The organism is Streptomyces sp. NPDC007917, from assembly GCF_042959105.1.
Classification (GTDB): domain Bacteria; phylum Actinomycetota; class Actinomycetes; order Streptomycetales; family Streptomycetaceae; genus Streptomyces.
In genome coordinates, this window is sequence record NZ_JBIBKK010000003.1 from 1 (window position 1) to 112,005 (window position 112,005).

Annotated in this window: 101 protein-coding genes, 1 rRNA gene, 1 pseudogene and 1 riboswitch (1 of these 104 only partly in view); of the genes and pseudogenes, 64 read left to right on the forward strand and 39 right to left on the reverse strand. The window is 72.4% G+C overall.

What is annotated here, in order from left to right; all coding sequences use genetic code 11:
- The 11 genes from rrf to ACFZDL_RS05995 form a co-directional block, all read left to right on the forward strand.
- Nucleotides 1-91: ribosomal RNA gene (rrf, locus tag ACFZDL_RS05945) — 5S ribosomal RNA — on the forward strand; the annotation flags it as partial.
- A gap of 143 nt (nt 92-234) precedes the next feature.
- Nucleotides 235-843: a CDP-alcohol phosphatidyltransferase family protein gene (locus ACFZDL_RS05950; protein WP_353593073.1), complete on the forward strand. Its 609-nt coding sequence runs from the start codon at nt 235-237 to the stop codon at nt 841-843.
- A 114-nt stretch (nt 844-957) separates the two neighbouring features.
- The gene (locus tag ACFZDL_RS05955; protein ID WP_353593074.1) at nt 958-3,453 is read left to right on the forward strand and encodes a mannose-1-phosphate guanyltransferase; all 2,496 of its coding nucleotides are present in this window, start codon (nt 958-960) and stop codon (nt 3,451-3,453) included.
- 135 nt (nt 3,454-3,588) lie between these two features.
- Complete coding sequence (locus ACFZDL_RS05960; protein ID WP_353593075.1) at nt 3,589-4,524, forward strand: DUF881 domain-containing protein; 936 nt, start codon at nt 3,589-3,591, stop codon at nt 4,522-4,524.
- The gene (locus tag ACFZDL_RS05965) at nt 4,521-4,853 is read left to right on the forward strand and encodes a small basic family protein (RefSeq protein ID WP_319699350.1); all 333 of its coding nucleotides are present in this window, start codon (nt 4,521-4,523) and stop codon (nt 4,851-4,853) included. The genes ACFZDL_RS05960 and ACFZDL_RS05965 overlap by 4 nt, the downstream gene beginning before the upstream one ends.
- Nucleotides 4,854-4,857: 4 nt before the next feature.
- On the forward strand, nt 4,858-5,820 hold the full coding sequence (locus ACFZDL_RS05970) for a DUF881 domain-containing protein (protein WP_353593076.1): 963 nt from the start codon (nt 4,858-4,860) through the stop codon (nt 5,818-5,820).
- 130 nt (nt 5,821-5,950) lie between these two features.
- Nucleotides 5,951-6,784: an FHA domain-containing protein gene (locus ACFZDL_RS05975; RefSeq protein WP_353593077.1), complete on the forward strand. Its 834-nt coding sequence runs from the start codon at nt 5,951-5,953 to the stop codon at nt 6,782-6,784.
- 17 nt (nt 6,785-6,801) lie between these two features.
- Nucleotides 6,802-7,554: a MerR family transcriptional regulator gene (locus tag ACFZDL_RS05980; protein ID WP_353593078.1), complete on the forward strand. Its 753-nt coding sequence runs from the start codon at nt 6,802-6,804 to the stop codon at nt 7,552-7,554.
- A gap of 52 nt (nt 7,555-7,606) precedes the next feature.
- A complete protein-coding gene (locus ACFZDL_RS05985) occupies nt 7,607-8,080 on the forward strand; it encodes a bifunctional nuclease family protein (RefSeq protein WP_014181304.1) in 474 nt (157 codons plus the stop codon).
- A 224-nt stretch (nt 8,081-8,304) separates the two neighbouring features.
- Nucleotides 8,305-8,931, forward strand: a complete 627-nt coding sequence (locus tag ACFZDL_RS05990; RefSeq protein WP_353593079.1) for a MerR family transcriptional regulator — start codon at nt 8,305-8,307, stop codon at nt 8,929-8,931.
- A 68-nt stretch (nt 8,932-8,999) separates the two neighbouring features.
- Nucleotides 9,000-10,433: a DNA polymerase IV gene (locus tag ACFZDL_RS05995; RefSeq protein ID WP_353593080.1), complete on the forward strand. Its 1,434-nt coding sequence runs from the start codon at nt 9,000-9,002 to the stop codon at nt 10,431-10,433.
- Here the strand turns inward: ACFZDL_RS05995 and ACFZDL_RS06000 are convergent.
- Nucleotides 10,409-10,726 carry a PRC-barrel domain-containing protein gene (locus tag ACFZDL_RS06000; RefSeq protein WP_353593081.1) on the reverse strand — a complete coding sequence of 106 codons (318 nt, stop codon included), beginning with the start codon at nt 10,724-10,726 and terminating at the stop codon, nt 10,409-10,411. The two genes, ACFZDL_RS05995 and ACFZDL_RS06000, sit on opposite strands and share 25 nt — an antisense overlap.
- 153 nt (nt 10,727-10,879) lie before the next feature.
- Nucleotides 10,880-10,977, forward strand: a riboswitch (glycine riboswitch).
- A 189-nt stretch (nt 10,978-11,166) separates the two neighbouring features.
- Here ACFZDL_RS06000 and gcvP point away from each other — a divergent pair.
- Nucleotides 11,167-14,061 carry an aminomethyl-transferring glycine dehydrogenase gene (gcvP, locus tag ACFZDL_RS06005; protein WP_353593082.1) on the forward strand — a complete coding sequence of 965 codons (2,895 nt, stop codon included), beginning with the start codon at nt 11,167-11,169 and terminating at the stop codon, nt 14,059-14,061.
- 87 nt (nt 14,062-14,148) lie between these two features.
- On the opposite strand, the gene ACFZDL_RS06010 is transcribed toward gcvP, so the two are convergent.
- Nucleotides 14,149-14,355, reverse strand: coding sequence for a DUF5999 family protein (locus ACFZDL_RS06010; protein ID WP_319699373.1), 207 nt, complete (start codon nt 14,353-14,355; stop codon nt 14,149-14,151).
- 273 nt (nt 14,356-14,628) lie between these two features.
- Nucleotides 14,629-15,222, reverse strand: a complete 594-nt coding sequence (locus ACFZDL_RS06015; RefSeq protein WP_353593083.1) for a hypothetical protein — start codon at nt 15,220-15,222, stop codon at nt 14,629-14,631.
- 446 nt (nt 15,223-15,668) lie between these two features.
- Between ACFZDL_RS06015 and ACFZDL_RS06020 the strand changes: the two genes are divergently transcribed.
- A complete protein-coding gene (locus ACFZDL_RS06020) occupies nt 15,669-17,174 on the forward strand; it encodes a glutamate--cysteine ligase (protein WP_353593084.1) in 1,506 nt (501 codons plus the stop codon).
- A gap of 79 nt (nt 17,175-17,253) precedes the next feature.
- Here ACFZDL_RS06020 and ACFZDL_RS06025 read toward each other — a convergent pair whose 3' ends face one another.
- Complete coding sequence (locus ACFZDL_RS06025) at nt 17,254-19,080, reverse strand: substrate-binding and VWA domain-containing protein (protein ID WP_353593085.1); 1,827 nt, start codon at nt 19,078-19,080, stop codon at nt 17,254-17,256.
- A 177-nt stretch (nt 19,081-19,257) separates the two neighbouring features.
- Between ACFZDL_RS06025 and ACFZDL_RS06030 the strand changes: the two genes are divergently transcribed.
- Nucleotides 19,258-20,037, forward strand: coding sequence for a type II CAAX endopeptidase family protein (locus tag ACFZDL_RS06030; RefSeq protein WP_353593086.1), 780 nt, complete (start codon nt 19,258-19,260; stop codon nt 20,035-20,037).
- Nucleotides 20,038-20,100: 63 nt separating this feature from the next.
- On the opposite strand, the gene ACFZDL_RS06035 is transcribed toward ACFZDL_RS06030, so the two are convergent.
- The 4 genes from ACFZDL_RS06035 to ACFZDL_RS06050 all read right to left on the reverse strand — a co-directional run bounded on the left by ACFZDL_RS06035 (nt 20,101) and on the right by ACFZDL_RS06050 (nt 23,357).
- Entirely contained in the window at nt 20,101-20,916 is an 816-nt protein-coding gene (locus tag ACFZDL_RS06035; protein WP_353593087.1) for a PhzF family phenazine biosynthesis protein, read from the reverse strand.
- 321 nt (nt 20,917-21,237) lie between these two features.
- Nucleotides 21,238-21,531: a DUF1330 domain-containing protein gene (locus ACFZDL_RS06040; protein ID WP_353593088.1), complete on the reverse strand. Its 294-nt coding sequence runs from the start codon at nt 21,529-21,531 to the stop codon at nt 21,238-21,240.
- Nucleotides 21,532-21,564: 33 nt separating this feature from the next.
- On the reverse strand, nt 21,565-22,998 hold the full coding sequence (locus ACFZDL_RS06045; protein WP_353593089.1) for an MFS transporter: 1,434 nt from the start codon (nt 22,996-22,998) through the stop codon (nt 21,565-21,567).
- Entirely contained in the window at nt 22,995-23,357 is a 363-nt protein-coding gene (locus tag ACFZDL_RS06050; RefSeq protein ID WP_014173936.1) for a MarR family winged helix-turn-helix transcriptional regulator, read from the reverse strand. The genes ACFZDL_RS06045 and ACFZDL_RS06050 overlap by 4 nt, the downstream gene beginning before the upstream one ends.
- A gap of 214 nt (nt 23,358-23,571) precedes the next feature.
- Here ACFZDL_RS06050 and ACFZDL_RS06055 point away from each other — a divergent pair, with 214 nt between their 5' ends.
- Entirely contained in the window at nt 23,572-24,183 is a 612-nt protein-coding gene (locus ACFZDL_RS06055; protein ID WP_353593090.1) for a PadR family transcriptional regulator, read from the forward strand.
- Between the two features lie 25 nt (nt 24,184-24,208).
- Here the strand turns inward: ACFZDL_RS06055 and ACFZDL_RS06060 are convergent, their stop codons facing one another.
- Entirely contained in the window at nt 24,209-24,637 is a 429-nt protein-coding gene (locus tag ACFZDL_RS06060) for an SRPBCC family protein (protein ID WP_353593091.1), read from the reverse strand.
- A 353-nt stretch (nt 24,638-24,990) separates the two neighbouring features.
- Between ACFZDL_RS06060 and ACFZDL_RS06065 the strand changes: the two genes are divergently transcribed.
- On the forward strand, nt 24,991-26,061 hold the full coding sequence (locus tag ACFZDL_RS06065) for an EamA family transporter (RefSeq protein WP_353593092.1): 1,071 nt from the start codon (nt 24,991-24,993) through the stop codon (nt 26,059-26,061).
- A gap of 114 nt (nt 26,062-26,175) precedes the next feature.
- Here the strand turns inward: ACFZDL_RS06065 and ACFZDL_RS06070 are convergent, their stop codons facing one another.
- The gene (locus ACFZDL_RS06070) at nt 26,176-26,862 is read right to left on the reverse strand and encodes a pyridoxamine 5'-phosphate oxidase family protein (RefSeq protein WP_353593093.1); all 687 of its coding nucleotides are present in this window, start codon (nt 26,860-26,862) and stop codon (nt 26,176-26,178) included.
- Between the two features lie 36 nt (nt 26,863-26,898).
- Between ACFZDL_RS06070 and ACFZDL_RS06075 the strand changes: the two genes are divergently transcribed.
- Nucleotides 26,899-28,239: an aminotransferase class I/II-fold pyridoxal phosphate-dependent enzyme gene (locus tag ACFZDL_RS06075; RefSeq protein ID WP_353593094.1), complete on the forward strand. Its 1,341-nt coding sequence runs from the start codon at nt 26,899-26,901 to the stop codon at nt 28,237-28,239.
- A 13-nt stretch (nt 28,240-28,252) separates the two neighbouring features.
- On the opposite strand, the gene ACFZDL_RS06080 is transcribed toward ACFZDL_RS06075, so the two are convergent.
- Nucleotides 28,253-29,224 (reverse strand): DMT family transporter, encoded by a 972-nt coding sequence (locus ACFZDL_RS06080; RefSeq protein ID WP_353593095.1) that lies wholly within the window; start codon nt 29,222-29,224, stop codon nt 28,253-28,255.
- 74 nt (nt 29,225-29,298) lie between these two features.
- On the opposite strand from ACFZDL_RS06080, the gene ACFZDL_RS06085 reads away from it, so the two are divergent.
- Entirely contained in the window at nt 29,299-30,207 is a 909-nt protein-coding gene (locus ACFZDL_RS06085; RefSeq protein ID WP_353593096.1) for a LysR family transcriptional regulator, read from the forward strand.
- Between the two features lie 167 nt (nt 30,208-30,374).
- Nucleotides 30,375-30,989, forward strand: coding sequence for a hypothetical protein (locus tag ACFZDL_RS06090; RefSeq protein ID WP_353593097.1), 615 nt, complete (start codon nt 30,375-30,377; stop codon nt 30,987-30,989).
- A gap of 117 nt (nt 30,990-31,106) precedes the next feature.
- Here ACFZDL_RS06090 and ACFZDL_RS06095 read toward each other — a convergent pair whose 3' ends face one another.
- Nucleotides 31,107-31,568: a pyridoxamine 5'-phosphate oxidase family protein gene (locus tag ACFZDL_RS06095; RefSeq protein WP_353593098.1), complete on the reverse strand. Its 462-nt coding sequence runs from the start codon at nt 31,566-31,568 to the stop codon at nt 31,107-31,109.
- 120 nt (nt 31,569-31,688) lie between these two features.
- Between ACFZDL_RS06095 and ACFZDL_RS06100 the strand changes: the two genes are divergently transcribed.
- Nucleotides 31,689-32,336 carry an isochorismatase family protein gene (locus tag ACFZDL_RS06100; protein ID WP_353593099.1) on the forward strand — a complete coding sequence of 216 codons (648 nt, stop codon included), beginning with the start codon at nt 31,689-31,691 and terminating at the stop codon, nt 32,334-32,336.
- A gap of 12 nt (nt 32,337-32,348) precedes the next feature.
- Here ACFZDL_RS06100 and ACFZDL_RS06105 read toward each other — a convergent pair whose 3' ends face one another.
- The gene (locus tag ACFZDL_RS06105) at nt 32,349-32,810 is read right to left on the reverse strand and encodes a Rieske (2Fe-2S) protein (protein WP_353593100.1); all 462 of its coding nucleotides are present in this window, start codon (nt 32,808-32,810) and stop codon (nt 32,349-32,351) included.
- A 107-nt stretch (nt 32,811-32,917) separates the two neighbouring features.
- Between ACFZDL_RS06105 and ACFZDL_RS06110 the strand changes: the two genes are divergently transcribed.
- The 6 genes from ACFZDL_RS06110 to ung all read left to right on the forward strand — a co-directional run bounded on the left by ACFZDL_RS06110 (nt 32,918) and on the right by ung (nt 37,668).
- Nucleotides 32,918-33,751, forward strand: coding sequence for a HipA family kinase (locus ACFZDL_RS06110; protein ID WP_353593101.1), 834 nt, complete (start codon nt 32,918-32,920; stop codon nt 33,749-33,751).
- Nucleotides 33,748-34,143 (forward strand): DUF3037 domain-containing protein, encoded by a 396-nt coding sequence (locus ACFZDL_RS06115; protein ID WP_353593102.1) that lies wholly within the window; start codon nt 33,748-33,750, stop codon nt 34,141-34,143. Before ACFZDL_RS06110 ends, ACFZDL_RS06115 begins: the two co-directional genes overlap by 4 nt.
- Nucleotides 34,144-34,287: 144 nt before the next feature.
- Nucleotides 34,288-35,049 carry a 3-oxoacyl-ACP reductase FabG gene (fabG, locus tag ACFZDL_RS06120; protein ID WP_353593103.1) on the forward strand — a complete coding sequence of 254 codons (762 nt, stop codon included), beginning with the start codon at nt 34,288-34,290 and terminating at the stop codon, nt 35,047-35,049.
- Between the two features lie 27 nt (nt 35,050-35,076).
- Entirely contained in the window at nt 35,077-35,838 is a 762-nt protein-coding gene (locus ACFZDL_RS06125; protein ID WP_353593104.1) for an SDR family oxidoreductase, read from the forward strand.
- Nucleotides 35,839-35,936: 98 nt separating this feature from the next.
- Nucleotides 35,937-36,911 (forward strand): aldo/keto reductase, encoded by a 975-nt coding sequence (locus ACFZDL_RS06130; RefSeq protein WP_353593105.1) that lies wholly within the window; start codon nt 35,937-35,939, stop codon nt 36,909-36,911.
- Between the two features lie 76 nt (nt 36,912-36,987).
- On the forward strand, nt 36,988-37,668 hold the full coding sequence (gene ung, locus ACFZDL_RS06135; protein ID WP_353593291.1) for a uracil-DNA glycosylase: 681 nt from the start codon (nt 36,988-36,990) through the stop codon (nt 37,666-37,668).
- Between the two features lie 23 nt (nt 37,669-37,691).
- Here the strand turns inward: ung and ACFZDL_RS06140 are convergent, their stop codons facing one another.
- Nucleotides 37,692-38,099, reverse strand: a complete 408-nt coding sequence (locus tag ACFZDL_RS06140) for a DUF3224 domain-containing protein (protein ID WP_353593106.1) — start codon at nt 38,097-38,099, stop codon at nt 37,692-37,694.
- A gap of 107 nt (nt 38,100-38,206) precedes the next feature.
- On the opposite strand from ACFZDL_RS06140, the gene ACFZDL_RS06145 reads away from it, so the two are divergent.
- Nucleotides 38,207-39,211 carry a WYL domain-containing protein gene (locus ACFZDL_RS06145; RefSeq protein ID WP_353593107.1) on the forward strand — a complete coding sequence of 335 codons (1,005 nt, stop codon included), beginning with the start codon at nt 38,207-38,209 and terminating at the stop codon, nt 39,209-39,211.
- A gap of 88 nt (nt 39,212-39,299) precedes the next feature.
- Nucleotides 39,300-39,815 carry a hypothetical protein gene (locus ACFZDL_RS06150; RefSeq protein ID WP_353593108.1) on the forward strand — a complete coding sequence of 172 codons (516 nt, stop codon included), beginning with the start codon at nt 39,300-39,302 and terminating at the stop codon, nt 39,813-39,815.
- Nucleotides 39,816-39,824: 9 nt separating this feature from the next.
- On the opposite strand, the gene ACFZDL_RS06155 is transcribed toward ACFZDL_RS06150, so the two are convergent.
- The 8 genes from ACFZDL_RS06155 to ACFZDL_RS06190 all read right to left on the reverse strand — a co-directional run bounded on the left by ACFZDL_RS06155 (nt 39,825) and on the right by ACFZDL_RS06190 (nt 51,363).
- Nucleotides 39,825-41,801 (reverse strand): esterase-like activity of phytase family protein, encoded by a 1,977-nt coding sequence (locus ACFZDL_RS06155; protein ID WP_353593109.1) that lies wholly within the window; start codon nt 41,799-41,801, stop codon nt 39,825-39,827.
- Nucleotides 41,798-42,217, reverse strand: a complete 420-nt coding sequence (locus tag ACFZDL_RS06160) for a hypothetical protein (RefSeq protein ID WP_353593110.1) — start codon at nt 42,215-42,217, stop codon at nt 41,798-41,800. The genes ACFZDL_RS06155 and ACFZDL_RS06160 overlap by 4 nt, the downstream gene beginning before the upstream one ends.
- Nucleotides 42,218-42,304: 87 nt before the next feature.
- Entirely contained in the window at nt 42,305-43,882 is a 1,578-nt protein-coding gene (gene lnt, locus ACFZDL_RS06165; RefSeq protein ID WP_353593292.1) for an apolipoprotein N-acyltransferase, read from the reverse strand.
- A gap of 89 nt (nt 43,883-43,971) precedes the next feature.
- Entirely contained in the window at nt 43,972-46,428 is a 2,457-nt protein-coding gene (locus ACFZDL_RS06170; protein ID WP_353593111.1) for a SpoIIE family protein phosphatase, read from the reverse strand.
- A gap of 35 nt (nt 46,429-46,463) precedes the next feature.
- The gene (locus tag ACFZDL_RS06175; RefSeq protein WP_353593112.1) at nt 46,464-47,468 is read right to left on the reverse strand and encodes an ABC transporter permease; all 1,005 of its coding nucleotides are present in this window, start codon (nt 47,466-47,468) and stop codon (nt 46,464-46,466) included.
- Nucleotides 47,461-48,981 (reverse strand): sugar ABC transporter ATP-binding protein, encoded by a 1,521-nt coding sequence (locus ACFZDL_RS06180; RefSeq protein WP_353593113.1) that lies wholly within the window; start codon nt 48,979-48,981, stop codon nt 47,461-47,463. The genes ACFZDL_RS06175 and ACFZDL_RS06180 overlap by 8 nt, the downstream gene beginning before the upstream one ends.
- The gene (locus ACFZDL_RS06185; protein ID WP_353593114.1) at nt 48,978-50,003 is read right to left on the reverse strand and encodes a sugar ABC transporter substrate-binding protein; all 1,026 of its coding nucleotides are present in this window, start codon (nt 50,001-50,003) and stop codon (nt 48,978-48,980) included. Before ACFZDL_RS06185 ends, ACFZDL_RS06180 begins: the two co-directional genes overlap by 4 nt.
- A gap of 25 nt (nt 50,004-50,028) precedes the next feature.
- Complete coding sequence (locus ACFZDL_RS06190) at nt 50,029-51,363, reverse strand: enolase C-terminal domain-like protein (protein WP_353593115.1); 1,335 nt, start codon at nt 51,361-51,363, stop codon at nt 50,029-50,031.
- A gap of 165 nt (nt 51,364-51,528) precedes the next feature.
- On the opposite strand from ACFZDL_RS06190, the gene ACFZDL_RS06195 reads away from it, so the two are divergent.
- The 4 genes from ACFZDL_RS06195 (at nt 51,529) to aspA (ending at nt 56,343) form a co-directional block, all read left to right on the forward strand.
- Nucleotides 51,529-52,293: a FadR/GntR family transcriptional regulator gene (locus tag ACFZDL_RS06195; protein WP_353593116.1), complete on the forward strand. Its 765-nt coding sequence runs from the start codon at nt 51,529-51,531 to the stop codon at nt 52,291-52,293.
- Complete coding sequence (locus tag ACFZDL_RS06200; protein WP_353593117.1) at nt 52,290-53,732, forward strand: amino acid permease; 1,443 nt, start codon at nt 52,290-52,292, stop codon at nt 53,730-53,732. The genes ACFZDL_RS06195 and ACFZDL_RS06200 overlap by 4 nt, the downstream gene beginning before the upstream one ends.
- Before the next feature lie 116 nt (nt 53,733-53,848).
- Complete coding sequence (locus tag ACFZDL_RS06205) at nt 53,849-54,874, forward strand: asparaginase (RefSeq protein ID WP_353593293.1); 1,026 nt, start codon at nt 53,849-53,851, stop codon at nt 54,872-54,874.
- Between the two features lie 68 nt (nt 54,875-54,942).
- Complete coding sequence (aspA, locus tag ACFZDL_RS06210; protein ID WP_353593118.1) at nt 54,943-56,343, forward strand: aspartate ammonia-lyase; 1,401 nt, start codon at nt 54,943-54,945, stop codon at nt 56,341-56,343.
- Here aspA and ACFZDL_RS06215 read toward each other — a convergent pair.
- Both ACFZDL_RS06215 and ACFZDL_RS06220 read right to left on the reverse strand, forming a co-directional pair.
- Nucleotides 56,340-57,647, reverse strand: a complete 1,308-nt coding sequence (locus tag ACFZDL_RS06215; protein WP_353593119.1) for a GAF domain-containing protein — start codon at nt 57,645-57,647, stop codon at nt 56,340-56,342. The genes aspA and ACFZDL_RS06215 overlap by 4 nt on opposite strands.
- Before the next feature lie 165 nt (nt 57,648-57,812).
- Entirely contained in the window at nt 57,813-60,245 is a 2,433-nt protein-coding gene (locus ACFZDL_RS06220; RefSeq protein WP_353593120.1) for a SpoIIE family protein phosphatase, read from the reverse strand.
- A gap of 173 nt (nt 60,246-60,418) precedes the next feature.
- On the opposite strand from ACFZDL_RS06220, the gene ACFZDL_RS06225 reads away from it, so the two are divergent.
- Nucleotides 60,419-60,985, forward strand: coding sequence for a TetR/AcrR family transcriptional regulator (locus ACFZDL_RS06225; RefSeq protein WP_353593121.1), 567 nt, complete (start codon nt 60,419-60,421; stop codon nt 60,983-60,985).
- A gap of 75 nt (nt 60,986-61,060) precedes the next feature.
- Here the strand turns inward: ACFZDL_RS06225 and ACFZDL_RS06230 are convergent, their stop codons facing one another.
- Entirely contained in the window at nt 61,061-63,124 is a 2,064-nt protein-coding gene (locus ACFZDL_RS06230; RefSeq protein ID WP_353593122.1) for a phosphocholine-specific phospholipase C, read from the reverse strand.
- A 210-nt stretch (nt 63,125-63,334) separates the two neighbouring features.
- Between ACFZDL_RS06230 and ACFZDL_RS06235 the strand changes: the two genes are divergently transcribed.
- The 6 genes from ACFZDL_RS06235 (at nt 63,335) to ACFZDL_RS06260 (ending at nt 71,148) form a co-directional block, all read left to right on the forward strand.
- The gene (locus ACFZDL_RS06235) at nt 63,335-64,612 is read left to right on the forward strand and encodes an SUKH-4 family immunity protein (protein WP_353593123.1); all 1,278 of its coding nucleotides are present in this window, start codon (nt 63,335-63,337) and stop codon (nt 64,610-64,612) included.
- A gap of 71 nt (nt 64,613-64,683) precedes the next feature.
- Nucleotides 64,684-66,126: an amidase gene (locus ACFZDL_RS06240; RefSeq protein ID WP_353593124.1), complete on the forward strand. Its 1,443-nt coding sequence runs from the start codon at nt 64,684-64,686 to the stop codon at nt 66,124-66,126.
- A gap of 80 nt (nt 66,127-66,206) precedes the next feature.
- Nucleotides 66,207-67,436, forward strand: a complete 1,230-nt coding sequence (locus tag ACFZDL_RS06245) for an MFS transporter (RefSeq protein ID WP_353593294.1) — start codon at nt 66,207-66,209, stop codon at nt 67,434-67,436.
- A 415-nt stretch (nt 67,437-67,851) separates the two neighbouring features.
- Nucleotides 67,852-69,372, forward strand: a complete 1,521-nt coding sequence (locus ACFZDL_RS06250; RefSeq protein WP_391190529.1) for a GNAT family N-acetyltransferase — start codon at nt 67,852-67,854, stop codon at nt 69,370-69,372.
- Entirely contained in the window at nt 69,365-70,129 is a 765-nt protein-coding gene (locus ACFZDL_RS06255; RefSeq protein ID WP_353593126.1) for an amino acid ABC transporter ATP-binding protein, read from the forward strand. The genes ACFZDL_RS06250 and ACFZDL_RS06255 overlap by 8 nt, the downstream gene beginning before the upstream one ends.
- Nucleotides 70,130-70,167: 38 nt before the next feature.
- The gene (locus tag ACFZDL_RS06260) at nt 70,168-71,148 is read left to right on the forward strand and encodes an ABC transporter substrate-binding protein (RefSeq protein ID WP_353593127.1); all 981 of its coding nucleotides are present in this window, start codon (nt 70,168-70,170) and stop codon (nt 71,146-71,148) included.
- Between the two features lie 73 nt (nt 71,149-71,221).
- Here ACFZDL_RS06260 and ACFZDL_RS06265 read toward each other — a convergent pair whose 3' ends face one another.
- Nucleotides 71,222-72,130 carry a LysR family transcriptional regulator gene (locus ACFZDL_RS06265; RefSeq protein ID WP_353593128.1) on the reverse strand — a complete coding sequence of 303 codons (909 nt, stop codon included), beginning with the start codon at nt 72,128-72,130 and terminating at the stop codon, nt 71,222-71,224.
- 206 nt (nt 72,131-72,336) lie between these two features.
- Between ACFZDL_RS06265 and ACFZDL_RS06270 the strand changes: the two genes are divergently transcribed.
- The 10 genes from ACFZDL_RS06270 to ACFZDL_RS06315 all read left to right on the forward strand — a co-directional run bounded on the left by ACFZDL_RS06270 (nt 72,337) and on the right by ACFZDL_RS06315 (nt 82,654).
- A complete protein-coding gene (locus ACFZDL_RS06270) occupies nt 72,337-72,417 on the forward strand; it encodes a putative leader peptide (protein WP_353593295.1) in 81 nt (26 codons plus the stop codon).
- 313 nt (nt 72,418-72,730) lie between these two features.
- Nucleotides 72,731-73,288 (forward strand): NADPH-dependent FMN reductase, encoded by a 558-nt coding sequence (gene ssuE / locus ACFZDL_RS06275; protein WP_353593129.1) that lies wholly within the window; start codon nt 72,731-72,733, stop codon nt 73,286-73,288.
- Entirely contained in the window at nt 73,285-74,487 is a 1,203-nt protein-coding gene (locus ACFZDL_RS06280) for an SfnB family sulfur acquisition oxidoreductase (protein ID WP_353593130.1), read from the forward strand. The genes ssuE and ACFZDL_RS06280 overlap by 4 nt, the downstream gene beginning before the upstream one ends.
- A 49-nt stretch (nt 74,488-74,536) precedes the next feature.
- Entirely contained in the window at nt 74,537-75,691 is a 1,155-nt protein-coding gene (locus tag ACFZDL_RS06285; RefSeq protein WP_353593131.1) for an LLM class flavin-dependent oxidoreductase, read from the forward strand.
- Nucleotides 75,691-76,878 carry an SfnB family sulfur acquisition oxidoreductase gene (locus ACFZDL_RS06290; RefSeq protein ID WP_353593132.1) on the forward strand — a complete coding sequence of 396 codons (1,188 nt, stop codon included), beginning with the start codon at nt 75,691-75,693 and terminating at the stop codon, nt 76,876-76,878. The genes ACFZDL_RS06285 and ACFZDL_RS06290 overlap by 1 nt, the downstream gene beginning before the upstream one ends.
- 11 nt (nt 76,879-76,889) lie before the next feature.
- On the forward strand, nt 76,890-78,107 hold the full coding sequence (locus ACFZDL_RS06295; RefSeq protein WP_353593133.1) for an acyl-CoA dehydrogenase family protein: 1,218 nt from the start codon (nt 76,890-76,892) through the stop codon (nt 78,105-78,107).
- A gap of 29 nt (nt 78,108-78,136) precedes the next feature.
- Nucleotides 78,137-79,486 (forward strand): sugar ABC transporter substrate-binding protein, encoded by a 1,350-nt coding sequence (locus ACFZDL_RS06300; RefSeq protein WP_353593134.1) that lies wholly within the window; start codon nt 78,137-78,139, stop codon nt 79,484-79,486.
- Nucleotides 79,453-80,364, forward strand: coding sequence for a sugar ABC transporter permease (locus tag ACFZDL_RS06305; RefSeq protein WP_353593135.1), 912 nt, complete (start codon nt 79,453-79,455; stop codon nt 80,362-80,364). The genes ACFZDL_RS06300 and ACFZDL_RS06305 overlap by 34 nt, the downstream gene beginning before the upstream one ends.
- 8 nt (nt 80,365-80,372) lie before the next feature.
- Nucleotides 80,373-81,221 (forward strand): carbohydrate ABC transporter permease, encoded by an 849-nt coding sequence (locus ACFZDL_RS06310; RefSeq protein ID WP_353593136.1) that lies wholly within the window; start codon nt 80,373-80,375, stop codon nt 81,219-81,221.
- Nucleotides 81,218-82,654, forward strand: a complete 1,437-nt coding sequence (locus ACFZDL_RS06315; RefSeq protein WP_353593137.1) for an LLM class flavin-dependent oxidoreductase — start codon at nt 81,218-81,220, stop codon at nt 82,652-82,654. Before ACFZDL_RS06310 ends, ACFZDL_RS06315 begins: the two co-directional genes overlap by 4 nt.
- Before the next feature lie 51 nt (nt 82,655-82,705).
- On the opposite strand, the gene ACFZDL_RS06320 is transcribed toward ACFZDL_RS06315, so the two are convergent.
- Nucleotides 82,706-83,965 carry an MFS transporter gene (locus ACFZDL_RS06320; protein WP_353593138.1) on the reverse strand — a complete coding sequence of 420 codons (1,260 nt, stop codon included), beginning with the start codon at nt 83,963-83,965 and terminating at the stop codon, nt 82,706-82,708.
- Nucleotides 83,966-84,123: 158 nt separating this feature from the next.
- On the opposite strand from ACFZDL_RS06320, the gene ACFZDL_RS06325 reads away from it, so the two are divergent.
- The 3 genes from ACFZDL_RS06325 to ACFZDL_RS06335 all read left to right on the forward strand — a co-directional run bounded on the left by ACFZDL_RS06325 (nt 84,124) and on the right by ACFZDL_RS06335 (nt 86,140).
- Nucleotides 84,124-84,744, forward strand: a complete 621-nt coding sequence (locus tag ACFZDL_RS06325; protein WP_353593139.1) for a DUF4352 domain-containing protein — start codon at nt 84,124-84,126, stop codon at nt 84,742-84,744.
- Nucleotides 84,745-84,834: 90 nt separating this feature from the next.
- Nucleotides 84,835-85,476 (forward strand): flavin reductase family protein, encoded by a 642-nt coding sequence (locus tag ACFZDL_RS06330; RefSeq protein WP_353593140.1) that lies wholly within the window; start codon nt 84,835-84,837, stop codon nt 85,474-85,476.
- A gap of 10 nt (nt 85,477-85,486) precedes the next feature.
- Nucleotides 85,487-86,140, forward strand: a complete 654-nt coding sequence (locus tag ACFZDL_RS06335) for an HAD family hydrolase (protein ID WP_353593141.1) — start codon at nt 85,487-85,489, stop codon at nt 86,138-86,140.
- A gap of 236 nt (nt 86,141-86,376) precedes the next feature.
- Here the strand turns inward: ACFZDL_RS06335 and ACFZDL_RS06340 are convergent, their stop codons facing one another.
- Entirely contained in the window at nt 86,377-87,249 is an 873-nt protein-coding gene (locus ACFZDL_RS06340; RefSeq protein WP_353593142.1) for an undecaprenyl-diphosphate phosphatase, read from the reverse strand.
- Between the two features lie 137 nt (nt 87,250-87,386).
- Nucleotides 87,387-88,175, reverse strand: coding sequence for a TVP38/TMEM64 family protein (locus ACFZDL_RS06345; RefSeq protein WP_353593143.1), 789 nt, complete (start codon nt 88,173-88,175; stop codon nt 87,387-87,389).
- A gap of 165 nt (nt 88,176-88,340) precedes the next feature.
- On the opposite strand from ACFZDL_RS06345, the gene ACFZDL_RS06350 reads away from it, so the two are divergent.
- The 3 genes from ACFZDL_RS06350 (at nt 88,341) to ACFZDL_RS06360 (ending at nt 90,715) form a co-directional block, all read left to right on the forward strand.
- Nucleotides 88,341-88,466 (forward strand): hypothetical protein, encoded by a 126-nt coding sequence (locus tag ACFZDL_RS06350; protein ID WP_353593144.1) that lies wholly within the window; start codon nt 88,341-88,343, stop codon nt 88,464-88,466.
- A 108-nt stretch (nt 88,467-88,574) separates the two neighbouring features.
- Complete coding sequence (gene tuf, locus ACFZDL_RS06355) at nt 88,575-89,765, forward strand: elongation factor Tu (protein ID WP_353593145.1); 1,191 nt, start codon at nt 88,575-88,577, stop codon at nt 89,763-89,765.
- A 98-nt stretch (nt 89,766-89,863) separates the two neighbouring features.
- Entirely contained in the window at nt 89,864-90,715 is an 852-nt protein-coding gene (locus ACFZDL_RS06360; protein WP_391190708.1) for a fused MFS/spermidine synthase, read from the forward strand.
- Here the strand turns inward: ACFZDL_RS06360 and ACFZDL_RS06365 are convergent.
- Together ACFZDL_RS06365 and ACFZDL_RS06370 are read right to left on the reverse strand one after the other, a co-directional pair.
- Nucleotides 90,702-92,045 carry an MFS transporter gene (locus ACFZDL_RS06365; protein WP_353593147.1) on the reverse strand — a complete coding sequence of 448 codons (1,344 nt, stop codon included), beginning with the start codon at nt 92,043-92,045 and terminating at the stop codon, nt 90,702-90,704. The two genes, ACFZDL_RS06360 and ACFZDL_RS06365, sit on opposite strands and share 14 nt — an antisense overlap.
- 88 nt (nt 92,046-92,133) lie before the next feature.
- Nucleotides 92,134-93,222: a hypothetical protein gene (locus ACFZDL_RS06370; RefSeq protein ID WP_353593148.1), complete on the reverse strand. Its 1,089-nt coding sequence runs from the start codon at nt 93,220-93,222 to the stop codon at nt 92,134-92,136.
- Between the two features lie 293 nt (nt 93,223-93,515).
- Between ACFZDL_RS06370 and ACFZDL_RS06375 the strand changes: the two genes are divergently transcribed.
- Nucleotides 93,516-94,271 (forward strand): DedA family protein, encoded by a 756-nt coding sequence (locus ACFZDL_RS06375; protein ID WP_353593149.1) that lies wholly within the window; start codon nt 93,516-93,518, stop codon nt 94,269-94,271.
- 52 nt (nt 94,272-94,323) lie between these two features.
- On the opposite strand, the gene ACFZDL_RS06380 is transcribed toward ACFZDL_RS06375, so the two are convergent.
- Together ACFZDL_RS06380 and ACFZDL_RS06385 are read right to left on the reverse strand one after the other, a co-directional pair.
- Complete coding sequence (locus ACFZDL_RS06380; RefSeq protein WP_353593150.1) at nt 94,324-94,878, reverse strand: gamma carbonic anhydrase family protein; 555 nt, start codon at nt 94,876-94,878, stop codon at nt 94,324-94,326.
- 124 nt (nt 94,879-95,002) lie between these two features.
- Nucleotides 95,003-95,875 carry an EamA family transporter gene (locus ACFZDL_RS06385; protein WP_353593151.1) on the reverse strand — a complete coding sequence of 291 codons (873 nt, stop codon included), beginning with the start codon at nt 95,873-95,875 and terminating at the stop codon, nt 95,003-95,005.
- A 108-nt stretch (nt 95,876-95,983) separates the two neighbouring features.
- Between ACFZDL_RS06385 and ACFZDL_RS06390 the strand changes: the two genes are divergently transcribed.
- Both ACFZDL_RS06390 and ACFZDL_RS06395 read left to right on the forward strand, forming a co-directional pair.
- A complete protein-coding gene (locus ACFZDL_RS06390; RefSeq protein ID WP_353593152.1) occupies nt 95,984-96,556 on the forward strand; it encodes an XRE family transcriptional regulator in 573 nt (190 codons plus the stop codon).
- A 76-nt stretch (nt 96,557-96,632) separates the two neighbouring features.
- Complete coding sequence (locus tag ACFZDL_RS06395; protein ID WP_353593153.1) at nt 96,633-97,187, forward strand: YbaK/EbsC family protein; 555 nt, start codon at nt 96,633-96,635, stop codon at nt 97,185-97,187.
- Between the two features lie 38 nt (nt 97,188-97,225).
- On the opposite strand, the gene ACFZDL_RS06400 is transcribed toward ACFZDL_RS06395, so the two are convergent.
- Nucleotides 97,226-97,633 carry a CoA-binding protein gene (locus tag ACFZDL_RS06400; RefSeq protein WP_353593296.1) on the reverse strand — a complete coding sequence of 136 codons (408 nt, stop codon included), beginning with the start codon at nt 97,631-97,633 and terminating at the stop codon, nt 97,226-97,228.
- A gap of 104 nt (nt 97,634-97,737) precedes the next feature.
- Between ACFZDL_RS06400 and ACFZDL_RS06405 the strand changes: the two genes are divergently transcribed.
- From ACFZDL_RS06405 to ACFZDL_RS06425, 5 genes are all read left to right on the forward strand, one after another.
- A complete protein-coding gene (locus ACFZDL_RS06405) occupies nt 97,738-98,373 on the forward strand; it encodes a YigZ family protein (RefSeq protein ID WP_353593154.1) in 636 nt (211 codons plus the stop codon).
- 163 nt (nt 98,374-98,536) lie between these two features.
- Nucleotides 98,537-98,971, forward strand: coding sequence for an SseB family protein (locus tag ACFZDL_RS06410; protein ID WP_353593155.1), 435 nt, complete (start codon nt 98,537-98,539; stop codon nt 98,969-98,971).
- Nucleotides 98,968-99,609, forward strand: a complete 642-nt coding sequence (locus ACFZDL_RS06415) for a hypothetical protein (RefSeq protein ID WP_353593156.1) — start codon at nt 98,968-98,970, stop codon at nt 99,607-99,609. Before ACFZDL_RS06410 ends, ACFZDL_RS06415 begins: the two co-directional genes overlap by 4 nt.
- Nucleotides 99,610-99,837: 228 nt before the next feature.
- Nucleotides 99,838-101,019 carry an exonuclease SbcCD subunit D gene (locus tag ACFZDL_RS06420; protein ID WP_353593157.1) on the forward strand — a complete coding sequence of 394 codons (1,182 nt, stop codon included), beginning with the start codon at nt 99,838-99,840 and terminating at the stop codon, nt 101,017-101,019.
- A complete protein-coding gene (locus ACFZDL_RS06425) occupies nt 101,016-104,462 on the forward strand; it encodes an AAA family ATPase (protein ID WP_391190540.1) in 3,447 nt (1,148 codons plus the stop codon). Before ACFZDL_RS06420 ends, ACFZDL_RS06425 begins: the two co-directional genes overlap by 4 nt.
- Before the next feature lie 73 nt (nt 104,463-104,535).
- Here the strand turns inward: ACFZDL_RS06425 and ACFZDL_RS06430 are convergent, their stop codons facing one another.
- The 5 genes from ACFZDL_RS06430 to ACFZDL_RS06450 form a co-directional block, all read right to left on the reverse strand.
- Complete coding sequence (locus ACFZDL_RS06430) at nt 104,536-106,218, reverse strand: DUF885 domain-containing protein (protein WP_353593159.1); 1,683 nt, start codon at nt 106,216-106,218, stop codon at nt 104,536-104,538.
- Nucleotides 106,219-106,379: 161 nt separating this feature from the next.
- Entirely contained in the window at nt 106,380-107,645 is a 1,266-nt protein-coding gene (locus ACFZDL_RS06435; protein ID WP_353593160.1) for a GNAT family N-acetyltransferase, read from the reverse strand.
- 147 nt (nt 107,646-107,792) lie between these two features.
- Nucleotides 107,793-108,317, reverse strand: coding sequence for a DUF1990 domain-containing protein (locus tag ACFZDL_RS06440; RefSeq protein WP_353593161.1), 525 nt, complete (start codon nt 108,315-108,317; stop codon nt 107,793-107,795).
- A 30-nt stretch (nt 108,318-108,347) separates the two neighbouring features.
- Entirely contained in the window at nt 108,348-109,949 is a 1,602-nt protein-coding gene (locus ACFZDL_RS06445; protein WP_353593297.1) for an alkaline phosphatase D family protein, read from the reverse strand.
- A gap of 88 nt (nt 109,950-110,037) precedes the next feature.
- Nucleotides 110,038-111,543 carry a PLP-dependent aminotransferase family protein gene (locus ACFZDL_RS06450; RefSeq protein ID WP_353593162.1) on the reverse strand — a complete coding sequence of 502 codons (1,506 nt, stop codon included), beginning with the start codon at nt 111,541-111,543 and terminating at the stop codon, nt 110,038-110,040.
- A gap of 47 nt (nt 111,544-111,590) precedes the next feature.
- Here ACFZDL_RS06450 and ACFZDL_RS06455 point away from each other — a divergent pair.
- Nucleotides 111,591-112,005, forward strand: a pseudogene (locus ACFZDL_RS06455) (DMT family transporter); its annotated part runs 503 nt beyond the window's last position; the annotation flags it as partial.

Sequence of the window (112,005 nt, forward strand, 5' to 3'; positions counted from 1 at the left end):
GCCCGGTTACATTCCGAACCCGGAAGCTAAGCCTTTCAGCGCCGATGGTACTGCAGGGGGGACCCTGTGGGAGAGTAGGACGCCGCCGAACAATTTTTGAAAAGCTCCGGGCGGGAGCCATTGGTTTCCGCCCGGAGCTTTTTGTTGTGTCCGGGGCCCCGTGCCAGGGCCTCGATAGCCTACCGGTAAGGTCATGGGGCATCCATCGGCACCGTTCCCACAGGAGGCTCCCGGGTGGAGGTCCAGGAGACACGCGTCCAGACCGACCGCGTGCTCACCATCCCGAACATCCTCAGCGCCGCGCGTCTGGTCGGCGTGCCGCTTTTCCTGTGGCTGATCCTGCGGCCCGAGTTCGGCGGGCCGAAGAGCGACGAATGGGCGCTGCTCGTACTGGCGCTCAGCGGTGTGAGCGACTATCTCGACGGGAAGCTGGCCCGCCGCTGGAACCAGATCAGCAGCCTTGGCCGGATACTGGATCCTGCGGCCGACCGCCTCTACATTCTGTCTACACTCGTCGGCCTGACCTGGCGCGAGATCCTGCCGATCTGGCTGACCGCGGTGCTTCTCGCGCGGGAGTTGGTGCTGCTGGTCATGGTCGGCATCCTGCGACGTCATGGCTATCCCCCGCCCCAGGTCAACTTCCTCGGCAAGGCGGCGACCTTCAACCTGATGTACGCCTTCCCGTTGCTCCTTCTGAGTGATGGAAGTGGCCCACTTCACACAATCGCTGCTATTTTCGGATGGGCGTTCGCCGGATGGGGTACAACGCTCTATTGGTGGGCAGGAGTCCTCTACGTGGTCCAGGTCCGCCGTCTCGTCAAGGCGGACGCCGCGGCCGACTGAGCTCGCTGATGTGGGAGCCCGTAAGGGCGGGCTGTCCGTATGCGAAAGGTATGTGGGCCATCGGGGTGCGTCAGTCGGCATGACCGTCGTCTCTTCAAGGAGGACGCTTCCGACATGAAGGCCGTCGTGATGGCGGGTGGCGAGGGTACTCGCCTGCGCCCGATGACCTCGACGATGCCCAAGCCGCTGCTGCCGGTGGCCAACCGGCCGATCATGGAGCATGTGCTGCGGCTGCTCAAGCGGCATGGTCTGTGCGAGACAGTGGTGACCGTCCAGTTCCTCGCATCGCTGGTCAAGAACTACTTCGGGGACGGCGAGGAGCTCGGCATGGAGCTCACATACGCCAATGAGGAAAAGCCACTCGGCACCGCCGGCAGCGTCAAGAACGCGGAAGAGGCACTCAAGGACGATGCCTTTCTCGTGATTTCGGGTGATGCCCTGACGGATTTCGACCTCACCGAGCTGATCAATTTCCACAAGCAGAACGGGGCGATGGTCACGGTCTGTCTGACCCGCGTGCCCAATCCCCTCGAGTTCGGGATCACCATCGTCGACGAGGGCGGCCGGGTCGAGCGCTTCCTGGAGAAGCCCACCTGGGGTCAGGTCTTCTCCGACACCGTCAACACCGGCATCTATGTGATGGAGCCGGAGGTCTTCGACTATGTCGAGCCCGATGTGCCCGTCGACTGGTCCGGTGATGTCTTCCCGCAGCTGATGAAGGAAGGCAAGCCGATTTACGGCTATGTCGCCGAGGGCTACTGGGAGGACGTCGGCACCCACGAGAGCTATGTGAAGGCCCAGGCCGATGTGCTGGAGGGCAAGGTCGACGTCGAAATCGACGGCTTCGAGATCTCCCCGGGGGTGTGGGTCGCCGAGGGTGCCGAGGTGCATCAGGACGCCGTGCTGCGCGGCCCGCTCTACATCGGTGACTACGCGAAGGTGGAGGCGGACGCGGAGATCCGCGAGCACACCGTCGTCGGGTCCAACGTCGTCGTCAAGAGCGGCTCCTTCCTCCACAAGGCCGTGGTCCACGACAACGTGTACGTCGGGCAGCAGGCCAATCTCCGCGGCTGCGTCATCGGAAAGAACACCGACGTCATGCGGGCGGCCCGGATCGAGGACGGCGCGGTCATCGGTGACGAGTGCCTGATCGGTGAGGAATCGATCGTCCAGGGCAACGTCCGGGTGTATCCGTTCAAGACAATCGAGGCCGGCGCCTTCGTCAACACCTCGGTCATCTGGGAGTCGCGCGGTCAGGCCCATCTCTTCGGGGCCCGCGGCGTGTCCGGGATCCTGAATGTGGAGATCACCCCGGAGCTCGCCGTACGACTCGCCGGCGCCTATGCGACGACCCTCAAGAAGGGCTCGACGGTCACCACCGCGCGTGACCACTCCCGTGGTGCGCGGGCGCTCAAACGAGCCGTGATCTCGGCCCTCCAGACCAGCGCCATCGATGTGCGGGACCTGGAGAACGTGCCGCTGCCGGTGGCCCGTGAGCAGACCGCGCGCGGCAGCGCCGGCGGGATCATGATCCGTACCTCGCCCGGTGTGCCCGACTCCGTCGACATCATGTTCTTCGACGAGCGCGGCGCCGACTTGTCCGCCGCCGGGCAGCGGAAGCTGGACCGGGTGTACGCGCGCCAGGAGTACCGGCGGGCGTTCCCCGGGGAGATCGGCGACCTCAGCTTCCCGTCGAGCGTCTTCGACTCGTACACCGGCTCCCTGCTGCGTGCCGTGGACACCAGCGGCATCGCCGAATCCGGCCTCAAAGTTGTCGTGGACGCCACGAACGGCAGCGCCGGCCTCGTTCTGCCCAGCCTGCTCGGCCGGCTCGGCGTCGACGCGCTGACCATCAACCCCGGCCTGAACGAATCGCGTCCCACCGAGACGGCGGAGGCCCGCCGCTCGGGTCTGGTGCGGCTCGGTGAGATCGTCGCCTCGGCCCGCGCGGCCTTCGGCGTGCGCTTCGACCCGGTGGGGGAGCGGCTCTCGCTGGTGGACGAGCGGGGGCGCATCGTGGAGGACGACCGGGCCCTGCTGGTCATGCTGGACCTGGTGGCCGCGGAGCGCCGCAGTGGACGGGTGGCGCTGCCGGTGACCACCACGCGCATCGCCGAGCAGGTGGCGGCGTACCACGGCACGCAGGTGGAGTGGACGACGACCGCGGCCGACGACCTGACGCGGGTCACCAGGGCCGAGGGCACCATTTTCGGCGGGGACGGGCGCGGCGGCTTCATCATCCCCGAGTTCAGCAGCGTCTTCGACGGCACGGCGGCCTTCGTACGCCTCATCGGGCTGGTCGCCCGTACCCAGCTCACCCTCAGCCAGATCGACGCCCGCATTCCGCGCGCGCATGTCCTGCGGCGGGATCTGGCCACTCCGTGGGCGGTCAAGGGTCTGGTCATGCGCCGCGTGGTGGAGGCGGCGGGCGACCGGTCCGTCGACACCACCGACGGGGTGCGGGTGGTCGAGGCCGACGGGCGCTGGGTGATGGTGCTGCCCGACCCCGCCGAGGCGGTCACCCATCTGTGGGCCGAGGGACCGGACGACGCGTCCGCGCAGGCGCTGCTCGATGAGTGGTCCGCCGTGGTGGACAGCGCCGGGCGGTGATCCGTTCCCCCTGGTGGGGGGCGTCAGAGAACCCGTAGGTGGCCCCCGGGCGCGCCCGGGGGCCCGCGGCCGCCCATGGCCCGCTCCCGGCGCGCCGGTGGGGCCATTCGGCGGCAGCGCCCCCGACGTGCGACGATGTGCGGCATGCCGCAGCAGCCCCCCGTTCGGAGCACAGCTCCGCCGAGCCCCCGTCCACGTGTCGACGCGTCCATGTCGCTGCTGACGAATGTGATGGACCACAGTCTCGACGAGGGGTATGCCGAGGCCGCCGCGCGCAAGGGCACGGAGCGTCGGCGGGGCCTGCCGCGCACCCTGCGCGGCAAGCTGGTGCTGGCCGCGGGGCTGGTGCTGGCCGCGGGCATCGTGACGATCGGCGCCGACGAGGCCCGGATATCGGCGCCGAAGCTGGCCAAGGAGCGGGAAAAGCTGATCGACCGCATCGAGTCGGGGAACTCGAACGCGGACGACCTCCAGAAGAGCCTGGACAGGCTCCGCAAGGAGGTCGGCGACCGGCAGCGGCAGGCGCTGGAGGAGCACGGCGGGGACAAGGGCGAGCTGCTCGCGCTGCTGTCCGGGGCGACCGAGGTGGAGGGCCCCGGGGTCAAGCTGGTCGTCAATGACGCCAAGGAGGCGGACCAGGGCGGCGGAGGGCCGCGGCAGAGCACCGGCTTCTCCGATACGGGCCGGGTGCGCGACCGCGATCTGCAGCGGGTCGTCAACGGTCTGTGGGAATCGGGCGCGGAGGCCGTCTCGATCAACGGGCAGCGGCTGACGGCCCTGTCGGCGATCAGGGCCGCGGGAGACGCCATACTGGTCGACAACAAGCCGCTGGTGCCGCCGTACACGGTGCTCGCGGTGGGGGACGGACGGCGGCTGAGCACGACCTTCCAGGACAGTGCCGACGGACAGTACCTGCATGTACTGCACGAAAACTACGGCATCCGCACGAGCATTTCCGCCGCGGACGAGGTGCGGCTCCCGGCCGCGCCGAGTCTGATCGTACGAACCGCAGAACCGATAGGCGGTGGCGCCGGGAAGGGCGGCACCGACACAGGGAAGGGCACATCGTGATCGCCGTATTGGGCCTCATCGTGGGAGTCGTGGTCGGACTTGTCGTCCAACCCGTGGTGCCGACGGTGGTCGAGCCCTATCTGCCGATCGCCGTCGTCGCCGCACTCGACGCGGTGTTCGGCGGCTTCCGGGCGATGCTCGACGGGATCTTCGACGACAAGGTCTTCGTCGTCTCGTTCCTGTCCAATGTGGTGGTCGCCGCGCTGATCGTCTTCCTCGGCGACAAGCTCGGGGTCGGTGCCCAGCTGTCCACCGGTGTCGTGGTCGTGCTCGGCATCCGGATCTTCTCCAACGCCGCCGCCATCCGCCGCCATGTCTTCCGGGCGTGAGCCGATGACGACGGACGACACCGTGGGGAAGGAACCGCGCACCCCCGGGACCAGGCCTGATGCGCGACAGGAGAAGGCCGAGGAGGAACGGCGGGAGACCGCGCCTCCCCGGGAGCAGGCCCTGGAGCCGGCCCGAGAGCAGGCCCAGGAGCCGGGCGAGCGTCCTGGCGAGGAGTCCGGCGAGGGGCCCGGAGACGGTCCAGAGGACCGCGCGGAGGCCGAGACGGCCCCGAAGGCCCAGGAGCCGTCCAACGGCCGTCAGCGGCTGGTGCAGGGCCTGTGGCCGCCGCGGCTGACGCGGGCTCAACTCATCGTCGCGCTCCTGCTGTTCGGCCTCGGCCTCGGTCTGGCCATCCAGGTGCGCTCGACCAATGAGAACAGCGTGCTGCGCGGCGCCCGGCAGGAGGACCTGGTGCGCATCCTCGACGAGCTGGACAACCGCACCCAGCGGCTGAGGGACGAGAAGCAGCGGCTGGAGTCGCAGCAGACCGAGCTGGAGAACAGCTCGGACCGGGCCGAGGAGGCCCGTAAGCAGACGGCCCAGAAGGAGCAGCAGCTCGGTGTGCTCGCGGGCACCGTCGCCGCCGAGGGGCCGGGCATCACGATGAGGATCGACGCGTCGAAGGGCACCGTGGAGTCGGACATGCTGCTCGACGCGGTCCAGGAGCTGCGCGCCGCCGGGGCCGAGGCCATCCAGATCGGCAAGGTGCGGGTGGTCGCCAGCACGTACTTCGCGGACGCCGGCGGCGGGGTGGAAATCGATGGACGGAAAGTGACACAGCCGTACGTGATCAAGGTCATCGGCAAGCCGGAGGACTTGGAGCCGGCCCTGAACATTCCGGGCGGAGTGGTGCAGAGCCTGGAGAAGGAGCAGGCCACCGTGTCCATCGAGCGCTCGGAGAAGATCGTCGTCGACGCCTTGCGGTCGGCGAAGCGGCCTGACTACGCTCGGTCGTCGTCGCGGTGAGGTGGTCAGGTATGGGAGTCTCGCGGCGAGACGACGAGGACGCGGGGGGTCGGCGCACCGGAAGAGTCGCGCGTGATGGAAACTGTCTGGTGGTCACGGACGTTGTGAGTGTGTCCGGACCGTCTGGTGTGTGCATCGAGGGTTTGCCCTGCCCCACGGGCGGGTCTGTTTCAGTCAAGGGGAATCGCCCGTGAAGTTGTTCGGGAAGTTGTTCGGCAAGAGCGCGCGCCAGGACGGCGGCAGCAGCACCGCCCGCCACCGTGCGCCGCGTACCGCGGAGGAGAGCGGGGTGAGCGAGGAGCGTCCGCTGTTCCGGGACGGTGGCGGCATTCCGGGTGGTCAGGGCGCGCCTTCTGTTGACCCTTCCGCGTCCGGACGCATAGGTTTCGGGGAGCCATCGACCGCGAACACGGGCGGAGGGTTCGGCTTGCCGGTATGTCAGAGGTGCGGCCATCAGAACGCCGAGGCCAGCCGGTTCTGCTCCAACTGTGGCGCGCCGCTGCGGGGCCAGGCGCCCTCCGAGCGCGCTTCGGAGACCACGTCCACCATCTCGATCTCCGGTCTTGAGGCGTACGACTCCGAGGTGACCGGGCAGACTCCGCTGCCCGCGCTCTCCCCGGAGGCCCAGGCGGCCGTCGAGGCGCTGCCCCCGGGGTCCGCGCTGATGGTGGTCCGCCGCGGGCCGAACTCCGGCAGCCGCTTCCTGCTGGACAGCGATGTGACCACGGCCGGCCGTCATCCGCAGAGCGACATCTTCCTGGACGACGTGACGGTCTCGCGCCGCCATGTGGAGTTCCGGCGCGGCCAGGACGGCTCCTTCACCGTCGCGGACGTCGGCAGCCTGAACGGGACGTACGTCAACCGCGAGGCGATCGACTCGGCCATCCTGAACAGCGGCGACGAGGTGCAGATCGGCAAGTACCGGCTGGTCTTCTACCCGAGCCAGCGGGGCTTCGGCATCTGACCCGTCAGGGGAGGTCCATGCTTCAGACACCGTCGGGCGGTGCCGACACCGGCACCGCCCCCGCGGGCGGCCGGGCGATGAGCATCGGCACCGTGCTGAATCTGTTGCGGGACGAATTCCCCGAGGTCACCCTCTCCAAGATCCGTTTCCTGGAGGCGGAGGGCCTGGTCGAGCCGCGGCGCACGCCCTCCGGCTACCGCAAATTCAGCCCGGAGGACGTGGAGCGGCTCGGCCATGTCCTGCGGATGCAGCGTGACCACTACCTGCCACTGAAAGTCATCCGGGAGCATCTGGACGCCCTGGAGCGGGGAGAGCGGCCACAGCTGCCCGCCGCGGCCCCCGGCGCCCTGCCGGAAGGATCGGCCGGGGAGGGGGCCCAGAGCGCCGTGGAGCGCCCCACGGCCGCCCGCGTGGGCCGGGCCGAGCTGCTGGCCGCCGCCGGGATCGACGAGGGGAAGCTGGCCGAGTGGGAGTCGTTCGGGCTGATCGGGCCGGGCGCGGACGGCGGGTACGACATCGAGGCGGTGACCATCGCCGGGCTCGTCACGGACCTGGGTCGTTTCGGTCTGGAACCACGTCATTTGAGGATCATGAAAGGCGCCGCGGAGCGCGAGGCGGGACTGCTCGAGCAGGTGGTCGCACCCCTGCGGCGACACCCGAATCCGCAGACCAGAGCCCATGCGGAGGCCAGCGCACGGGAGCTGGCCGAGCTGTCCGTGCGGCTTCATGCGGCCTTTGTCCAGTCCGCTCTGCGGGCCGGTTCCCGGTGACCGGCTCGGTCCCGACTATCCAAACCGGCCGGGCACGTCCTAGGGTTGCTGTGTGAACGAGCTCGACGTCGTGGGTGTCCGGGTGGAGATGCCCTCCAACCAACCGATCGTGCTCCTGCGCGAGGTAGGAGGCGACCGCTACCTCCCGATTTGGATCGGACCGGGAGAGGCGACCGCGATCGCCTTCGCTCAGCAGGGCATGGCTCCGGCGCGCCCGCTGACCCACGACCTCTTCAAGGACGTGCTCGACGCGGTCGGCCAGCAGCTCACGGAAGTCCGGATCACGGACCTGCGCGAGGGTGTCTTCTACGCGGAGCTGGTGTTCGCCAGCGGCGTGGAGGTCAGCGCCCGGCCGTCCGACGCCATAGCGCTGGCGTTGCGCACCGGCACGCCGATCTACGGCAGTGACGGGGTGCTGGACGACGCGGGGATCGCCATCCCGGACGAGCAGGAGGACGAGGTGGAGAAGTTCCGCGAGTTCCTCGACCAGATCTCGCCCGAGGACTTCGGCACCAGCAGTCAGTGAGCCATCGGCGGCCGTGTGGCGGCGGACCGTGAGCGTGGCTGTCCGCCGGCTGAATGTGCTGTCCGCCGGTCCTCGACAGCACATTCGAGTAGCCTTTCCCGGCAGAGGGATAAGGGAAACCACCCTTAGGGTGATTATCACTCGGCGTGCCGAGTGTGGCGATCGTTGACGCACCCCGGGTGACTGCCTACCGTCGAGAAGGCAGGTCGAGGACGGAGGTCGGCGTGAGAAGCAGCGGCGACGGCACGGCGGCAGGCGGTCCGTACACGCTCCCCGGGAGCGCACCGGCCGAACCGGTACTGAAGGCGCGGGTGGCGGCTCAGGCCGCGCCGCCGCGGGAAGGCGCCGTGGCGAAGCCCGAGAAGGTGGGGTATCGCGGGCCGACCGCCTGCGCGGCTGCCGGTATCACCTACCGCCAGCTGGACTACTGGGCGCGCACCGGGCTCGTGGAGCCGAGCGTGCGGCCCGCGTACGGCTCGGGCAGCCAGCGGCTCTACAGCTTCCGGGACGTGGTCGTCCTCAAGATCGTCAAGCGGCTGTTGGACACCGGCGTGTCCCTGCAGAACATCCGGGCCGCCGTCCAGCACCTGCGCTCCCGCGGCCTTGACGACCTCGCCCAGATGACGCTGATGAGCGATGGTGCGACGGTCTACGAATGCACCTCGCCCGACGAGGTGGTCGACCTCCTCCAGGGCGGTCAGGGCGTTTTCGGGATCGCCGTGGGCGTGGTGTGGCGGGACGTGGAGAGCGCGCTGGAGCAGCTCCACGGCGAGCGGGTGGACACCGGCGAGACGCTGGTGGGGCACAACCCCGCCGACGAGCTCGCGCGGCGCCGCAACCGCGCCGGCTGACCCACCCGACCGCCTCACCTGACGGGCATCCGCCCGATTGTCAGTGGCATGCGGCAGCATCTGTAGGTGTGAGGGGTGCGCCGACGATTCTGCATCTGGACATGGACGCCTTCTACGCCTCGGCGGAGCAGGCGGCCAAGCCCAGCCTGCGCGGCAAGCCGGTGATCGTCGGCGGGCTGGGGCCGCGCGGCGTGGTGGCCACGGCCTCCTACGAGGCGCGGGTGTTCGGGGTCCATTCGGCCATGGCGATGGCCCAGGCCCGCCGCCTGGCTCCGAACGCGGCATACCTCACCCCCCGCTTCTCCCTGTACCGCCAGGTGAGTGACAGGGTCATGGCCCTGCTGGCGGACCTGTCCCCGCTGGTCGAGCCGCTGAGCCTGGACGAGGCGTTCGTGGATCTGGAGGCGGGTGGCGTTCCGGCCAGTTCCGAGGCGGCGCGGGCCGTGGGGGAGCGGCTGCGCGGGGACATCGTGGCCGCGACCGGGCTGACCGGCTCGGTGGGCCTGGCGGGGTCCAAGATGCTTGCCAAGATCGCCTCCGAGCGGGCCAAGCCCGACGGTCTGGTGGTCATCGAGCCGGGCACCGAGCGGGAGCTGCTGGGGCCGCTGACGGTGCGCACCCTGCCCGGGGTGGGCCCGGCCACCGCGGAGGCGCTGCGCCGGGCCGGGATCACCACCGTCGCCGAGACCCGGGAGGCGGGGGAGGAGGAGCTGGTCCGGCTGCTGGGCAAGGCCCATGGCGCCTCGCTGTACACCATGGCCTGCGGGCGGGACGACCGGCCGGTCGTCGCCGAGCGGGACGCGAAGTCCGTATCGGTGGAGGACACGTACGACGTCGACCTCACCGACCGCACGCGGGTGCAGCTGGAGGTGGCGCGGCTGGCCGACCGGTGTGTGCGGCGGCTGCGCGGGGCCGGCCGTTCGGGGCGCACGGTCGTGCTCAAGGTGCGGCGTTACGACTTCTCCACGCTGACCCGGTCCGAGACGCTGCGCGGGCCGACGGACGATCCGGCCGTGGTGCGGGAGGCCGCGGCGCGGCTGCTGGAAGGTGTGGACACCACGGCGGGCGTGCGGCTGCTGGGAGTGGGCGTGAGCGGCCTGGCGGACTACACCCAGGAGGATCTGTTCGCCCAGGCCGCCCAGGCCGCCCAGGCCGCTCATGAGGCCCAGGAGGCCCACGGTGCCGCGGAGGGGACGCGGGAGGCCGGGGGGATACCGGAGCCCGCCCCGGCGGCCCTGGAGGAGGACGAGGGCGTCGACCGGCCCCGCCGCTGGCCGCCCGGCTCCGATGTACGACACGCCGAGTACGGGGCGGGGTGGGTGCAGGGCAGCGGGGTCGGCCGGGTGACGGTGCGGTTCGAGGAGCCCTGGTCCGAGCCGGGCCGGGTGCGGACCTTCGCGGTCGACGACCCGGCGCTGGAGCCCGCGGAGCCGCTGCCGCTGCTCCGGCCCGCCGCGAGCGAGGCCGACACCCCGGGTCAGCCGGTCACGTCCAGACCGTAGTGGTGGTAGAGCTGCAGCTCCTGCTCGGGCGACAGATGGCGGCCGACCCCGAAGTCCGGCGCGTCCTTGATGAGCGCCCGCTCGTACGGCACCCGCAGCGCGTCGTCGATGACCTCGCTGGGTTCGAGAGGCACGAACACGTCCCGGCTGAACAGGCCGGTGCGTACCGCCGCCCACTCCGGCTCGCCGGTCGCGTCGTCGAGGTAGACCTCGTCCACGGTGCCGATCTTCGCGCCATCGCGGTCGTAGGCCTTCCGGCCGATGAGGGTCCGCGGATCGATGTCGGTCTGCACACTCTCTCCCACAGGTGGCTTTTTTCATGACTGCCCGGCGATGCTCTTGATTCTTCGTGTTTCCTACGAAAAGACACAACGCCGCGCGCGTCCACTCGAGCGCTTGCTCAAAATCCCTGGCGGCAGGCTCGCTGGTAGGCTGACGGTGGCTGCAGACCCCGTGCGGGAGAGTCCTCCGCCGACGTTGTCGGAGGCGCCGAAGGAGCAACTCCTCCCCGGAATCTCTCAGGCACACGTACCGCGCGGGTGAGGTCACTCTGGAAAGCAGGGTGGGCCACGGACGAGCACGGCTCCGTGACCCCTCCTCACCGACGGTGAAAGCCGGGTCGCCGCCCGCGGGCCCGGTGAAGCTCTCAGGTCGAGATGACAGAGGGGGAGGCCGTTCGGGCACCCGTACCGTGGTGCCCCTCGTCGGTCGTACAGACCAGGAGGCCTCGCAGATGACCGCCAACCGCACCTCACTGACCGAGCTGGAACGCGGTACTCCGTTCGAGCGGCGCCATATCGGACCGGACTCCGAGGCGCAGGCCAAGATGCTCGCGCAGGTCGGCTTCGGCTCCCTCGACGAACTCACCCAGGCCGCCGTGCCGGAGGTCATCAGGAGCGCCGAGGAGCTGCGGCTGCCCCCGGCCCGCACCGAGGCCGAGGTGCTGGCCGAGCTGCGCGGCCTGGCCGAGCGCAACCAGACGCTCGCCCCGATGATCGGCCTGGGCTACTACGGGACGTTCACCCCGCCGGTGATCCTGCGCAACGTGCTGGAGAGCCCTGCCTGGTACACCGCGTACACGCCCTACCAGCCGGAGATCTCCCAGGGCCGGCTGGAGGCGCTGCTCAACTTCCAGACCGTCGTCGCCGACCTCACCGGGCTGCCGACCGCGGGCGCCTCGCTGCTCGACGAGGCCACCGCCGCCGCCGAGGCCATGGCGCTGTCGCGGCGGGTGGGCAAGGTCAAGCAGGGCGTGTTCCTGATCGACGCCGACACCCTGCCGCAGACCGTCGCGGTCATCCGGACCCGGGCCGAGCCCACCGGCGTCGAGGTGGTCGTCGCCGACCTCTCGGCGGGCATACCGGCCGAGGTGGCCGAGCGCGGGGTGTTCGGCGTGCTGCTGCAGTACCCGGGCGCCTCCGGCGCGGTGCGCGACCTGCGCCCGGTCATCGAGCGGGCCCATGAGCTCGGCGCCGTGGTCACCGTCGCCGCCGATCTGCTCGCCCTCACCCTGCTCACCTCGCCCGGGGAGCTGGGCGCCGACATCGCCGTCGGCAACAGCCAGCGGTTCGGCGTGCCGATGGGCTTCGGCGGGCCGCACGCCGGTTTCATGGCCGTCCGCGAGGCCTACGCCCGCAGCCTGCCGGGCCGCCTGGTGGGCGTCTCGGTCGACGCCGACGGAGACAAGGCGTACCGCCTGGCCCTGCAGACCCGCGAGCAGCACATCCGCCGCGAGAAGGCCACCAGCAACATCTGCACCGCCCAGGTGCTGCTGGCCGTGATGGCCGGGATGTACGCCGTCTACCACGGCCCGGAGGGCCTGCGGACCATCGCCCGGCGCACCCACCGCTACGCGGCCGTGCTCGCCGAGGGACTGCGGGCCGGGGGCGTGGAGATCGTGCACGGTGCGTTCTTCGACACCCTCACCGCCCATGTCCCGGGCAGGGCCGCCGAGGTCCACGCCGCGGCCCGCGAGGCCGGGGTCAACCTGCGGCTGACCGACGCCGACCATGTGGGCATCGCCTGCGACGAGACCACCGGGCGCGCCCAGCTCGCCGCCGTGTGGTCGGCCTTCGGCGTGGACGGCGGGCTGCCCGCCATCGACGAGCTGGACGCCGCCGCGGCCGACGCGCTCCCTGAGGACCTGCTGCGCGACGACGCCTATCTGACCCACCCGGTCTTCCACCAGCACCGCTCCGAGACCGCGATGCTGCGCTATCTGCGGCGCCTGGCCGACCGCGACTACGCCCTGGACCGGGGCATGATCCCGCTCGGCTCGTGCACCATGAAGCTCAACGCGACCACCGAGATGGAGCCGGTCACCTGGCCGGAGTTCGGGGCGCTGCACCCCTTCGCGCCCGTCGAGCAGGCCCAGGGCTATCTGACGCTGATCCGCGAGCTGGAGGAGCGGCTGGCCGAGGTCACCGGCTACGACAAGGTCTCCCTGCAGCCGAACGCGGGATCGCAGGGCGAGCTGTCCGGGCTGCTGGCCGTGCGCGCCTACCACCGGGCGAACGGCGAGGAGCGGCGCACCGTCTGCCTCATCCCGTCCTCCGCGCACGGCACCAACGCCGCCAGCGCCGTGATGGCGGGCATGAAGGTCGTCGTGGTCAAGACCGGCGAGGACGGCGAGGTGGACGCCGACGACCTGCGCGCCAAGATCGAGCAGTACGGCGACGAACTGGCCGTCCTGATGGTCACCTACCCCTCCACCCACGGCGTGTTCGAGGAGCACATCAGCGAGATCTGCGCGGCCGTGCACGACGCGGGCGGCCAGGTCTACGTGGACGGCGCGAACCTGAACGCCCTGGTGGGGCTGGCCCGGCCGGGCAGGTTCGGCGGCGATGTGTCCCATCTGAACCTGCACAAGACCTTCTGCATCCCGCACGGCGGCGGCGGTCCCGGCGTGGGCCCGGTCGCGGTGCGCGAGCACCTGGCGCCGTATCTGCCCAACCACCCCCTGCAGCCCGCGGCGGGCCCGGCGACCGGCGTGGGCCCGGTCGCGGCCGCGCCCTGGGGTTCGGCGGGCATCCTGCCCATCTCCTGGGCGTACGTCCGGCTGATGGGCGCCGAGGGGCTGCGCCGGGCCACCCAGGTGGCGGTGCTCGGCGCCAACTACATCGCCAAGCGCCTGGAGCCGCACTACCCGGTGCTCTACACCGGCCCCGGCGGCCTGGTCGCCCACGAGTGCATCGTCGATCTGCGGCCGCTGACCAAGGCGACCGGCGTAAGCGTGGACGATGTGGCCAAGCGGCTGGTCGACTACGGGTTCCACGCGCCCACGATGTCGTTCCCGGTCGCCGGCACGCTGATGATCGAGCCGACGGAGAGCGAGGACCTGGCGGAGCTCGACCGGTTCTGCGAGGCGATGATCGCGATCCGGGCGGAGATCGAGAAGGTCGGCTCGGGGGAGTGGCCCCAGGACGACAACCCGCTGCGGAACGCCCCGCACACGGCGGCCGCGCTCAGCGGGGAGTGGGAGCACCCCTACACCCGGGCGGAGGCGGCCTTCCCGGCCGGTGTGTCGCCGGCCGACAAGTACTGGCCGCCGGTGCGGCGGATCGACGGCGCCTTCGGCGACCGCAACCTGGTCTGCTCCTGCCCGCCGGTGGAGTCGTACGAGAGCTGACCGGGCACGCCCGGTCGGGTACGGGGCCGGTGCGGCAGAGATGCCGGGCCGGCCCCTGGGTGTTCAGGCCGCCGTGACGACGGGTGTTCAGGCCGCCGTGACGACGCGCTCGGTGTCCAGCGGCCGGTGCGGGGCGATGATCTGCCCGTCCGGCAGGAGCTCACCGGTGTCCTCGAAGAGGAGGACGCCGTTGCACAGCAGGCTCCAGCCCTGCTCGGGGTGGTGCGCCACGAGATGGGCGGCCTCCCGGTCGGCGGAGTCGGCTGACGGGCACGGTGGCTGGTGCTGGCACATGGAAGGGATCTCTCGCTGGGGTGTGGTGAGTGTCCTGTGGCTTGCTGCGGCAGTCATGGCCGCCCCCCGTTGGTCAGTCGGTCGGTTGCTCCAAGTGTTGCCCTGCGGGCCGGTTTCCGCACGGATTTCGCGGCACCGGTGCTTGCTAGATAATGACGCATCCACCCGGTCGGCGGTTCTTCCTGACGGGACTGTTACGAGCCCGCAGCGGAGCGCCCCGTGACCTCGAGGACCACGGGGCGCTCGGGCGCGGGCGGCGGCCGCCGCAGGGGGTCAGGCCGAGGAGCCCAGCAGCGGCGGCGTCCGCGTCAGCCGGAGGGTGAGCACCGGCAGCAGGTCCGCGGCGCGGTGCGCGCGGTGAGCGGCGATCCCGGGCGGGGCGGGGGTGAGCGGCACCAGCAGGTCGGCGGCGGCGAGGTGGCCCTCTTCGGCGTCGGCGTCAGGATCGCCGCGCAGCCACAGCGTCAGCATGTACAGCTCCGGGATGGACAGCAGCCGGGGCTGGTAGCCCCTGTCCTCGGTTGACGACAGCGACTCGGCCTGGCTCAGCGCCAGTTCGGCCGAGGACACATACGGGCCTTCGGAGAAGTGCGAGAAGACCCAGCCGTCGGCGGTCAGCATCGCCTCGGCGGAGGCCACCGTGCGCTCACCGTCGCGGATCAGGAACCGCCAGCCGGTGAGCCGGGCCCGGGGCGGGCCGTCGGGGGCGGTGATGTCGTCCAGGACGTGGACGGGCAGGGGGAGTTCGAGCTCGAAGGGTCCGTCGAGGGAGCCGAGGAGCGGGGTGCGGACGGCGGTGGGAGAGCCAAGGGCCGTGCGGATGCTGTTCAGAGCAGGCGCTGGAGCCGAGGGGACGTGCAGCGGCATGGTGGGTCGCCTCTCACTTCGGAGACACGGTGGAGCGCTGGCGTGCCAGGTACGGATGGCGCTGTCGGTGTACGCGGGTCAGAGGGGCTCTGACGAGATGTCAGGGCGGCGTCTCTCTGCCTCGGTTGCCGAGTTTATACGACAAGTGTTCCCGTCGTGTTTCATGTATCTGTCCCCGGTATTGCGCGGCAAGCACTTATCCGGCCCGCCATGACTAGGGGATTTTCGCCGATTCTCTGCCATATGCACGGATATGACCTGGCATTTTAACCCAGCCCGGGTAGGCTTGATCTGGATGGTGTTTTTCATCACGGCAATGCGGCGCTGTGCAGAGCCTATCGGTTGAGCGGTCCGCGTGTGGCGTTATCGATCACATTGGCTGGGCATCATCGAGCGTGATGTACGCGGCCGGGGGCCGTTGATCCACTCGAGGAAGGGACGCTTCGATGGGGGAGAAGGTCGTAGCCGGGGAGTTCGATCCGTCCGGGCGGCAGCGGCAGCGCGCCAGGCTCCGGCAGGGCCTGGATGCGCTGGCCCGGCTCCTGGCCGAGAAGCGTTTCGACCGCCCGAGGAATCTCATGGGGCTGGAGATCGAGCTGAATCTCGCGGGGGCCGACGGGATGCCGAGGATGATGAACGCCGAGGTTCTGGAGAGAATCGCCAGCCATGATTTCCAGACCGAACTCGGACAGTGCAATCTTGAAGTAAACATCGTGCCCCACCGTTTGCACGGAAGGGTTCTCGACCAGTTGGCGGAAGAGCTCCGGACGGGTTTGTCATATGCCGATCGCAAGGCGGGGGAAGTGGACTCCGAGATCGTTATGATCGGAATTCTCCCGACCCTTGCCGCCCGCGACCTGGGCTCCACCAACCTCTCCTACGACGACCGCTACAAACTTCTCAACGAACAGATGCTGGCCGCCCGCGGCGAGGATTTCCTGATCGATGTCGAGGGCGAGGAGCGGTTCCGCTACGCCTCCGGGTCGATCGCCCCCGAGGCCGCCTGCACCTCGGTCCAGCTGCATCTGCAGGTGACCCCGGGCCGGTTCGCGGCGGTGTGGAACGCGGCCCAGGCGGTCGCCGCCGCACAGATCGCGGTGGGCGCCAACTCGCCCTTCCTCTTCGGCCGGGAAGTGTGGAGCGAATCCCGTCCGCCGCTGTTCCTGCAGGCCACCGACGTCCGGCCGCCGGAGTTCGCGGCCCAGGGCGTGCGCCCGCGCACCTGGTTCGGCGAGCGCTGGATCAGCGACGCGTACGAGCTCTTCGAGGAGAACCTGCGCTTCTTCCCGCCGTTGCTGTCGACCGCGGAGGACGAGGACCCGCTGCGGGTGCTGGACGACGGCGGGGTGCCGCTGCTGAACGAGTTGGTGCTGCACAACGGCACCATCTACCGCTGGAACCGCCCCGTGTACGCGGTCGCCGACGGCGTGCCGCATCTGCGGGTGGAGAACCGCGTACTGCCCGCCGGGCCCACCGTCAGCGATGTCATCGCCAACGCCGCCTTCTACTACGGCCTGGTGCGGGCGCTCGCGGAGGAGCCGCGCCCGGTGTGGAAGCGGCTGCCGTTCGAGACCGCGGCGGCCAACTTCGAGGTGGCCTGCCGCCATGGCATCGACGCGGTCCTGCGGTGGCCCAAGCCGGGCGGCCGCTCCTCGTCCACCGTGCGGATCCCCGCCGTCCGGCTCGTCCAGGAGGAGCTGCTGCCGCTGGCCGCCGCCGGGCTCGACGCGTGGGGCGTCGAGCCAGCCGACCGCGAGCGCTACCTGGGGATCATCGAGGAGCGCTGCCGGCGGCGGGTCAACGGCGCGTCCTGGCAGGCCGCCGCGTACCACCGGGCGCGGGAGAGCGGCCTCGAACGGGACGCCGCGCTGGCGGCGATGACCCGCCGCTACAGCGAGCTGATGCGCACCGGAGAACCGGTCCACACCTGGCCGGCCGCTCTCCCCGGCTGACGAAGCCTGAATTGCGGTGAGTATCGGACAGCGACACGCCGTTGTGTCGGCGTGTCGCTGTCCGATACTCACCGCAAAGTCACTGTCCCGCGCCCGCCCGGCTCGCCGACACGATCGCCTTGAGGATCACGCTGTCGATCTGCGCCGGATCCTCCACCCGCTGCGCCGAGCCTCCGGTCGCCTCCGCGATGTCCTCGCACGCGGACAGGTCGGCGTCCGGCCCGACCGCGATGGCGATCAGCGGCACCGGGCGGCTCGGGTCGGCGAGCCGCCCCAGCTCCTGGACCAGCGCCTTGCGCGAGATGCTGCCCGCGTCCTGGTTGGACCCGTCGGTGAGCAGTACGACGGCGTTGAACCTGCCCCGCGCATAGCCGTCGCGTGCCTCCCGGTACGCCGCGAGCGCCGTGTCGTACAGTCCGGTCGCCCCGCCCGGCACCGGCTCCAGGGCGCCGAAGGCGGCCGTCAGCCGGTCGCGCTGGGTGGACCCGTCCGAGGCGCGCAGGCCCAGCCTCCGGGTGGGGACCAGCTCCCGGTGGTCCCGGGCGCCGTCGAGCCGCCGGGAGAACTCCCACAGCCCGATCTCGTCCTCCGGCGTGAACTGCGCCAGCGCCCGCAGCAACGCCGCCTTGGTGACGGCCATCCGGGACTCGCCGCGCCGGCCGGGCACCGGGGCCGCCATGGAGGCCGAGGCGTCGACGACCGTGTTCAGCCGGGCGCTTTGCACGGTGATCGTCCACATGCCCAGCGCGGTCTCCAGCTCCGCGCCCGACGGACCGGAGGCCGCGACCACCGCGTACGGCTGGGGGGCCTTGCCGCCCGCCGTACGGGTCACCGACTCGACCGCCTTGCCGCTCGCCGGCCGGAAGCCGTGCCGCGCGAGGATCCGGCGGTTGCCGGGGTCGGAGAGAAAGGTCATGAACCGGGTGGCGGCGCGGGCCCGCACGGTGGTGAGCGCGTCGTCATTGAGCACCGTGAACGGATAGTCGAGCTCTGCGGTGCCGTCCTCGGGATAGAACAGCCGGAGCCGAGGGGCGCCCCCGGCCGCCGCGTTGTGGCGGTAGGCGGCCTGCTCGGACAGGAACAGGGCCTGATTGCGCCGCGGATTGCCCGCCTCCGCGCCCGAGTCGTCGCGCGGCAGCGTGGTCAGTACGTGATCGTCGGTGTCGGAGACGCGCTGGGACAGGAGTTTCGCGGTGGCGGCGGCCCGCGTGTCGGCCCCGCCGCCCTTGCCCGGCCCGCCGCTCTCCTTGGCTATCGAGGCGTTGACGCGGGCGAGGGCGAGCAGCCCGGTGGCGCTGCGCGCCGGGTCCGCGGCCCCGAGCCGCAGATCCTCGTCCCCGGACGCGGCCCCGGTCAGCCGGGCCCAGCTGTACTTCTTCTCCGGCCATCCGAGCCGCTTGGCGGCCGACGGGGTCGCCGCCACGGCGACCGGCGAGGACGCGACGCCGCCGAGCGTGTCCAGGGGGACGGACTTGGCGGGGGAGGACGTCGCGCGGTCGACCCACACGCTGGAGTCCGGCAGCCACACCTGGAACCCCGGGTCGCGGCTGTCGTCACCGAGCGCGTCGGCCACCTCGTAGGACGCGCGGCTGGTGACCTTCACATCGAGGCAGCGGCCGTCGGAGCGGACATGGGCGGACCGGGCGCGCTCGGCGACCTCGCGCAGCGCCGGGGCGATGTCCGGGGAGGCGGCCACCCCGAGGCGTACGGCGTCGTTCGAACAGGACTCCATCGGGCCGAGCAGTTCGCCGCGCAAGACCAGCGCAGCACCGGTGGCCAGGGCGAGGGCGACCGCGGTGGAGACCGCGACGGCCCGGCGGCGCGCGGAGAACCGGGAGCCCGTAGGGTCCTGCCGTGGTGAGCGGACAGGGTCGGCCGAGTCCTCGGGCAGGCTGTGGCGTCCCATGTGCTGCGCCTCCTGTGAAGATGAAGCTGTCAGGAGCAGGAGGGCGCCAGCGGTATGGGGCCCTCCCCTGACCGTCGCGTGATCTTCGGAACTCTTTTCGAGACCATAGCGGCACACGACCACCGACGAGGTGGAAAAGCGGAACTGGAGGCAGGCGTGCAGTCACACGCGCGGGACATGGAGCTTTCCCCTCCCGAGGGCAGGTTCTCGGAACGCGTCCTGCGCCAGGAGACGCTGCTGGTCCTGGCGCTGTCGCTGGGCGCGAGCGGCGTATCGGCGCTGATCAGCTTTATCGGCTCGGTGACCGCGCCCGGCGGGCTGAAGGACAAGGCGGCCACGCTCAACGCCTCCGCGGCACCCGGCAGGCCCTGGCTTGATCTGGCCTGGCAGCTCTTCGGCATCGCCACCGCGCTGGTGCCGGTCGTGCTGGTGGCCCATCTGCTGCTGCGGGAGGGCGCCGGGCTGCGCGCCATCGGCTTCGACCGGCGGCGGCCGGGCTTCGACCTGGGGTGGGGCGCCGCGGTGGCGGCCGGGATAGGCGGTACGGGGCTGCTGCTCTACCTCGGCGCGCGGGCGGCCGGGGCCAATCTGACGGTGGTGCCCGAGGCGCTGCCCGACGTGTGGTGGAAGATCCCCGTGCTGATCGCCTCCGCCGTGCAGAACGCGGTGCTGGAGGAGGTGATCGTCGTCGGCTATCTGCTGCGCAGGCTCGGGCAGTTGGGCTGGACACCGATGGCCGCGCTGCTGGCGAGCTCGGTGCTGCGCGGCTCGTACCACCTCTATCAGGGCATCGGCGGCTTCTTCGGCAATATGGCGATGGGCGTGGTGTTCGTGCTGCTCTACCGCCGCTGGGGGCGGGTCGGGCCGCTGGTCGCCGCGCACGCCCTGATCGACATCGTGGCCTTCGTCGGGTACGCCCTGCTGGCGGGCCGGGTGGACTGGCTGCCCACGGCCTGACCCGCCCGGGAGCCGGGCACCCACCGCGTACGGGCCGACACCCCAAGACGGCCCACCTGGGCGCTAGACGAGCAGTTCCCCGTCGATGACGGTGACCGCGGCGCCGGTCAGCAGGGTGCGCTCGCCGCGCAGCGCGGTTCGCACCAGCCCGCCGCGGGCGGACGCCTGCAGCCCGGTCAGGTCGGTGCGGCCGAGCCGGGCGGACCAGAAGGGCGCGAGGGCGGTGTGGGCGCTGCCGGTCACCGGGTCCTCGTCGATGCCGACGGCGGGGGCGAAGACGCGCGAGACGAAGTCGTAGCCGCGGGCCGGGTCCTCGGCGGCCGCGGTCACGATGCAGCCGCTGTGGCCGGTCCGCGCGAGCGCGGCGAGGTCCGGGGACAGGGCGCGCACGGTCGCCTCGTCGGCCAGCTCCACGAGGAGGTGGTCGAAGTACGGGGTGGTGTGGTGGACGGACAGGATCCGGGCGCCGAGCGCGTCGCCGGCGCCCTGGGACACCTCGAGTGGTGTCAGCCGGGAGACGGGGAAGTCCAGGGTGATCGTGCCGCTGTCGCCGGCCGTCGTCGACAGCACCCCGCTGAGCGTGGCGAAGCGGACCGTTCCGGTCGCGGCGCCCGTGGTGTGCAGGACGTGGGCGGTGGCGAGCGTGGCGTGGCCGCACATCCGCACCTCGGTGGCCGGGGTGAACCAGCGCAGCGCCCAGTCGGCCTCGGCGCCCTCGGGCAGGGGGTGGGCGAAGGCGGTCTCGGAGAGGTTGACCTCGGCGGCGATCCGCTGGAGCCGGTCGTCGTCGGGGAACGCGTCGGTGTCCAGGAGGAGGACCCCGGCCGGGTTGCCGGCGAAGGGGCGGTCGGTGAAGGCGTCGACGATTCGAATGCGCATGCGCCGACCGTAGAGCGCCGCCCGGAACCCGCACGACGGCCAATTCCGGGAGCGTGGACCGGCCAGGGCGTCGGTGACCCGTCGCAAATGATCTGGTCCCTGACCACCCCGGTGGCCTGCGGCGACGCCCGGGCCTCGCGGCGGAGATCCAGATCAGGCGTCCGCGTTCGTCGGTGAGCGCGAGGAAGCGCAGGCCGTGGGTGCTCGTGCCGGTCGTGGGCGGCTGTCTTCGGTCTTGATCGTCTGTCAGCGGTCGAGTTCGAGGTTCGTCAGGACGAGCAGGATGGCGGAATCTTCAGTGAAGATCCGACTGGACCTCGGTCAGTCGATGCCTTCGACGATGCGGAAGTCGCGCTCGACGCCGTCGGAGAGGGCGACCAACGCCTCCTGGTAGGCCGCACTCTCGCGCGCCGCGACGGCCTGCTCGAAGCTGTCGAACTCGACCAGGACGGTGCGCTCGGCGATTCCGGCGTCATACGCCACGACCCGACCGCCGCGGACGATGGTCCGACCGCCCCCGGCCTCGACGGCCAGGCGGGCCAGCTTGTTGTAAGCAGCCAGCTTCTCAGGGTCTGAAATGGTGCGGTAGACGCTGACCCAGTAGCCCTTGGGCATGGAACCTCCAGTGTTGGGATGAGTGCATCTGACTTACGGGTTGGTCTCGGACGAGCGTCGGCGGGCGAGAGCGAGGCTTGTCAGCGTCGTGATCGCCATGGCGCCGATGCCGACCAGCGCCGCGGTGGTGTAGGCGCTGTCGTCGGGGAAGAGGTGGCCGGGGCCGGTGCCCGCGGCGAGGATCAGGCCGCCGATGGCGCTGCCCAGGGAGTACCCGACGCTGCGGACGACGTAGTTGAAGCTCATGGCGCTCGACGTCTCGCTCTTGGGGGTGACGGCCAGGATGACGCCGGGCATCGCGGCCGAGAAGCCGCCGACGCCGAAGCCGAGCACGCCCATCGCCGCGAACAGTTCGGCCAGGTCCGACCGGGCCGCCGCGAACAGGGCGAACCCGCCGCCGACCACGACGGCGCTGCCGGCCAGGAGCAGGGGGTCGGCGATCCGCGTCCGGACCCGCGGCGTGAGCTTGCCGGCGACGAACCCCAGCACCGAGAACGGGATGAGGACCAGCCCGGCGACGAAGGTCGTCAGCCCGAAGCCGTAGCCGGCGCCGTGCGGCGTCTGCGCGTACCGGGTGATGAGCGTGAGCAGGAGGTACATGCCGATCCCGCCGACGAACATGGCGAGGTTCGCCCCGGCGACCGCCGGGTGCCGCACCGCCCGCACATCGACCAGGGGCGTCGTGCTGCGCAGCTCGATGACGGCCCAGACGCAGAGCAGCACCACCGCGACGACGGCGAGGCCCGCCGCCACGGCGAGGTGCCGGCTCCACAGATTCCGTTCGCCGGCGAGGAACAGCACCAGGAGCAGCGCAGCGGCCAGGACGACCGCGCCTTTCACGTCCACGTGGGCGGAGCGGCCTTCGGGGGCTTCGGGCATGGAGCGCCACGCGGTCAGGAGGGCGGCGGCGGTGACGACCAGGCCGAGGCCGTAGGCGGCACGTACCCCGCCGAGCTCGGCGAGCAGTGCGGCCAGCGGGTAGCCGACGCCGGCCCCGATGATCGAGACCACCGAGATCAGGGCGATCACGGCCGCGCTGCGCTCCTCGGGGAGGTGGTCCCGGGCCACGCCCATCATCAGCGCCGTCAGCCCGAGCCCGACGCCCTGGGCCGCCCTGCCGGCCAGCAGCCACGCGAACGGCAGCGGCAGCACGGTGAGCGCGCTGCCGGCGACGACGACCGCCAGCGTGGCGAGGATCGTGGCCCGCCGGTGCGGGCCGGCTCCGAGCCGGCCCAGGACCGGCGTGGCTACGGCGCCGCTGAGCAGCGCGACGGTCAGCGTCCACTGCGCGCTGCCGAGCGAGACGTGGAACGAGGTCGCCACGCTGGTGATGAGCGGCGTCCCGAGGCTGGCGACCGCCGCCACGACCAGAGCGATGAAGATCAGGGCGGGGACCAGCAGCCGCGCCTCGGAACGCGCCACCGGGAACGCCTTCACCGCGCCCCCGCCGACCGGCTGCCCGGTCACTGCTTCGGCCCTTCGCGGTCCTGGCTTTCGAGCTCTGCCAGATGCTTCAGCGCCGGAAGGGCCGCCACCAGCGCCTCGACCTCGTCGCCGGTGAGCTCGCCGATCAACCGCTCGAACGCGTGGACGCCCGCCTGGCGCCGCGTCCGGACATAGGAGGCGCCGGCCTCGGTCAGGCACACCAGCGTGACCCGCTTGTCGGACGCGTCGCCCCGCCGCTCGACCAGGCCGGACTCCTCCATCACCCGGACCAGGGCGGTCATCGCGGGCTGGGTGACGCCCTCGACCGCGGCCAGATCGGTGATGCGCCGCGGGCCGGTCCGGTCCAGGGTGGCCAGGGTGGCGGCGGACGTCAGGCTCATGTCCCGGGGCAGGCGTCTCGCGGCCCTGGTGGCCAGGCCGTAGAGGGCTGCCCCGATGGCGGCGGACGCGCCAGGAGCGGTGTCTTGACGACTCATGCCCGAAGCATAGCATTTTTATATTCATAGTTTATGGAAATGGAAGGGCATTGCCATGCGATCGGTTCCGATATATCGTTGAGGTATCGCGACAGATCAACGATGAAGGGAACGTCATATGCGTCACCATGGACATGAACACTGCGGGCCGGGTCACCGCGGCCGTGGCGACTTCGAGGGGCGGCGCGCGGCATTCGGTCCGTTCGGCCCGCCCTTCGGCGGCCCCCCGTTCGGTGGCCGCGGCCGGGGCGGACCGCGTGGCCGCGCGCGGCGCGGCGATGTCCGCGCCTCGATCCTGGCGCTGCTGCGGGAGCGCCCGATGCACGGCTACGAGATGATCCAGGAGATCGCCGAGCGCAGCGCCGGCGCCTGGCGGCCGAGCCCCGGCTCCGTCTATCCGACGCTGCAGCTGCTCGAGGACGAGGGGCTGATCAGCAGTGAGAGCGAGGGCGGGAAGAAGCTGTTCGCCCTCACCGACGAGGGCCGCGCCGAGGCCGAGGCGGGATCGCGGGCCCCGTGGGAGGAGGTCGGGCGCGGCGTCGACTGGGAGTCGATGCAGGAGATCCGGCAGGCGGGCTTCGGCCTGATGGAGGCGTTCGCGCAGGTCTGGAAGACCGGCACCGCCGAGCAGCGGCAGAAGGCCGTCGCGGTCATCAACGACTCCCGCAAGCGGCTGTATCTGATCCTCGCCGAGCAGGACGCGCCGGACGAGCGGGGAGGTGAGGGCTGAGGGGGTGGGGGATGCCGGGCAGGGCTCAGGCGACCAGTCCGCCGAGCTTGCGCAGTGACTCGTTGAGGGCGGCGGTCGCCGAGTCCTTGAGCTTCCCGGCCATCAGGGAGACCGCCGGGCCGGTGAACTCGCCGTCGATGCGGACCGTCGTGGCCTCGCCCTCCGGCGTCAGCGCATAGCGCATGGCGAGGTTCACCCCCATGGGGCCCTTGCCCCGGGTGGCGAACACCCGGGCCGGCTCACTGGCCTCGATGGTCCAGATCACCTCCGCCGGAAAGCCCATCAGCTTCATGTTCTCCTGATACGTCGCGCCCACGTCGAGCGCGGCGGGGCCGCCCTCCGGGAAGCCGGTGTGCGTCACGTTCCACTGGCCCCAGGAGGCGAAGTCCGTCAGCTGGGCCCACACCTTCTCGGCCGGTGCCTCGATGCGCGCCTGGGCGCTGACCTCGGCCATGGGGCCACCCCTTCCGTGGAGTTCCGTGCGATCGCTCAGGTCGGGCGCTGTGGCTCGGCGCCTCAGCGGTGTCGCGCAACGTAGCCCCGGCGTCTCGAACATTCAATACTGATGAACCGTCAGTTCTCCGGCTCCTCCGTGAGGAGGAGATTCGGCCGGCCAGGGCCCGGGGGCGCCGCGGGCCGACGGGCCCGAGCTCCTCGCCGTCCTCGCGGGCGACCCGGGGTGCCGCGCCGCGGAGGTGCCGCGGCGGGCGGGCGTCGATACGGAGCTGCTGGTCGCGGCCCTGGACGGGGGACTGTGCCAGCAGTCAACGACGTGACGGTCCTGTCGCGAGCTGACATGATGATCCGATGCACAACACTCAGGGGCAGGGCCCGGGACGGGCGAGGAACACCGGTCTTGCGCTTGCGCTCACGTCGGCACTCGCGTTCGGCGGGTCGGGGGTGGCCGCCAAACCGCTGATCGAGGCGGGCCTGGAACCGCTCCATGTCACCTGGCTGCGGGTGGCCGGCGCCGCCTTGGTCATGCTCCCGGTCGCCTGGAACCACCGCGATCTGCCCGCGCGCCGCCCCGCCCTGCTGGTGGGGTTCGGCCTGCTGGCCGTCGCCGGGGTGCAGGCGTGCTACTTCGGCGCGATCTCGCGCATCCCGGTCGGTGTCGCGCTCCTCGTCGAATATCTGGCCCCCGCCCTGGTTCTCGGCTGGGTGCGGTTCGTCCAGCGGCGGCCGGTGAGCGGCGCCGCGGCGGTGGGGGTCGTGCTCGCGGTCGGCGGACTGGCCTGTGTGGTCGAGGTGTGGTCGGGGCTGAGCTTCGACGCCGTGGGGCTGCTGCTCGCCCTGGCCGCCGCCTGCTGCCAGGTCGGCTACTTCGTCCTGTCCGACCACGGCAGCGACAGCGAGAACGCCCCCGACCCGCTGGGCGTCATCGCGCATGGGCTGCTGGTCGGCGCGGTGGCGCTGACGGTCGTGGCGCGCCCCTGGGAGCTGGACTGGGCGGTGCTGGCCGGCCGGGCCGACCTGGCCGGCGCGCGGGTGCCCGCCGTGCTGCTGCTCGGGTGGATCGTCCTGGTCGCGACGGTGGTCGCCTACCTCACCGGGGTCCTCTCCGTGCGCCGGCTGTCGCCCCAGGTGGCCGGCGTGGTGGCCTGTCTGGAGGCGGTCGTGGCGACCGTGCTGGCCTGGGTGCTGCTGGACGAGCATCTGTCGCTTCCGCAGATCGTCGGGGGCGCGGTGGTGCTGGCCGGGGCGTTCATCGCCCAGACCTCGGCGCCGAAGGCGGTCGCGGCCGAGCCGGTGGCCGGGTCGGTGCCGGGGGCGCGGATGCACTCCGTGGCGGAAGCGGCGGAAGCGGCGGGAGGGGCTGATGCGCCCGTAGTGGCCGACGGCGCCGACCGGGCGCCGGACTCGCCGACCGCCCGCTGACCGGCAGGGGGTCCGGCGCGGGCGGGTCGGGCTTCGCCGGAAGAGTGCGGGTCGGGGTTCGCCGGAAGAGTGCCGAGCGGTTCGGGAGTCGTCAGGGTCGGCGTGTCCGGGCTGTCAGAGGCGCGTGAGATACGCGGGCACCGGCGTGTCGCCCCCCAGGTCGTCGGCGGGCACCGGCGTGCCGTAGGTCCGCGCCACCGGCACCACCCCGCTCCAGTAGGGGAGCGCCAGGTCCTCGGGCTCGTCGTTCGGGCCGCCGGAGCGGACCTTCGCGGACACCTCGGCGAGATCCAGGCGGAGTACGGCGGTGGCGGCCAGCTCCTTGGCGTTGGCCCGCCGGGAGTCGGCGGCCCGGCCGGGCACGACATGGTCGACCAGGGCGTCGAGGGCCGTGGCGCGCTCGGCGGTGTCGGTCACCTGGCGGGCGGCGCCGTGCACCACCACCGAGCGGTAGTTGATGGAGTGGTGGAAGGCGGAGCGGGCCAGGACCAGCCCGTCGACATGGGTGACGGTCAGACACACCGGCATGCCCGGGTCGTCCGCGCCGCCGGCCGCCATCCGCAGCGGGCGGGAGCCGGTCGAGCCGTGCACATACAGCCGCTCGCCCACCCGCGCGTACAGCGTCGGCAGAACAACGGGGGTGCGGGTGTCGTCGCGCACGAAACCCAGATGGCAGACGTAGCCCTCGTCGAGTATCGAGTGCACCAGCTCCCGGTCGTACGAGGCGCGCTCGCGGGACCGGGTGGGCACCGTCCGGTCGGTCGGCTGGTAGGCGTCCGGGGTGGTGCGCGCGGCGGCCATTTGCCCTCTCCTTTGAACTAGTACAAAATATCTTTTGTGCTAGGAGAGTATCGGATCGAAGGGCGCGGCGCAGCTGAGATCGCCGCGAGTGTCGAGCGTGCCGTGGGCGCCGGTGACCTGGCCCCCGGCCAACTCCTTCCGCCCATGCGGGAGTTGGCCGCCCAGCTGGGCGTCAATCCCAATACCGTCGCCGCCGCCTATCGCTCACTGCGGGACCGGGGAGTGATCGAGACCGCGGGCCGCAAGGGGAGCCGGGTGCGCCCGCGCCCCGCCACCACCTCCCGTGAGCTGCTGCGCGTCGAGGCTCCCGAGGGGGTGCGCGACCTCGGGGACGGCAACCCCGACCCCGCCCTGCTGCCGTCGCTCGGCGAGGCGCTGGCCGCGGCTGCCGCGCGCAGTGACGAACGCCCGGCGCTGTACGGCGCGCCCGAGGTCTCCCCCGAGCTCGCCCGGGTGGCCCGCGCCGCCCTGGACGCGGACGGGGTGCCGGGCGGCCCGGTCGCCGTCACCTCCGGTTCGCTGGACGCCATCGAGCGCGTGCTCGCCGCCCATCTGAAACCCGGCGACGCGGTCGCGGTCGAGGACCCGGGCTGGGGCAGTCTGCTCGACCTGGTCCCCGCGCTGGGGCTGCGCGTCGTCCCCGTCGCGGTCGACGACGAAGGGCCGCTGCAGGAGCAGGTCGAGGACGCGCTGCGCAAGGGGGCGCGGGCGCTGGTCGTCACCTGCCGGGCGCAGAACCCGACCGGCGGGGCGGTGAGCGCCGAGCGCGCCCGCGCGCTGCGTACGGCCCTGGACCGCTGCCCGTCCGGGGCGAGGCCGCTGCTGATCGAGGACGACCACGGGCACGGCATCGTGGACCTGCCGCTCCACCCGCTGGCCGGCGGGACGGAGCACTGGGCGCTGGTGCGGTCCGCCGCCAAGGCGTATGGGCCCGATCTGCGGGTCGCCGTGCTGACCGGCGACATGGTCACCGTGGACCGGGTGCGCGGCCGGCAGCGGCTGGGCCCCGGCTGGGTCAGCCATCTGCTGCAGGACGCGCTGGTGCGGCTGTGGCAGACCGGCGCGGTGGACGTCGCGGCGGTGGCCGCCTCGTACGACCGGCGGCGCGACGCGCTGGTGCGGGCCCTGCGCGAGCGCGGGATCACCGCCCACGGCCGCAGCGGGATGAACGTATGGGTGCCGGTCCCCGACGAGACCGGCGCCGTCGCCCGGCTGCTGCGGAACGGCTGGGCTGTCGCGCCCGGGGCCCGGTTCAGGATCGCCTCGCCGCCCGGGCTTCGGCTGACCGTCTCGTCGCTGGGCATGGACGACATCGGCCCCCTCGCCGACGCGCTCGCGTCGGCGACGGGACCGGCCCCGGCGGGGCGCTATGACTGAGAGGACGGGCCGCTCAGGCCCGTGGGGCCTTGGCGCGCGGCCGCGTCTGGGTCAGCGCCGCGCCCGCGAGCACGATCAGCGCGCCGACCGGGGTGTTCCAGGTGAGGTGTTCGCCGAGGATCGCCACGCCCGCCGCGGTCGCGATGACCGGGACGAAGTACGTCACCATCATGGCGGTGGTCGGGCCGACCTCCTCGACCAGGCCGTACTGCACCAGGAAGGCGAAGCCGGTGCCCAGCGCGCCCAGCGCGACCACCGACAGCAGCGGCAGCACCGGGAAGGAGTCCGGGGCCGGGGCGAACAGCGGGGCGACGACCGCCAGCTGAGCCGTGCCCATCAGCAGTTGGGCGCCGGACATCGCCAGGTGGGAGTGGCCGGAGCCGCTCAGCGTGCGCCGGACGTACTGCCAGCCGACCGCGTAGCTGAGCGAGGCGGCCAGCGCCATCGCGGTGCCCGCGGGGTCCTGGCCGGAGAAGCCCTGCCAGACGCCGAGTACGACCAGCACCCCGGCGAAGCCGATGCCCAGGCCCGCGACGCGCTGCCGGCTCGGCCGGTCGTCGGAGGCCGCCACCACGGCGAGCACCATGCCCCACAGGGGCGAGGTCGCGTTGCAGATGCCGGCCAGGGTGGAGGGGATGGTCAGCTCGGCGTACGCGAACAGCGAGAACGGCAGCGCGTTGAGGAAGAAGGCGGCCACGGCCAGATGGCCCCAGACCCTGGCGCCCCGCGGCAGCCGCTCCCGCTTCACCACCAGGACCGCGACCAGGACGGCGGTGCCGAACACCATCCGCCCCAGCGTGACGTACAGCGGAGCGAACGCCTCGGTGCCGACCTTGATGAACAGAAAGCTGAAGCCCCAGATCAGGGCGAGTGCGCCGAACCGGATCCGCCAGTCCAGGAGCGGGCGGCGGGCGGTGGCGGCCGGATCGGTGGTGGCCGTGGTGCGGCCGGGGGTGGCGGTGCGCGAGGCGGTCGCTGTGGTCATGACGCCACCTTGGCCTCTGCCGACCTCTTAGGGCAAGTTATATTTCGTACGCGGTATCGCGTAGCATCTCTTACATGTTGAACCTGGAACGCCTCCGTACCCTGTACGCCGTGTCCCGCCACGGCTCCGTGAGCGGTGCCGCCGAAGGGCTGCACGTCACGACCTCGGCCGTCTCGCAGCAGCTGGCCAAACTGGAGCGCGAGACCGGGCAGCAACTGCTCGCCAAGAACGGCCGCGGCGTGCGGCTCACCGACGCCGGGCGGCTGCTCGCCGACCACGCGGCCCGCATCCTCTCCCAGGTCGAGCTCGCCCAGGCCGACCTCGAGGCGCAGCGCGGCCAGGCGGTCGGGGAGCTGATGATGGGCGCCTTCCCCACCGCCGTCCGCGGCATCTTCCCCGACGTGCTGTCCAGGCTGCGCATCGCCCACCCCAAGCTGCGGGCCCGGCTGCAGGAGATGGAGCCCGATGAGTCGGTGCCCGCGGTGGTCCGCGGCGACATCGACCTCGCGGTCGTCCTGGACTGGTACAACAAGCCGCTGCCGATGCCCGACGGGCTGGTCAAGGCGCCGCTGCTGGACGATCCGGTGGATCTGGCGATGCCCGCCGACCACCCGCTGGCCGACCGGGAGGCGGTGGACCCGGAGGAGTTCGGGGACGACGAGTGGATCTCCTGGCCCCAGGGCGGGTTCTGCTTCGACTGGCTGATGATCACCCTGCGCGGCAAGGGTCTCGAACCGCGCATCTGCCACACCGCGCGGGAGCACCACACCCAGCTCGCGCTGATCGCCGCCGGGCTCGGCGTCGCCGTGGTGCCCCGGCTGGGCCGCGGTGTGGTGCCCGAGGGGGTGCGGGTGGTGCCGGTGCGCCAGCACACCATGCGGCGCCATGTCTACGCCATCTGGCGCGCGGACGCCGACCGCAGGCCCTCGATACGGGCGGCGGTCGACGTCCTGCGGGAGGTGGGGGAGCGGTTCGGCGGCTGAGGCGCGGCGTCATTGTCCCGCATTGGGCTGATCGAATGATTCGTCACATAAACACCGGGATTTGGGTGGAAGGCTCCTCAGGATACGAAGACGTTTCCGGGAGATTGCCCGGCTCAAGCCCAAGGGAGTACTGAATGCGTCCTCAAAGCAGGGCCGCATCGCCGCGAGTGCGGTATTCACGGCTGGCGTTCGGCGGCATCACCTCACTGGCCGCCGTCTCGCTGGTAGGCGTACTGGGCGTCCTGCCCGCCGAGGCGCGAGGCCCCGGAGTGACATCGCAGGCGGCTACTGACGTCGTCGCCGCTGACCGGGCCGTCTCCATGGATGATCCCGAACCCGCCCCCGAACCCGCCCCCGACCCTGACTCCATCCCCGGTCCCGGCAGACCCGGCAAGCCCGGTGAGGAGAAGCCCCCGAGGCCCCCGGGGACCCAAAACGAGTGCTTCGACATCGACACCGTCCGTCAGGAAGCCGCCGGCGGCGGGGCCTTCTACGCGGCCGTCAGTTTCGGAATCCCCTACGTGGGTGACGAGACCTCTCCCGGCGGGCCCATCGACTGGGAGGACCTCTCCGACCAGGGAGGAGCGGTACCCGTGGGCGCCTGCGGTGCGTCCATTGACGTCGGCCCCGGCGGCGACGGCAGTGACATTTTCGTCGACGTCATCACCACGTCGGGGACCGTGCACGGCATCACCTGCTCCCGCACCGGGTCGGTGATCACCTCCTGCGGCACCTGGGTTCTGCGCACGACACCGATGCCCGGGGACACGCTGGGCCCATAAGCCGTGCTCCTGCTCTCGAGACCGGTGACGCGGGGCAGCCGGGCACATCCGGCTGTCCCGCGTGGTGTCGCATGGGCCTAGGCCCTGTCGTCAAAGTCCCGCCTTTGACGACAGGGCCTAGGGGAGCTTGCGGAAGTCCCAGGAGTTGACCGTGTCGGGCGTCAGGCGCAGCCACGCGTGGCGGCCGTCGTACGGCATGGCGGACAGCCCGAAGTACTTGGCCGCGAACAGCCGCTCGGGCGTGTCGAGCTCCGGGCACGGCTCGCCGGTGCGCGGCGCCTCGCCGACGATCGCCACCCGGCCGGCCAGCTCGACGCCGCGCAGCTCCCCGTACTCATGACCGTCGTCGACCACCACGGCGAGCCGTGGGTCCCGCAGCAGTTGCGACCAGCGGCGGCTGCGGGTGAGGGAGTACAGCCACAGCGAGCCACCGTCCCAGCCGAACCACAGCGGGCTGATGTGCGGCCGCCCCTCCGGCGAGACCGTCGCCACCCGGCAGGTGCGCTGCTCGGAGAGGTAGGCGTCCAGTTCTTCCTGGGTCATCATGATGCGGCGGCCCCGCCGCTGGGTAACGGCCATCGGTCCCGGCACCTCCCGGTGACTGGTGTGTGCCGCACAGAATGCGGCCTCTTCCTTCCATGCGCAATGGCGGTTAGCCTCCCGCGGCCGGACCGGCCCGCCGCCCGCAGGAGGCCCACCATGCCCTCGTACGCCCGCGAAACGCTGTCCGAACTGCTGGCCCCCGCCACCTGCGCGCTGCTCACCGTGGAGTGCCAGCGCGGGGTGGTCGGCCCGGACGGCGCCCTGCCCGAGCTGGCCGCCGCCGCCCGTGACTCGGGCGCGCTCGACACGGTCGCGCGCCTGGTGTCGGCGGCGCACGACACGCCCGTACAGGTCCTGCACGCGGTCGCAGAGCGGCGCGCCGACGGGCGTGGCGCGAACCGGAACGCGCGGCTGTTCCGCGCCGCCGAACGGCTGCCGGTCCAGCAGCTGACCGGCAGCGACGCGGTACGGATCGCCGAGCCGATCCCGGTCGCGCCCGAGGACCTGGTCCTGCGGCGGCTGCACGGCCTCTCGCCGATCGCCGGGACGGACGTGGACGCGCTGCTGCGCAACCTGGGCTGCCGCACCCTCGTCATCACCGGCGTGTCGGCCAATGTGGCGATTCCAGGCGCGGTCTTCGACGCGGTCAACCTCGGCTATACGGCCGTGGTGCCCGCCGACGCCATCGCCGGGGTGCCCGTCGACTACACCCCCGCGGTGATCCGCAACACCCTCGCCCTCGTCGCCACGGTCACCACGGCCGACGAGGTCATCGCCTGCTGGCGCCGGTCCCGGCCGCGGTGAGGCCCGCGGCCGTCAGGCCATCGAGATGGTGTCGCCCTGCACCTTGATCTCCGCGGGGGGCAGCGGCTTGGTCGACGGGCCGGCCTTCACGCTGCCGTCGGTGATGGCGAACTTGCTCCCGTGGAACGGACAGTTGATCGTGCCGCCGGAGACGTCCCCGACCGGGTTCCCCGCGTGCGGGCACACCGACGAGAACGCCTTGAACTCGCCCGCCTTGGGCTGGGTCACCACGACCTTCTCGTCCTTGAACACCTTCCCGCCGCCCTCGGGGATCTCGGAGGTCTTCGCCAGCACGCCGTCGCCCCCGCCGGTCTGGCCCGAGTCGCCGGCTCCGCTGCTCTTCGACGCCTCCGAGCCGGAGTCGCCGTCGCTGCCGCACGCCGCGAGCGCGGCGGCGAGCCCGGCCGCTCCACACGCGGTGACAAAGGCGCGGCGGGTGGTCGTGGGTCGCCCGGTGATCGCCGGTTCCGCCATGGTGGTGCCTCCTGATGAGGGTATGTTTCCGCAAGACAATACGTGCGCGGCACCCCCAGCGTTCAGCCGCCACGAAATGCGTTTGCCCCGCTGAATAGGCTGGGCGAATGCTCCCTGAAGTCACCGCCATCCGGTATGTCACACCGCTGCGCGAAGGCGGCTCGCTGCCCGGCATCGTCGAGGCCGACGACCTGGGCACCTACGTCATGAAGTTCACCGGCGCCGGGCAGGGCCGCAAGACCCTGGTCGCCGAGGTCATCTGCGGGCAGCTGGGCCGCCGCCTCGGCCTGCGCGTCCCGGATCTGGTGCGGATCCAGCTCGACCCGGTGATCGGCCTGGCCGAGCCGGACGAGGAGGTCCAGGACCTGCTCAAGGCAAGCGGCGGGCTCAACCTCGGCATGGACTACCTCCCCGGCTCGCTGGGCTTCGACCCGCTGGCCTTCGAGGTGGGCTCCGCCGAGGCCGGGCACGTGGTGTGGTTCGACGCGCTCACCGGCAACGTGGACAGGTCCTGGCGCAACCCGAACATGCTGGTCTGGCACGGTCGGCTGTGGCTCATCGACCACGGCGCCACGATGATCTGGCACCACAGCTGGCGCGGCGCCGACGCGGTGGCCGCCAAGCCCTACGACGCCTCCGACCACGTCCTGGCGCCCTTCAACCCGGACCTCGCCGCGGCCGCCGAGGCCCTGGCGCCGCGGATCACCGAGGAACTGCTCACCGAGGTCGCCGCCGACGTCCCCGACGAGTGGCTGGTCGACGAGCCCGGCTTCGACGGCCCGGACGCGGTGCGCCGCCGCTATGTCGAACTGCTGCTGCGGCGCGCCGCTACGATCAGCGACCGGATCACCCTGGGCGACCAGCGCCCGCCGAGTGGGGACAAGCCGTCCCGGGCTCCGGAGTGGCTGCGGATCCGGGTCGAGGGAAAGGCGTCGGAGTGAGCGGGCGGACAGGCGGCCGCGAGGTCTTCGAGTACGCGCTGTTGCGCGTGGTCCCGAGGGTCGAGCGCGGGGAACAGATCAACGCGGGCGTCGTGGTGTACTGCCGGGCCCAGTCCTTCGTGGCGGCCCGCACCCACCTGGACGAGGCCCGGCTGCTCGCGCTGGACCCCGAGGCGGATGTGGCGGGCGTACGGGCGGCGCTGGCGGCCGTGGAGAACGTGTGCTGCGGCGGGGAACGGGCCGGGCAGGCCGCCGGCGACGACGCGGGGCGCCGCTTCCGCTGGCTGGTCGCCCCCCGCTCCACCGTCGTCCAGCCGGGCCCGGTGCACACCGGTCTGACCCATGACGCCGAGGCGGAGACCGAGCGTCTGCTGGACCTGCTGGTGCGCTGAGGGCTCGAGCGGTGGGCATGCGGCGGCCCGGTCGTTGACATGGCGTAGTGGGCCTTCTAGCGTCTCGTAGGCTGAAGCGACTAAGCGGTCGCTCACCGCCTTCGTCGTCCGGGCGGTGGGCCCCCCGAGGCGAGGAGAACCCGCATGTCCACCACCGAGCAGCGCGTCGCCGTCGTGACGGGCGCCGCCCGCGGCATCGGCGCGGCCACCGCCGTGCGCCTGGCGCGGGAGGGCCGCGCCGTCGCCGTGCTCGACCTCGACGAGGCGTCCTGCGCGGACACCGTGAAGAAGATCACCGACGCGGGCGGCACCGCCATCGCCGTGGGCTGCGACGTGTCCGACGCGGCCCAGGTGGAGACCGCGGTCGGGCGGGTCGCCGAAGAGCTCGGCGCGCCGGTGATCCTCGTCAACAACGCCGGTGTGCTCCGCGACAACCTGCTCTTCAAGATGAGCGACAGCGACTGGGACACGGTCATCGGCGTCCATCTGCGGGGCGCGTTCCTGATGTCGCGCGCCTGCCAGAAGTACATGGTGGACGCGGAGTACGGCCGGATCGTCAACCTCTCCAGCAGCTCGGCGCTCGGCAACCGCGGACAGGTCAACTACTCCGCCGCCAAGGCGGGTCTGCAGGGCTTCACCAAGACCCTGGCCATCGAGCTCGGCAAGTTCGGCGTCACCGCCAACGCCGTGGCGCCCGGCTTCATCGCCACCGACATGACCGCCGCCACCGCCGAGCGCGTCGGCATGGGGTTCGAGGAGTTCCAGGAGGCCGCCGCGAGCCAGATCCCGGTGCGCCGGGTCGGCAAGCCCGAGGACATCGCCAACGCCATCGCGTTCTTCACCGGTGACGCGGCCGGATTCGTCTCGGGCCAGGTCCTGTACGTGGCCGGTGGCCCGCTCAACTGACGGGGAACTGACGGGAGAACTGACCACATGACCGCGGAAACTTCGGACAGCGGCCGCGCCGCGCTCATCACGGGCGGCAGTCGCGGCATCGGCTACGGCATAGCCGAGGCGCTGGTGGCGCGCGGCGACCGGGTGTGCATCACCGGGCGCAACGAGGACGCCCTCAAGGAGGCCGTCGAGCGGCTGGGCTCGGACCGGGTGATCGGCGTGGCCGGAAAGGCCCACGACGAGGCGCACCAGGCCGTCGCCGTCGAGCGGGCGATGGAGGCGTTCGGACGGCTGGACTTCCTGATCAACAACGCCGGCACCAACCCGGTCTTCGGACCGATCGCCGACCTCGACCTGGGCGTGCTGCGCAAGGTCTTCGAGACCAATGTCGTCTCGGCGCTCGGCCTCGCCCAGCGGGTCTGGAAGGCCTGGCAGCAGGAGAACGGCGGGGCGATCGTCAACATCGCCTCGGTCGCCGGCCTCTCGACCTCGCCCTTCATAGCGGCGTACGGGGTGAGCAAGGCCGCCATGATCAACCTCACCGCGCAGCTCGCTCACGAGTTCGCGCCCGGGGTGCGGGTCAACGCCATCGCCCCGGCCGTGGTGAAGACCAAGTTCGCCGCCGCGCTGTACGAGGGGCGCGAGGCGGAGGCCGCCGCGGCCTACCCGCTGGGCCGGCTGGGCGTGCCCGAGGACATCGGCGGGGTGGCCGCCTTCCTCACCTCCGACCAGGCGGCCTGGATCACCGGGCAGACGCTCGTGGTCGACGGCGGCATCTTCCTCAACGCCGGAGTCGGCTGAGGGCTTGTGTTGGCGCACACTCCAAGGAGCACAGTCTCAGGTGCCGGATCCACCCGGTCCGGCACCTTGAGACTTCTGTGTGAGGAGAGGTGCGCACGATGCGTTATCTGACCCTGGCGGGCGGCACCGGGCCCGAGGTGAGCGCCCTGTGCCTGGGCATTCTCCCGTTCGGCAGCACCGTCGACGACAAGACGTCCTTCGCCGTCCTGGACCGCTTCGCCGAGGCGGGCGGGACCTTCGTCGACACCGCCAACAACTACTCGATCTGGGCGCCGGGCGGCACCGGGAACGAGAGCGAGGAACTGCTCGGCCGCTGGATGCGCAGCCGCGGCCGACGGGAGAGCACCGTGGTCGCCACCAAGGTCGGCGCCCGGCCCGACCCCGCGCGGGGGAGCGAGTGGCCCGCCAACTGGGAGGGGCTGGCCGCCGGCACCGTGCGCACCGGGATCGAGGGCAGCCTGCGGCGGCTGGGCACCGACCGGATCGACCTGTACTACGCGCATATCGAGGACCGCACGGTGCCGATGGAGGAGACCGTCGGCGCGTTCGCCGAGCTCGTCGCGGAGGGCGGCGTCGGCGTCCTCGGCTGCAGCAACCACGCCTCCTGGGCGGTGGCGACGGCCCGGCAGTACGCCGCCGACCGCGGCCTGGCCCGCTACAGCTGCGTCCAGCAGCGCTACACCTACCTCCAGCCGCGGCCCGGGGCCGGCTTCGGGACCCAGGGCCACCGGGGCTACGCGGGGGTCGATCTCGTCGAGTACATCGACACCCAGGAGGACATGACGCTGCTGGCGTACGGTTCGCTGATCCACGGCGCGTACACCCGCGACGACAAGCGCATCCTGGAGCAGTACGACCACCCGGGCACCGAGCGGCGGCTCGGCGCGCTGCGCGAGGTGGCGAAGGAGACCGGCGCGACCCCGAACCAGGTGGTGCTCGCCTGGCTCATGGGGGCCGCGAAGCCGGTGATCCCGGTGCTCGGGGTGAGCTCCGTGGCCCAGCTCGAGGAGGCGCTGGGCGCCGTCGACCTGCAGCTCGCGCCCGAGCTGCGGGCGAAGCTGGATGCCGCCTGAGCCGTTGTCGGTGGTCGCCGGTAGGTTCTGGGGCACGTCAAGAGAACGAACACCGGAGGTTGTTGACGTGACCGACATGCTGCCCGAGTCCTGGCGCGGCGTCCTCGGCGAGGAGCTGGACAAGCCCTACTTCAAGGAGCTCACCGAGTTCGTCGAGGAGGAGCGGGCCAAGGGTCCCGTCTACCCGCCGCGTGAGGAGGTCTTCGCAGCTCTGGAGGCCACCCCGTACGACCAGGTGAAGGTGTTGATCCTCGGGCAGGACCCGTACCACGGCGAGGGACAGGGGCACGGGCTGTGCTTCTCGGTGCGCCCCGGCGTCAAGACCCCGCCCTCGCTGCGGAACATCTACAAGGAGATGAAGGAGGAGCTGGGCCACCCGATCCCGGACAACGGCTATCTGATGCCGTGGGCCCGGCAGGGCGTGCTGCTGCTCAACGCGGTGCTGACGGTCCGGGCCGGCGAGGCCAACTCCCACAAGAGCAAGGGGTGGGAGAAGTTCACCGACGCGGTGATCCGCGCCGTGGCCTCCCGGCCCGACCCGGCCGTCTTCGTGCTGTGGGGGAACTACGCGCAGAAGAAGCTGCCGCTGATCGACGAGGAGCGGCACGCCGTGGTGAAGGGCGCGCACCCCTCGCCGCTGTCGGCGAAGAAGTTCTTCGGCTCGCGCCCCTTCACCCAGATCGACGAGGCGATCAAGGCCCAGGGACACACCCCCGTCGACTGGCGGATCCCGAACCTGGCCGCCCAGGCCGGGTGACCGTCATCAGGGGATGACGGGCATCAGCCCAGGTCGTACTCGAAGCTGTACGCGGTGGTGGGCTGGCCGGCCATCGCCACGTAGCCGCCCTTGCCGGTGAGCCCGGTCAGCTCGCCGGTGCCGGAGCCGGGCACCACCTCCAGCGAGCACTGGATCTTGCCGTCCTCGCCGAAGGCGCCGTGCTGCACGAAGACGAAGCTGCCGGTGCGCCCGCCGAGGGTGCCGGTCACCAGCTCGTAGCCGGTGCAGACGCCCGTCTTGTCGGTGAAGTAGGTGATCGCGTACTCGCAGGTCGTACCCTCAGCCTCCAAGGTCCCGGAGAAGCTGTTGGTGACCGTGGCGCGGGCCAGCCTGGTGCCGTCACCGGCCTCGCCGACGGTGCTCTCGTCCCAGTTGGCGAAGGTGAACGTGCCGGTGGCGTTCGTGGTCATGCGGTGTCCTTCCGATGGTTCCCAGGGCCCCGCGCGGTCCGTGCCGCGCGGGCCGGGAAGTATGTTGTCCGCCGTACCTGACACCTCCTGTCAGGTACGGCGGCACAATGGGAGCCATGCGCGCCGACCGCCTCCTCTCCCTGCTCCTGCTGCTGCAGAACCGGGGCCGGATGACCGCGCCGGAGCTCGCCGCGGAGCTGGAGGTCTCGGTCCGCACGGTCTACCGGGACATCGACGCGCTCGGCGCCTCCGGCATCCCGATCTACGCCGACCGCGGCCCGGCCGGCGGCTACCGGCTGCTCGACGGCTACCGCACCCGGCTGACCGGGCTCACCGGCGACGAGGCCGACTCCCTCTTCCTGGCCGGGATGCCGGGCCCGGCCGCCCAGCTGGGCCTCGGCGCCGACCTGGCCACCGCCCAGCTCAAGCTGCGGGCCGCGCTCCCCGCGGAGCTGGGGGAGCGGTCCCGGCGCATCCAGGAGCGCTTCCACCTGGACGCGCCCGGCTGGTTCCGCGACGCCGAGGAGGTCCCCCACCTCGGCGCCGTCGCCGAGGCGGTGTGGCGGCCGCGGGTGCTGCGCGTGGACTACCGCCGCTGGCGCGGCGAGGTGCGGCGGGAGCTCCACCCGCTGGGCCTGGTCCTCAAGGGCGGCATCTGGTACATGGTGGCGCGCGCGGAGAGCGGGGAAGGCACGCAGGCCACGGCGAGCGTGCGCACCTACCGCGTGTCGCGGATCCTGGACGCCGAGGTCCTGGCGGAGACCTTCGAGCGGCCCACCGGGTTCGACCTGGCCGCCTACTGGGCCCAGTCGTCCCGGCGGCTGGAGGAGATGCGCTTCCAGAGCGAGGCCGAACTGCTGCTCACCCCGCGCGGACTGCGGCTGCTCCCGATGAAGTTCGGCGCGCCCGGGGCGGCGGCCGCCGCGGCCGCGGGCCCGCCCGACGCGGACGGCCGGGTGCGGGTGGTGCTGCCCGTGGAGTCGCTGCCCGTCGCCACCCACGACCTGCTGTGGCTGGGCGCGGAGGCCGACGTACTCGGCCCGCCCGAGCTGCGCGAAGCGGTCGCGCGCACCATCACCGAACTGGCCCAGCGCTACGCCCCGTCGGGCTGATCGCATGAGCGCGCTGCCCCGGATCGCCGCCGGCGGCGGCTAGTTTCGAAGGAATGCCGGAACAGCGGGAGGCCAGCGGGAGGCCGCGATGGCGGGAGCAGGGCGCAAGGCGTCCGAGGACGACGCGGTGCCGACCAGGATCGGGCAGGCGGTCATGCTGCACCGCGGCGGCGACCGGGAGGAGGCGCGCAACCGTCTGGCCGAGCTGTGGCGCGAACTCCACGACGGCGGGGACGGCGGCGACCCCCTCCACCGCTGCACCCTCGCCCACTACATCGCCGACACCCAGGACGACCCGGCCGACGAGCTGATGTGGGACCTGCTGGCGCTCGCCGCGGCCGACCGGATCGCCGGCGTGGACCGCCGCCCCGCGGCCACCAAGGTGCGGGCCTTCTACCCCAGCCTCCACCTCAACCTCGCGGCCGACTACGCGAAGCTCGGTCAGCGGGAAGCGGCCCGCGGCCAGCTCGCCCTCGCGCGGGCCACCGCCCAAGGGCTGGCCTGCGGCCCGTACGACGACGGCGTACGGGCCGCGATCGGTCGGCTCGCGCTGCGGCTGGGCGCGGCAGGGGGCCGGCCGCCAGGGGGAGGCCCGCCGGGGTGAGGACAGGGGTCAGGGCCCCCGGAGGGAGACGGCGAGCGCGTAGAGCCGGGTCGTCTGCTCGGACCTGCTGTTGTTGTCCGAGATCAGATACAGCGCGCGGCTGCCCGCGGGCACCTTGGCCCCGCCGGCCGGGATCACGGGGCCGAGCGCCATCCCCTCGACATTGTCGAGCAGTGGGTTCTGCTGGTCGTCGTCCGTCCGGACATCGCCCGGGGGGCAGTCGGCCAGGTCGACCAGCAACGTCTTGTGTGCCATCCGGTCGCTGTCGTCCTTGACCAGGCGGTCGGTGTCGATGAGGTTCGCCGCGCCGCGGAGGTCCACCTCGTAGACCCGCACGCCGTTGCCGAGACCGCGGATGTAGCCGCGCTCCAGGGCGAGCAGACGGTCCGGCCCGACGGCCACCAGCTCGCTCAAGTAGAGGCCTTCCTCGGTCTGGTAGCCGATCTGCCGGTCGGGTACGTAGCGCCCGCCCGAGCTGCCCCGGTAGCGCTCGATCCGCAGCTGATGGCGGCCGTGGACGTCCTCGTCGCCGAGCAGGGGCGCCTCCATCCCGGCGTAGAGGAGTTTTCCATCCGGAGTGACGGCGAGGGATTCCACGTTCCGCGTGCTCTCGGCCACTCCGTCCGGCGGCGGATAGAAGGTCTTGGGCAGCGGCAGGTCCCCGCCGACCTGTTTCCCGTCGCTGAGGCGGATCCGGCGGATGGCGGGTCCTTTCTCGGAACTCACCAGGGCGGTTCTCCCGCCCTTCTCCACGACCAGCCCCTCGCCGTCGAATGTCGTGAACTTCGACCCGTCGGGCTCGTAGATCCCCTGCACGTCCGTGACGCGCGGGTCCAGCTTGCCGGGGAGCGCGCCGGGGGAGCCGAGGGAGAGAGTGAAGATCTGCGCGGGGGTCTCGTCCCGGACCGCGTAGGCGCGCCCGCTCCCGTCCGCGAGGGCGAGCGCGGACAGCCCCGCCACCTCGCTGCCCTGGAACTCGTCGTAGCCGGGTTCGTCGAGCTGGTCGGACACCGCGAGCAGCGTGGCGCGGCTCTCCTCTCCGCAGGGGCCCGGTATCGCCGCACCCCCGGAATCCGAACGCCACAGCTCGGGCGCCCAGTGGCCCCCCGCCGCCCCCGCCGCCAGGGTCGTCGCCAGGGTCAGCCCGGCCCAGGCCCGTCTGCGCCGGGTCCAGTACTCCGGGGGCCGCGGCGGGTGCCGGGACGCCCGGTTCCGGACGAACGGCAGTGTGCCGACGCCGTCCTGGTCCTGCTTGTGCGGCTGTGGCAGGCTGCGCAGGTCCAGGGCGTGGACGAGGAGCTTGTGGATGTCGTCGAGGGAGAGCAGTTCCCGGTCGGGGTGGCGCGGATCGCCGGTCCGCAGGATCTTGATCAGCTCGCCGCTGAACGCCGTGTAGGGCTTCGTGGAGTCCGCGACCGCCTTCTCGTCCCTGGCCGTGGCCGTCAGCACATACGAACCCTTGGTCTTCAGCTCCGTGTCCGCCAGCGCGCTGTCGGACACGGCCATCCCGTCCAGGGCCTGGCCGCTGTGGCAGCAGTCGAGGATGACCACCCGGCGCTTGACCCGGTCCCGGCAGGACTCGAGGATCTGCCGCAGTCTGCGGTAGGCGAGGGTGGTCTCGCTGCGGTTCCTCCGGGAGGAGGACGCGGTCAGATAGAGCTGCTCGTCCTCCAGGGTCTGCAGCCCGTGTCCCGCGTAGTAGACGACCAGCGTGTCGGTGGCCCGCTCGATCGCGTCGTAGATCGGATCGGTCATGTCTCCGACCGTCTGCGGGTCGGCCACCGGCTTGATCCGGTCCGGGTGCAGCCCCCATACGGAATCGTCGGCCAGCAGCCGCTTCAGCGCGTTCAGATTCCCGGGCACCGACGGCAGATCAGGGAGGTGCTTGTATGTGCTGACCCCGATCAGCACGCAGGCCGACTTCTTCGGATCCATTCTCCCGGGCTCGCCCTGGGACTGCGGGGCGGCGTCGTCCCCGCCGGTCATGCCGCGTCTCCGGCTTCCCCGTCCCGCTCGCTCTCCTCGCTCTCCCGGCCGTCGTCCCCGGCGCCGCCCAGCAGCTCCCGCAGCGCCAGCCGCACGGATTCCTCGGTCAGCGAGTCGGCGCTGTCGAAGGTGACCTTCAGCCCGTCACGCTCGAAGGTCACCGCGGAACGAGGCGTGTGATTGCCGCGCCAGGCCGCGAAGGCGAGTGCGAGGGTGCCGTACGCGGGCACCGCGTCAACGACGAGTTGGACGACCTCGAAGGCCCCGCCCATCTCCTCGGGGCCGGGGGGAGAGCCGGGCTCTCCCAGTTCGATCCCGGCCGCGCGCAGTTCCTCGCTGTGCCGACGCAGCCATTTGTAGAGCGAACGGAATTCAACACCACTGTGGGGGCCGTGCATGACTATCCGGAGATTCATTCCGCCACCCCGTTCATCGAGCCACAAGCGATGGATCAGCAGCGCTCGGCCGCCCACCACGATACATCAGGCACTTTTGTAACTCCTTTACAGCACACCGGAGTTCCGCGGTCCGTTCTCGGAGACGCCCGCATCGCCAACCGGCTCCGCATGCCGCCGGCGCCTGAGCGCGCCCGCGCCCTCGACCGCGCCGAAGGCGGCGAGCGCGGCCAGCGATCCGTACACGGTCCACGGCCCGGTCCGCACATACGGGCTGGTGCCGCGGGCCAGCGGCACCTCGTAGACCATGGCCGCGCTGGTGTCCGTGCCCATCCGCCCGCCCACCGGCTCGCCGCGCGGCCCGAAGACCGCGCTCACCCCGGACAGGGTCGCGTGCACCATCGGCCGCCAGGTCTCCGCGGCGCGCAGCGCGGCCAGCGAGGCGTGCTGCGCGGGCGCCCAGCTGTGCTGGAAGGTGGAGGTCGCCGACTGCACGACCAGCACCTGCGCCCCGACCCGCGCCAGATTGCGGCTCATGTCGGGGAACGCGGACTCGAAGCAGACCAGCGGCCCGATCCGCAATCCGTCCGGCAGCCGCATCACGACCTGCTCCGTGCCGCGCCTGCGGTCCTCGGGCGCCGCCTTGCCCACCGAGGTGGCCCAGCCCAGCACCGACCGGGCCGGGATGTACTCGCCGAACGGCACCAGCCGCATCTTGTCGTACCGCTGACCGGTGGGGCCGTGTGGCCCTATCAGCACGGAGCTCTTGTAGATGCCCGGCCGGTCGCTGCGCCGCGCGTCCACGTTGACCAGCAGATCGGCGCCCACCCGCCGGGACAGCGCGGCCAGCCGCCGGCTCAGGTCCGGCCGCGCGGCCAGGTCCTGGCCGACGCTGCTCTCGCCCCACACGACCAGGTCGAGGTGGCGGCCGGCCAGCTGCCGGGTCAGCCGCTCACTGCGGTCGAAGCGCGGTCCGGGGACGTCGATCACCCCCGGCTGCACCACCGCGATCCGCACCGCGCCGGCCGGCCTCGGCACCGGCGCCCAGCTCCACACCCCGGCGGCCGCCGCGGCACACGCCACGACCCCGGCCAGCGCCACCCGGCGCGTCCCGGCCACCGCGGCCAGCAGGGCCAGCGAGACGTTCACCACCACGATCAGAAAGCTGACCAGCCACACCCCGCCCACCGACGCCATCCGCAGCGCGGGCGGCACCTGCCACTGGCTCGCACCCAGCAGGCCCCACGGCCCGCCCAGGTACTGCCAGGACCGTACGAGCTCGGCCAGCAGCCACGCGGAGGGCAGCAGCACCAGGGCCGCGGCCACCCGGCCCGGCCCCGGCCGGCCGTGCAGCAGCCCGCGCACCAGCCAGCCCCACGGCACCCACAACAGCCCGAGCAGCGCCGCGAGCACCACGATGAACACATGCAGGCTCGGCATCAGCCAGTGGTGCACCGCCAGCAGGAACCCCGCCCCGCCCAGCCAGCCGTCCAGGGCCGCCCGCCGGCCGGTGGGGGCCGAGCGGGCCAGCAGGATCCACGGCACCAGCGCCGCGTACGCCAGCCACCACAGCGACGGCTCGGGGAAGGCCAGCGCGGGCAGCGCCCCGGCCAGCACCGCCGCGGCGCCCCGGGTCCACGGGGAGGCGAGGTAGCCGAGCCACCGGCCCCCGCGGCCGAACGACATCCGCACGCCGTCCCCCCTCCCTGCCTCAGGCGTCCAGTGTGGGGGAGGGACACGATCACGAACAGGGCGCGGGCGCGCCGGGGTGCGCCTCATGCCGGGGCCGGGAGGTCCTGCTCGGCCCAGATGAGCTTGCCGCCCTCGGTGTAGCGGGTGCCCCAGCGGCGGGTCAGCTGGGCGACGAGGAACAGGCCGCGGCCGCCCTCGTCGGTGGTGCGGGCGTGGCGCAGCCGGGGCGAGGTGTTGCTGGCGTCGGCGACCTCACAGATCAGCACGTCGTGCCGGATCAGGCGGAGCCGGATCGGCCCCGTGCCATGGCGGATGGCGTTGGTGACCAGCTCGCTGACGATCAGCTCCGAGGTCATCATCAGCTCGTCGAGGCCCCACTCGGCGAGCTGGCGGACCGCCAGGGAGCGGGCGCTGGCGACCACGGCGGGGTCGGTGGGCAGGTCGAAGGAGGCGACATGGCCGGGGCTCAGGGAGTGCGTACGGGCCAGGAGCAGGGCGACGTCGTCGGACGGCGGGCAGGTCAGCATGGTGTCGACCACGGCGGAGCAGAGGTCCTCCAGGGGCAGACCGGGCTGGGCGAGCGTGTTGCTCAGACGGGCCAGGCCGACGTCGAGGTCCTGGTCGCAGGTCTCGATGAGGCCGTCGGTGTAGAGGGCGATCATGCTGCCCTCCGGGAGCTCGAGTTCGGCCGACTCGAAGGGCAGTGACCCCAGGCCCAGCGGCGGCCCGGCGGGCAGGCTGGGGAAGGTGACCTCGCCGTCCGGGGTCACGAGGGCGGGCTCCGGATGCCCGGCCCGGGCCATGGTGCACCGCCGGGTGACCGGGTCGTAGATCGCGTACAGGAAGGTGGCACCCATCAGCGCGGCGGCGATGTCCTCCTCGCCCACCCGCTCCTCGCCGAGCCGGATGACCAGGTCGTCGAGGTGGGCCAGCAGTTCCTCCGGCGGCAGGTCCATGTCCGCGAGCGTGTGCACGGCGGTCCGCAGCCGGCCCATGCTGGCCGCGGCGTTGATGCCGTGCCCCACCACGTCGCCGACCGCGAGGGCCACCCGGGCCCCGGACAGCGGGATCACATCGAACCAGTCGCCGCCCACGCCCTCGCGGACATCGGTCGGCAGATAGCGCGAGGCCACCTCCAGGACCGGGCTGCCGGCCAGGTTGTGCGGCATCAGGCTGCGCTGCAGGGCCAGGGCCGTGGTGTGCTCGCGGGTGTAGCGGCGGGCGTTGTCCACGCACAGCGCGGCCCGTGCGACCAGTTCCTCGGCCAGCAGCAGATCGTCCTCCTCGAACGGGTCCGGGTCGCGGGAGCGGACGAACGAGGCCACGCCCAGGATGGTGCCGCGCGCACGGAGCGGCGTGACCATCAGGGAGCGCATCCCGAACTCGCGGACCTTCTGGGCCCGGGCCGGGTCCGGGTTGTCGCCGGTCCACGCGGTGACGGAGACGTCCATCGTGGGGTCGAGGAGGGCTTCGCCGGAGAAGAAACAGGAGGCGAAGGGCGAGGTCGGGGAGATGGTGACGGAATCGCCGAGCGTGGCGATGGACTCGGGGGTGCCTTCGCGGATGGAGGCCTGTCCGGCCCGCCGGAACGCGGGCAGCGTCCCCTGCGTCGGGGGCACCGGCTCCTCGCCGCGCAGCACCGACTCCAGCAGGTCGACGGTGACGAAGTCGGCGAGCCGCGGCACGGCGAAATCGGCCAGCTCCTGGGCGGTGCGCAGCACGTCCAGGGTGCTGCCGATCTTCGTGCCGGCCTCGTTCAGCAGCGCCAGCCGCTCGCGCGCCCGCCACCGGTCGGTCACGTCCATGCCCATGTAGCACACGCCCACCGGGTGGCCGTCCGCGTTGTCGAGCCGGAAGAACGAGGTCGAGTACGCGTGCTCGCGGTACGGATCGGCCATGGTCCAGCCCTGGTACTCGTAGTCGACCACCGGTTTGCCGGTCTCGAGCACCTCCCGCATCTGTGCCTCGAGCGCGCCCGTGTCCAAGCCGGGCAGGGACTCCGCCATCCGGCGGCCAAGACGCTGCTCCCGGGGCACCCCGCCGTAGCGCTCCAGCATGTCGTTCATCCATACGTACCGCAGGTCCGGGCTGAGGACGGCCATGCCGATCGGCGAGCGGATGAGGAAAGCCTCGAGCAGCGATCCGCTCAGCGCCCATGAGGGGATCTTCGACAGGTCGATCGCGGAGACCAGCCAGCACTCGCGCTCGCAGAACTCGGGGGCGCCGAAGATCCCGGTGACCCGCACTCCGACCTCGACGAGGCGGCCGGAGCGGTGTCGCAGCGTCACCAGACCGCCCCAGCTGTCCTGGGCGCGGCACTGCTCCGCGATGCTGCGCGCCTTCGCGGCGTCCTCGGGGGCGGCCATCAGCTTCGCGGCAGACGTGTTCAGCACCTCGGCAGCCGGGTAGCCGAGGAGGCGCTCCGTGGCAGTGGTCCAGCCGACAATGGTGCCGGCCGCGTCGACCACCGCGGTCGCCGCGTCGGCCATGTCGAACGGGACGTGCGCTTCGGTTGGAACGATTCCCTCGGGGCTGGTCATCGCCCGTCCCATCTGCGGAGAGATTTCCCTTAATACTATGACTCCTGGGCCTCGCCGGTGGTGAGGCGGGCCACGATCAGGGCGAGCAGGATGATGCCGCCGTAGATCGCCTGGATCCAGAAGGCCGACACCTGGGCGAGGGTGAGCAGGTTCTCCAGCATCCCCAGCAGCAGCGTGCCCAACAGGGCGCCGAGCAGCGAGCCGCGGCCACCCCTGAGGCTGATGCCGCCGATCACCGCGGCCGCGAAGACGGTGAAGATCATGCCGCTGCCCTGGTTGGCGTCGACCGCGCCGACCCGTCCGGCGATGACCAGCCCAGCGACGGCCGACAGCGCCCCGCCGACCACCAGGACCGCCCAGCCCACCCGCGCCACCCGGATGCCCGCCGCACGCGCGGCCGGGGCGTTGCCGCCGACCGCGTACACCGCGCGGCCGAAGCGGTGGTAGCGCAGAGCGAAACCGGCCACGGCGAAGCACCCGGCGCCCACCCAGACACACAGCGGCAGGCCCAGCCAGTTCTCGGAGCCCAGGGCGAAGAAGGCCGGCGGGGCGTCGAACAGCGTCCTGCCGGAGACCAGGCCGATCAGGACCCCGCGCAGCACGATGTTCATCGCGAGGGTGACGATGAAGCCGTTGAGCCCGAGCCCCACGATCAGGGCGGCGTTGACCGCGCCGATCAACGCCCCCGCCACCGGGATGATCAGCAGCCCCAGCCAGGCGGGCCAGAGGGTGCCGAAGCCGCCGGAGGCGGCGGGGATGACGACCAGGAAGCCGAGCGCGGGTGCCAGACCCGCGATGGACTCCAGGGACAGGTCCATCCGGCCGCTGATCAGGATCATCGCCTCGGCGAGCACCAGCAGCCCGAGCGCCGAGGAGGCGCCCAGGATGTTGATCAGGTTCTCCCGCTCGAGGAAGGTGTCGTTGGTCAGGGCACCGATCACCAGCAGCAGCACCACCGCGGGCAGCAGCGCCAGGTCGCGGATCCGGAACAGGGCGGCGCGGCGGACCGGGCCGGCGGGGGAGGCGGCCGGGTCAGCCATCGCCGGACGTCACCCCTTCGACGGCGGCGAGCAGTTCCCCGTCCCGCCAGCCCGCCGGGTACTCGGCCGTCACGAAGCCGTTGAACATGACGAGCACGCGGTCGCACACGCGCAGGTCCTCCAGCTGGTCGGAGACCACCAGCACCGCGCGCCCCTCGGCCCTGGCCCGGACCGCCGCCGCGAGCAGGGCGCGCTTGGCCCGTACGTCCACCCCGGCCGTCGGGTCGACGAGCACCAGCACCCTGGGGTCGGTGGCCAGGGCGCGCGCCAGGACCACCTTCTGCTGGTTGCCGCCGGACAGCTCGGTCAGCGGCTGGGCGGGCCCCTCGGTGCCGATGTCGAGGTCGGCGATCGCCCGGCGGGCGACGGCGTCCCGCGCCGCGGGGGCGATCAGGCCCAGCGGCCCGAGCCGTCCGCTGATCGGCAGGGTGATGTTCTCGGCCACCGACAGCGACGGCACCAGCCCCTCGTGGTGCCGGTCGCGCGGCAGACAGCCGACCCCGGCGGCCAGGGCCGCGGGGACGCTGCCGGTGCGCAGCGGACGGTCGAAGATCCAGACGCGGCCCCCGGAGGTGCGGTACAGACCGGCCAGCGCGGCCCCGAGCTGGTGGCTGCCGGAGCCGGCGAGACCGGCCAGGCCCACCACCTCACCGGCCGCGACGGTGAGGCTGACGTCGTGGAAGCGCAGGCTGCTCAGGTGCTCCAGGCGTACGGCGGCGGGGGCGTCCGGGCCGAACGGGCGCGGCGGTGCGGTGCGGGGGACCGGCAGGCCGCCGCGCTCGCCGGTCATCGCCTCGATCAGCTTCCCCGGGGGCATCTCGCCGACCGGGGCGGTGACGATCCGGCGGGCGTCGCGCAGGACGGTGACGGCCTGGCAGACCTCGTACACCTCCCGCAGGTGGTGGGAGATGTAGAGGAAGGTGACCCCGGCCTCCTGGAGCCGCCGCATATGGGCGAACAGCCGGCCGGCCGCCCGGGAGTCGAGCTGGGCCGTCGGCTCGTCCAGCACGATGAACCGGGTGCCCAGCGAGAGCGCCCGCGCGATCTCCACCAGCTTGGTGTCCTCGACGCTCAGCCCCCCGGCCCGGGCCGTCTCGTCCACCGGTACGCCCCACTCGTCCAGCAGCGCGCGGGCCTGCCGCCGCATCCGCCGCCGGCTGATCACCCGGGCGCGCGGGGTGACCGGCTGGCGGCCCAGGAACAGGTTCTCCGCCACCGACAGCTCGTCGATGGTCGTCGACCGCTGGTAGACGCAGGCCACCCGGCGGCGCCAGGCCGCCCGGTCGGCGACGGCGGGCGCGGGCTCGCCGTCGTACCGCACCGTGCCGCGCTCCGGCCGGGTCAGCCCGGTGAGGACCGACACCAGCGTCGACTTGCCGGCCCCGTTGCGGCCGACCAGGGCGTGCGACCGGCCCGCCTCGACGGTGATCCCCGCGTCCAGCAGGGCCACCGTGGGCCCGTACCGCTTGGTGACCCCGATGGCCTCGACGAGCGGGGGCCGGGTGCTGCTCATCGGCGGTTGCCCCACAGCGCCGGGTCGTTGACGTTGTGCCGGGTCACCAGCGGCGCGGGGAGCTGGTCCTGCAGGATGCCCCCGGGCAGCTCGACGATGGTGCTGTGGTGGTCCGTGCGGCCGGGGTGGAAGGTCTTCCCGGCCATCGCCCGCTTGATGTAGTACATGGCGTACTTGGCGTAGAGATCGACTGGCTGGGAGACGGTCGCGTCGATGAGGCCCTTGCGGATCGCGGTCAGCTCCTGCGGGATGCCGTCGTTGGAGACGATCGTGATGTGCCGGGGGCTGCCCGCCCGGACCAGCGCGTCATGCCGCTGGAGGGTCCGCAGGGTGGGCGCCAGATACACCCCTCCGGACTGCATGTAGATGCCCTTGATGCCGGGGTTCGCGGTGTACAGCGCCTCCAGGCCGGCCGCGGCCTTGTCCGCCTGCCATTGGGCCGGGATGTTCAGCACCTTGATCGCCGGGTAGTGCCGCGCCATGCACCCGGAGAAGGAGGACGAGCGGTCCCGGCCGTTGACCGAGGCCAGGTCGCCCTGGATCTGCACCACCTTGCCCGACTTCACGGCCCGGCCCAGGACCTGGCAGGCCTTACGGCCGTACGCGCGGTTGTCGGCCCTGATCACCATCGCCACCTTCCCCGTCCGCGGGGCCACGTCGACCGCGACCACCGGAACATGGGCGCGCTGCGCGGCCCGCAGGCCCGGGGCGATGGCGGCGGAGTCGATCGGCGAGACGACCAGGCCCTTGACGCCCTCGGACAGCAGGTTCTCGATATCGGTGATCTGCTTGCCCGAGTCGCTGTTGGAGTTCACGGTGGGGAGCGTCCGGACGCCCTGCTCGGCGGCCTGCCGTGGGATGTCCTGGTTGTAGGCCTGCCAGAACGGCGAGGTGAGAAACGGGATGACCACGCCGACCCGGCCCCCGGCCGGATGGCCGCCGCAGCCCGTGGCGGCGGCCGGCCCCAGGGCGAGCGCGAGCACGGTGACGGCGGCGGTTCGGCTCCTCCTGCCGGCCCTCATGCCACCCCCTCCCGCTCGGTCCTGCTCATGCCACCCCCTGCGCCCGTTCGGCGAGCCAGACGGCGCCGTCGGGGTAGGCGTACGCGTGCAGTGAGGCGGGCCGCAGGGTGGAGCTGAACCCGGGGACGGAGGGGGCCGTGTACCGTCCCCGGGCGATCACCGCGGGATCGATAAAGTGCTCGTGCAAATGGTCGACGTATTCGATCGTCCGGTCCTCGAGCGTTCCGCTGACCGCCACATAGTCGAACATGGCCAGGTGCCGCACCAGCTCGCAGAGCCCGACGCCCCCCGCGTGCGGGCATACCGGGACCCCGAACTGGGCGGCGAGCAGCAGGATCGCCAGATGCTCCGGGATCCCCGCGACCCGGCAGACGTCCAGCTGCAGGATGTCGAGGGCCTGGGCCTGCAGCAGCTGCTTGAAGACCACCCGGTTGGCGGTGTGCTCGCCCGCCGCGACCTTCACAGGTGCAACGGCACGGCGGATCGCGGCGAGGCCGAGGATCTCGTCCGGGGAGGTGGGCTCCTCGATCCAGTACGGGTCGAACCCGGCCAGCGCGCGGGTCCACTCGACCGCCTCGCCCAGCTCCCACCGCTGGTTGGCGTCGAGCGCGATCCGGATGTGCGGGCCGACCGCCTCGCGGGCGATCCGGCAGCGCCGGATGTCGTCGTCCAGGTCGGCGCCGACCTTCAGCTTGATCTGGGTGAAGCCGTCGGCGACGGCCCGGCGGGCGGCCGAGGCGAGGCGGGTGTCGGAGTAGCCGAGCCAGCCGGGGGAGGCGGCGTAGGCCGGATAGCCCCCGGCCCGCAGCCGGGCCTCGCGCCCGGCCTTCCCGGGCTCCGCGCGGCGCAGGATCAGCAGCGCCTCGTCGGGGGTCAGCGCGTCGGTGAGGTAGCGGAAGTCCACGAGGGCGACCAGTTGCTCGGGGGAGAGGTCGGCCAGCAGCTTCCACAGCGGCTTCCCGGCCCGCTTGGCGTGCAGGTCCCACAGGGCGTTCGTCACGGCGCCGATGGCCATGTGCGTGACGCCCTTGTCCGGGCCGAGCCAGCGCAGCTGGCTGTCGCCGACCAGCGCGCGGTAGCGGTCGGTCAGGCCGGCGAGGGTCCCGTCGAGCTCCGCTCCGGTCAGCTGCGGGCGCAGGGCGTCGATGGCCGCGACCGCCACCTCGTTGCCCCGGCCGATGGTGAAGCAGAAGCCGTGGCCCTCCAGTCCGTCCGGGGCGTCGGTGCGGATGGTCACATAGGCGGCTGAGTAGTCGGGGTCGGGGTGCATGGCGTCCGAGCCGTCGAGCCGCCGTGAGGTGGGGAAGCGGATGTCGTACGCGTCGACGGCCGTGATGTGTGCCCTGCTCAGCTGCTTCATGACGGATCACGCACCTGTCGCTCTTGCCCTCGGCCGGAGCCCCGCGTCTATGCCAAGAAACTCCACATAGAGCATAAACCGGGCAAATGCCTCACCCTATGCGATCGGGCGCTCTTTGTCGCGGAACTATTGACAACGGTTCCGTGGCGAGCCGAATATCTGCCCGTGAACTTGTCAGACAGCCAGACAGGCGAGTCGGTCCCCTCGGTCCCCCGTCGTGTGAGCGCCATGGAGGCCGTGCTCACGCACCTCCGCCGCGCCATTGAGCAGGGCGAATACGCGGTCGGGGACAAACTCCCCTCCGAGGCGGAGCTCTGCCGCCGGCTGGAGGTGAGCCGACCGGTGCTCCGGGAGGCGCTGCGGGCCCTGCAGACGATGGGGCTCACCGCGTCGCGCACCGGCAAGGGTACCTTCGTCATCTCCAACGGCCCGGTCGAGGACCCCACCTTCGGTGACTACACGGCGAGTGACCTGCTCGAAGTGCGTCGGCACATCGAGCTCCCGGTCGCCGGGTACGCGGCGGTCCGCCGCTCCGCCGAGGACCTGGACCAGCTGACCCATCTGCTGGAGCGGATGGAGCGGGAGACCGACACCACCGCATGGGTGGCGATGGACACACTTTTCCATCTCGCCATTGCCCAAGCGGCCCGGAATCCGGTATTCCGCAAGGTGATAGAGGAGATCCGCGACGCCCTGGCACGGCAGTCCGCGTTCCTCACCGAACTCGGCGACCGACGCGAGCAGGCGAACCGAGAACACCGGGCCATCGTCGAGGCGCTGTCCGACGGTTCGGAACCCGACGCGGTGGCGGCGATGGCACACCACCTCCAGCGCGTCGAAAAAACCCTCACCTCCATCGTGCGGCCCGGCTCCGACGCCGGGCGCGCGGCAGGAGTCATGCAACCCCCTACGGAAGGCCAGCAGGAGTGAGCGAGCAGTCCCTCCGGCACGAAGAACGCCGTCAGCAGCCCACCAAGACGCCCCCCGCGCACATCGACGCGGGCGACGCCGGGTACAGCAAGTCCCTCAAGGCCCGGCACGTCAACATGATCGCCATCGGTGGCGCCATCGGCACCGGGCTCTTCCTCGGAGCCGGAGGGCGGCTCAACAACGCCGGACCCTCCCTTTTCATCGCCTACGCCGTCTGCGGCCTCTTCGCCTTCCTGGTGGTGCGGGCCCTGGGCGAGCTCGTGCTGCACCGCCCCTCCTCGGGCGCCTTCGTCTCGTACGCCCGTGAGTTCCTGGGCGAGAAGGGGGCCTTCGTCGCCGGCTGGATGTACTTCCTGAACTGGGCCACCACCGGCATCGCCGACATCACGGCCGTCGCGACGTACACCCACTACTGGGGCATGTTCACCGACATCCCGCAGTGGGTGATCGCCCTGATCGCGCTCGCCGCCGTGCTGGCGATCAACCTCATCTCGGTCAAGATCTTCGGCGAGATGGAGTTCTGGTTCGCGATCATCAAGGTCGGCGCGCTCACCGCCTTCATGGCGATCGGCATCTTCCTGCTGGTCACCCGGCACCCGATCGACGACCACACCCCGGGCCCCGGGCTGATCTTCGACAACGGCGGCGTCTTCCCGCACGGCGTGCTGCCGATGCTGCTGGTCATCCAGGGCGTCATCTTCGCCTACGCCTCGGTGGAGCTCGTCGGTGTGGCGGCGGGGGAGACCGAGAACCCCGAGAAGATCATGCCGAAGGCGATCAACTCCATCATGTGGCGCGTCGCCCTCTTCTACGTCGGCTCCGTGGTGCTGCTGTCCATGCTGATGCCGTTCACCTCCTACTCGGGTGACGAGAGCCCCTTCGTGACCGTGCTGTCCAACATCGGCGTGCCCTCGGCGGGCGGGGTGATGAACCTCGTCGTGCTCACGGCCGCCATGTCCAGCCTCAACTCCGGGCTCTACTCCACCGGCCGCATCCTGCGCTCGATGGCGATGTCCGGCTCCGCGCCCAAGTTCACCGGCGTGATGAGCCGCACCCATGTCCCCTACGGCGGGATCCTGCTCACCGCCTTCTTCTGTGTGCTGGGCGTGGGCCTGAACTATGTGGTGCCGAGCAAGGCCTTCGAGATCGTGCTGAACTTCGCCGCGATCGGCATCCTCTCCACCTGGGCCATGATCATGCTGTGCCACCTGCTCTTCTGGCGCAAGGCCCAGGCCGGGCAGGTCAGCCGCCCCGGCTACCGGCTCCCCGGATCGCCCTACACCGAGATCGTCACCATCGGCTTCCTCGCCTCCGTCCTGGTCCTGATGTGGGCCGACGGCGGGCCCAGCCGACTGACCGTCATGGCGCTCCCCGCGATCGTGGTGGCGCTGGTCCTCGGCTGGTACGGCGTACGGGGCCGGGCGAGCGGACGGCGATGACCGCCACCGGACGCGACCACAACACCTCTACCACCACCTTGAGCACTCCCCCCGTGAGCACTTCTCCTGTGAACTCCTCCCCTGCAAGCACCCCCTGGACGCTCCCCCAGCCACCGCTGGGAGGTGCCCCTACCGACCCCGACCGCCCGCTGCCCGCCGCGCCGCCCGAGATACGCGAGGCACGCCATGTGCCGCTCGTCCAGGTGATCCGCGGCGGGCTGGTCGAAGGCGTCCACCACGGCTCGGCCGTGGTGCTGGCCGCCGACGGCGAGGTGCTCGCCCAGGCGGGCGACCCCGACGCCGCGTTCTACCCCCGCTCGGCGCTCAAGCCCGTCCAGGCCGTCGCCATGCTGCGCGCCGGGCTACCGCTGGACGGCGACCTGCTGGCGCTCACCGCCGCCAGCCACTCCGGCCAGCAGCGCCACCTGGCCGGGGCGCGGCGCATCCTCGCACAGGGCCGGCTGGCCGAGGACCTGCTGCGCAACGTCCCCGACCTGCCCTACGGCGCCCCCGAGCGCGAGGCGTGGCTGCGCGCCGGATACGGCCCCTCCCGGCTCGCCCAGAACTGCTCGGGCAAGCACGCCGCGATGCTGCTGACCGCCCAGCTGTGCGGCTGGCCCCTGGAGGGCTACCTCGACCCGGCGCACCCGCTGCAGCGGCTGATCGCCGAGACCGTCGAGGACCTGACCGGGCAGCGAATCGCGCAGGTGACGGTGGACGGGTGCGGTGCGCCGCTGTTCGCCGTCTCCCCGCGCGGGCTGGCCCGCGCCCTCGCGCGGATCGCCGCCGCCCCCGCGGACACCCCCGAGGGCCGGGTCGCGACCGCCATGCGCGAGCACCCCGAGATGGTCGCCGGGACCGGGCGGGACGTCGCCCACCTGATGCGGGCGGTGCCCGGCCTCGTGGCCAAGGACGGCTTCGAGGGGGTCCAGGTGGCCGCGCTGCCCGACGGGAGGGCGCTCGCCGTGAAGATCGCCGACGGCGGGGACCGCGCCCGGATGCCGGTGACCGCCGCGGCCCTCGCCCACCTGGGCGTCGACCCCGGCCTGCTCGCCGAGTTCGCCGAGGCCCCCGTGCTCGGCGGCGGCCGACCCGTCGGTAGCCTGCGCGCGACAGATTTCCTGTCACCGCGGCCTGCCTGATCCGCCGGCCTCACGTCACCCCCCACACCCCACCCTCACCCCGCCTCACCAAGGGACACCGCACACCGATGACTGCCACCGGCTTCCGCCGAGAACACGACCTGCTGGGCGACCGTGACGTGCCGGCCGACGCGTACTGGGGCGTCCACACCCTGCGCGCCACCGAGAACTTCCCCATCACCGGCACCACCATCGCGGCCTACCCGCACCTCATCGGCGCCCTGGCGGCCGTCAAGGAGGCCGCGGCCCGCGCGAACCAGGACCTGGGGCTGCTGGAGCCGGCCAAGGCCGACGCCATCGCGGCCGCCTGCCAGGAGATCCGGCAGGGCCGGCTGCACGACCAGTTCGTGGTCGATGTGATCCAGGGCGGGGCGGGGACCTCGACCAACATGAACGCCAACGAGGTGATCGCCAACCGGGCGCTGGAGATCCTCGGCCACGCCAAGGGCGACTACACCCATCTGCACCCGAACGAGGACGTCAACCTCAGCCAGTCCACCAACGACGTCTACCCGACCGCCGTCAAGGTCTCCACCATCCTCGCCGTGCAGGGGCTGCTGGCCGCGATGGAGATCCTGCGCGAGGCGTTCGCCGCCAAGGCCGAGGAGTTCCGCGACATCCTGAAGATGGGGCGCACCCAGCTGCAGGACGCGGTGCCGATGACGCTCGGCCAGGAGTTCTCGGCGTACGCGGTGATGCTGGAGGAGGACCAGAGCCGGCTGCTCGAGGCCCAGAGCCTGGTCCACGAGATCAACCTCGGCGCGACCGCGATCGGCACCGGCCTCAACGCCCCCGCCGGCTACGCCGAGGCCGCGCGCCGCCACCTCGCCGCCATCACCGGGCTGCCCATGGTCACCGCCGCCAACCTGGTCGAGGCCACCCAGGACTGCGGCGCCTTCGTCCATCTGTCGGGCGTCCTCAAGCGCATCGCCGTCAAGCTCTCCAAGAGCTGCAACGATCTGCGGCTGCTCTCCTCCGGCCCGCGCGCCGGGCTGAACGAGATCAACCTGCCCCCGGTCCAGGCCGGATCGAGCATCATGCCCGGCAAGGTCAACCCGGTCATACCCGAGGTGGTCAACCAGGTCGCCTTCGAGGTGATCGGCAACGACGTCACCATCACCATGGCCGCCGAGGCCGGACAGCTCCAGCTGAACGCCTTCGAGCCGATCATCCTGCACTCCCTGTCGGAGAGCATCACCCATCTGCGCGCGGCGTGCCTGACGCTCGCCGAGCGCTGCGTCTCCGGCATCACCGCGAACGCCGAGAACCTGCGCGCGACGGTGGAGAACTCCATCGGCCTGGTCACCGCGCTCAACCCGCACATCGGCTACAGCGCGGCCACCAGCATCGCCAAGGAGGCCCTGGCCACCGGGCGCGGCGTGGCCGAACTGGTCCTGGAGAAGGGCCTGCTGCCCGCCGACCGGCTCGCGGCCGTCCTCCGTCCCGAGGAGGTCGCCGGCCGCGGTTAGGCACACCGCAGCCGGGCGACGGCCGGGGCGGCGCTGAAGGGGAGCAGGTCCTGGAGGCGGTCCGGCCGTCGTACGTCGACGCGGAGCTGGTCGGCGATGCGGTAGGGGCGGTGCGCGAGCACCGCCCCGAAGCTGCGGCGCAGCCGGGACATGGCGGCGCGCACGGTGACCGTCCGCGTCGGGTCGCCGAAGAGGTCGTCGGCCAGCTGCGCCGCCGTCCGCCCGCCGGGGGACGCGGCGAGGACCAGCAGCACCTCCGCGTGGCGCGCGCTGAGCTGGTGGGTCCAGGTGCCGGAGGGCCCCGAGAAGGTCAGCGACCACTCGTGCGGACGGCGTACGTCCAGCACCACGCGTCCGGTGCCCTCCGGCCCGTAGAGCTCGCCCGCCTCGTCCGCCCCGGGGCCGATGACCCGCAGCAGATGCCCGCCCGGCAGCGGCTCCACCGCGCAGGTGCCGAGCGCCGGCAGCCACACCGGCCCACACGCCGCCGACTTGGGCAGCAGCAGCCGGTGGTCCCGCGGGGTGACCCCGGTGACACCGGCGATCCAGCCGTGGGGGTCGACCGCGACCGCCTTGCCCCGGATCCGGGCGAGGATCGGCGCCGCGACGGCGCGCAGCCGGTCGAGCTCCCGGCTGTGGGCCAGGCGCAGTTCGCCCTCCGCCCACCGGGCCGTGGCGGTGACCAGGGACAGCACGGTCGGATGGGCGCTGGCGGCCGGGCCGCTGATGTCCACGATGCCCAGCAGCCGCCCGTCCCGGGGGTCGAGGACCGGGGCCGCGGCGCAGCTCCAGGTGTGGAAGGCGCGGACGAAGTGCTCGGCGGAGTGCACCCGTACGGGCGCGCGGACGGCCAGCGCGGTGCCGATGCCGCTGGTGCCGGCGACGTCCTCGGCCCAGTGGGCGCCCTCGGTGAGCGCGATGCCGTCGGCGTACCGGCGCACCCCGCGGTGGCCGTCGATCCACAGCACCCGGCCGTCTCCATCGGTGATGATCATGATGTGCCCGGCCGCCTCGGCCGCCTCCAGCAGACCGCTGTGCAAGGTGGGCAGCACATCCGCCAGCCGGGTCTGCTGCCGCCGCCGCTCCAGCTCCTCGAGGCCGAGCAGCCGCGGGGCGCTGCCGCGCTCCGGGTCCAGGCCCAGGCGCAGCATGCGGTCCCAGGACTGCCCGATCACCGGGCGCGCGGGCAGCGGAAGCCGGCCCCGGCTCAGGGCGGCCTCACGCATGACCGCCATGAGCCGGGCCGATTCGGCGGGGCTCAGGTCGGCCAGCGGGCCGGTGCCGAGCGAGGCTTGAGTTCGCATGGAGATGCGGCCTTTCGTTCCTTGGGTGCCAGGCGCCCCGGCCGAACAGGCTTTGTTTCTGCGGCGATTGTAACGACCTGGGGGCGACGGGGATCGGAAGAAGGAGCGGCCGCGCCGGGCGTCGCGACGCCGATCCCTGTCGCCCCCAGGTCGTAGGACCCGCCCTCACCCGGCAGGGCGAGACAGGGCCTGCTCGGCCCAGATCGTCTTGCCGGTGGGGCCGTACCGGGCGCCCCAGCGCCGGGCGAGCCGAGCCACCAGCAGCAGCCCCCGGCCGCCCTCGTCGAACACGCGCGCCCGGCGCAGATGCGGGGCGGTGTCGCTGCCGTCGGAGACCTCGCAGATGAGGCTGCGGTCGTGGATCAGGCGCAGCTGGATGGGCCCTTGGGCGTGCCGGATGGCGTTGGTGACCAGCTCGCTGACCACCAGTTCGGCGGTGAAGACCGCCTCGTCAAGACCCCAGGCCATCAGCTGGTCGGTGGCGTTCTTACGGGCCTGGGCCACGACGGCCGGATCCGAGGGCAGGTCCCAGGTGGCCACCTGGCTCGCGTCCAGCGCCCGGGTACGGGCCAGCAGCAGGGCCACATCGTCGGCGGGGCGGCCGGGGACCAGCGCGCTCAGCACCGCGCCGCACAGATCGTCCAGGGATTCGACGGGCCGGGCCAGCACCGCACGCAGCGCGTCCACCGCCTCGTCGACATCGCGGTCGGGGGCCTGGATCAGTCCGTTGGTGTACAGGGACAGCAGGCTGCCCTCCGCCAGCTCCACCTCGCGGGACTCGAAGGGCAGGCTGCCCAGGCCCAGCGGCGGTCCGCTGGGCAGATCGAGGTAGTCGGCGGTGCCGTCGGGCCGGGTCAGCACGGGCGGCGGATGGCCGGCGCGGGCGAGGGTGCAGCGCCGCGAGACCGGGTCGTACACCGCGTACAGGCAGGTGGCGCCGACGTCCCCGGCGGCCCGCGCGGCGGTGGCGCCCCGCTCGCCCTCCGTCTCGGCCGACAGCCGGTTGACCAGGTCGTCGAGGTGGGTGAGCAGTTCGTCCGGGGGCAGTTCGACATCGGCCAGCGTACGCACCGCCGTCCGCAGCCGGCCCATGGTGGCCGACGCCTGGAAGCCGTGGCCGACCACATCGCCCACCACCAGCGCCACCCGGGCGCCGGACAGCGGGATCACATCGAACCAGTCGCCCCCGACCCCCGCCCGCGACCCGGCGGGCAGATAGCGGCCGGCGGCCTCGACCGCCGCGGTGCGCGGCAGCGCCTGCGGCAGCAGGCTGCGCTGCAGGGTCACGGCGGCCTCGCGCTGGCGGGTGTAGCGGTGGGCGTTGTCGATGCACACCGCGGCCCTGGCCGTGATCTCCTCGGCGAGCAGCAGATCGTCCTCCTCGAACGGCTCCGGGCGCCGGTGGCGGGCGAAGGCGGCCACGCCCAGCGTCGTGCCGCGGGCGCGCAGGGGGACGGCGATCGCGGAGTGGAAGCCGAACCGGCGCATCCGCGCGGCCCGCGCGGGATCGTCGCGCTCCCACTGGGCGATGGTCTCGGGCGTCACCCTGACCAGCACCCCCCGGCCCACGGCCAGGCACTCGGCCGCGGGCGAGTGCTCCGGGTAGACGGCCAGCTCGCCGAGCGCGATCACCATGTCCGGCCGGCCTTCGAGCACCGACCGCGCGGCGACGCGGCGCAGTACGACGGTGCCGGGCACCGGCCCGGGGGGCGGCTCGTCGCCGCCGGGGTGGACCGAGGGGAGCAGATCCACCACCGCGAAGTCGGCGAACTCCGGGGCGGCCACATCGGTCAGCTCCTGCGCGGTGCGCGTGATGTCCAGCGTGGAGCCGACCCGGACACTGGCCTCGCTGAGCCACGCCAGCCGCCGCTGCGCCTCCTGCTGCACGGTGACGTCGTGGCCCGCCAGGACCACGCCCACCACCCGGCCGTCGTCGCCGCACAGCGGGGCGAGCGAGGTCGACCAGGCCGCCTTGCCGGGGGACGGGGGGAGGCTCAGATACCGCGGCAGGCCCGTCTCCAGCACCAGGCGCATCGTCCGCTCGATCTCGGCGCCGCGCATGTCGGCCACGATCTCCGAGATGCGCAAGCCCCGCATCCGGTCCTGACCGAGGCCCACCACGCCTTCCATGTCCTTGTTCGCCCAGCGCAGGAGCAGCCGGGTGTCGAAGACCGCCATCGTGCACGGCCCCTGGGCGAAGGAGGCCCTGGCCAGCTCGTCGTCGTCGGCGGCGGACCGCGTGCGGTCCAGCGGGGAGACGAGCAGCCACTCGGCCCGGCCGTCCGCCGCCGTCCTGTGGTGCGCCAGCAGACCCACCCGCAGCATGTGGCCGTCGCGGTGGCGCAGCGTCAGCTGCCCGCTCCACCTGGTCAGCCGCTCCGGGGAGGCGGGGAGGTCCGCGGCCGCCCCGTCGGCGAGCAGCCGGGAAGCGGGCCTGCCCAGGACCGCCGGGCCCGGGTGGCCGAGGAGCCTGTGGGCCCCCTCGTTCCACCCCGTGACGGTGCCCCGCTCATCGAGGGTGGCCCTGGCCGTGGACGCCTCGTCAACGAGGTCGTCGGACCGGACGGGGTGGTCCCGCGCGGTGTCCGGTCGCCTCATGGTCGTTCATCTCACGCTGCCTGTGCTCCGGCCGGCTCTCTCCAGCTCTCCGGCTCTCTCCATTGAATACCCGACCGGTGGCCGGTACCCGGTGGCGGGCCCTCCGCCGGGCCCTGAGGTAGAGTGGGAGAACGATGGTTCTCGGGTAGTGGTGCGCGGGGTGACGAGGGCGGATGACGGTGGATCTCGAAGAGACGAAGGAGCGGGTCCTCGACGCGGCCGAGGAGCTCTACTACGGCCGCGGCGTACAGACGGTCGGCATGGACGCGGTACGGACCGCCTCGGGCGTGTCCCTCAAGCGGCTCTACCAGCTCTACCCCTCCAAGGCCGTCCTGGTCGAGGCGTATCTGCGGCGCCGCGACGCCCGTCTGCTGCACCGGCTCGCCCAGTACGTCGAGGCGGTGCCGGGGCCGCCCGAGGAGCGATTGCCGGCGATCTTCGACTGGCTGTACGAGTGGTTCAGCGAACCCGACTACCGGGGCTGCGCCTTCATCAACTCCTACGGCGAGCTCGGCGCCACCGCACCGGAGGTCGCCGCGGCCGCCCGCGCCCACAAGGACGCCTTCCAGCGGTATGTGGCCGTCCTCGTCGCCGCGGCGGGCCTGCCCGCCCCGCTGGCCGCCCACCTCGCCCTGCTGGCCGAGGGCGCGATCACCACGGCCGCCATATCCGGTACCCCGGAACCGGCCCGCCAGGCCCGCGAGGCGGCCAGGGTGCTGATCGGCGCCGCCCGCGCCTGAGGACAGGGCCCTCGCTCCGCGCGTCCGGCCGACAGAAGGCCGCCGGCCGGACGCGCGGGCGCCGTGGTGCCCGGCTCAGCCCGCCGAGAGCGCCGGGTCGCTGACCCCCGCCCGCCCCGTCTCGACATGGCCGGCCAGCCGGCGCAGGAAGCCGCGGTCGTGGTCGGAGGCGACCGACAGGTCGTACCACTGGTGACTGCGCCGCAGGTCCGCCGTGTGGACGGCGTGCGCCCCGGGCCGCAGCCGGTAGGCGGCCGGTGCGGCCTTGCCGTACGCGTCGGTCACGGTCAGCGTCACGGGCGCGTCGCCCTCATTGGTGAGCGTCAGCCGCACCTGACCCGTCCCGCGGTCGTGACGCGCGCTGACCTCGGGCCCTCTCAGGCCGGTGGCGGTGTGGCCCGTGAAGCGCCGCAGGAAGCCTCCGGGCCCGTGGACCGTGAAGTCGTAGGCCCCCTGCTGCCGCTCCGTGGTGAGCCAGCTGCCGGACAGCCGCTTCCCCGCCTCGACCGTGTAGCCCCAGGGGCCGCCGGCGTCGGTGGCGGAGGTGACGTGGAAGTGCGCGCCCGCCCGGCCCGGGTTGGTGAAGCCGATCCGCAGCCCGCCGTCGGTGGCCGTGGCGTCGGCGGCCAGGTCGTACGGCAGCGCCCTGGCGCGGCGCGTGCCCGGCTCCTGCCCCGGCAGCGAGCCGTGCGCCGGGGGCTTGGGCCTGTAGTCGGGGTGGCGCTCGCGGTCCGGAGGCAGGTAACCGCTGGTGTCCGGAAAGTCCGGGACGCAGGCGTCGGTCCGCGCGAAGTCGAACGCCGCGGTCAGATCGCCGCATACCGCCCGCCGCCACGGCGAGATGTTCGGCTCGGCCACCCCGAAGCGCCGCTCGATGAACCGGAGGATCGAGGTGTGGTCGAACGTCTGGGAACAGACCCAGCCGCCGGTGCTCCACGGCGACACGACGAGCATCGGCACCCGCTGCCCCAGGCCGTAGGGGCCGGCGACCTTCGACGAGGAGCCCGGGAACAGCTCCCCGGTCGTCTCCACGGTCGACGCCCCCTTCTGCGGGGAGGACGGTGGGTATGGGGGCACGAGGTGGTCGAAGAAGCCGTCGTTCTCGTCGTAGGTGATCAGCAGCGCGGTCTTGCTCCACACTTCCGGGTTCGAGGTCAGCGCGTCCAGCACCTGGGCGATGTACCAGGCGCCGTAGTTCGGCGGCCAGTTGGGGTGCTCGCTGAACGCCTCGGGCGCGGCGATCCAGGAGACCTGCGGGAGCCGGCCGGCCTTGACGTCGGCCCGCAGGATGTCGAAGTACCCGTCGCCCTTCTTGGCGTCGGTGCCGGTGCGGGCCTTGTCGTAGAGCGGATCGCCGGGCGCGGCGCCGCGGTACTGGTTGAAGTACAGCAGCGAGTTGTCTCCGTAGTTGCCCCGGTAGGCGTCCTCGATCCAGCCCCAGCCGCCCGCGGCGTCGAGGCCGTCGCCGATGTCCTGGTAGATCTTCCAGGAGATCCCGGCCTTCTCCAGGCGCTCGGGGTACGTCGTCCAGGAGTAGCCGGCCTCCGCGTTGTCGAGGACCGGGCCGCCGCCGACGCCGTCGTTGCCCGTGTAGCCGGTCCACATGTAGTAGCGGTTGGGGTCCGTGTTGCCTATGAACGAGCAGTGGTACGCGTCGCAGACGGTGAAGGCGTCGGCCAGGGCGTAGTGGAACGGGATGTCCTCGCGGGTGAGGTACGCCATGGTGGTGGCGGTCTTGGCCGGTACCCAGTTGTCGTAGGCGCCCTGGTGGAACGCGGACTGGCCGCCGTTCCAGTCGTGGTTGAGACCCTGGAGGAACTGCAGGCCGAGATCCTTGATGTCGGGGCGGAAGGGCAGCACGTCCTTCGCGCCGTCCGGCTGGTGCCACACCGGCTTGCCGCTGGGCAGGGACACGGGGTGCGGATCGGCGAACCCCCTCACCCCGCGCAGGGTGCCGAAGTAATGGTCGAACGAGCGGTTCTCCTGCATCAGGACCACGATGTGTTCCACGTCCCGCAGGCTGCCGGTGCGGCGGTTCGCGGGGATCTCCGCGGCCCGCGCGATGCTGTCGGACAGCAGGGACATCGCGGCGCTGCCGCCGGCCAGTTGCAGGAAACGTCTACGGTCCAGGGAGGACATGAACGGCCTCTCTCCTCGGCGTCCGGGGTGGAGCAGGGACCGTGGCAGTCTCGCCCGCCCCGGCGGGACCGCGCCACGGCGGGCGGCGAAATCCAGGGAGAATCCTGTGTGAACGCCGACCGGGGGAGTGTCGGTGGCGCGCAGTAGGGTTTTCGAGCAAGGACGGAAGACCCGGCGCGGCACCCCGCGCCGGGGTGGCACGGGGGGCGTATGGCTGTGGCGGTTATCAGGGTCCGGGAGAGCGAGTCGCATCCGGCGATCACCCATGAGGCGACGCGGCGGGCGCTGAGCGAGGCGGGCCTGCCGGGCGACAGCCCCCTGATGCGGTTCCGGCCGCTGGCCGAGGGCCGGGTGGTGCCGGTCCCGCGGCTGCTCGCCGACTCGGCCGACCCGGCCGAGCTCGACGAGCACATCGGCGGCCTGCTGGCCATCGGCCACATCCTCATCGAGGGCGAGGAGGCCGACCACATCGTGCTGGACGGGGCCACCGGGCGCGTCTTCAGCATGTACCTCTTCGAGAAGAACCCCGACCTGATCAAGGTCCTGCCCCTGGCGCCGTCGGTGGCGGCCCTCGGCCGCTTCCTCGGCGCCGCCGCCGAACTGGCCGGGCTGTACGGCCGGTTCGCCCCCTTCGCCGGGCGCTTCGGCGCACGGGCGGTGGCGGACGCCTCGGCGCTGTTCCTCTCGCTCCTCGACGCCGAGGACGCCGGCGATGCCGAGGACGCCGGCGATGCCGAGGACGCCGACGGTGCCGAGGACACCGAGGGCTGGGAGGGCGGCTGGGGCAGCGCGGGCGAGCGGGAGGAGTGGGATCACGCCCTCCCCGCGCTCTGGCGCGTCGTCGCGCTCATACAGCCGATGGCGCTGATCGCGCGGCCGGGCGGCGGGCTGGCGCTCGACCTGCCCGAGGGGCTGCTGGAGGAGGCGTTCGGGCAGGGAGGAGTGGTGCGCTTCGAGGAGGCCGAGCTGCCCGCCGCACTCGTCCACGAGCCGACGCGGCGCTTCCTCACCCGCACCGGACTTCCCAAGGACGGCTCGATGTTCACGCTGGGCACCGAGGCCCCGCTGCTGCCCACGCTCGCCTGGTGCCGTGAGCAGGAAGAGCGGGGCGAACAGTTCTACGTCCTCCCCGAGGACGCGGACGTCGCGCCCGACCGGCTGCTGCGCCTCGGCTATCTCGTCGATGACACGGACGTCGTCATCGACGCGGACACCGGAGCCGTCTACTCCTGGTACGTCTCCGACGCCGCCCTGTGCCCGATGAACGCAGACCTCTCCACGCTGGCCTTCGCGCTGTGGATGCTGCGCCGCGAGGAGGAGATCGAGGAAGAACACGACCTGACCGCCGACATGTACCACCCGCTGGCCGACACCATGGCCGCCGTGCTCGCCTCGGTGGACCCGGTGGCCTGCCGCCCGACGGGCAAGCCCGACGACTGGCGCTACTGGCCGGAGATCTTCCACGACGAGGCGGGCGGCGTGCTGTAGCGCGGTGCCCGCGACATGCGGCACCGTGTGCGTCGCGCAAGCGTGATCGAACGAGAGAGAGTGAGCCCCGGGTGCCGAACGACGACGACCTCTGCTTTCTGCCCGCGCTGGACCTCGCCGGGCTGCTGCGCCGCCGCGAGGTGTCCGCGCGCGAGGTGCTGGCGGCCCACCTCGACCGCATCGAGCGGGTCAACCCCGCGGTCAACGCGATCGTCACCCTCGTCGCGGACCGCGCGCTCGACGCCGCCAAGGCGGCCGACGAGCGGCTCGCGGCCGGGGCCGACCCGGCCGGGCTCGGCCCGCTGCACGGGCTGCCGATCGCCCACAAGGACACCCACAACACCGCGGGCATCCGCACCAGCCACGGCTCGCGGCTCGCCGACGGCGTACCCGAGCAGGACGACCTGATCATCGAGCGGATCAAGGCCGCGGGGGCGATCACCGTCGGCAAGACCAACGTGCCCGAGTTCGCGGCCGGTTCGCACACCTTCAACCCCATCTTCGGCGCCACCCACAACCCGTACGACCTCGGCCGCAGCGCGGGCGGCAGCAGCGGCGGCGCGGCCGCCGCGCTGGCCTGCGGCATGGTCCCGGTCGCGGACGGCAGCGACGCGGGCGGCTCGCTGCGCAACCCGGCCTCGTTCTGCAACGTCGTGGGCCTGCGCCCCTCGCCCGGCCGCGTCCCCACCTGGCCCGCCGCGGCCGCCTGGAACACCATCTCGGTCAAGGGCCCCATGGGCCGTACGGTGAGCGACGCCGCGCTGCTGCTGTCCGTCATGGCGGGGCCCGACCCGCGCTCGCCCATCGCCCTGGAGGAGCCCGGCGCCCGCTTCGCCCGTCCGCTCGACCGCGATCCGCGCGGGCTGCGGGTGGCCTGGTCGCCGGACCTGGGCGGACTGGTCCCGGTGGAGCCGGCCGTGGCCCGCGCCGTCGAGTCGGCGGTGAAGGTGTTCGAGGACCTGGGGTGTGCGGTGGACCAGGCCTGCCCGGACCTCACCGAGGGCGAGGAGGTGTTCCGCACGCTGCGCGCCTGGCTCTTCGAGATCTCCTTCGGCCCCCTGATGGACCGCTACCCCGAGGACCACCCCGACGCGCTGAAGCGGACCATCCGGGAGAACACGGAGGAGGGGCGCCGGCTGACCGGGCCCGCCCTCGGCCGGGCCGAGGTGGCGCACGCCAGGCTCTTCCACCGGGTGCGCGAGTTCTTCGAGCGGTACGACGCGCTGCTGTTGCCGGTCAGCCAGGTGGCGCCGTTCGACGTGACGGCGGAATACCCGACCGAGGTGGCCGGCGTGCCCATGACGGACTACCTGGACTGGATGCGCTCGGCCTATCTGATCAGCTCGACCGGCAGCCCCGCGCTGTCCGTACCGGCCGGGTTCACCCCCGAGGGGCTGCCGGTCGGCCTGCAGATCGTGGGGCCGCACCGGGCGGACTTCGCCGTCCTCCAGATCGGCCACGCCTTCGAGCAGGCCACCCAGCACTGGCGGCGCCGCCCGCCGGCCGTGGGCTAAAGGGAAGGTTCTTGTCCGGTCCGGCGGTCGAGCCCCATGATGTTTACGTGAACATCGGACAGGGTGGGGACGCGCGGCGGATGCCCGCCGGATTGGTCGCGCTCGGGCTCGGCGGCTTCGGGATCGGCCTGACCGAGTTCGTGATCGCGGGCCTGCTGCCCCAGGTGAGCAGCGACCTGGGCGTCTCCGAGGCCGCGGCCGGGTGGCTCATCTCGGGGTACGCACTCAGCGTCGCGATCGGCGCGATCCTGCTGACCGCCGCCACCAACCGCATCCACCGCAAGACCGTCCTCGTCGCGCTGGTGGCGTTGTTCGTCCTCGGCAACCTGCTGTCCGCCGTCGCGCCCACCTACGCGGTGGCGCTGCTCGGCCGGGTCGTCGCCGCCCTGTGCCACGGCTCGTTCTTCGGCATCGGATCGCTCGTCGCCCGCCGTATGGTCCCGCCGGAGCGGGCCTCGCGCGCGGTCGCCGTGATGTTCGCGGGGCTCACGGTCGCCAACGTGCTGGGCGTGCCGTTCGGCGCCCTGGTCGGTGAACGCTGGGGCTGGCGCGCCACGTTCTGGGCGATCACCGGGATCGGGGTGCTGGCCGTGGCCGCCATCGCCGTGTGGGTCCCGGCCTGGGCGGGCGCCGTGGACGAGGCCCACCGGGCGGCCGGTCTCCGCCCCCAGCTGCGCGCCTTCCGCTCCCGGCAGGTCTGGCTGACGCTCACCGCCACCGCCCTCGGCTACGGCGGCATGTTCGGGGCGTTCAGCTATATCGCGTACACCTTCACCGAGGTCACCGGCTTCTCCAGCACCGATGTCTCCTGGCTGCTCGTCGTCTACGGCAGCGGCCTGGTGCTCGGCAACGCCGTCGGGGGACGGGCGGCCGACCGCGACCGCGATCGCACGCTGATCGCGTCGCTTGCGGGACTCGCCGCCACGCTCGCGGCGTTCGGGCTGCTGGCCGAGGGGCGGGGCGCGTCGGTGGTCCTGGTCTTCCTGATGGGCGTCTTCGGGTTCGCCGGCGTCCCCGGCATGATCACCCGCGTCACGGACGCCGCCGCCGGCGCACCCCTCGCCGCCAGCGCCAATGTCTCGGCCTCCAACGTCGGCAACGCCCTGGGCGCGTGGCTCGGCGGCCTCGCGATCAGCGCCGGCCTGGGCTACACCGCGCCGCTGTACGTCGGCGCCGCGGTCGTGGCGCTCGGCCTCGTCGTCATGGTCGTCGCCGCGCGCACCGGGCGCGCCCCCGCGCCACCCGGCTCTGACCGGGCGGCCGGTCGCACCCGGCCGGATCAGGAACGCAGGCCCAGCACAAGCCGGTAGCCGATCGGGCCCGCGGCGGTCCAGTATGCGGCGGGCGGTTGACGTGGCGCGCGATCTACTGCTGAATGATTGCCATGACTGCCCAGCAGCGTTTGGTCACGCGCGGCCACATCGACTTCGGTCGGGTGTGGTCCGCCGCGTGTTGCGGCTGACTTGGCAGCGGACCGCCCAAGCGGTCAGCCTCCGCTCGTGACCATCTCGGTCCGAGCCTTCCCACCCCGGCGTTCCCGCGTCTGAGCACTGACTCGCGCGCGGACGGCGCCGTGTGAGCCCGTACCCGCGCCACCGCGCCCGGGCGGTCCGTGTGCTGCCACTTCCCTCATGCCCCTGTTCCGCCGCCGTCTCGGCCGGCGCCCAGGGCGGCCGCGGGCTACCCGCGTCCGCTCCCCGTCCACCTCCCCGAAAGGCCATGCGGATGACCTCCGTCGCGCAACCGCCGCCCTCTCCACTGAAACCGCCCGAGCTGACGGTGGTTCAAGTCCCGGTGTCCGATCCGCGCGTACGGCCGTTGCTGCGCGAACTGGGGGAGGAGTACTCGACCCGCTACGGCAAGGACGCACACTCCGAACTCGCCCGCTACCCCGACGAGGAGTTCACCACGCCAAACGGCGGGGCGCTGCTGCTGTTGCTGGAGCACGGCGAACCCGTCGCGGGCGGGGCCTTCCGCCGGTACGACGAGAACACGGCCGAGCTCAAACGTATCTGGACGCACTCCGCACACCGGCGGCGCGGCTTCGCCCGCCGGGTCGTGGCCGAGCTGGAGCGCGAGGCGAGCGCCCGGGGCTACCGGCGGATCTACCTGACCACCGGACCGCGCCAGCCCGAGGCCCGCGGGCTGTATCTGGCCAGTGGCTTCACACCGCTGTTCGACACGGAGGCCGACCCGGAGACCATCGGCCCGCTCCCGTTCGAAAAGCACCTCACCGACCGACACGAGGACCACCTCGCCGCCCGGCACGAGAATCACGACAGCGACCCGGCCCGCACCGACCACGAGGATCTGGCCTCGCTGAAGGTCGTGCCCACCCGCCACTACGCCCGCTGGGCCGCCGCCCTCGCGGTCCTGGTCCTCACCGTCCAGTTCCTCCATGGGCTGGTCACCAACCCCGTCTGGCAGTGGGAGGTGTTCGGCGAATACGTACTGTCCGAGACCATCGTCACCGCCGTCGGCGTGACGTTGCAGCTCACCGCCTACTCGATGCTGCTCGGCTTCGCGCTCGGCACGGTGCTGGCGTTCATGCGGCTGTCGGCCAGCCCCGTGCTGCGCACCGTGGCCTGGACCTACGTCTGGATCTTCCGCTCCATCCCGATGATCGTCCAGCTGGTGTTCTGGTTCAACCTCGGTGCCTTGTACCGGGAGTTGGGCATCGGAATCCCCTTCGGCCCGGTGTTCTGGTCCGTCAGCAGCAACGACCTGATCGGGACCATCGGCGCGGCCCTCATCGGCCTGACGCTCCACCAGGCGGCCTACTGCGCGGAGATCGTCCGCGGTGGTGTCCTCTCGGTCGACCGGGGCCAGCTGGAGGCCGCGGCGGCGCTCGGCATCCCCAGGCTGCGGCAGATCCGGCGGATCGTCCTGCCGCAGGCCATGCGAGCCATCCTGCCCACCGCGGGCAGCGAGATCATCAGCCTGCTCAAGGGCACCTCGGTGGTGTACGTGATGGCCATCGGCGAGCTCTTCTACCAGGTCAAGGTCATCTACGGGCGCAACGGCATGGTGATCCCGCTGCTGATGGTCGCCACCGCCTGGTACGTGTTCCTGACCTCCGTGCTCTCGGTCGCCCAGTACTACGTCGAGCGCCACTTCGCACGGGGCGCCGAGCGCACCCCGCCCCCCACCCCGCTCCAGCGCGCCCGGCGCCTGGTGGCGAACCGGCGGGCCGCGGCCGCCCAGCGCCGCCGGCCGGCCGCGCCCCTGGGAGGCGGTCATGAGTGAGGTGATGGTGGAGGTGCGCGGGGTCCACAAGAGCTTCGGGCCGCTGGAGGTGTTGCGCGGCGTGGACCTCCAGGTGCGCACCGGTGAGGTCACCGTGGTCCTCGGCCCGTCCGGGTCCGGGAAGTCCACGCTGCTGCGCACCATCAACCACCTGGAGAAGGTCAACCGCGGCTGGATCAGCATCGACGGCGAGCTGATCGGCTACCGCAGGTCGGGCAACCGGCTGCATGAGCTGAAGGAGCGGGAGGTCCTGCGGCAGCGCACCCATATCGGGTTCGTCTTCCAGGACTTCAACCTCTTCCCGCACCTCACCGTGGAGGAGAACCTCATCGAGGCCCCCATTGCCGCGCTTCGCCGCCCGCGCAAGGAGGCCGTGGCGAGCGCCGCGCGGCTGCTGGAGAGGGTCGGGCTCGCCGACAAGGCCGGCGCCTACCCCCGCCAACTGTCCGGCGGCCAGCAGCAGCGCGTGGCCATCGCCCGTGCGCTGGCCCTGGAACCCAAGGTGCTGCTGTTCGACGAGCCCACCTCGGCACTCGACCCGGAACTGGTCGGCGAGGTCCTGGATGTGATCAAGGACTTGGCGCGGACCGGCACCACCATGATCGTCGTGACCCATGAGATCGGCTTCGCCCGCGAGGTCGCAGACACGGTGGTGTTCATGGACGGCGGCGTCGTCGTGGAACAGGGGCCGCCCACGGCCGTTCTCGACGCGCCGCGCCACGAGCGCACCCGCGCTTTTCTCTCCAAGGTCCTGTGACAGGTCCCCGTCCCCCGTTGAAGCAAGGAGATCCACCCGTGTCCACCCGCCTCACCCGCCGCTCCGCCGCCACCCTCTCGCTCGCCGCGGCCCTCGTCCTCGCCGCCTGCAGCAACCCCTCGGACGGCGGCACGACCGAGGTCAAGGCCAAGAACGGCACCCGTACGAAGATCAACCTGAGTGCGGACCAGAAGCGCATCACCACCCCCAAGGTGGACTCCATCGCCGCACAGGTGCCCGCGGAGATACGCAAGAGAGGCACCCTGGAGATCGTCGACTCCACCGACTCCTCCGCGCCGCTGACCTTCTACGCCACCGACAACAAGACGATGATCGGGGTGGAGCCCGACCTGGCCTATCTGGTGGCCAATGTGCTGGGCCTCAAGCCGCATCTCAACAGCGTGTCGTGGGAGAACATGTTCGTCGGCCTGGACAGCGGCAAGTACGACGTCGGCTTCAGCAACATCACCGACACCGAGGAGCGCAAGGAGAAGTACGACTTCGCCAGCTACCGCAAGGACGACCTGGCCTTCGAGGCGAAGAAGAGCAGCGGTCTGAAGGTCACCGGACCCAAGGACGTGGCGGGCAAAACCGTGGCGGTGGACACCGGCACCAACCAGGAGAAGCTGCTGGTCGAGTGGAGCGAGGAGAACGTGAAGGCCGGCCGCAAGCCGGTGAAGATCAAGTACTACCAGAACCAGAGCGACACCTACCTCGCGCTCGCCTCCGGCCGGATCGAGCTCTTCCTCGGCCCCAACCCGACCGCCGCCTACCATGTGGCCGCCGCCGGGCAGACCGAGATCGTCGGCACCTACTCCGGCGCCGGCGCCACCCTCCAGGGTCTGATCGCGGCCACCACCAAGAAGGACAACGGACTGGTCAAAGCGTTGAACTCGGCGCTCAACGAGATCATCGACAACGGCACCTACGCGAAGGTGCTGAAGCGCTGGGGCCTGTCGGCCGAGGCCATCAAGAAGTCGGAGATCAACCCGCCGGGCCTGCCCAAGACCAACAAGTGACCGATCCGGGGCGCGGGGCCGCACGGCTCCCGCGCCCCACGACGCTCCACCGCGGCGACGTCCACGAACCGGGTCAACCCGCCGCACGGTGCGCGTGAGCGCCTCGCACAAAGAGCTGGTGAAGGTCGCGAGCGGCGCGGGGGACGGACCCGGCCAGACGGCGCTGCACGACGAGGAGGACCTCGGTCCCATCCCCCGCGAGCGGCCGGAAAGTGATGGAGCCGCAGCGCTCCAACGGATCGCCGATGACGCTGAAGTCCGGCAGCACCGTGGCTCCCAAGCCCTCGGCGACCATCAGCTTGCCCATCTCGGCGCCGTCGGTGGAGTACGAGAAGGACGGCGTCCGCCCGTCGAGCAGCCGGTGGACATAGCGGTGCATGACATACCCCGACCGCATCACGATCAGCGGCTCCGCCAGCAGATCGGCCGCCCCCACCGCATCCAGGGCGGCCAGCGGGCTGTCCGGGCGGACGCACACCACCGGGCGCCCGCACAGCAGCTCGGTGGTCTCGAAGCCGGGCGGCATGTCATCGCCCCGGAGGTAGTTCACCAGACCCAGGTCGAACGAGCCCTCCAGCAGGCCCCGATGGATCTCGGCCTGCTGCGCCCCGACCACCTCGACCTGGGTCCCCGGGTGCGTCTCGCGGAATGTGCGCACGCTCGGTATGAGAAGCGGCACGGTCGCCGCGTTGACCGTGCCGACCCGGACCATGCGGCTGATGCGATGCTGGTCGTCGGCCGCGCTGCGCAGCCGGTCCACCGCGTCCAGCACGCTCATGATGTGCGGCAGCAGCTCGCGCCCCTCATCGCTGATTTTCGCCCCGGAACGTTTGCGCTCCAACAGATCGACACCGAGCTCCCGCTCCAGATTCCGGACGGTTTCGCTCAGCGCCGGCTGGGACAGATGCAGTTCCTCGGCGGCCCGGCGGAGCGAGCCGATCCGGGTGACCGCGGCGATGTATTCGAGCTGTTCGATCCGCACCACAGCAGAATGCCCGCCCGAGGCGCGGCGTTCAAGGGGATCCCTATCACCGCCTCGTGATTACCGACTCACCACATCGCGGCGGTCCCGGGTAATCTTAAGAGTGAGGCGCACAGTATTTCCGCAGGACAGCGCCTGTGTCCGCGATATGGAATCACGCCTGGGCCTCTTGACCGCCCGGACTTCCCGTTGGTTGGATCGGAGATATGAAGCGACAGGACCTCACGCAGCGACGTCACGTCGATCTCTTGCGTGTCTCCAGCTCCTTCTGTCGCTGTTGCGCCTGAGCGGACCTCGAGGGCCGCATGCGGCCCCCGCTCCTTCTCCGAAATCTCCCCGGCCGAGCCGGTGATCGGACGGGTCGCGTCTCGCGCCCTCTCTTCAAAACCGGTCGCGGACGAATTCCGCCGCCGTGCTGACCTGATCTCGCAGCCGTCATTTCGGCACGCCTGAATTCACCACAACCGGCCCCCGCGCCGGAATCGAACGGCACCCGCAGGAAACGCCCGGCGTCGATTCCCCCTGCCCGCACGGCATTTCACTCACCCGAGTTCCCCATGCCCCGTACACCGCCCAGCACCACCCGTCGAAGGGTTCTTCATGGCCACTGTCCTGTCCGTCTCCGGTAGCCCCTCCGCCACCTCCCGCACCGCCCGGCTGTTGCGCCACCTGGACGCCCGGCTGACGTCCCAGGGACATGAGGTGACCCCGCTGGACGTCCGCGACATCCCAGCCGAAGCGCTGCTCGGAGCCGACTTCGGGCATCCGGCCATCGCCCGGGCCACGGCCCTCTTCGCCCGCGCGGACGGGGTCGTGATCGGCACTCCCGTCTACAAGGCCGCCTACTCCGGTCTGCTGAAGTCGCTGCTGGACCTGCTCCCGCAGTACGCGCTCGACGGCAAGACCGTGCTGCCGCTGGCCACCGGCGGCACCACGGCCCACGTCCTGGCCATCGACTACGCGCTGCGTCCGGTGCTCAGCTCCATGGGGGCCGGGCACATCGTCCCCGGGTGGTTCACCCTCGACAAGGACATCGAGACGGGCGACGGCGGCACACTGACCGTCGCCCCCGGCTCCGCCGAGGCCCTGCGACACGTCGTCGACCGGTTCTCCGCCGCCCTCGGGGGCCGTACGACCCTGCTGGCGGCCACCGGATGAGTGCCGTCACCGTGATCTCCGACGACGCCGAGGCCCTGGCGGTCGCCGCTGAACTGGCCACCCGGTTCCGCGCGGGCGCCACCGAGCGGGACGCCCAGCGTCGGCTCCCGCGCACCGAGCTGGCGTGGCTGTCCGCCTCGGGACTGCTCGCCGTGACGGTGCCCGCCGAGTACGGCGGAGCGGACGTCCGCCACGAGACGCTCGCCGAGATTTTCCGGCTGCTCGCCTCCGCCGACGCCAGCCTCGCCCAGATCCCGCAGAGCCACTTCGTCTACGTCAATGTGCTGCGCCGTCAGGGCACCCCGGATCAGCGGGACTTCTTCTTCGGGGAGGTGCTGGCGGGCAAGCGGTTCGGCAACGCGCAGTCCGAGGCGGGCACCAAGCACGTCCAGGACATCCGCACCCGCCTGGAGCCCAACCCCGGCGCCCCCGGCTCGTACCTGCTGACCGGTGTCAAGCACTACTCCACGGGCGCCCTGTTCGCCGACTGGATTCCCGTGCTCGCCCGGGCGGAGGACGACAAGCTGCACGTCGCCTACGTACCGCGGGATGCCCCCGGGGTGACGGTGGTGGACGACTGGGACGGCATGGGCCAGCGCACGACCGCCAGTGGCACGGTGCGGCTGGACACCGTGCCCGTCCCCGCCGATCGGGTCGTCCCGCACCACCTGACCTTCGAGGGCCCGCAGCTCCACGGTGCCGTCGCGCAGTTGCTGCACGCCGCCATCGACGCGGGGATCGCCGCGGGCGCGCTCGCGGAGGCCGTGGAGTTCGTCCGCACGAAGAGCCGCCCCTGGTTCGAGAGCATCGACGAGGGATACGACACGGCCGCCGAGGACCCGCTGCTGGTCCAGCGGTTCGGCGAGCTGGCGATCCAGGTACGGGCCGCCGAAGCGCTGCTTGCCGCCGCCGCGCGGTCGGTGGACGCGGCGCGGGCGGACCTGACCGACGACACGGCCGCCGAGGCGTCGATCGCGGTGGCCGCGGCGAAGGTGTCGGCGGCGAACGCCGCCGTGGAGGTGGGCAGCGCCCTTTTCGAGGTCTCCGGTACCCGCTCGGCGCTGGACACCCTGGGCCTCCACCGCCACTGGCGGGACGCGCGCACCCACACTCTGCACGACCCGCCGCGGTGGAAGGTCCAGCACATCGGCCGCTACGTCCTGAACGGCACCAGGCCACCCCGCCACGGCCTGCTCTGAGGACCACGCCACCTACCCACCCCCACGCCACCTTGAACGGAGTTCCCACGTGAGTCTCACCTTCCACTGGTTCCTGCCCACCAACGGCGACAGCCGCCATGTCGTCGGCGGCGGCCATGGCACCCCGGTCACCGCGGCCGGTGGCGACCGGCCGCCGACCGTGGGCTACCTTTCCCAGATCGCCCGTGCCGCCGAGGACCTGGGGTTCGTGGGGGCGCTCACGCCGACCGGCGCCTGGTGCGAGGACGCGTGGCTGACCACGGCCATGGTCAGCCAGCGCACGGAGCGGCTGAAGTTCCTGGTCGCCTTCCGGCCGGGGTTCCTGTCGCCCACCTTCGCCGCGCAAATGGCCTCGACCTATCAGCGGCAGACCGGCGGGCGGCTGCTGCTGAATGTGGTCACCGGTGGCGAGAGCCACGAGCAGCGTGCGTACGGCGACTTCCTCGACAAGGACGCCCGGTACGCGCGCACCGGCGAGTTCCTGGGCATCGTCCGGGATCTGTGGGACGGCAGGACCGTGGATGTGGCGGGTGAGCATCTGCGGGTGGAGGACGCCAAGCTGGCCCGGCTGCCCGACCCCGTCCCCGAGGTGTACTTCGGCGGCTCCTCGCCCGCGGCGGGAGTGGTGGCGGCCCGGCACGCGGATGTCTACCTCACCTGGGGGGAGCCGCCCGGCGCGGTGGCGGAGAAGATCGCCTGGGTGCGGGGGCTGGCCGCGAAGGAAGGGCGGAGCCCGCGGTTCGGCATCCGGCTGCATGTGATCACGCGGGACACCGCGGAGCAGGCGTGGGCCGAGGCGCGGCGGTTGCTGGAGGGGTTCGACGAGGAGACCGTTCGGGCGGTGCAGGAGGGTCTGGGCCGCAGTGAGTCCGAGGGGCAGCAGCGGATGCTCGCGCTGCACGGCGGGGGCCGGGACGGGCTGGAGATCCACCCCAATCTGTGGGCCGGTATCGGGCTGGTGCGCGGCGGGGCGGGGACCGCGCTGGTGGGCAGCCACGCCGAGGTCGCCGACCGGATCGCCGAGTACCACGCCCTGGGCCTCGACGAGTTCATCCTGTCCGGATACCCGCATCTGGAAGAGGCGTACTGGTTCGGCGAGGGCGTGCTGCCGATCCTGCGTGAGCGGGGCCTCTGGCACCACCCTTTCCGCGGCGACGAGCAGATCACCGCCCAGATCCCGTTCGCCGCCTCTGGGAGCTCCTGATGGCCCATGTGATCACCAGCGACGCCGAGGCCATCGAGACCGCCGCCGAGCTGGCTGCCACGTTTGCCCGCAAGTCCGCGCTGCGCGACGCCGAACGCGTCCTGCCGCGCGCCGAACTCGACGAGCTGTCGGACTCCGGACTGCTGGGTATCACCGTGCCCCGCGGCCACGGCGGCGCCGAGGTCGGCGCCGGCACCCTCGGCGAGGTCGTACGGCTGCTGTCGGCGGCGGACTCCAGCATCGGGCAGATCCCGCAGAACCACTTCTTCTTCGTGGAGGTACTCAAAGAGAACGGGACGCCACGGCAGCACGACTTCTTCTACGCCGAGCTGCTGGCCGGGCGCAGGTTCGGCAACGCCCTGGCCGAGAAGGGCACCAAACACGCCCTGGAGTTCGCCACCAGGCTCGTACCGGACCCGTCCGGTGACGGCTACCGGCTGACCGGTGTCAAGAACTACGCCACCGGCGCGCTGTTCGCCCACTGGGTCCCGGTCTTCGCCCTGGGCCCGGACGACCGGCTCACCGCCGCCTTCCTGCCGCGCGACGCACCCGGCGTCAGCGTCATCGACGACTGGGACGGCATCGGCCAGCGCACCACCGCCAGTGGCACCGTACGGCTGAAGGACGTACACGTGCCCGAAGACCGGGTCGTGCCGCATCACCTCACCTTCGAGCGGCCCGAAGTGTTCGGCGCCTTCGGCCAGTTCATCCACGCCGCCGTGGACACCGGAATCGCCCGCGCCGCGCTGGAGGAGGGCGGGGAGCTGATCCGCACCATCGCCAGGCCCTGGGGTGAGTCCGGGGCCGACCGGGCGAGCGAGGAGCCGCTGGTCATCCAGAAATTCGGCGAACTGACCCTGCTCGTACGGGCCGCCGAGGCACTGCTGGAGCGGGCCGGGGCCGCCATCGACGCGGCCCGCCGCGCCCCCGCCGACGAACGCCTCGCCACCGAGGCGTCCCTGGCCGTCACCGCCGCCCGCGCCCAGGCCGACACAGCGGCCGTCACCGTCTCCAGCGATGTGTTCGCGCTGATCGGCACCCGCTCCGCGCTGCGCGGCGGCAACCTCGACCGGCACTGGCGCAACGCCCGCACCCACACCCTCCACGACCCGCGCCGCTGGAAGATCCAGCACCTCGGCAACCACGCCCTCAACGGCGTCACCCCGCCCGCCAACGGCATCATCTGAGGAAACGACCCATGACAACGCTGCCCAGCACCGCACCGCCACCCGCCGCGCCCACCACCCACGAGGAGTGGGTCGCCACCGCCCGCGCGGTCGCCGCCGGCCTCACCGAGGACGCCGTCGCGCGCGACCGGGCGAACCGGCCGCCGTTCGACGAGGCCCACCGGCTCCGCGAGGCCGGGCTCCTCACCCTCCTCATCCCCGCCGAGCTCGGTGGCGGGGGAGCCGACTGGCGCACCGCCTACGCCGTCATCCGCGAGATCGCCGCCGGGGACGGCTCGATCGGCCAGCTCATCGGATACCACTACCTCCTCTCCTGGAACGTCCGCTTCTTCGGCAGCGCCGCCCACACCGAGCGCGTGGAGCGCGCCGCCGCCGAGGGCCGCTGGCTGTGGGGCGGCGCCTTCAACCCACGCGACCCCGATGTCCAGCTCATCCCGGACGGGGACGGCTTCCGGCTCGACGGGCGGAAGAGCTTCGCCACCGGCGCCCGGGTCGCCGACCGGCTCGTGGTCGGCGCGACCCGCCAGGACACCGGCGAGCCGCTGGTCGTCCTCGTCGACCCGGCTCACCCCGGGGTGGTACGGAACGACGACTGGGACAACTTCGGCCAGCGGCTGTCGGCCAGCGGCAGCGTGGAGTTCCGGGCGGTGCCGGTCGCGGCCGACGACATCCTTGGCTCGCTCTCCCAGGACGACGGGGTGCTGTCCCCGTTCGCCACCCTGGTGACCCCCGCCATCCAACTGGTCTTCGTCCACTTCTACCTCGGCATCGCCGAGGGCGCGCTGGCCGCCGCGGCCGAGTACACCCGTACCACCACCCGGCCCTGGCTGCTGTCCGGCGTGGAGTCGGCCACCCAGGACCCGTACGTACTCGCCACCTACGGCGAACTGACCGTCGCCGCCCGCGCCACCCGCGCCCTGGCCGACCAGGCCGCCGAGGCCGTCCAGCGCGGGCTCGACCGCGGCCACGAGCTGACCGGACACGAGCGCGGTGAGATCGCCGTCACCGTCGCCGCGGCCAAGGTGGCCGCCACCCAGGCCGCGCTGGACATCACCGGCCGGATCCTCGAGGTCACCGGAGCCCGCTCCACCGCCTCGGCACACGGCTTCGACCGCTTCTGGCGCAACGCCCGCACCCACACCCTGCACGACCCGGTCGCCTACAAGCTCCGCGAGGTCGGCGACCACTTCCTCAACGGCGCCCACCCGCCGTTCACCCTGTACACGTAACTTCTCAGGAGAACCGGAGAACCACCGACATGTCCCCGCTCACCCGCAGACAGCTCCTCCGCGCCTCCACAGGCGTCGCCGCCCTTGCCACCGCCGGACCCCTGCTGACCGCCTGCGGTACCTCCGAGGGCGCCACGCTGGACCCGAACGCCAAGCCCGACCTGGACGGGGTCACCCTCAAGATCCTCGCCAACCAGCCCAACGCCCTGTCGTTCCAGTACCTCAGCAAGCCGTTCGAGGAGGCCACCGGCGCCAAGCTCAAGGTCACCCCGGTCCCGTACGACAAGCTGACGTCCAAGGCCATCCTCGATGTGCAGTCCGGCGCGGGCCAGTTCGACGTGTTCATGTACTGGTACGCCGCCGTCGGCACGCTTGCCCAGGGCGGGGTCATCGAGGACCTCACCGCCTACATCAAGGCCCACAAGGACATCGACACCGCCGATTTCCTGCCCTCGCTCTACGACACCTACACCCTCTACGACGGCAAGCGGTGGGGCCTGCCCTACGACGGCGACACCCACATCCTGTTCTACAACACCGAGATCTTCGAACGGCACAAGGTCGAGCCGCCCCGGACCTGGGACGACTACCGCGAGGTCGCCAAGAAGATCACTCAGGACGCCAAAGGCAAGTACTACGGCACCATCATCGAGGCCCAGCAGGTCCCCGTCATCCTCGGCTGCGACTTCGCCAACCGCCTCGCCGGGTACGGCGGCACCTTCCTCGACAAGGGCGCCTCCGGCAAGCCCACCCTGGACACCCCCGAGGCCCTCGCCGCCGCCCAGGCGCTCTTCGACGCCGCGCCCTACGCCCTGCCCACCCCCCTGCAGATCGGCTTCGACCAGGCGCTGCCCGCCTTCCTCGACGGCAAGGGCGCCATGCTCGACTTCTGGACGGACTTCGCCAAGCGCGCCGAGGACCCCCAGCAGTCCAAGGTCGCCGGCAAGTGGGGCGTCACCACGCTCCCCGTCGGCGGCGACAACACCAAGCCGCGCACCTCGCTGGACGCGGGCTTCGGGCTGGCGGTCTCCACGGCGTCGAAGAAGAAGGAGGCCGCGGCCGCCTTCATCAAGTGGGCCACGGCCGCCCAGCAGAACCTCCTGGTGCTCGGCAAGGCCGACGCGGGCGCGGACCCGATCCGGACCAGCACCTTGAACTCCGACGCGTTCAAGAAGGCGTCCCCCGACTCGTACGAGGTCGTCCGCACCGGCCTCGCCGGAGATCCGCTCCCGTGGCCGACCGTGCCCAAGGCCCCGCAACTGCTCCAGAGCCTCGTGGACGAGCTCGCCCTGGGGCTCCAGGGCAAGCAGAGCGCGAAGCAGGCGCTGGAGAACACCCAGCGGACGTGGACCAGGAAGCTGAACGGGTCGGGCGGATGACCCAGAACGCCACCGCCACCCGTGTGCCCCGCGCACTCGCCGCGCCCAGCGTGGTGTTCCTGCTGGTCTTCGCCGCCTATCCACTGGTCTATCTGATCGGCCTCGCGTTCAGCGAATCCACCCTCGCGCAGCCGCTCCAGCGCTGGACCGGCTTCGACAACTTCCGCTCGGCCCTGGAGAGCCAGTCCTTCACGGCCTCGCTGTGGCGGTCGGTGCTCTTCGCGGTGGCCGCCGCCGCGGTCCAGCTGGTGCTGGGCACCGCGCTCGCGTTCCTGCTGCGCGCCCGGGCCCGGCGGCCCGGGGCGCTGGGCGCCCTCCTGCTGCTGCCCCTGGTCACCCCGCCCGTCATGGTCGGCGTGGCGTGGAAGCTGCTGCTCGCCCCGGTCGGCGGCGCCCTCAACGAGGCCCTGCACGAGCTCTCACTCCCCGGCGTCAACCCGCTCGGCGGGAGCACCAGCGCGTTCGTCACGCTGATCGTCATCGACAGCTGGCAGTGGACGCCGTTCGTCATGCTGCTGACCTACGCGGCCCTTTTGGGGGTGCCCGACGAGCTGCGCGAGGCCGCGTCGCTGGACGGGGCGGGGCGCTGGCGCACCGCACGCTCGGTGGTGCTGCCGTACATCGAGCCGACCCTGTTGTCCGTGCTGACGCTCAAGCTCGTGATCGGCTTCAAGGTGTTCGACATCGTCTACGTCGTCACCGCGGGCGGCCCCGGTTTCTCCACCACCACCAGCACTTTCGACATCCAGCGGACCGCGTTGCAGGAATTCGACGTGGGCCGGGCCGCCGCCGCGACGGTCCTCTTCTCGCTGCTGATCGGCCTGGTCGCCGGCGCCGTCACGGTGCGCCGCAAGCGGCACATGGACGTGGCGATATGACGAGTCGCATGACGCGCCGTACCACGCGCCACGACGCACACCGCACGACGCGCCGCCGCGGGGCCTCGATCACCGTGCCGCTGGTGGCGATCGCCCTCGTCTCGGCGGTCCCGGTGGGATACGTGGCCTCGCTGTCCGTGCGCTCCCGGGACGATGTGCTCAACGGCGGCCTGCTGCCGTCACACCTGTACTGGCGCAACTGGCCCGACGCCTTCCGCGCCGTCGACCTCGGCCACTACGTCGCCAACTCGTGGACCGTCGCGGCGGGTTCGGTCCTGCTGACCCTGCTGATCGCCGTGCCAGGCGCCTACTTCACCGCCCGGGCCGGGCGCGCCGGCGGCAGGCTCGCCTCCCTGGTCCTGTCCAGCTACTGCGCGCCCCCGGTCGTGGCCATCCTCCCGCTGTTCTTCCTGCTGCGAAACCTGGAGCTGAACAACACCGTCACCGGGCTCGTGCTCGTCGACGGGCTCGCCAACGTGCCGGTGGCGATCTGGCTGCTCGACGGATTCGTCCGCAAGGTGCCCCGGGACATCGAGGAGGCCGCCTGGCTCGACGGGCTCGGCACCTGGGCGAGCCTGCGCCGGATCGTCCTGCCGCTGATCGCCCCCGGTGTCGCCGCGGCGGCCCTGATCTGCTTCTTCCTCAGTTACAACGAATTCCTCTTCGCCCTCAGCTTCGCCCAGGACAGCGGCTCGCAGACGCTGCCGGTGGTGCTCTCCCTCTTCCAGGGCGACAAGAACGTCGAGTTCGGGCAGCAGGCCGTCGTCTCCCTCGTCGGCATCGCCCCCGTCTACGTCCTCGCCGTGGCCGCTCAGCGCCGGCTGGTGGCCGGCCTGTCCTCCGGAGCCGTCAAGTGACCCCTTCCGCCCGTCCCGCCCGCCGCATCCATCTGAACGCCTTCGACATGGCCTGCGTCGGCCACCAGTCGCCCGGGCTGTGGCGGCACCCCGACGACCAGGCCCACCGCTACACCGACCTGGCGTACTGGACCGATCTGGCACGGCTGTTGGAGCGGGGCGGCTTCGACTCGCTCTTCATCGCCGATGTGCTCGGGGTGTACGACGTCTACCAGGGCTCACGCGACGCCGCCGTCCGCCAGGGCGCGCAGATCCCGCTCTCCGATCCGCTGCCCGCCGTCTCCGCGATGGCGGCGGTCACCGAGCACCTCGGCTTCGGCATCACCGTGTCCCTCACCTACGAACAGCCCTACAAACTCGCCCGCACCCTCACCACCCTGGACCACCTCACCAAGGGCCGCGTCGCGTGGAACGTCGTGACCTCCTATCTGGAGAGCGCCGCCCGCAACCTCGGGCTGGACCGGCAGGTGGGCCACGACGACCGGTACGAGATCGCGGAGGAGTTCCTGGAGGTCTGCTACAAGCTGTGGGAGTACTCCTGGGACGACGACGCCGTGGTCCGCGACCGGGAGCGCGGCGTCTACGCCGACCCCGCCCGCGTCCGCGAGATCGGGCACAAGGGCAGGCACTTCAGCGTGCCCGGCGTCTTCCTCAGCGAACCGTCCCCGCAGCGCACCCCGGTCATCTTCCAGGCCGGCGCCTCACCGCGCGGACGGGCCTTCGCCGCCCGGCACGGCGAGGGCGTGTTCATCAACGCGGTCAGTCCGCGCGCCACGCGCCGCATCGTCGACGACATCAGGGCCAAGGCGGCCGCCGGGGGCCGGGACCCGTACGGCGTCAAGATCTACATCCTGCTCACCGCGATCACCGCCCCCACGGACGAGCAGGCCCGGGCCAAGCACGCCGACCTCATCTCGTACGCCTCCTACGAGGGGGCCCTCGCCCTCTACGGCGGCTGGAGCGGCCTGGACCTGTCCGAGCTCGCCCCGCACGAGCCGCTGGAGTACGTGGACACCGACGCGGTCCGCTCCGCCCTGGAGATCTTCTCCACCGCCGACCCCTCCCGCCGGTGGACCCCCGAACAGGTCGCCCAATACCTGGGCATCGGCGGCATCGGACCGGTCGTCGTCGGCTCCCCGGCGACCGTCGCGGACGAGCTCGAACGCTGGGTGGAAGAGGCCGACATCGACGGTTTCAACCTCGCCTACGCCACGACTCCGGGCACCTTCACCGACTTCGTCGACCTGGTGGTGCCCGAACTGCGCGCCCGGGGCCGCCTCCCGTACGCCTACGACGGCTCCACGCTGCGCGAAGGCATCCAGGGCGCGGGCCGAGCCAGGGTCCCCGATGACCACCCCGCGGCCCGCCACCGCGAGCGCGCCGTCCGCGAGCGCGCCGCCCGCGAGCGGGCCGGTGCGGCGGGGCCCGGATGACGGGAGCCCGCAGGCCGGGCCCCGGCGCTCTCGCGCACCCGTGTCAGCAGGTCAGCCGATCTGCCGGTCGCGGCCTGCGAGCAGACCCGCCACGAGCTGCGGCAGCATGAGCAGCGCCATGCAGGCGAGCGGCGCCCGCCAACCGTCGCTGTGCTGGTAGAGCGCTCCGACCAGGATGGGGCCGGGGATCGACAGCAGATAGCCGGCGCTCTGCGCGAAGGCGGACAGCCGGACTACCGTCGCGCTGTCCCGTCCGCGCATTCCGATCATGGTCAGGGCGAGCGGGAAGGAGCAGTTGGCGACGCCGAGCAGGACGGCCCACAGCCAGGGCGCGGCGGCGGGCGCCGCCCACAGTCCGGCATATCCGGCGAGCCCGAACACTCCGAGGGCCGCGGCGATTCCGCTCTGGTGACGCAGCCTTCCCGCCACAGCGGCCAGCACGAACGACAGGGGCACCCCGAGCACCGAAGTGACGGCGAAGAGCAGGCCGGCGGTCTGTGCGGAGACCCCGGCGTCCCGGAAGATCTGCGGCAGCCAGCCGATGATGACGTACGCGGCGGTGGCCTGCAGACCGAAGTAGGCGGCCAGTGCCCAGGCGGTCGGCTGGCGGGTGAGCGGGACGGCGGGCGTGGCGTCCGGCGCCTCGGACTCGGACTCCGGTGTTCGGACGGTGGATCCGGTGCTCTCCCGGGCGAGGGCGACCCAGGCCGGTACGGCGACGGCGGCCAGGACCGCCCAGGCGCCCAGGCCGACCCGCCAGCCGCCCCCGGACACCCGGGCCAGCGGGACGGTGACGGCGGCGGCGGTCGAGGCGCCGAGGTTGAGCGCCATGGCATACAGGCCGGTCATCGCGCCCACCCGGTCCGGGAAGCGTTGCTTGACCACGACCGGGAGCAGGACGTTGACCACCGCGATCCCGGCGAGCGCGAGGGCGCTCAGCGTGACGAACAGGACGGTGTCCGCGGCGAACGAGCGCAGGGCCAGACCGGTGGCGATCGCCATGAGACCGGCCGCGATGACGCCGTGGGAGCCGTACCGGCGAGCCAACCGGGGCGCGCCGAAGCCGACCAGAGCGAAGCACACCGCCGGTACCGAGGTGAGCAGCCCGGCGACGGTGGCACTCATCCCGAGGTCGTCGCGAGCCTCCTCGAGCACGGGGCCGAGACTGGTGACGGCGGGCCGCAGGTTGACCGCCGCCGACACCAGGGCGACGACCGCGAGGATACGTACCCAGGCGGCGGGCCGAGGAGTGCCGCGCCGCGGGTCCGCGTCGCGGGGGGCGACTGCTTCGTCGTTCTCCTCGTGTGGCATGGACACATCGTATGATCACGTGTTGACGTCAATCGCCCGGGATACAACCTTCGTTGGCACCGTTCAGTTACAGAACGCACATCCCAGGCGCACTGTTGTGTACAAGGATTTGGTGATGTCGCCACCGATCTGAACTCACGGAATGTACGGGGGATTCCATGCACCGTTCCATCGCTGCCGCCGCGGCGGTCGTCGCACTCACCGCCGCTCTCACCGCTTGTAATGGGTCGGACGGGGGCGGCGACAAGGCCGGGACGACGAAGAAGGGCACCCACTCCAGCGCGGCCGCCGAACCCGGCGGTGAGAAGTCGCCGGAGGCCGCGCCAAGCCAGGCGAGCTCGACGGCCGGCAAGCTCGGCGACACTCTCTCGCTCGTGGGAATCGTGGGCCTGGGTGAATCGATCGCGCCCACGGCCGATGTCACGCTGAACAAGTTCGTGGACAACGCGAAGGCCCAAGGCCCCTACTTCGATCCTGCCAACGGAAACCGCCTGGTCGCAGCGGAGTTCACGATCGTGAACACCGGCAAGGTCACCTACAGCGACGCCCCGTACTCCCCCCCGACGGTCGTCGACACGGCCGGAACGGCACACAACGGCAAACCCGGGGATCCCACCGTCGGCGAGTCCCTGAGCATCACGATGACTCTCTCGCCGGGGGAACGGGCCACCGGCTGGGTGATCTTCGATGTGCCGAAGAGCGCGAAGATCGCGTCCGTGACGTGGCAGATGGACCGCACAGGGCTCGACGCGTCGCGCATCGGGACGTGGACCCTCTAGGGGCGCGGCCCGCCGCGATGTCCCCACGGGACGGGTGAGGCCGCGAGCCGCCCTTGGGATGGGCCGCCGTATGTGCGGATACTGGGCGGTATGCGTATCGAATTCGATCCCGAGGCCGTAGGCCGCACCCCCTTCTACAAGCTGCTGACCTCCGTGGTCGTCCCCCGGCCCATCGCCTGGGTGTCCACCGTTTCGGCCGCCGGGACCTGCAATCTGGCGCCGCACTCCTTCTTCACGATCGCCTGCGTGGCCCCGCCGATCGTGCAGTTCACCTCCGTGGGGCGCAAGGACTCGCTGCGCAATGTGGAGGAGACCGGGGAGTTCGTGGTGAACTTCGCCCCCGAGCAGCTGTTCGAGCAGATCAACGAGACGGCGACGGACTTTCCGCGTGACATGGGGGAGTTCGAGGCGGTGGGCATCGCGCGGGAGCCGAGTCTGCGGGTGAAGCCGCCGCGCGTGGCGGCCTCGTCGGTCGCGCTGGAGTGTGAGCTGCACAGCACGGTGCGGCTCGGGGATTCCACCGTGGTGTTCGGCCGGGTGGTGCACGCCGCGGTCGATGAGCAGGTCATGGACGACGGCCACCCCGAGGTGACCAGGTTGCGTCCGCTGGCCCGGCTGGGCAAGGACGAGTGGGCGACGCTCGGAGAGGTGCTGGAGCGGCCCAGGATCCGGTACGCGGACTGGGAGGGCGGCGCGCGCGGCGACGGATTCGGCGGGCCGGGTGGTTCGTAGCGCGGGGTCCGTGCCGGCCGCGATCGTCTTCGACGTCGGCTCGACTCTGGTACGCGAGGACCGGTACTGGGCGTCGTGGGCGGACTGGCTGGGGGTTCCCCGGCATACGCTGTCCGCCCTGGTCGGAGCGGTGGTCGCACGGGGGTGGGAGGACGCGGAGGCGATCCGGCTCGCGCGGCCGGGGGTGGACATCCGGGCGGAGCGGCGGGCGCGCGAGGCGGCCGGCCGCGGGGAGCGCCTGGAGGAGGCGGATCTGTATCCGGACGTACGGCCGGCCCTGGGCGCGCTGCGGGCGCTCGGGGTCCGGCTCGTGGTGGCCGGGAATCAGACGGAGCGCGCGGGTGAGCTGCTGCGCGCGCTGGAGCTGCCGGTGGACCAGGTCGCCACCTCCGCCCAGTGGGGCGTCGCCAAACCCGATCCCCGGTTCTTCGGCCATGTCGTGGACCTGGCCCGGGCCGCGCCGCACGAGACCGTGTACGTGGGAGACCGCCCCGCGCTGGACATCCGTCCCGCCAAGGCCGCCGGGCTGCTGGCGGCCCATGTCCGGCGCGGTCCGTGGGGACATCTGTGGGCGGGGTCGACCGACGCGGCGATGGCGGACTGGTGCGTCGACTCGCTGACCGAGCTGGCCGGGGTGATCGAGGCGATGCACAGCCTTGGGTAAGGCTCGCACGGAGTGTGATGGATTCACACCCCGTGTGATCAGAGTGCATGCATATATCTACCGCACACCCTCCCGCGTCACGCGGCGAGGTGGTTGAGTCTCCCTACAGCCCGCTCAGGTGCCCCAGACCTGGGCGAAGGGGCCGCCGGACTCCTCCCTCCTCGGCCGGCGGCCCACCCCCTCTTCCTGTCTCTCCCTGTCCTATGGGGAAGGTTTCCGTCTGGGGAAGGTTTCCGTCAGCCCGCGGACTCGGCCGCGTGGGCGCTCAGCACACCGAAGGCGACGAGCGCGAACACCGCGATACCCAGCACCACCCGGTAGACGACGAACGGCATGAAGCTCTTGGTGCTGATGAACTTCATGAACCATGCGATGACCGCATAACCCACAACAAAAGCGACAGCCGTCGCGAAGATGGTCGGGCCCCACGCCGTGTGCCCGTCCGAGGCGTCCTTCAGCTCGTACGCTCCGGAGGCCAGCACCGCGGGCACCGCGAGCAGGAACGAGTAGCGGGCCGCCGCCTCGCGCGTATAGCCCATCAGCAGGCCGCCGCTGATCGTCGCGCCGGAGCGGGAGACGCCGGGCACCAGCGCCATCGCCTGGCAGACACCGAAGATCAGACCGTCCCTGATGCCGAGTTCGCGCAGTGTCTTGCGCTGCACGGGGGCGCGGTGCCTGCCGCCCTTCTCGTCGCGGGCCGCCCGCCAGTCGGCGAAGCCCAGGATGAGGCCCATCCCCACCAGCATGGTGGCGGTGAGCCGCAGATCACGGAACGGTCCCTCGATCTGGTCCTTGAGGGTCACCCCGAGCACACCGATGGGTATCGAGCCGACGATCACCAGCCAGCCCATCTGGGCGTCATGATGGCCGCGCCACTCCTTGTTGAAGAGCGAGCGGAACCACGCCGAGACGATGTTGGCGATGTCCTTGCGGAAGTAGATCAGCACGGCGAGCTCGGTGCCGATCTGGGTGATGGCCGTGAAGGCGGGGCCGGGGTCGTTCCACCCCGCGAAGGCGGCGGTCAGCCGCAGATGGGCGCTGGAGGAGATCGGCAGGAACTCGGTCAGCCCCTGGACCAGTCCGAGAATGAATGATTCGAACCACGACATCGCGTCTACGCTATCCAAGGCTGATCATGCACTGACCGGCGCAGCGGCGGGTCAGGCGGGGTGGCCGACGGGGAGACCGGCCGCTGTGGATCAACGCCGGTCGTCCGGCAGCGTACCGTCCCTTGGTAAGAGCCCTCCTAAGACCCTGGCCTTCCGGCCACCGGCGGAGCGCACCGACCGGTTTTCCGAGCGGTGCCGCCGAGCCGGCCCCGCCTGCGCCAGGCCACCACGAAACCCACGAGGGCGGGCAGCGCCACACACGCCAGCGCGGCCAGGAACACCGGCGAGGTCGGGGTGGTGGCGTGGCTTCCGGCCACCGCGTACGCGGCGGTGTTCGGCACACTGCCGAGGCCGGTCGCCAGCAGGAAGGGCAGCCAGCCCATCCGTGACACGGCGGCGCAGTAGTTCGCCGCGGCGAAGGGCACGCCGGGGAACAGCCGGATCGCCAGCATCGACCGGAACCCGTGCCGGCTCAGCTGCCGGTCGGCCGCCGCCAGCCAGCGGGCGCGCAGCAGCGGCCGCAGCGCGTCCTGCCCCAGCAGCCGGCCGAGGCCGAACGAGACACCGGCGGCGAGCACCGTGCCGGCCACCGCCGCGGCGAGCCCCATGGACGAGCCGAACAGCGCCCCCGCCGCCAGATTCAGCAGCGGCCGCGGCACCAGGGCCGCGGCGCAGCCCCCGTACGCGGCCACGAACACCACCACGGCCGTGGCGCCGGACAGCTGCGGCGGCCACCCCTGGGCCAGCAGCCGGTGCGGCTGCCACGCCCAGACCCCGCCCGCCGCGCCGGCCAGCAGAGCCACCAGCAGACACAGGCGCAACCGCGGGGAGAACAGCGCGCGGGCGCGGCGCGCGGCCGGTGCGGCGGGCGCTGGTGCGGGCGGGGCGGCGACATCGAGCACCGAAGGAGCGTAACCGACCGGCATGAACGGGCAGGCCGGGTCGTGGGGATCCAGGCCATGGAACACGGGCCGTGCGACAGGGGATTGCAGGTCGCGGGACCCGGCCGTGCGGCGAGGGGTTCCAGGTCGCGGGGCCCGGGCCGGGAAAACCATTCGACGGGCGTCCCGCGATACGAGACGATCAGCGGCATGTTCCGGCAGCCCTTCTTCGAGCTCGTGTCCGCGGTCGCGGACGCGCCGAAGGCTGCCGCCGTTCACCTCGCGCTCCCCGCAGCGGCCTGCGCGTCCGTCTGCCTCGACGGCGCCCGACTCTGACCCTCCCCGGACAGCTCCGACCGGGCCCCACCAGGGGAGGGTCGGTCCGGCCCTGGGGTCCTCCTTACCGCCTTATCGCCCATCGCTGTTCCGAGGAGGAACGGGAGCATGTCCAAGCAGGCCTATGTGCGCACCAAGCCGCATCTGAACATCGGCACCATCGGCCATGTCGACCACGGCAAGACCACGTTGACCGCCGCCATCACCAAGGTGCTCAGCGAGCGCGGCACCGGCGGCACATACGTCCCCTTCGAGCGCATCGACCGGGCGCCCGAGGAAGCGGCGCGCGGCATCACCATCAACATCGCGCACGTCGAGTACGAGACCGACACCCGCCACTACGCGCATGTCGACATGCCCGGCCACGCCGACTTCATCAAGAACATGGTGACCGGCGCGGCCCAGCTCGACGGTGCGGTCCTCGTCGTCTCGGCGCTCGACGGCGTCATGCCGCAGACCGCCGAGCACGTCCTGCTCGCCCGTCAGGTCGGGGTGGACCACATCGTGGTCGCCCTCAACAAGGCCGACGCGGGCGACCCTGACCTCACCGACCTCGTCGAGCTCGAGGTGCGCGAGCTGCTGTCCGCGCACGGCTACCCCGGCGAGGCCACGCCCGTCATCCGGGTCTCCGGGCTGCGCGCGCTGGCCGGAGACCCGCGCTGGACCGGCTCCATCGAGGCCCTGCTCGACGCGGTCGACACCTATGTGCCGATGCCGGTGCGCTACACCGACGCGCCGTTCCTGCTCCCGGTGGAGAACGTCCTGACCATCACCGGGCGCGGCACGGTCGTCACCGGCGCCGTCGAGCGCGGCACGGTCCGCGTCGGCGACCGCGTGGAGGTGCTGGGTGCCGGCACCACGACGGTGGTCACGGGCGTCGAGACGTTCGGCAAGCCGATGGAGTTCGCCGAGGCCGGGGACAATGTGGCGCTGCTGCTGCGGGGCGTCGCGCGGGACGCGGTGCGGCGCGGCCATGTGGTCGCCGCGCCCGGCAGTGTGGTGCCCCGGCGGCGCTTCACCGCGCGGGTGTACGTCCTGTCGACGGCGGAGGGCGGCCGGCGCACGCCGGTCACCACCGGCTACCGCCCGCAGTTCTACATCCGTACGGCCGATGTGGTCGGCGATGTCGACCTCGGCGCGACGGGTGTGGCCCGGCCCGGTGACACCGTCACCATGGAGGTCGAGCTCGGGCGCGCGCTGCCGCTGGAGTCCGGCCTCGGCTTCGCGATCCGTGAGGGCGGGCGCACGGTGGGCGCGGGCACGGTGACCGCGGTGACCGAGGTGGCCGACCAGCCCTGAGCGCCCGGCCGCCCCGGTACGGAGGCCCCCGGTACACCCGGGGGCCGGCCGTACCGGGGCGGGCCCCGGCCGTGACCACGCGTTTCACCCGGCACAATATGAGCGTGGACGAGCCGATACCGGTGATCAGGGATGTGGACGGCGGCACCGCCAAGCTGATGCCCGACGTGGACCGCCCGCGCGCCTGGCTGCTCACGGTGGACGGCTCACCCCAGTCGTACGTCGACCTGGACGACCCCACCCACCTGGAGTTCGAGTACGCGCGGCGGCTCGGGCACGTGCTGGAGCTCACCGGCGCCCCCGGCGCCCCGCTGGACGTGCTGCACCTGGGTGGCGGGGCGCTGACCCTGCCGCGCTTCACGGCGGCCGTCCGCCCCGGTTCGCGCCAGGAGGTGATCGAGGCCGACGGCAAACTGCTGGAGCTGGTCGCCGAGCGGCTGCCGCTGCCCGCCGGGGCGGGGATCGCGGTGCGCCGGGCGGACGCCCGTACCGCGCTCGAGGCCGCACCCGAGGCGTCCGCCGATGTGATCGTGGCCGATGTCTTCGGCGGCTCGCGCGTCCCGGCGCACCTCACCTCCGTCGAGTACGCCCGCGCCGCCGCCCGGGTGCTGCGGCCGGGCGGCCGCTATACGGCCAACCTCGCCGACAGCGCGCCCTTCGCCTTCCTGCGCTCCCAAGTGGCCACGTTGCAGGCGGCCTTCGCCCATCTGTGCCTGATCGCCGAGCCCGCCGTGCTGCGCGGCCGCCGGTTCGGCAACGCGGTGCTCGTGGCCTCGGATCACGAACTGCCGGTCGACGAATTGGCCCGCCGCACCGCCGCCGACGCCTTCCCCGCGCGGGTCGAGCACGGGGCGGCGCTGGAGCGCTTCGTCCACGGGGCGGCGCCCGTACGGGATGTGGACGCGGTGCCCTCGCCGGAGCCGCCGGGCGGCGCGTTCAGCGTCGGCTGACCGGCTCCGGCCCTTCCGCCTGGCCGGGGACGACGCTCTCCGCAGTGGGAGCGGCGGGCTCGGCGGGCTGGGCGGGCTCGGCGTGGATGGCTGCGGGCGCGGGGGTGCGCCGCCGCAGCTGCCGTACCTCCGGCACCGCCAGCACGGCCAGGGTCAGCAGCAGGATCAGCGCCGAGCACCCCCACAGCGCGGCGGTGCGGCCGAAGGCGCTCTCGGCCGGGCCCGCGAGCGCCGTGGCGACCGGAACCATGGACACCGAGCCGAACCAGTCGTACGCGGCGACCCGCGACAGCTTGTCCTCGGGGATCTCCTGGTGCAGCGCGGTCATCCAGGACACCCCGAACACCTCGATGGAGAGGCCGCCGACGAACATCACCGCGCACAGGGCGGGAGCGGGCAGCGGGACGGCGAGCGCGGCCGACGGCAGGGCGAACGGGAACACGCACACCGTGCCCACCAGCAGCAGCCGTTGCGGCTTCCAGCGCGTCATCAGCAGCCCGCCCAGGACGGTGCCGACGCCGAACGCGGCGAGGGCGAGCCCCCACGGCCGCGCGCCGCCCAGGTGTTCCTCGGCGACCAGCGGTCCGTACACCGCCTCGGCCGCCGCCACCACGGCGTTGACCACCGAGAACTGCACCACGATGCTCCACAGCCAGGCCCGGCCGGCCACCTCCTGCCAGCCCTCGCGCAGATCCCGCAGCATCCCGCCGCTCTCGCGCCTGGCCACCGGACCGACGTCGAGGAAGGCGCGCAGGGCTCCGGCGAGGGCGAAGGCGGCGGCGTCGACGACCAGCACCCAGCCGGGGCCGAAGGCCGCGATCAGCGCGCCGCCGAGCGCCGCGCCGCCGATCTGCGCGCCGTTCATGCCCATCCGGAAGACCGCGAAGGCGCGGCCGGCCTGCTCGCCGCTCACAGTGGAGAGCAGCATGCCCTCGGCGGCGGGGGAGAAGAACGCCTGCCCGGTGCCGCCGAGCGCGGAGAGCACGGCCATCTGCCACAGCCGTGCCTCGCCGGACAGCACGAGCGCCGCGAACGCGGCCTGGGACAGGCAGTTGAGGGTGTTGGCCGCGACCATCACGCGGTGCCGTGGCAGCCGGTCCGCGACCGCGCCGCCGATCAGCAGGAAGACCACGAGCGGGATGGTGCGGGCTGCGGCGACGAGGCCGACGTCGCCGCTGTCCCCGCCGGCGTCCAGGACCGCGAACGCCGCCGCGATCAGGGCTCCGGCGTTGCCGAGGCCCGTCACCACGGCGGCGGCGGTCAGCAGGGTGTAGTTGCGGCCGGCCCAGGCGGGGCGGCGGGGGCGGCGTGAGGCCGAGGGGATGGTCACCAGCGGACTATCCCGGGGGGCGGGCCCCGGTGCCAACCGGATTTCGGTCGTATCTGCTCAGGAGGCGAGCCGGTTCGGCAGGGCCGGCTCAGGTGCCGGACTTCAGCGGTCGCAGCGTGCTCATGATCTTCTTGATGGTCTCGTCAGGGACCTCGTCCTTGACGCCCTTGGCCGCGTAGAGGACCCAGGTCGCCCAGTCGCCGTTGACGTCCGTGTAGGTGACGGTGAACGTCTTGCCGTCCGACGAGCACTTGTCGGACTTCTTCACCCCGGTGACGGTGCCCGAGGAGGAGTAGCCCTTGATGCCGTATTTGCTGGTGAACTTCCTGGGCGTGGTGAATTTGTAGTCGCCGGTCTCGTCCTGGTCGAACACGGCGTAGAGCCAGTTGGCCGCCTCGGTCTTGGCGGCCTGCGCCTGGCTCTTGGCGCCCTGGGCGCCCTTGGTGCCCGCGCCGGCCAGGGGGCTCGACAAGGTGGCGCCGGTCTTCTTGTCCTTGATCGTGCAGTTGTCCTCCTTGTAGTAGGCGGGACCGGTCATCGAGATGAGCGGCTTGCCGTCCTTGGAGAACGTGCTCATGGTGTCGGGGGAGGGTACGTACCAGCCGGCGGGGACGTCGAAGGCGTCGTGGCGCTTGGGGTTGGTGACCGTCTTCCAGCCGGGGATGACCGGCTTGGCGGCGTCGCCCGCGGACGGGGTGCCGTCGTCCGCGCTGCCGTCGCCCTGCGAGGACGAGTCCTTGGACGCGGGCGCGGTGGCGGAGGGCTTCTTGCCGTCCTTCGCCTGGTCCTTTCCGTCGTCGTCCTTGTTGAGCACCAGTACGGCGGTCACCGTGGCGGCCGCGACCACCGCCACCGCCGCGACGATGGCGATGACGGCCGTGCGGTTCTTCTTCCGGGGCGGCTCGGACGGGCCGGGCTGCTGCACGGCGGGGGAACCCCACGCCTGCGTGGGCATCTCGTAGATCTGCTGCGGCTGCTGCGGTTGGGGCTGCGGCTGCTGCCCCTGCTGCGGCTGTGGCTGACCCTGGGGCTGCCCCGGCTGAGGCTGCTGATAGGGATTCGGCTGGTGGTAACCCGGCTGCTGGTACGGGTTGGGCTGGTGATACCCCGGCTGCTGATAGGGGTTCGGGTCTTGCGGGTTCTGCTCGCCCCCGGGCGGCTGCTGTCCTGGCCACATGGCCAGTAACCATAAAGGGGGCCGTGGAGGGCGGCTATGGCCGCCCCTTGTTCGGCGATCAACTCTCGCGCGCCGCACCGCTGCCCGCGCACGCGCGGAACACCCCGCGCGCGGGAACCTTACGGGCGCCGCGGACCGTCTCCCAGGGAGGGACACGGTGACGAGCACCGCGCCCCGGGATCGTCGGTGCGGCATGTGGGATGTGGCGCCCGCGCGCTGATTGAGTAGGCTTCCCGCCGTGCGCCGAATCGGTGCACGGCGGGAAGAGTACGGGCAATGGGGAGGAACCGGCGTTGCACATTGATCACTGGCTCGAGACCGTACCGGCGGTCAGCGTCTATCTGCTGGTGGGCGTGGTCATCGGTCTGGAGAGCCTGGGCATCCCGCTCCCCGGAGAGATCATTCTCGTCAGCGCCAGCCTGTTGGCGGCCTCGCAAGACCATATCAATCCGTACATTCTGGGCGCGTCCGCCATCGCGGGAGCGGTCATCGGCGACTCGATCGGCTATCTCATCGGCCATAAGGGCGGTCAGCCGCTGCTGTCGTGGCTGGGCCGTAAGTTCCCCAAGCACTTCAGCGCCGAGCACGTGGCCACCGCCGAGCGGTACTTCCAGAAGTGGGGCATGTGGGCGGTCTTCGTGGGCCGCTTCATCGCGCTGCTGCGCATCTTCGCCGGCCCGCTCGCCGGATGTCTGCGCATGCCCTACTGGAAGTTCCTCATCGCCAATGTGCTGGGCGGCATCGTCTGGGCCGGTGGCACCACCGCCGTCATCTACTCGGTCGGCAAGGTCGCCGAGGACTGGCTCAAGCGCTTCTCCTGGCTCGGCCTCGTGGCGGCCCTGCTGTTCGGCCTCGGCTCGATGCTCGTGATGAAGCGGCGCGCGAAGAAGAGCCACGCCACCGCGCCCGCGGCCGAGTCCGAGGCCGCAGCCGGGACCGAGACGGCGACCCGCGCCGGGTCCGCGGCCGTGCCCGCGGCCGGGTCCAAGGCGACGACCGGCGCCGGGTCCGGAACGGCCGGGCCGGACCCGGTCACGGCCGCCGACTGAGCTCCGCCCCTTCGCGCTCGCCGGCCCCGTCCGCTCAGGCCCTGCCGTCCGCTCAGGCCTGCCGCTCCCGCCGCTCACGCTCCAGCGTGGCGTCGCGGTGGTGGCGGGCCAGTTCCACATAGCCCTGCGCGTTCAGCCGGATGCCCTCCCGCTCCTCCTCGGTCAGCTCCCGCCTGACCTTCGCCGGCACCCCCGCGACCAGCGAGCCCGGCGGCACCTGCATCCCCTGCGGGACCAGCGCCTGCGCGGCGACCAGGGAGCCGGCGCCGACGCGGGCGCCGTTGAGGACGGTGGCGCCCATGCCGACGAGCACATCGTCCTCGATGACACAGCCGTGCAGCACCGCGTTGTGGCCCACCGACACCCGCTCGCCGACGGTGGCCGGGAACCCCGGGTCGGCGTGCACCGTGCAGTTGTCCTGGATGTTGCTCCCGGCCCCCACACTGATCGCCTCGGCGTCGCCGCGCAGCACCGCGTGGTACCAGACGCTCGCGCCGGCGCCCAGCGTCACATCGCCGATCACCACGGACGTCGGGGCGGCGAACGCCTCCGGATCGACCTTCGGCTCCTTGCCGCCCACGCCCGCGATCAACGCCCGCTCCGCCACTGCCCACTCCCCGGTGTCGTCCCGATGTCATCCGTCGCCGCCGCTCGAGAAACGGCGGTCGGTGGCACCGTAGCCCCAGGAGCCCCAGCGTCGCTCCTCTTCCTCGGTCCGGCCCGGCGCCCGCTCACCCCGTCGCGAGCAGCAGCGATCCCGCCAGCGCCAGCCCGGCGCCGGTCGCCTGCACCGCGCGCAGCCGCTCGCTGAGGACCGCGCGCGCCGCGAACGCGGTCACGACGGGGTAGAGGGCGGCGAGCACCGCGGCGACGGTCACCGGGCCGGTCTGGGCCGCCACGCTGTAGGTGCCGTTGCCTGCCACATCGGCCAGGCCCACGAAGGCCAGGCCGGGGAGCGCGGCCCACAGCGCGCGCATCCCTCCGGGACCCCGGCCGAGCGCCGGGCTGCCCCGCCGTACGGACACGTACAGCGCGGCGCCGCCGACGGCGGCGCTGCACACCCGCTGGACGAACAGTGCCAGGAACAGCCCGGTCGCCGTGGTGGACGCCTCGGCGATCAGCGACATGACCGACCCGAAGCCGACCGCCGCGACCAGCGTGAGCAGCAGTGTCTGCCGCGGTACGGGCGTGCCGCCGGTCCGGGCCCCGCTCGCGAGCACCACCCCGGCCACCGCGACCACGATCCCGGCGAACTGTGGCAGGCCGGGCCGCTCGCCGAGGGACAGTCCGACGCCGAGGGGGACGGCCACGCTGCCGAGCGCGCCGATCGGCGAGACGACCCCCATCGGGCCGAGCGCCAGCGCCCGGTAGAAGCACAGCATCCCGACCGGCCCCACCACGCCCGCCGCGACCGCGTACCACAGCCGCGGTCCGGCCTCGGTCCAGCCGCCGCCGGCCGTCACGACGGCGCCCAGGACGACGACCGCGATGCCCTGGGAGGCGACGACCACGGTGAGCGCCGGGGTGCGCCGGGTGAGGAGGCCGCCGCCGAAGTCGGCCAGGCCCAGCAGCAGGCTGGTGGCCAGAGCGAAGAGTGCGGACATGCTGAGACCTCGCCGTACAGTGTGGTGAACGCATGGGAAGTGCGGAGTGCACCACACCGTAGTTCAGTTTGTTCGACTACGCCATTCAGAATATTGGACGGACGGACCGTGACGGACCTCGATCAGCTCACCCAGTCGCTCGCCCGCAACCTCAAACGCTGGCGCAATGAGCGCGGCTACACCCTGGACGCCCTCGCGGCCCGCTCCGGGGTCAGCCGCGGCATGATCATCCAGATCGAGCAGGCCCGTACCAACCCCAGCGTCGGCACCACGGTCAAGCTCGCCGACGCGCTCGGTGTGAGCATCACCACCCTCCTCGACTACGAGAGCGGCCCCCAGGTCCAGCTCGTCCCCGCCGGCCAGGCGGTACGGATGTGGTCCACCGACGCCGGCAGCTACACCGCGCTCCTGGTCGGCACGGAGGCCCGCGGACCGCTGGAGATGTGGGAGTGGCGGCTGATGCCGGGCGAGGGCAGCGACTCGGACCCGCATCCGTCCGGCACCTTCGAGCTGCTGCACGTCACGGCGGGCGAGCTGACGCTGACCGTCGGGGACGAGCGCTACCGGGTGCCGGCCGGCACCTCCGCGGCCTTCGAGGCGAGCGCCCCCCACGGCTACCACAACGACGGGGCGCGGACAGTGGAGATGACCATGACCGTCTCGGTGCCCCCGGCGCGCTGAGCGGCGGCCGGGGAACCGGCCCGAGCCGCGGAGGAGGCGGCGTCGGGGCTGCGGGACCGGCTGTTAACTTGACCGCATGAGTACGCCGATGGACGCGTTCGACGACCCCCGTCCCGCCGTCGAATGCCTCGACCTGCTGACCGCGCCGGTGGCCGAAGCGCTGCGCGCCTGGCGCGGGCCCGTGCCGGTGGAGCAGGTGCTGTACGTGGACACCGACCCGGAGAAGGCCGACACGGCCGCGCTCGTGGAGAGCTACGGGGCCTGGCTGCTGGAGCAGTCCGCGAACTGCGTGGTGGTCGCGGGTAAGCGGGGCGGCGAGGTCACCCTCGCCGCCTGTGTGGTCCTCTCCCACACCCGCGTGGACGTCAACGGCGCGGTGCGCCGCCGGCTCGGCGCCCGCAAGGCCTCGTTCGCGCCGATGGAGACGGCGCTCGGGGAGACCGGCATGGAGTTCGGCGGTGTCACGCCCCTCGGCCTGCCCGCCGGCTGGCCGGTCCTGGTCGACGCGGCCGTCGCCGACACCCCGTACGTGCTCATCGGCAGCGGCCGCCGCCGCGGCAAGATCATCCTGCCGGGCAAGGCGCTCGCCGCGCTCCCGGGGGCGGAGCCGCTGGAGGGCCTGGGCGTCTGACCCGCCGGGCCGGGGCCCGGCGAGTCAGGCCGGTTGGGTCAGGCCAGCCGGGGGAGTTCGATGGCGGGGCAGCGGTCCATGACCATGGCCAGGCCCGCGGCGCGGGTGCGCTCGTACGACGCCTCGTCGACCACGCCGAGCTGGTACCACACCGCCTTGGCCCCGATGGCCACGGCCTCGTCGGCGACCGCGCCCGCGAGATCGCTGTTGACGAACACATCCACGACGTCCACCTCGAAGGGGATGTCGGACAGCGACGCGTACCCCTGCTCCCCGTGCACCGTCTCGGCCTTCGGGTGCACGGGGACGATCCGCTTGCCGTACCGCTGAAGCACCTCCGCGACCCGGTACGCCGCGCGCGCCCGGTTCGAGGAGAGCCCGACCACCGCCCAGGTGTCACCGAGCTCGGTGAGGATCTCGCGGATCTCCGCCGGATCGCCGTACACGCCTGCCTCCTGTGGCCCGATGGTCATCTGCGTTCCGCAACCGCCACGGGCCCTGGGCCATTCCCCCGGCGGTCCACCGGCGGCCGAAGGCATAGGGTGGCCCGATGCAGGAGCGGTACCGGACGGTCGCGCGCGAGGGCGTGCACGAGATCGAGATCAGCAGATCGCGCTTCCTGTGCTCCCTCGCGCCCGCCGCGACCGAGCACGAAGCCCAGGACTTCATCCGGCGCGTCCGCGAGCAGCACCCCACCGCCACCCACAACTGCTACGCGTACGTCATCGGCGCCGACGGTGGCGTCCAGAAGGCGAGCGACGACGGGGAGCCGGGCGGCACGGCGGGGGTGCCGATGCTGCAGATGCTGCTCCGCCGCGAGGTGCGGTACGTCGTGGCCGTCGTCACCCGCTACTACGGCGGTGTGAAGCTCGGCGCGGGCGGGCTGATCCGCGCCTACGGCGGCGTGGTCGGCGAGGCCCTGGACGCGCTGGGCACCGTCACCCGGCAGCGGTTCCGGCTGGCGACCGTCACCGTCGGCCACGAGCGGGCCGGACGGCTCGAGAACGACCTCAGGGCGACCGGGCGCGCGGTGCGCGGCGTACGGTACGCCGAGGCCGTGACGATCGAGCTGGGGCTCCCCGACTCGGACATCGACGCCTTCCGGGCCTGGCTGGCGGACGCCACCGCGGGCACCGCCGCCCTCGAACTGGGCGGTGAGGCGTATCAGGACGCCCCCGGCGGCTGACCCGTTTGGCCTGCTGGCGCGGCAGGGCGCCGTTTGTGCGGGGTTTGCAACAGTGGACGACCCGAGTGGTGATCATGGAGCGGTGCGACGGTACCGTGACGAGGGATGCCGTTGACGAGACAGGCACCGGAACCGGAATCGGGACAGGATCGGGGGGCCGCCGATGGAACTGGCTGAGCACATAGCCGCGGTGCGCGCGGGGGCGGGCGATCCCGCCGCCATGGTCGGCGAGTTCCGGCGCACGGCGGTGCTGGTGCCGGTGGCCGACGGCGGTTTCATGACGGCCGAATACGGCGGCATCCGCTGGATCTACGCCTTCACCGACGAGTCCGCGCTGGCCCGGTTCGCCACCGCACGCGGCTCCGACCCCGGCCAGGAGTGGGAGTACGCCGCCGTGCTCGGGGCGCGGCTGCTGGATGTGATGGTGCCGGAGATGGGCGCCCCCGCGGGCGTCGCGGTGGACGTGGCGGACGAGGACGGGTCGATGATGTTCCCGCCGGTGCGCGGGATCGTGCCGGACGAGGTCGCGGTGGACGTGGACGACAACGGGGACTACATCGGGGACGGCGACGAGCGGGCACAGGGGGCCGGGCAGTGAGCAACGACGGGGATCTCAATGTCGGCAAGGAGTCCGTGGACCTGATCACCAAGGGTCTGCGGGCGGCGATCGGTGAACTCAAGGACGTCGGGGACAACACCGGCGCGCTCCAGGGCTCCGGGTTCTCGGACATGACGATGTCCAAGATGGAGGCCGGGGGCAAGGGACTGGCCGACGCGTTCGAGGGGTTCTGCGACCGCTGGGAGTGGGGAGTCCGGGCGCTCGTCCAGGACGCCAACCAGATCGCCAACCGGCTGGGCCTGGCCGCGGGTCTGATGTGGGAAGAGGACCAGTACTGGGGCAACACCCTGAAGGTCACGGTGAACGCCGTGTCGCCGACCGGGAATCCGCATCTGTCGGAGGAGGAGGTCGCCAAACAGGGCTGGGGCGACATCTTCACCCCGGACATGCCGGACTACAGCGCGGCCTCCTGGGAGCGTGCGGGCGACGAGATGGGGCAGACCTGGAAGGACACCGGGCGCTCCCTGCTCACCGAGGGCCGGGGCGGCATGCAGACCGAGATGATGAACGACCTGCTCGGAATCGACGACCAGGAGTTCAACCAGACGCTGGATCAGACCTTCGGTCCCTCTCCTGAGCAGCGCGCCCAGCAGCAGGCGCAGCAAGAGGGGCAGTAGGGGAGCGCCCGGTCAGGGCGGGCGGCACAGCTCGACAATCATCGACGCCCGGAGGCGGGCCCGGTCGGGCTAGGGCTCCCGATTCCGTAAGGTGTGCGGGCGGCGGGTTGGCCGGCAGGGCTACGGTAGGGCGGTGCCGACGGCCGCGAGGGGCCGGCCGGTGCGCGGAGCCCGCGGCAGGGAGCCGGCTACGGGAAGGTGAACGAGCGTGCGGGTCGGGGCGAGGCTGTGAGACTTCTGCACACGTCCGACTGGCACCTGGGGCGGTCCTTCCACCGGGTGAACCTGCTCCCGGCGCAGCGGGAGTTCATCGACCACCTGGTCGCGACCGTGCGCGAGCGGCGGGTCGACGCCGTGCTCGTCGCGGGCGACGTCTACGACCGGGCGGTGCCGCCGCTCGCCGCCGTCGAGCTCTTCGACGACGCCCTGCACCGCCTCGCCGACCTCGGCGTGCCGACCGTCATGATCTCCGGCAACCACGACTCGGCCCGGCGGCTCGGCGTCGGCGCCGGGCTGATCGAACGGGCCGGGATCCATCTGCGTACCGACCCGGCGGGGTGCGGGACCCCGGTCGTCCTCGCCGACGACCACGGCGACGTCGCGCTCTACGGGCTGCCGTACCTCGAGCCCGCCCTGGTGCGGGAGGCGCTGGGCGCGCAGGCGGCCGGGCACCCCGCGGTGCTGCGCGCCGCCATGGACCGGGTCCGCGCCGACCTCGCCACCCGGCCGCCCGGCACCCGCTCCGTCGTCCTCGCGCACGCCTTCGTCACCGGCGGCGCGCCCAGCGACAGCGAACGGGACATCACCGTCGGAGGCGTCGACTCCGTCCCCGCCGAGATCTTCGCCGGCGTCGACTACGCGGCGCTCGGGCACCTCCACGGCTGCCAGGCCATCACCGAGCGAATCCGCTACTCCGGTTCGCCGCTCGCCTACTCCTTCTCCGAGGCCCGGCACCGCAAGTCCATGTGGCTCGTCGACCTCGGCCCCGGCGGCGCCCTCGCCGCCGAGCGCGTCGACTGCCCGGTGCCCCGGCCGCTGGCCCGGATCCGCGGCCGGATCGAGGAACTGCTCGCCGACCCCGACCTGGACCGGTACGAGGACGCCTGGGTCGAGGCGACCCTCACCGACCCCGTGCGCCCGCATGAGCCGATGCCCCGCCTGGCGCGGCGCTTCCCACACCTGCTGAGCCTGGTGTTCGACCCCGAGCGGGCCCCGGAGGACCCGCTCGCCTCGTACGCACAGCGGCTGCGCGGCCGCACCGACCGGCAGATCGCGGAGGACTTCGTGGCCCATGTACGCGGCGGGCGCGGCCCGGACGAGGCCGAGCGCGCGGTGCTCGGCGCCGCGCTCGACGCCGTACGGGTCAGCGAGACCGAGCCCGCCCGGACCGCGGGGGAGGAACGGGGATGAGGCTCCACCGCCTCACCATGACCGCCTTCGGGCCCTTCGCCACGACCCAGGACGTCGACTTCGACGAGCTCTCCTCCGCCGGGCTCTTCCTGCTGCACGGGCCCACCGGCGCCGGCAAGACGTCCGTCCTGGACGCGGTCTGCTACGGCCTCTACGGGCAGGTGCCCGGCGCCCGGCAGGGCAGCGGACTGTCCCTGCGCAGCGACCACGCCGACCCGCACACCCCCACCGAGGTCGTCCTCGAACTCACCGTCGGCGGACGGCGCCTGGAGATCACCCGCAGCCCCGAACAGCCGCGCCCCAAGAAGCGCGGCACCGGCACCACCCGCGAGAAGGCCCAGAGCCGGCTGCGCGAATACCTCCCCGGGGCCGGCGAGTGGAAGGCGCTCAGCCGCTCGCACCAGGAGATCGGCGAGGAGATCTCGCAACTGCTCGGCATGAGCAAGGAGCAGTTCTGCCAGGTGGTGCTGTTGCCTCAGGGCGACTTCGCCCGCTTCCTGCGCGCCGACGAAATGGCCCGCGGCAAGCTGCTCGGCAAGCTCTTCGACACGGGCCGCTTCGCCGCCGTCGAGGAACGCCTCGCCGAGCTGCGGCGCGCCGCGGAGAAGCAGGTCGTCGGCGGGGACGAGCGGCTGCTCGCCCTCGCCCACCGCATGTCCCAGGCGGTCGGGCCCACCCTCGATGTGCATCAGTTGCCGGACCTGACCCCGGGCCGGCCCGGACTGGCCGACGCCGTACTGGAGTGGGCCGCCATCGCCCGCACGACCGCCCGCGAGCGGCAGGACATCGCCCTCGCCGCGGTCCAGGCAGCCGAAACCGCCCACCAGGCCGCGCGCCGAACGGCCGACGCCGCCCGCGACCGCGCCCGCCTCCAGCGCCGCCACGCCGAAGCCCGCCGGCGCGCCGACGAACTCGAGCGCCGGCGCGCCGAGTACGACCTGACCCGCGCCCGCCTGGAGCAGGCCCGCGCGGCCGACGCCGTCGTCCCCGCCCTGGAGCTCCACGCCGCCGCCGAACGCGACCACACCGCCGCCACCGCCGCCGAACACACCGCCCGAGCCCGTCTGGCGGCCGAGCCCGGCCTGGAACTTCAGGGGACGCGGCCGGCGGATGGCCCCGCGCCCGCCGACATCACCCTCCCGGGCCCGCGCCCGGAAGCACCGGGGGCCGAGCAGCCGACGCCGGCCGCTGAGCGCGCGGCCGGCGCGGCCTTGGGCGCCGACTCCGGGCAGCGCTCCGCGCCGCCGCCGGACGCCCTCGCCGAAGGGCCGACCACCGACCCGCGAGGGCCGCGCGCGCCGCGGGCGCTCGACGAACAGGGAGGGGCGGGCTCCGGGCGCGGGGGGTTCGGGGTGCCGGAGCAGGGTTTCCGGCGGCGCGGCGACGTGCCGGGCCCGGCGGGCGACGGGCGCGCGCAGGAGGTCAACGGGGCGCGGGGCGCGGCCGCGGCGGACGCCGAGCGTCCTGCCGCCGGGCAGTGGGGCGTGGCAGGGCTCGCGGGGGTGGATGCCGCGGGGCTGGCCGCCGAGGAGCGGCGGCTGCGGGAGGAGTTGGGGTCGCTGGGCGCGGCGCGGCGGGCCGAGCGGCGGGCGGGCGAGGTGGCCGCCGAGGTCGCCGGGCTCGACCGGCAGGCGCGCGCCGACGAGGAGGCCATCGAGGAGGCCGGGCAGTGGCTCGCCGGGTGGGAGGCGGTGCGCCAGGCGCATACCAGGCGCGTCGAGGCCGCGCAGGAGGCCGCCACCCTGGCCGAACAGCTCGCCGGGCAGCTCGCCCCCGCCCGGCAGCGCCTCGAGGCCGCCCGGCGGCGGGACCTCCTGGCCGGGCAGGCGACCGAGGCGGAACAGCGGCTGCTGCGCTCCCGTGAAGAAGCCGCCGCCGCGCACGAGGCCTGGCTCGACCTCAAGGACCGGCGGCTGCGCGGCATCGCCGCCGAGCTCGCGGCGGGGCTGAGCGCCGGAGAGCCGTGCGCGGTGTGCGGGGCGACCGAACACCCCCGCCCCGCGCGCCCGGGCGCCGGCCATGTGGACCGTACGGCGGAGGAGGCCGCGCTGGCGGCCTACCGGCAGGCCGAGGCCGGGCGGGAGGAGGCCGAGCGGCGGCTGCAGTCGCTGCGGGAGGCGCTGGCGGGCGCGGAGGCCGCCGCAGGCGGCGGTACGGCCGACGAACTGGACCGGGCCGCAGCTGACTTGGAGACCGCGCTCGCCGAGGCCCGTGGCGCCGGGGCCGATGGCCACGCCGCGCGCGAGGCGCTTGCCCAGGCCGAGGAGGAGCACGACCGGCGCCTGGCCCAGCGGCAGGAGGCCGAGCGGCGCGCCGCCGCGCGCGCCTCGCGGCGCGAGGCCCTGCTGCGGGAGCGGGCCGGGCTGCTGGCGGAGTTGGAGCGGGCCCGCGGCGGCGCCGGCACCGTGGCCGAGCGCGCCGCCCGGCTGGAGCGTCACGCGGGGCTGCTGGCGCGGGCCGCCGCGGCGGCCCGCGAGGCCGAGGCCGCCGCGCGGCGGCTGGAGGAGGCCGGGGCGCGGCTCGTCGACGCCGCGCGCCGCGCGGGCTTCGAGGAGCCGAACGCCGCCGCCCGCGCCGTACTGCCCGCGGCGGACCAGCGCGGGCTGCGGCACCGCCTGGAGCAGTGGCAGACGGAGTCGGCTGCCGTCGCGGCCGAACTGGCCGATCCGCAGGTGGCCGCGGCCGCGCGGGAGCCCTTGGCCGACCCCACCGCCGCCGAGGCGGCGGCCGAGGCGGCCACCCGCGCGCTGCGCGAGGGCTCGGCGCGGGACGCGGCGGCCCGTACCCGCTGCCAGGAGCTGGACCGGCTCTCCGCCCAGGCCGTCGCCGACGCGCGCCGGCTCGCCCCGCTCCGCGAGGAGCACGACCGCCTGGCCCGTCTGGCCACGCTCGCGGCGGGCACCTCCGGCGAGAACGAGCGGAGGATGCGCCTGGAGGCGTACGTCCTGGCCGCGCGGCTCGAACAGGTCGCGGCCGCGGCCAGCGCCCGGCTGCGGCACATGTCCGGCGGGCGCTACGCCCTCGTGCACTCCGACGCGCGGACGGGCGGCCGCGGCAGGTCCGGTCTCGGCCTGCACGTCATCGACGCCTGGACCGGCAGCGAGCGCGACACCGCCACCCTCTCAGGCGGCGAGACCTTCTTCGTGTCGCTCTCGCTCGCCCTCGGCCTCGCCGATGTGGTGACGGACGAGGCGGGCGGCACCCGGCTGGACACCCTCTTCATCGACGAGGGTTTCGGCAGCCTGGACGAGCAGACCCTCGACGAGGTCCTGGACGTGCTGGACTCGCTGCGCGAGCGGGACCGTACGGTCGGCATCGTCAGCCATGTCGCCGACCTGCGCCAGCGCATACCGGTGCGGCTGGAGGTGGTGAAGGGCCGCGACGGATCGGCGGTGCGCCACCGTACGGCCCAAGGCGCGGCCGGAGCGGGCGGGCGGATCTGACGCGGCCGGAGCGGGCCCTCGCCCCACCGCCGCCCCGCGCCCGCCCCCTCACCCCGTCGGATCGACCACCCCGTCAGATCGCCGAGAGCTCGGCCACCAGGTCGTCCAGGCCGAGCGAGCCCTGCGAGAGCGCCGCCATGTGCCAGGACTTGGCGTCGAAGGCGTCACCGTGGGCCTTGCGGGCCGCCTCGCGCCCGGCGAGCCAGGCGCGCTCGCCCAGCTTGTAGCCGATGGCCTGGCCCGGCATGCCCAGATAGCGCACCAGCTCGCTCTCGATGAAGTCCGCCGGGCGGCCGCTGTGCCGGGCGAAGAACTCCTGTGCCAGTTCCGGCGTCCAGCGCTCCCCGGGGTGGAACGGGGAGTCGGCGGGGATCTCCAGCTCCAGGTGCATACCGATGTCGATGATCACCCGCACCGCGCGCATCATCTGCGCGTCGAGGTAGCCCAGGCGGCGCTCGGCGTCGGTGAGGAACCCCAGCTCGTCCATCAGCCGCTCCGCGTACAGCGCCCAGCCCTCCGCGTTGGCGCTGACCATGCCGACCGTGGCCTGGTAGCGGGAGAGCCGGTCGGCCACATGCGCCCACTGCGCGAGCTGCAGATGGTGGCCGGGCACGCCCTCGTGGTACCAGGTGGAGACCAGGTCGTACACCGGGAAACGGGTCTCGCCCATGGTGGGCAGCCAGGTCCGGCCGGGCCGTGAGAAGTCCACCGAGGGCTGGGTGTAGTACGGCGCCGCCGCGCTGCCCGGCGGCGCGATCATCGACTCGACCCGCTTGACCCGCTCGGCCAGGTCGAAGTGGGTGCCGTCCAGCGCCTCGATGGCCTGGTCCATGAGCCCCTGCAGCCAGGCGCGGGTCTCCTCGACGCCCTCGATGGCCTGGCCGTGCTCGTCGAGGTGGCGCAGCGCCTCCCAGGGGGTGGCGCCGGGGAGGATCTTCTCCGCCTCGGCGCGCATCTCGGCGTGCAGCCGGTGGTATTCGGACCAGCCGTAGGCGTACGCCTCGTCCAGGTCGAGGTCGGTGCCGTTCCACATGCGCGCCCACCGGCGGTAGCGCTCGCGGCCGACGACGTCCGGCGCGCCGTGCACCGCCGGGCCGTACACATCGCGCAGCCAGTCACGGAGCGCGGCCAGGGCGGCGGTGGCCTCGGCCGCCGCCTCGCCCAGCTCGGCGCGCAGCGCCTCGGGGCCGCCGGCCGCGAAGTCGGCGAACCAGCCGCCGTCGGTGCCGATCCACTCGTCGAGCTGGCCGGTGACCGTGGACACCTGGCGGGGGCCGGCCGGCAGATCCCGCCGCAGCCCCTCGGCGAGCGAGGCGCGGTACCCCTCGAGGGCGGCCGGTACGGCGCGCAGCCGCGCGGCGACCGCCGCCCAGTCGTCCTCGGTCTCGGTCGGCATCACGGTGAAGACGCCGCGCACGGCGTGCAGCGGGGAGTGGAGGTTGCTGACCGCCCGCAGGTGCTCCCGCGCGTCGTGCACGGCGAGTTCGGCGGTCAGCCGCTCCCGCAGCAGGCGGGCGCAGCGCCGCTCGATGTCGCTGTCCGCACCGGGCCGCACCTCGGCCTCGCCGAGCCGGTCCAGGGTGGTGCGGGCGAGGTCCGCCAGCGCCTCCTGCCCCGCGGGCGAGAAGTCCGGCAGGCGCCGGGCGCTTTCGGGCACGCCCAGGTAGGTGCCGGTGATCGGATCGAGTTCGATGAGGGCGTCGACGTAGGCGTCGGCCACCTGGCGGGGCAGGGATGCGTCATTGGTGTCGGACATGCGGTCATCCTCATACGGCGGGCGGGGTCGCGTCACGGGCATTTGGATGTTACGTACCTGACCGAGATCATGTCGTGCCCGGGACATGTCGTGCTCAGATCGTTCCTGCCCGAATACTGCTGTATCCCGATGCCGCCGTGCCCCGAGGCCGCCGCGGCCGACTACGCGCCCGAGGAGATCACCGCGGGCGAGAGCCGGGCGGTGATGACGAGCGTGCCCTCCTCGATCTGGTAGTCAAGCGGCAGCTCCAGCGCGCGCATCGCCGCGACCATGCCGGTGTTGGCCGACTGGGTGACGGCGTAGACGCATCCGCACCCCGTCTTGGCGGCGATCGCGACCAGCCTGCGCAGCAGCTCTCCGCCGATGCCCCGCCGCTGCCACTCGTCCTCGACGAGGAGTGCGATCTCCGTCTCGTCCCCGTCCCACAGCAGATGGCCGAGGGCCACCAGCCGCCCGGAGGCGGTGTGCGCGGCGAGGGTGCGGCCGAAGCGCGGGCTCAGCAGGTGGCCGAGGTAGCGGTCGGCATCGCCGACCGGGCCGTGGTAGCGCAGGGCGAGCGTTTCGGCCGAGCACCGCTGGTGCATCGCGCGCGCCGCGTCCAGGTCGCGGGTGTCGGCGCGGCGCACGGTGATCTCGTTGCCCTCGGGCAGCGTCAGCACATCGTGGCGGGGCGGAACGCGCGGGCCCAGCCGGGCGTCCAGCTCGACCAGCGCGCGGGCGCGCGCGAACTCGGTGGGGGTGAAGGGCAGATACGGGCGCTCGATGGTGATGGCGCCGCCGGACGGGTCCCGCAGCCGCATCACGGTCTCCTCCAGCACGCCCTCGACCGGCGGCACCGCCTCCAGCGGGCGGCCGCTCAGGGACTTGGCGGGCAGTGACCGGATGGTGCAGCGGCCGAGCAGTTGGCGCAGCGCGAGGGGGAGTTCGGCGGCGTCCAGGGCGGTGCGGGTGGCCAGGGAGAGTATCCGGGTCGGGGCGTCCACCAGGTCGTGGGCGTCGGCCCGCTCCATCCAGGTGTCCCGGCCGCCGCCGGCCGTGACGGCGTGGGTCAGCTCGGCGGGCGGCAGGTCGGCGGGGGCGCGCAGCAGGAACTCGTCCACGGTGCCGTCCGCCAGCGGGTGGGTCTGCAGCGCCAGGATGTCGACCTCGTGGCGGGCGAGCGCGACGCACAGCGCCGCGAGGGTGCCCGGCTCGTCCCGTACGGTCGTCCGCATCCGCCACAAGGTGGTGTCGGCGCTCCGGGCGCTGTTCGTGCCGCCAGCGCCGCCCGTGCCGTCCGTCTTGGGTGCGCCGTCCGTGCTGTTCGTGTCGTCCGTGACGGGCCCGTCGCCGTGGCGCCGTGACCACCGGGCGGCCAGCTCCACCAGATCGCGCCGCCAGCCGTGGGGGCGTCGCCGGGTGTGGTCGTGAGGGGTCGCGTGGGTCATGCACACACCCTGGCGCAGGGGTGTTGCGCGGTCACAAACGCATTGTGACCGATGGGTTAAGAGGCTATTTGCGACACGAAACCGTTTTTGTCTGGTATGGCACGGTTGCAGGGCGGAACCCGTCGGAACCGGTCGGGCTTCAGCTTCTCATGCCACGGCCAGCCGCCGCAGCACCGCCCCGCAGCGCCGCGCGTACGCCCGCTGGAAGAGCGGCACCAGCGGCCCGGCCGCCCGCGCGTACCAGACCGCCGGGCGGCTGAAGGCCGTCACCGTGAGCACCACGGCCCCGCCCCGCTCCAGGCTGACGACGAACGACTCCTCGCCACGCTCCGGGTGCCCGGGCAGCGTCCCGTACGCGAAGCCGGTCCGCGTCTCCTCCGCCACCGTCCACACCACCTGGCACGGCGCGCGCAGCCGCAGCCGCCCCAGCCCGAGACCGATCACCACGGGCAGGCCCGCCACGGCGGCCGGCTCCCAGCAGCGCACCGTCAGCCCCATCGCCCGGTGCATGCGCCACTCCATCACGGCCCGGCCCGCGGCCCCGAACACCTCGGGACCGCGGCCCACCGGGATACGCGCCCGGAGGTGGTGGTAGCCGGCGGGCAGTGGCCACTGCCGCGTGGCGCCCGTCTCCGGGTAGGTCAGACGGGATACGGGGCCGGTGGGGCACATGCCCGTACGGTACGAGCCCGGCCCCGCGCGTCACTGGCCGACGCGCCCGGGCTGCAGCACCTTGGTGAACAGCACCGCGCCGCCCAGCTCGCGCAGCCGCACCGTCAGCTCGCCGCTGTGCCCGTCGATGTCCACCTCGCCGAAGAACTGGAAGCCCTCGGCAGGCGAGACGTTCGCCCTGGTCGGCGCCTTGACGAAGGGCTGCTCCGGCCCGAAGGTGCCGTCCAGCTTCACCGCCGGGAACGAGCCCGCGTTCAGCGGCCCGGAGACGAACTCCCAGAACGGGGCGAAGTCCTTGAAGGCCGCCCGCGACGGATCGTAGTGCTGGGCGCTGGTGTAGTGGACGTCCGCCGTCAGCCACACCGTGCCGGTGATCTTCCGGTGCTTGATGTGCCGCAGCAGCTCCGCGATCTGCAGCTCACGGCCCAGCGGCGCCCCCGGGTCGCCCTGCGAGACGGCCTCGAAGTCGGTCGCCCCGTCCGGGACCACAAGCCCCAGCGGCATGTCACAGGCGATCACCTTCCACACCGCGCGCGACGCCGACAGCTCCCGCTTGAGCCAGGCCAGCTGCTCGGCGCCGAGGATGCCCTGCGCGTCCTCGGGCTGCCGGCCCGGGGAGTTGGCGTCGCGGTACGTACGGCAGTCCAGCACGAACACATCGAGCAGCGGGCCGTGCCGCAGCACGCGGTACACCCGGCCCTCGCCGTCCGGCCGCAGCGTGGAGATCGGGAAGTACTCGCTGAAGGCCTGCCGCGAGCGCGCCGCCAGCACGTTCACGTTCTTCTCGGTGTAGCGGGCGTCGGTGAGGATCTCGCCCGGGTACCAGTTGTTCAGCACCTCGTGGTCGTCCCACTGGATGATGGTGGGCACCTGGGCGTTGAAGCGGCGCAGATTGGCGTCGAGGAGGTTGTAGCGGAAGTTGCCCCGGTACTCGGCCAGCGTCTCGGCGACCTTGGACTTCTCCTCCGTGGTGATGTTCCGCCAGGTGCGGCCGTCGGGCAGCGTCACGCTCTGCGTCATCGGGCCGTCGGCGTAGATGTTGTCACCGCTGCACAGGAAGAAGTCCGGGTCCAGCCGGCGCATCTCCTCGAAGATCCGGTAGCCGCCGAGGTCCGGGTTGATGCCCCAGCCCTGGCCCGCCAGATCGCCCGACCACACGAACCGCACCCCCTGGCGGCGGGCCGGCGCGGTGCGGAACGTCCCGTACACCGGCTCGCCGGCGCGGCGCGGGTCGTCCGGGTCGGTGAGCAGCACCCGGTAGTGCACCTGGGTGCCCGGCGGCAGCCCGTGCAGCGCGGTGGTGCCGGTGAAGTCGCTGCCGGCGCCCAGCACCGGGCCCCGCCAGCGCCGCGCCTTGGCGAACGACTCGGTCGCGGACGTCTCGACGACCATCCGGGCCGGCCGGTCCGAGCGCACCCACACCAGGCCCGAGGACGTCGTGACGTCGCCCACCTGGACGCCCCACTGGGCGCTCGGCCGCCCGGACAGCGCCTGCGCGGGCGCGGCCGACGCCCACGTCGGCGACGATGCCAGCGCCGGGAGCGCCAGCCCTGCGGACGCGGCCGCCGACCCCCGCAGTACCTGCCGCCGCCCGAGCCCTCTGTTGTCGGAACTGTCCGATCCCCGCGCCATGCCGAACCTCCTGTTGCTCATGGAACCGCTGTGCGGTCCCGTTGCTATCGGTGCCAGATGCCTCGCATTCGAACGGACAGTGAACAACTCACCGCGGGGCCCCGGGAAGGCCTGGAACCCCGGGAAGGCCTGGGGCCGCGGCTTCGGCGATCAGCGCCACGGTCTGTGCGATCCGGGCGGGGGACAGATGGGCGTAGCCCATCACCAGACGCACCTGCCCGTCGTCGCGGTCAGGCGCGGGCGCGGGTCCGGGCGCGGGTCCGGACCGATGCGCGTAGTCGTCGAGCGGGCGCAGCGCCACCCCCGCCCGCGCCGCGCGCTCCAGGAAGCGCGCCTGAGGCCCGTACCGGCGCGGCAGCCGCGCGATGACATGCAGCCCGGCGGCGATGCCGGTCACCTCCGACCCCGGGAAGTGCTCGGCCAGCGCCGCGACCAGCGCGTCGCGCCGCTCCCGGTAGGCGCGCTGACACCGCCGCAACTGCCGGTCGTAGTCCCCGCGTTCGATGAACTCGGCCATCAGCGCCTGATCGAGCGCCGGATTGCCGAGGTCCATGGTCCGCTTGCGCTCCACGACCAGGTCCACCAGCTGTTCGGGGATCACCAGCCAGCCCAGCCGCAGCCCCGGGGCGAGCGACTTGCTGACCGAGCCGGCATAGGCGACCCGGGCCGGGTCGAGGCCCTGCAGCGCGCCGACCGGCGCCCGGTCGTAGCGGAAGTCGCCGTCGTAGTCGTCCTCCACCAGCAGCCCCTCGGCGGCGCGCGCCCACTCCAGCAACTCCAGCCGGCGGCGCGCCGAATACGCGATGCCCGAGGGGAACTGGTGGCAGGGGGTGAGCTGGGCGGCCCGCGCGCCCGACGCGGCCAGCGCGGCGGGGGACAGCCCCTCGGCGTCCAGCGGCACGGGGACGGCCGTCAGGCCCGCCGCAGAGAGCAGCGCGGTGTGCTCCGGGCTGCCGGGGTCCTCCACCGCCATGGCCCGGTGCCCGAGCCCGGCCAGCGTGAAGCCCAGCAGCGTCATGGCCTGCGCGACGCCCGAGCAGATCACCACGCACTCCGGGTCCGCCACCACCCCGCGGCGGCGGGTGAGCAGCCCCGCCACGGCCGCCCGCAGCTCCGGCAGCCCGCGCGGATCCGGATACCCGAGCCCCTTGTGCGCGAGCCGCGCCAGCACCCGGCGATGCGCCGCCGACCACGCGGCGCGCGGGAACAGCGCCAGATCGGGGGTCCCGGGCAGAAACCCGGCCTCGGGCGCACCGTCGACGACGGCCCGCTCGTGCCCCCGCGCCACCGCGGCCCGTGCCGCTGCCCCGCTCACCCAGGTGCCCGAGCCCCGGCTGCTGGTGAGATACCCCTCCGCCGTCAACTGCTCGTACGTGTCGGTCACAAGCCCACGGGAGACCCCCAGGTCGGCCGCCAACTCCCGGCTGGACGGCAATCGCGTCCCGGCGGCGATCCGCCCCGAGCGCACCGCCTCGCGCAGCGCGGACTGCAGCATCCGGCCGCGCCGACGGGGCGGCGCGGCCGCGGTGGGGAGCAGCAACTCCCAGGCGGCGGTCCAGGAAGTGGTCCGGGAAGTGGTCCGGGAATCAGCCATCGGATTGGACCTTAATGGGTACCGATCGGCTGCCTAGCGTCGGCGCCATGGAACGAAGTGATCTCCCGGAGGACACGGACCAGGTCGGCCCTGGCGCCGTAGCCGACTCTCCTGAGGCCGCCCCCGAGCCCCGCGCGGGGCGGGGCGCCGGTGGTACGGGGGCGGACCACCGACTGGTCGGGGTGCTGCTCGCGGCCGTGGCGTGCTGCCTGGTCGGTGCCTCGTTCACCGCCAACAGCGTGCTCGGCGACTACCCGCACGCGGGTGGCCAGGCGCTGCGCTATGGCCTCGCCTGTGTGCTGCTCGTGCCGCTCGCCGGGCGTGGCGGGCGTGGCGGGCGGGCGCTGACGGGGCCGTTGCGGGCGTTGAGCGGGCGGCAGTGGGGGCGGCTGGCGGCGCTGGCGGCCGTGGGCATGGTCGGGTTCAATCTGGCCGTGCTGGCGGCGGAGGGCAGTGCGGAGC

What these genes read in the sequence shown, in the direction of transcription:
- ACFZDL_RS06215 (WP_353593119.1), bottom strand. Translation starts at nt 57,647, where the DNA reads ATGCGAACTCAAGCCTCGCTCGGCACCGGCCCGCTGGCCGACCTGAGC.
- ACFZDL_RS06340 (WP_353593142.1), bottom strand. Translation starts at nt 87,249, where the DNA reads ATGTCGTGGTTCGAATCATTCATTCTCGGACTGGTCCAGGGGCTGACC.
- ACFZDL_RS06070 (WP_353593093.1), bottom strand. Translation starts at nt 26,862, where the DNA reads ATGGCCGCCGCGCGCACCACCCCGGACGCCTACCAGCCGACCGACCGG.
- ACFZDL_RS06325 (WP_353593139.1), top strand. Translation starts at nt 84,124, where the DNA reads ATGCACCGTTCCATCGCTGCCGCCGCGGCGGTCGTCGCACTCACCGCC.
- gcvP (WP_353593082.1), top strand. Translation starts at nt 11,167, where the DNA reads ATGACCGCCAACCGCACCTCACTGACCGAGCTGGAACGCGGTACTCCG.
- ACFZDL_RS06220 (WP_353593120.1), bottom strand. Translation starts at nt 60,245, where the DNA reads ATGAGGCGACCGGACACCGCGCGGGACCACCCCGTCCGGTCCGACGAC.
- ACFZDL_RS06060 (WP_353593091.1), bottom strand. Translation starts at nt 24,637, where the DNA reads ATGGCCGAGGTCAGCGCCCAGGCGCGCATCGAGGCACCGGCCGAGAAG.
- ACFZDL_RS05980 (WP_353593078.1), top strand. Translation starts at nt 6,802, where the DNA reads ATGCTTCAGACACCGTCGGGCGGTGCCGACACCGGCACCGCCCCCGCG.
- ACFZDL_RS06450 (WP_353593162.1), bottom strand. Translation starts at nt 111,543, where the DNA reads ATGGCTGATTCCCGGACCACTTCCCGGACCACTTCCTGGACCGCCGCC.
- ACFZDL_RS06130 (WP_353593105.1), top strand. Translation starts at nt 35,937, where the DNA reads ATGCGTTATCTGACCCTGGCGGGCGGCACCGGGCCCGAGGTGAGCGCC.
- ACFZDL_RS05960 (WP_353593075.1), top strand. Translation starts at nt 3,589, where the DNA reads ATGTGCGGCATGCCGCAGCAGCCCCCCGTTCGGAGCACAGCTCCGCCG.
- ACFZDL_RS06160 (WP_353593110.1), bottom strand. Translation starts at nt 42,217, where the DNA reads ATGAATCTCCGGATAGTCATGCACGGCCCCCACAGTGGTGTTGAATTC.
- ACFZDL_RS06125 (WP_353593104.1), top strand. Translation starts at nt 35,077, where the DNA reads ATGACCGCGGAAACTTCGGACAGCGGCCGCGCCGCGCTCATCACGGGC.
- ACFZDL_RS06100 (WP_353593099.1), top strand. Translation starts at nt 31,689, where the DNA reads ATGCCCTCGTACGCCCGCGAAACGCTGTCCGAACTGCTGGCCCCCGCC.
- ACFZDL_RS06290 (WP_353593132.1), top strand. Translation starts at nt 75,691, where the DNA reads ATGGCCCATGTGATCACCAGCGACGCCGAGGCCATCGAGACCGCCGCC.
- ACFZDL_RS06370 (WP_353593148.1), bottom strand. Translation starts at nt 93,222, where the DNA reads ATGTGGCCAGGACAGCAGCCGCCCGGGGGCGAGCAGAACCCGCAAGAC.
- ACFZDL_RS06280 (WP_353593130.1), top strand. Translation starts at nt 73,285, where the DNA reads ATGAGTGCCGTCACCGTGATCTCCGACGACGCCGAGGCCCTGGCGGTC.
- ACFZDL_RS06050 (WP_014173936.1), bottom strand. Translation starts at nt 23,357, where the DNA reads ATGAGCCTGACGTCCGCCGCCACCCTGGCCACCCTGGACCGGACCGGC.
- ACFZDL_RS06010 (WP_319699373.1), bottom strand. Translation starts at nt 14,355, where the DNA reads ATGTGCCAGCACCAGCCACCGTGCCCGTCAGCCGACTCCGCCGACCGG.
- ACFZDL_RS06360 (WP_391190708.1), top strand. Translation starts at nt 89,864, where the DNA reads ATGAGCGTGGACGAGCCGATACCGGTGATCAGGGATGTGGACGGCGGC.
- ACFZDL_RS06150 (WP_353593108.1), top strand. Translation starts at nt 39,300, where the DNA reads ATGGCGGGAGCAGGGCGCAAGGCGTCCGAGGACGACGCGGTGCCGACC.
- ung (WP_353593291.1), top strand. Translation starts at nt 36,988, where the DNA reads ATGCTGCCCGAGTCCTGGCGCGGCGTCCTCGGCGAGGAGCTGGACAAG.
- ACFZDL_RS06395 (WP_353593153.1), top strand. Translation starts at nt 96,633, where the DNA reads ATGAGTACGCCGATGGACGCGTTCGACGACCCCCGTCCCGCCGTCGAA.
- ACFZDL_RS06040 (WP_353593088.1), bottom strand. Translation starts at nt 21,531, where the DNA reads ATGCCCAAGGGCTACTGGGTCAGCGTCTACCGCACCATTTCAGACCCT.
- ACFZDL_RS06025 (WP_353593085.1), bottom strand. Translation starts at nt 19,080, where the DNA reads ATGGGACGCCACAGCCTGCCCGAGGACTCGGCCGACCCTGTCCGCTCA.
- ACFZDL_RS06110 (WP_353593101.1), top strand. Translation starts at nt 32,918, where the DNA reads ATGCTCCCTGAAGTCACCGCCATCCGGTATGTCACACCGCTGCGCGAA.
- ACFZDL_RS06105 (WP_353593100.1), bottom strand. Translation starts at nt 32,810, where the DNA reads ATGGCGGAACCGGCGATCACCGGGCGACCCACGACCACCCGCCGCGCC.
- fabG (WP_353593103.1), top strand. Translation starts at nt 34,288, where the DNA reads ATGTCCACCACCGAGCAGCGCGTCGCCGTCGTGACGGGCGCCGCCCGC.
- ACFZDL_RS06250 (WP_391190529.1), top strand. Translation starts at nt 67,852, where the DNA reads ATGACCTCCGTCGCGCAACCGCCGCCCTCTCCACTGAAACCGCCCGAG.
- ACFZDL_RS06330 (WP_353593140.1), top strand. Translation starts at nt 84,835, where the DNA reads ATGCGTATCGAATTCGATCCCGAGGCCGTAGGCCGCACCCCCTTCTAC.
- ACFZDL_RS06080 (WP_353593095.1), bottom strand. Translation starts at nt 29,224, where the DNA reads ATGACCACAGCGACCGCCTCGCGCACCGCCACCCCCGGCCGCACCACG.
- ACFZDL_RS06020 (WP_353593084.1), top strand. Translation starts at nt 15,669, where the DNA reads ATGGGGGAGAAGGTCGTAGCCGGGGAGTTCGATCCGTCCGGGCGGCAG.
- ACFZDL_RS06230 (WP_353593122.1), bottom strand. Translation starts at nt 63,124, where the DNA reads ATGTCCTCCCTGGACCGTAGACGTTTCCTGCAACTGGCCGGCGGCAGC.
- ACFZDL_RS06320 (WP_353593138.1), bottom strand. Translation starts at nt 83,965, where the DNA reads ATGCCACACGAGGAGAACGACGAAGCAGTCGCCCCCCGCGACGCGGAC.
- ACFZDL_RS06170 (WP_353593111.1), bottom strand. Translation starts at nt 46,428, where the DNA reads ATGACCAGCCCCGAGGGAATCGTTCCAACCGAAGCGCACGTCCCGTTC.
- ACFZDL_RS06190 (WP_353593115.1), bottom strand. Translation starts at nt 51,363, where the DNA reads ATGAAGCAGCTGAGCAGGGCACACATCACGGCCGTCGACGCGTACGAC.
- ACFZDL_RS06085 (WP_353593096.1), top strand. Translation starts at nt 29,299, where the DNA reads ATGTTGAACCTGGAACGCCTCCGTACCCTGTACGCCGTGTCCCGCCAC.
- lnt (WP_353593292.1), bottom strand. Translation starts at nt 43,882, where the DNA reads ATGTCGTTCGGCCGCGGGGGCCGGTGGCTCGGCTACCTCGCCTCCCCG.
- ACFZDL_RS06440 (WP_353593161.1), bottom strand. Translation starts at nt 108,317, where the DNA reads ATGTGCCCCACCGGCCCCGTATCCCGTCTGACCTACCCGGAGACGGGC.
- ACFZDL_RS06225 (WP_353593121.1), top strand. Translation starts at nt 60,419, where the DNA reads ATGACGGTGGATCTCGAAGAGACGAAGGAGCGGGTCCTCGACGCGGCC.
- ACFZDL_RS06245 (WP_353593294.1), top strand. Translation starts at nt 66,207, where the DNA reads ATGCCCGCCGGATTGGTCGCGCTCGGGCTCGGCGGCTTCGGGATCGGC.
- ACFZDL_RS06140 (WP_353593106.1), bottom strand. Translation starts at nt 38,099, where the DNA reads ATGACCACGAACGCCACCGGCACGTTCACCTTCGCCAACTGGGACGAG.
- ACFZDL_RS06300 (WP_353593134.1), top strand. Translation starts at nt 78,137, where the DNA reads ATGTCCCCGCTCACCCGCAGACAGCTCCTCCGCGCCTCCACAGGCGTC.
- ACFZDL_RS06270 (WP_353593295.1), top strand. Translation starts at nt 72,337, where the DNA reads ATGAAGCGACAGGACCTCACGCAGCGACGTCACGTCGATCTCTTGCGT.
- ACFZDL_RS06180 (WP_353593113.1), bottom strand. Translation starts at nt 48,981, where the DNA reads ATGAGCAGCACCCGGCCCCCGCTCGTCGAGGCCATCGGGGTCACCAAG.
- ACFZDL_RS06015 (WP_353593083.1), bottom strand. Translation starts at nt 15,222, where the DNA reads ATGCCGCTGCACGTCCCCTCGGCTCCAGCGCCTGCTCTGAACAGCATC.
- ACFZDL_RS06055 (WP_353593090.1), top strand. Translation starts at nt 23,572, where the DNA reads ATGCGTCACCATGGACATGAACACTGCGGGCCGGGTCACCGCGGCCGT.
- ACFZDL_RS06145 (WP_353593107.1), top strand. Translation starts at nt 38,207, where the DNA reads ATGGGAGCCATGCGCGCCGACCGCCTCCTCTCCCTGCTCCTGCTGCTG.
- ACFZDL_RS06350 (WP_353593144.1), top strand. Translation starts at nt 88,341, where the DNA reads ATGTTCCGGCAGCCCTTCTTCGAGCTCGTGTCCGCGGTCGCGGACGCG.
- ACFZDL_RS06345 (WP_353593143.1), bottom strand. Translation starts at nt 88,175, where the DNA reads ATGCCGGTCGGTTACGCTCCTTCGGTGCTCGATGTCGCCGCCCCGCCC.
- ACFZDL_RS06445 (WP_353593297.1), bottom strand. Translation starts at nt 109,949, where the DNA reads ATGGCGCGGGGATCGGACAGTTCCGACAACAGAGGGCTCGGGCGGCGG.
- ACFZDL_RS06065 (WP_353593092.1), top strand. Translation starts at nt 24,991, where the DNA reads ATGCACAACACTCAGGGGCAGGGCCCGGGACGGGCGAGGAACACCGGT.
- ACFZDL_RS05955 (WP_353593074.1), top strand. Translation starts at nt 958, where the DNA reads ATGAAGGCCGTCGTGATGGCGGGTGGCGAGGGTACTCGCCTGCGCCCG.
- ACFZDL_RS06410 (WP_353593155.1), top strand. Translation starts at nt 98,537, where the DNA reads ATGGAACTGGCTGAGCACATAGCCGCGGTGCGCGCGGGGGCGGGCGAT.
- ACFZDL_RS06155 (WP_353593109.1), bottom strand. Translation starts at nt 41,801, where the DNA reads ATGACCGGCGGGGACGACGCCGCCCCGCAGTCCCAGGGCGAGCCCGGG.
- ACFZDL_RS06310 (WP_353593136.1), top strand. Translation starts at nt 80,373, where the DNA reads ATGACGCGCCGTACCACGCGCCACGACGCACACCGCACGACGCGCCGC.
- ACFZDL_RS06035 (WP_353593087.1), bottom strand. Translation starts at nt 20,916, where the DNA reads ATGCGCATTCGAATCGTCGACGCCTTCACCGACCGCCCCTTCGCCGGC.
- ACFZDL_RS06185 (WP_353593114.1), bottom strand. Translation starts at nt 50,003, where the DNA reads ATGAGGGCCGGCAGGAGGAGCCGAACCGCCGCCGTCACCGTGCTCGCG.
- ACFZDL_RS06095 (WP_353593098.1), bottom strand. Translation starts at nt 31,568, where the DNA reads ATGGCCGTTACCCAGCGGCGGGGCCGCCGCATCATGATGACCCAGGAA.
- ACFZDL_RS05970 (WP_353593076.1), top strand. Translation starts at nt 4,858, where the DNA reads ATGACGACGGACGACACCGTGGGGAAGGAACCGCGCACCCCCGGGACC.
- ACFZDL_RS06255 (WP_353593126.1), top strand. Translation starts at nt 69,365, where the DNA reads ATGAGTGAGGTGATGGTGGAGGTGCGCGGGGTCCACAAGAGCTTCGGG.
- ACFZDL_RS06405 (WP_353593154.1), top strand. Translation starts at nt 97,738, where the DNA reads ATGCAGGAGCGGTACCGGACGGTCGCGCGCGAGGGCGTGCACGAGATC.
- ssuE (WP_353593129.1), top strand. Translation starts at nt 72,731, where the DNA reads ATGGCCACTGTCCTGTCCGTCTCCGGTAGCCCCTCCGCCACCTCCCGC.
- ACFZDL_RS06425 (WP_391190540.1), top strand. Translation starts at nt 101,016, where the DNA reads ATGAGGCTCCACCGCCTCACCATGACCGCCTTCGGGCCCTTCGCCACG.
- ACFZDL_RS06295 (WP_353593133.1), top strand. Translation starts at nt 76,890, where the DNA reads ATGACAACGCTGCCCAGCACCGCACCGCCACCCGCCGCGCCCACCACC.
- ACFZDL_RS06030 (WP_353593086.1), top strand. Translation starts at nt 19,258, where the DNA reads ATGGAGCTTTCCCCTCCCGAGGGCAGGTTCTCGGAACGCGTCCTGCGC.
- ACFZDL_RS06235 (WP_353593123.1), top strand. Translation starts at nt 63,335, where the DNA reads ATGGCTGTGGCGGTTATCAGGGTCCGGGAGAGCGAGTCGCATCCGGCG.
- ACFZDL_RS06385 (WP_353593151.1), bottom strand. Translation starts at nt 95,875, where the DNA reads ATGTCCGCACTCTTCGCTCTGGCCACCAGCCTGCTGCTGGGCCTGGCC.
- ACFZDL_RS06430 (WP_353593159.1), bottom strand. Translation starts at nt 106,218, where the DNA reads ATGTCCGACACCAATGACGCATCCCTGCCCCGCCAGGTGGCCGACGCC.
- aspA (WP_353593118.1), top strand. Translation starts at nt 54,943, where the DNA reads ATGACTGCCACCGGCTTCCGCCGAGAACACGACCTGCTGGGCGACCGT.
- ACFZDL_RS06435 (WP_353593160.1), bottom strand. Translation starts at nt 107,645, where the DNA reads ATGACCCACGCGACCCCTCACGACCACACCCGGCGACGCCCCCACGGC.
- ACFZDL_RS06175 (WP_353593112.1), bottom strand. Translation starts at nt 47,468, where the DNA reads ATGGCTGACCCGGCCGCCTCCCCCGCCGGCCCGGTCCGCCGCGCCGCC.
- tuf (WP_353593145.1), top strand. Translation starts at nt 88,575, where the DNA reads ATGTCCAAGCAGGCCTATGTGCGCACCAAGCCGCATCTGAACATCGGC.